The organism is Nocardia donostiensis (assembly GCF_002081715.1).
Classification (GTDB): domain Bacteria; phylum Actinomycetota; class Actinomycetes; order Mycobacteriales; family Mycobacteriaceae; genus Nocardia; species Nocardia donostiensis.
Genome location: NZ_MUKP01000006.1, coordinates 56,193 through 168,432, shown reverse-complemented (window position 1 = coordinate 168,432; position 112,240 = coordinate 56,193). Strand labels below are relative to the sequence as shown.

Here is a 112,240-nt window from a genome sequence, read left to right as displayed (position 1 = left end):
GCAGGGTCGTAGATCCCGAGTTCCAAAGGCGAGGTCGGGCATCCGGGTAGCCAGGGAGGGTTGCAGACGATCAGGTCCGCGCGCTGTTGACCGGCGGGCCAGAGATCGGCCTCGACGACTCGGACCCGCCCGGCAAGGCCCAGCCGTCGCATGTTCTCGCGCGCGCACCGCACCGCGCGAGGGTTGATATCGGTCGCTAGCACTTCTCCGGCGCCGCGCCGGGCGAGAACCGCAGCGAGCACTCCGATCCCGGTGCCGATATCGAACACGCGGGGGCGATCTATGGCGTGCGGCAAGGGTGCATGGGCAACGAGATCGATGTACTCGTTGCGGGTGGGGGCGAAGACACCGTATGCGGGGTGGAGCCGGGCGCCCAGAGCGGTGATGTCGATGCCCTTGCGGTGCCACTCGTAGGCGCCGATGACGCCGAGAAGTTCGGGAAGCGAGACGAGCATCATCCCGCTGGCGACCTTCCCTGACTCGTTCGCCGACTTCCCGTACGCGTGCTTGCATGCTGCACGCGCGTCGGGTGCCCGACGTAGTCGGATCGAGTGATCTTGCTCCAGCGCGATCAATATTTTCCCGAGGAGCGCCGCTCGTTCCGAGCGGGCCTGTCTGTTTGCGTGGAAAAGGGCGCCGAGGCCGGCGTACGCAGATGCTGGACTCGATTGCTGTGAGAGGCGGCGGTCCATGGCACGCAGGAGCTGCCGGGCGTTGTGGAAGTCTCCTCGCCAGAGCAGACCCGAGCCCGACCGGGCGAGCCGCAGAGCAGTGTGTGCGGAAATGCGGTCGTCGACGACAACGATGCGGGCTGGTGCCGAAGCCCCGTTCTCCGAATGCCAGCAGGCGGTTCGTCGTGTTCCGTTCTCAGTCCAACTGATTGTTGGCATGTGGTGCTCCCGTGAAGGTCGAAGGTCTCACTGGCCGACGACGCTTCGAAGGGGAGCAGGCGCGCTACCCGCCGATTACGAAGAAGGCAGCATGGCTTGCTCCCGTGCCGAAGCGCGAGAGCAGCCGTCGCCCAAAACCATGCCCATGTTCACAGCAGATCAGTTCCTTCCGATCGGGTACAGCCAATACTCGCATGACGACACGAGCCGGTCCGAACGCATCGTGGCAGAAGTTGAGATAGGCCTGCGCGGCATGGCGGGCGTACGCACCCTCCTTGGGCTCGTTCGATGAACAACTCGCCCAGCCGCGCTCACTCGGCGACATGGCCAGCGAAACCCGTCCCGACATGAAGCCGATCTATCGTAAGCCTGACCTGACAACAGTCCCGCCGGGCAACTGCGTTTCCAGCGTGATCGATGTGGTCGCGCCGCTCGGGGCGGTTTCGGGTTCAGGGATCGGAGACGCCCGGTCACCGCCGCGTCCGCGGCGCTCGCTCTAGAACATCATCATCATGGCGAGCATCATGAACATGAATCCGAGCATGTTGTAGAACATTCCAACCCTGCTTCCGTCGATCCGATACATCGCATTCGGGTTTACGCCCGCATGAATGCGTGCCGCTACATGACGGTACGTTACATAGCGGCGTACTACACGGCTGGGTGTTCCCTATCGCGGGAACGCGTGATCCTCTCCAAACCGCTTCGCCCGCATGTTCCTCCGGCGCCGTCGCCAGTCGCGGCCCGTCCGTCGCGACCGATCCCTACTTGTGTCGTCCATGCGATCGTTCGGAGCGATACCCTTGAAGTGGGAGGTCCGACGATAAGGAGATGCTGTGGGTCAACTACGGTACGAGGCCGCATCGCGGATAGCCGCCGTGTGATCGCTCGAGGCTGACCGCGAGCTACCGATGGGCGAGCCGATCGATCTGGTCGATTCAGCTGAACGAACCCGCACAGCTCTCGCCACTGTCGTGGCACTGTTTTCAGAGGCTTGGGCGTCCGGGTCTCCACCCGACCTGTCGGCATACCTACCCGATGAACCGGCCCAGCGGCGAACGGTCTTGATCGAATTGATCAAGATAGACCTCGAATACCGGTGGCTTCGTTTCCACTTTCCCAAACGACTGGCCGAATACCGTGCGGAATTTGCCGAGCTGCGAGACGGTCCGCTTCCTGACGACCTGGTCTACGAGGAATTCCACGCCCGGCGCCGTAGTTCACCCGCCACCAATGCGGCTACCGCGCTCGCTGAGGCGGCCTCCACGGCGGCCGGCCCCGAACAGGCACTGCTGACGAGCGATTACCGCAGCACAATGATTGCTCGTCCGAGTGCCCAAGCGATGCTCGACGCCATCGATGTCGGCGACCATGTCGACGATTTCCACCTCCTGATAAAGATCGGGGCCGGTGCCTTCGCCCAGGTGTATCTCGCTCGGCAACAATCCATGCAGCGACTGGTTGCAGTCAAGATTTCCCATAACCACGGCATCGAGCCGCAGACCCTCGCCCAATTGGACCACGACTACATCGTGCGCATCCACGACCAGCGGCTCATCGCCGATGGCGAGCTGAAACTGCTCTACATGCAGTACCTACCAGGGGGAACGCTGCTCGACGTGCTGCGTCTACTGCGTTCGACGCCGTCGGAACATCGCAATGGGCACGTGCTGCTCGATGCCGTCGACAAGGTGCTCGCGGAGAAGGGCGAAACCGGGCCCACCGAATCAGCTATTCGGACCCGGATCGCTGCACTGACGTGGCCGGAGACCGTCGCCTGGCTCGGTCGTCGCCTCGCAGATGCGCTGCAGCATGCAGCCGAGCGGGGGGTGTTGCACCGAGACATCAAACCCGCGAACGTGCTGCTGAGCGCCGAGGGAATTCCGAAGTTGGCTGATTTCAATGTCAGCTTCAGCAAGCGCATCAGGGGCACAAGCCCCCTGGCGTACTTCGGTGGATCGCTGGCGTACATGTCGCCGGAACAGCTTGGAGCCTGCCACCCGGATTTGCCGGCAACCGCCGCCGATCTCGACACTCGAAGCGACCTCTTCGGGCTGGCCGTCATGTTGTGGGAGCTTCTCACCGGGCATCGCCCATTCGCGGACGAAGTGTCCGCCGGTGAGTCGGAGACGTCATTGGCTCGCATGCTCGAATTGCGGCGCAAACCCGTCGAGCCGCAGTTCCTGTCGCAGCTTCCGCCGGATTGCCCCATGGCGCTGCGCCGAGTGCTGTTGAAGTGTCTGTCGCCGGATCGAGAAGACCGCTACTCGTGCGGTTCGGAGGTGGCCCAGCAGCTCGACTTGTGCCTCGACGACAGAGCCTGCGACCTTGTTTACCCGCCACCGACCAGTTGGCGGGCACGACTGTCCCGATATCCCACCCCCGTCCTGTGGCTGTCCGCGCTGGTCGGCGTCGGCCTAGCGGGGGTCTATATGGGTGTGTACCTCCAGGAACTGATCGCAGCACGCCTGCCCGCTGCCGCCGCCTCGCGGCTCTACAGGGGCACCGTCATCTACGACCTCTGCGCCTTTCCGCTGTCCGTCCTCGTCTACTTTTATATATCGCGTGATTTGCTCGCTGTTCCTCGCGGCTTGCGCGCCGGCAGACGCTACGACGAGGCGATGCTCGCGCGGGTGCGGTCGCGAACACTGTTCTGGGGCGAGCTGTGTGCGATGAACACCCTTCTGTTCGCGGTTCTCGGAACCGTGACGGGGATGGTGATGCTTCGCTGGTTCACCGACCTCCCGGTCCGGCTGATGGTCCATGCGGCAACGACTGGTCTGATGACGGGCATCATCTCGGTTGCTTACACATTTTTCCTTTCCACGTTCTACATCGTCCGCTGTGTCTATCCCAGCTATTTGCGCCACAGCCGCACCACGGCGCGCGACTCCGCCGATCTTCGCGCGCGGCGTCGAAGGACCACGGTCTATCTCGCGGTAACGGCGTCGGTACCGCTGGCGGGGGTGCTGACCGGACTTGCCGCTCTCGAACCCGACGAGCTCGCGGATGTGCGCGATCCGGTCCTGGGATTATGTGCGGCCTCAGGGCTCGCGTTCATCGCGATTTATTGGCTGTACAGGACGCTCGATGCAGACCTGCGCGCGCTCGAGCGGGTGGTCTAGCTGATCAGTCGCGCCCTGCCCGCTGTTCCTGGGGCGACGGAACTATCGGGCGCTGATGCCGTGGGTGAGGATGGCCGCGAGTTCGCGGTAGGCCGCGGCACCGTCGAGTCCCGTGACGGCGCGCACCCCACCCTGCTGGATGCGGACCATCATGGTGGCGGCGAGGTCCGCGGCGAACGCGGCGTGGACACCGCGGAATTCGCCGGTGGCCACGCCGTCGTCGATGAGTTCCTGGACGCGGCGGGCGGCGATGCGGGTATTGCGTTCGTAGACCTCGCGGGCGGGGGTGAAGGCGTCGAGGTCGGTCATGAATCGGTCGGAGGCCGCCGCCAGTGCGGCACCGACCGCTGTGAGGTAGGCGGCGATGCGCTCCAGCGCACCGGTGGTCGCGGATACCTCGGCTTCGACGGTTGCGGTGGCGCGTTTGAAGAAATGCACAGTGGCGGCGGTGACCAGCTGTTCCTTGCTGCCGGCGAGGGTGTAGAGCGTGGACTTGGAGCAGCGCAGCCGTGCCGCGATGGCGTCGAGGGTCAGGTGCGCGAAACCTTCGGCGAGGAACAGCTCGACCAGTTCGTCGAACAGTTCGGTGCGGCGGGGTGTCGCGAAGGTCGAACGCTGCTCCATGGGGGAATAGTACTGCGGACCTTCTTGCAGTACTGTTCCTGGAACAGTACTGTGAGCAGGAGCAAAGTACCACCCTGCGTATCATCGGAGGATATTTCCTGTGGCTGTCGATCGACTTCTGCCCACCGACGAGGCACGGGACCTCATTCACCTCACCCGCGACATCACCGACAAGGTGCTGGCGCCGATCGTCGACGAGCACGAGAAGGCCGAGACCTACCCCGAGGGTGTGTTCGCCACTCTGGGGGAGGCCGGGTTGCTGAGCCTGCCGTATCCGGAGGAATGGGGTGGCGGCGGCCAGCCGTACGAGGTGTACCTGCAGGTGCTGGAGGAGATCGCGGCACGCTGGGCCGCGGTCGCGGTGGCCGTGAGCGTGCACAGTCTGTCCTGCTACCCGCTGATGGCATTCGGCAGCGAGGAGCAGAAACAGCGGTGGCTACCGGAGATGCTGGGTGGCGCCACGATCGGCGCCTACAGCTTGTCCGAGCCACAGGCGGGTTCGGATGCTGCCGCCCTGGCCTGTAAGGCCGCCGCGGTCGACGGCGGGTACCGGATCGACGGCGCCAAGGCATGGATCACCCACGGCGGGATCGCCGACTTCTACAACCTGTTCGCGCGCACAGGCGAGGGCTCCAAGGGCATTTCCTGTTTCCTGGTGCCGAAGAACACCGAGGGGCTGAGTTTCGGCAGGCCGGAGGAGAAGATGGGCCTGCACGCGGTGCCGACCACCTCCGCGCATTACGACGGCGCTTTCGTACCCGCCGAACGGCGGATAGGCACCGAGGGGCAGGGGCTGCAGATCGCGTTCAGCGCGCTGGATTCCGGCCGGCTGGGGATCGCGGCGGTCGCGGTCGGGCTCGCGCAGGCCGCGCTGGACGAGGCCGTCGCCTACGCACAGGAGCGGACAGCATTCGGCCGCAAGATCATCGACCACCAGGGGCTGGGTTTCCTGCTCGCCGATATGGCCGCGGCGGTCGAATCGGCGCGCGCAACCTACCTCGATGCCGCCCGCCGCCGCGACGGAGGGCTGCCGTATTCGCGCCAGGCGTCGGTGGCCAAACTGGTCGCCACCGACGCGGCGATGAAGGTCACCACCGACGCCGTGCAGGTGCTCGGCGGTTACGGCTACACCCGAGACTTCCGGGTGGAGCGGTATATGCGGGAAGCCAAGATCACGCAGATTTTCGAGGGCACCAACCAGATCCAACGTCTGGTCATCAGCCGCCATCTCGCCGGCTGACCGCGGCGCATACTTTCCGCACCCGATCCGGACAGGCTTCGGTATGTATCCCGGATCCCATACCGCAACGAGCCCGGTCGAGATCAAACGCCGGATGTCGACTGGTGGGGCAGGGGAGTCCTGTTCGGTACAGGGGCGCCTCGACCACAGGATCAGATACGGGGCATCGGCGCGCTCGGAAGTTGGTGGCGGCCAATGCTTCGCCGCGTCGGGCAGGTGGCGGCATGGCTCTGCTCAGATAGCTCGGGCGCACCACAACCGAACAACAAAGCAAACCGGCAGACCAACCACACCAGCTTTGGGGACATTGTCCAGCCCCACGACACCGCACCGGCGGACCGAATGCTCGTACCCGGTAACATTTTCGACAATTCGTCTTCGGCCTGAAAATTCCCGGCCTCAGGAGTGGGATGATTTCATCATCCTGAATGGAAAGACTCTGGTACGGAAAGACTCTGGCAATGACATTCGCTGCTTGGGCATTCGGACTGCGGAAGACACTATTCCTGCGTTTACCGATCCTCGTGGCCGCGGCTGTCCTGCTGTTGCCGAACTCCAGCGTCGGGAGTGCCGCGCCGCCTGTTGGCACCGACGGTGATTGGCCGATGTGGCAGTTCGACCTTGCCGGTTCCCGACACAATCCACACGAGACCGCCCTCACACCGGCCACAGTGACCTCGTTACAGCTGAAGTGGGCGTTCGCGTTCCCCGACTCGATCGCCGCTTCCAGCCAGCCGGCGGTCGTGGACGGAACCGTTTACGTCGGTGGCCGCAACGGGACGTTTTATGCGCTGGACGCGTACACCGGTGCAACCCGGTGGTCGTTCCAAGCCGAGACACCCCTCGGCGGAAACCTCCCGACGTACGGGCTGCGCAACGGGCCCGCAGTCGTCGATGGAACGGTCTACTTCGGCGACAACTCGGCCAGGATGTGGGCCCTCGATGCACAGACCGGTACCCTGCGCTGGGTCCGCCAACTGGACAATCATCGTTACGCGATCATCACCGGTTCGCCCCTCGTGTTCGACGATCGGGTCTATGTCGGTGTGTCCAGTCAAGAGCTGGGTGCCGCCACCAGCGACCTCTACCCGTGTTGCACCTTCCGGGGAAGTGTTGTGGCGCTCGACGCCGCGACCGGCAACGTGCAATGGCAGCACTACACGATCCCGCCACCGGAGCCGACCCCCAATGGGTCGCCGCCGTTTGCCCCCAGCGGCGCGCCGGTCTGGTCGTCACCCACGATCCACCCGGAGTCGCGCACGCTGTACTACACCGCGGGCAACCCCTACACCGGTTATCCCGAGGGTGCGGAAGCGATCGGCGCGCTGGACATCGACACCGGAACCGTCCGGTGGGTCCGCCGGATGACCCCCGGGCAAGCCCCCTGGAACGGTCGCTGCACGTACCCGCCGCCGGGTGGCAACTGCCCCGAACCCGGCCACGATTTCGACTTCGGTTCGCAGCCGAACATTTTCGAGATAGGTGACCGGTTGGTCGTCGGCGCGGGCCAGAAGAGCGGTGTCTACCACCTGCTCGACGCCACCACCGGCGAGATCGTCTGGCAGACCAGGTTGAACACGCCGGTACCGGTGCTGCCCATCCCGGGCTCGGAGTCGCTGCAAGGCATCCAGTGGGGTGCCAGCTATGACGGCCATCGCCTGTACGTTGCCACTTATCAGGGCACGCCGGGCACACTTTTCGCGTTGCACCCGGCGACCGGCGAGGTCATCTGGAGCACGCCGAATCCCGCCCACGGTTGCCTGTTCGACCCACCGCCGATACCGATGCTTCCGTTGTGCCAGCTCGCCATGCCGAACGCCGTCTCGTCGACACCCGGTCTGGTCTACGAGGGCAGTCTGGACGGCAAGATGCGCGTCTTCTCCGCTGAGACCGGTGCCATCCTCTGGGAATACAATACGGCACGGCACTTCCACACCGTGAACGGGGTGCCAGGCGTCGGCGGCGGTATCAACGGCCATGGCGCCGTCGTCGCGAACGGCATGCTGTTCACCAATTCCGGTTACGGCCGACAGATCACCACCGGTATGCCGGGTAATGTTCTGCTGGCCTTCGGTCTTCCCTGACCTACTCGGATTACGAGAGCAACAACCAAGCGAGCCCGGCAATGTTTGCCCCATTGGCTTCTGTCACTGCGGGTGGAGCTCCAACGAGGTATTGCTGTGCGCGCCGCTTAGCCTTTCCGCGTGGCGCCATCCCAGCGACCTGCTCGCTGGGGAAGTGACTGCGGGCGCGGATCGCGCGCTGGTAGCGGGCACTCAGCGTCTCGATGACCTTGGTCGAGCAGATGACATGACCGTGAAACGTAGCGCGCAAGCCCGGTCCTTCAGGGCTGGGATAGCGCATCAACCGCTTCGCGATTCAGGGCCCGAGAATTTGGTGTCGGTGGTCGTTGTTACTGTGCGCGGGTGCAGCTTCGGTACAACTTCCGTGTCTATCCGACGCCGGGGCGGCGGGTCGCGCTGGCTCAGGCGTTCGGGTGTGCGCGGGCGGCACCGGTCTGATCATCACCGAGGGCGTCGCGATCGACCACCCGACCGCCGTCGACAGCGCGGCCGTGCCGCGCCTGCACGGCGACGCCGCGCTCGCCGGCTGGCGGCGCGTGGTCGACCAGGTGCACGGGGCAGGCGGCCGGATCATCCCGCAACTGTGGCACGTCGGGCCGTTGTGGGGCGCTATGGCGCCGGTCGACCCGACGCTCACGCCGATGCGGCCATCCGGGCTGTGGGGCCGAGCGGGGCGCACCGTGTACCCCGACGACTACGTCACCCGGGCGAGTGTGCCGACCACGGCGATGACCGTGCAGGACATCGAGGAGGTCATCGCCGCGTACGTGCGCTCGGCGCGCAACGCGGTCGACGTCGGATTCGACGGCATCGCCATCCACGCCGGCCACGGCTACCTGCTCGACGCCTTCCTCTGGGAGGAGACCAACCGACGCGACGACGACTGGGGCGGGGACCTGCACCGGCGCACCCGCTTCCCCGCCGAGGTCGTCCGCGCGATCCGCCGCGAGATCGGACCCGGCCTGCCGATCTTCTACCGATTCTCACAGCACAAGCAGCAGGACTACGGCGCCCGCATCGCGGACACCCCGGATGAACTCGCGGTGATCCTGGGCGCTCTCGTCGGCGCCGGGGTAGACGTCCTCGACGCCGGCATTCGCCGATTCGACCAGCCCGCGTTCGATGACAGTGATCTGACCCTGGCCGGCTGGGCGAAGAAGCTGACCGGCGCGGTGAGCATGGCCGTCGGCAGCGTCGGCCTGAACACATCCCTGCGCGACACCGGAACGCCGAAGCCTGTCGGTCTCGATGGCGTGCACCGCAGGCTCGACAACCAGGAATTCGACCTCGTGGCGATCGGACGCCTGCATCTGGCCGACCCGGCACTGGCCGAAACCCTCCGTACCGGCGCTCCGATACGTCCCTTCAACCGCGAGGAAGCACGAGGGCCGATTGCATTGACCATGACCGTTTGACGGGCGGGTCGGGGAAGTCGGCGGAGACGAGCAGTACGACGTGGGCCGCGGCTTCGAGCGATGATCAGAACTTCTGGGCGGCGATGTTGAACATCCAGCTGATCCCGAATTGGTCAACGAGCGAGCCCGCCTCATCTCCCCATACCTGCGTTTCAAGAGGCAGCGTGACGATGCCACCGACGGACAACTTCTCGAAGTAGTCGCGGAGTTCTCCGTCGTCGTCGCCACCGAGGAAGATCGCAACGTTGTTGCCCGGCCGATAGGGCGGATAGCCGGGTCTTTCATCCGGAAAGTCCCATGCCATCAGCGTGTAGCCAGCGGATGTGTCCAGACGAGAGTGCATGACCTTGTCAGCGCTCGGCGAGTCCGGTGAGCCGAAGTCCGCAACCGTTGAAACCTCCAGCGCGCCACCGAAGACCTGCTGGTAGAACTCCATCGCCTCCCGCGCGTTGCCATTGAACGTGATGCACGGATTGACCTGAGAACCCACTTGAACGCTCCTTCGTGAACTGACCGATCGGGCTGTCCGATGGCCGTCGAACCAAGGCTCCCAACAAATCACGACACCCTCTGTCGTGGTTCTTGATAGAACTTTGGGTGTGCGTTGGCACACTGGGGGTATGGACTTGGGGCGGTGCCCGTTCGCGGCAGGGATTCATGCGGTCGATGCTCTTCATGAGGAGCTCAGGACTCGTGAACCGGGGGTGCATCAGGCGGAGCTGCCGGATGGTTCGCCGGTGTGGGTGGTCACCGGGTGGCAGGCGGTGACCAGTTTATTGGCTGATCCGCGGATGTCGGCATCGAAGTCGGACTCGACCACTGGTTTCCGTGGGCAGAACCTTCCGGCGGCGTTGGATCAGAATCTGCTGAATATCGATGGGGAACGGCATCGGCGGGTGCGGAAGTTGGCGGCGGAAGCCTTCGCGCCGGCTCATCACGTTCGGCACGAGCAGGTCGTGGTGACCGCGGTCGCGGAGTTGGTCGACGCGCTGCCGGCAGCGGGGGAGATCGATGCGATGGGTGGATTGTGTGAGCCGCTGCCGCCGCAGGTGATCGGCACACTGCTGGGGTTGCCCGATGAGCAGTTGGAGGAGTTCCGTTCTGCGGCGCGGCCGATGTTTCTGATCGACACGTCCAGCGATGGCGCGGCAGTACAGGGTGCGATGACAGCGATGCTGACGTTGGTGGCGGGGGTGATCGAGGACAAGCGGCGGGAGCCGGCTGATGACCTGATCTCGGGTTGGCTCACGGCGCGGGACGGGCAGGACCGGCTCAGTGAAGAGGAGTTGATCAGTCTTGCGTTCGCGGTGATCATCGGCGGGTTCGAGAACGTCACCTCGCTGACCTCGGCAGTGCTGGACGAATTGGTTCGCAACCACGGTGAGTCGGCTCGTCGGCTGTTGGGTGCGCCGCAGGAGTTCGCTGGCATGGTGCGTGAAGTCATGGGGGCTGTGGCGCCGGTGAATTACGCGCTACGGCGGTTCCCGCTGGCCGATATCGAGGTCAATGGGGTGACCATTCCGCGAGGGCACACGGTCTTGCTCTCCTTGCGGTCGGCGCACCTGGATCCTGCTCGCCGAGAGGGCCGCGATCTTGTGTTCGGGCACGGCAGGCATTTCTGTATCGGTGCAGCGTTGGCCGAGAGGCAAGCGGTGCAGGTTGCGCGCGCTGTGCTGGAGAAGTATCCGAGGCTGGAGCCGGTCAAGCCGCGCGAAGAGTACCGGCTGCGGCCCTCGTGGCTGACCTACGCGTTTGCGGAACTTCCGCTACGAGCGCTGGCCTGACCGCATGCCCGCATCAGCACGATATGAGTGGCTTCATCTCGTGCCGCGCCGCATACCGTGTCGGCTACGTCCTCGTCAGTTGGTCGAAGAAATCAATCACCGGGCAGCCGATAGATATTGCAGGAAGCGTCGAACACCAAACCGGTGGTATCGATGAAATCGGCCAAGCGGTGCTCTGGCGTCCGGACGGTCACGCCCTCGAACTCGGCATCCACCACCACCCGCATCGGGTCGATATCGGCCCAGGTGTGCTCGTCCGGATCCACCTTGACTCGATCCACCTCACACTCGGCCAGATCGATCGCGAATCGCACCGTCGCGCCGACCTGATGCAACGCCTGGATGCGCACATACTCGAAATTGCTGTGTTCATCGTCGAAGAGGTAGGCCTCGATCGGCTCGCCGAACTCGCTGCATTCGGCATACGCGCCTTCGAGCTCACGCCACGACGGCACAGTGAACGGAATCGCCTCGATGTGAAATCCCACCCCGGAATCCTCGTCCGGCCAACCGCCGAAGAAGATGCTCCATGTCAGTTCCGCGGCACCGGTCGCCCAGTTCTCCGCCAGAAATCCTCCCCATGTCGCATTGGAGAGTGGCCCGAATTCCGGGAACGAGTGATGCTCACAAGCTGATGTGTCCATCCGCACAGCATAGAGATAGGCACGGAACCGCAACGGCCCCTGTGGCATTCGCCATCCGGCAACTGGACGGCGTTCATAGGTCCGGTGTCGTGAAGGCGGAAACCGTTGTGCGGGTAGGGAAGTTGGTGCTACGGCGAGGTCTCCGGTAGTTGGTGGATCGACCAAGATTCAACTGAGCACCGGAGACCCCGTGCACAGCCGCAACCGATCCAGTGTGGTAGAGACGCTCTTACGCAGACCGCGTGAATCCCGACTCGAGTCGATCCTGCGTCGTTGGGCACGTGTGGTTTCGACCTCCATGCATGCCGCCGAGGTCACCGCATTACACGTGTACGGCTGCAGCGCCTTGTCGATGTCGCCGGCACTTTCTTTGAGATAGGGGACAGCCGTTCCTCGGTGCGCAAGGCGGCGAGATTCTCACGCGTGGAGCTGGTCGCAACGGTGGTTACCGCAGCTATGCTCGCCTGGGAGCGAACGCCCCGGGCCGCCTCTGCTTCGGGTATGCGACCTGGGGCTCCTCACTTCCTACGGGATCTCCGCGCCCGGACCTGGCTCGTTGAGCACCTCACGTCGAACGGCGCTGGTCTGAAACCGAAGCCGGTTCCTTACCCGTGACGGATCATCAGGTGACGTCGCCGTGCTGCCGACCGCCCTCGGCGCTCCATCTGCCCGACGCCGATCACGCGACGTCGGCCGCCATCGCCGCACAGAGTGAGTTGATTCACAGTTAACTGTTCGCCGTGGATGTCGAGATGATGGTCCGATGCGCGCGGCGGCCGGTAATCGCCCCAGCCCACGGGCCGATTCAGACGGTATTCGTCACCTAGAGCTCACTTTCTCGCAAGCATGTCGTCACCGGGCGTCGGGAACCCTGTTCGTAATCCGCCGCTATTCTGACGACAGAATCAAGCCAATGGCGGCAATCCGCCGGGAGGGATTTTCGATCCGGTGTCCACCACCAGAGTCGCGGAGTACCCGCGTCCGGATCACGTGTTGTTCCACTTCAGCGACACCCATCTCATCGCAGGCGAACAACCCCTGTACGGCGATGTGGACGCTGACCTGCGGTTACGTCAGTTGCTCGAGCAGGCCGCGGCCAGCCGGATCCAGCCGACCGCACTCGTGTTCACCGGCGACCTCACCGATCAGGGTGAGTCCGCCGCATACGACAAGCTCAAAGCCATCGTCGAGTCATTCGCTGACTGTTTGCCCGCGCCTATAGTGTGGGTCGCAGGCAACCACGACGACCGCTGCACACTGCGCACGCGACTGCTCGGCGAGCACGCATCGACCTCGCCGCTGGACCGCGTGCACCTGATCGACGGCTTGCGCATCATCAGCCTGGACACCTCAGTACCCGGGCACCACTACGGCGAGATCTCCGACGACCAGCTGGACTGGCTGCGCTCGGTGCTGGCCGAACCGGCGCCGTTCGGCACCATCCTGGCCATGCATCACCCACCGATCCCTTGTGTGGTCGACCTCGCCGTCGCCGTGGAGCTGCGCGACCAGCGTAAGCTGGCCGACGTGCTCGACGGCAGCGATGTGCGGGCCATCCTCGCCGGCCACCTGCACTTCTCGACCAGCGCGACCTTCGCGGGCATCCCGGTGTCGGTGGCCTCGGCTACCTGCTACAGCCAGGATCTCGGCGCCGAGCAGGGTGGCCTGCGCGGCCGGGACGGTGCACAGGCATTCAACTACGTGCACGTCTACCCGGATACTGTGGTGCACTCGGTGGTTCCCATCGAGCAAGGCCGCACCGTTGGCACACCCGCTACGCCGGAGCAAGCACAGCGGCGTCTCGCGCAGGAGGGCATCGTGATCCCGCCCGCCGCGCGCATCCCGCACGTCATGCGGCGCCAGGCGTCGACTCCGGAATCGGACGACGAGGCAGTGCACTGAGCTGCTCCCACGGCGCGGGCTCCGGGTAGTACTCGGCGAGGAAATCGGAGACGACCTGTACCCGCTCGGCCTCGGCGACCTCGGGGAAGCTGCCGTCGTTGAGGCAGAAGAAATCCACATCGCGGTGGCGCGCCAACCTGTCCAACATGGCCAACCCGGCGTGGCTGGTCGTGTCGACGTAACGCACCTCCGCCGCCTCCTGCGGCACTGCGCGACCGGTGAACAGCGCATAGTAGTGATACAGCGAGTTGGTCACCGAGATATCGGTGGCGGCCCGGAAGCGGCTCGCGCTCGTGCGCACGAAATCCGCCGCGAACTCCTCTTCCATCTCCAGCAGCACACTGCGGCGTAGCGGAACCGGCGTGTGTTCCAGGTGCCGGGTGATGACATAGCCGAAGCGCTCGGCCAGCAGCGCTCGGTTCACTCGCGCGGCGTTTTCGAAACCGCTGCGCCGCTCGTTGTTGCGGCCTGGTCCGATCCGGGTGCCGGCCTCGATGAACCGGCTCACCCCGCCCGCGGTGAAGAACATCGACGGCCGCACGGGGCGCGCGAAGAACATGTCGTCGTTGGCGTACAGGAAGTACTCGCTGAGCCCTTCGATGTGCTGCAACTGCGACTCCACCGCGTGCGAATTGAAGGTCGGCAAGCCCGTGGTGTCGCGGAAATGCTCCACCGCACGCACCACCGTGACCTTCGGATGTGTGGTCAACCAGTCCGGCATCGTCGAATCGGTGGCGATGAAGATCTTGCGCACCCACGGCGCGTTCTTGTACACCGAGCGCAAGGCGTACTTCACCTCGTCGATCTGCCGGATCCTAGCGTCTGCCTCGTCGCCCTCGCCCACCGCGACTTGAGCGAGCATCCCGGCGCGGCGGGCGCGGAATTCGGGGTCGGAACCGTCCACCCAGGAAATCACCAGGTCGATGTCGAAGCCGACGTCGCTGGGCTGCGGCGCGAACATGTCCACCAAGGTCGGCCAGTTGCGCTCGAACAGCCGCACCTCGGTGCGCTGGACATCGGCGAGGTCGAAGACTGTCCTGGTCAGCGCGTTGGGGCGCGGGCAGGTCACCGTGTCGCCGTGGTACTCCCACAGTTCCACGTCGACGTGATGCGCCGGGTCGCTATCACGCCCGAGCCGGAATACGTTGTGCCGCAACTCTGTGCAGCGAAACCCCGCCGACACGGCGGCGGCCGTCACGCGGTGCACCATCGCGCAGTGCGCCGCGTCGGCGGCCAACACGAGCTGGTGCTCGCTGCCGCGCACGAGCAGAAACGGCACTTCCGCCGCCGCCAGCTCCGCTCGCAGGTATCCGAAATCCTCGATCATCGCAGCCGACACGGCGAGGTTTCCCGCCGTCGTCCGCGTACGGATCTCCACCGCCCCCGAGTTCATCGCGCCCATGTCCACCATGATTGTCTCCACTTCCGTCCATCTGCTGGTTTCCGTTCCTTCCTGGCGCAGCGCCGAGCGGCGTCCGGCGCCGATTGCTGTGGCATCGACGCGCCGGGACCGCGCTCCGCGCGGTGGCATTCAGAAATGCGGAAGGGTGCCGAGGCGTGGGTGCGAACTGATCACCGGAAATCCAGACGACTGGTAAACCATTTCGTTTTCACCTCACTCACGGCCGGACGCCGAAGCATCGTGGATAGAAGCGGGTGCACCGTGCGCGGAAGTCGCGAAGCACGCGTAGCAGACACCCGAGCCGGACGGCCACCGGCCGCCGGGGGTGCCCCAGACAACACCGGGCACCCGTTACGAATGATGCAACGCATTCGGCATTCCGTCAATCGGTGCAGGTGATCGTCCCTATCCTTCCGCTTCCTCCGGCCCTCGGCTGTCGACCACAGGTTGGAGCACATCTCCAGCAAAATGGCCAGGGTAGTCTCACCAGGGCCGAGACGTTCTCCGAAGCGCTCCACCGCCGAGCATCCGAACCGACCGCCTGCGACCGCACACCCTGCGCCACACCTACGGAACCCGGCTGCGCCAGGGCGGCGCAGACGTCGCCCAGGTGCTGCAAGCCCTGCTTCCGCCACGCCTCCATCGAAACCGGCGCTACTCCGCGCCAGGAAACGCCGAACAGGCCGTTGTCATCGAAACCGTCTTCGAGCAGTGGATCGGAAAACCATAAACGGCGATCCTCACACCGGAATCCCCGAGATCGATGCGCTGATCGCCGCCGCCGACCTCGAGCGTGGCGAGGGTTGGAGCCTCGCAGCGGGCGCCGGGTAGGTGTTCCAGTCCCAGGTGCTGCCGGCATCTGGCGCGGTCTCGAACCCGGCGAACGGCCAGTTTTTCTGCTTGGCCTGGTGGGCGATTGGAAGCCGGAGAAGCCAGCTCCGAGACAGATGTCCGACACAGATGATGTCGAGCGGTTCTGAGGTGGAGTGTGTCGTGGCTGCCTTCGGGTGTCCGGATGCGTGGGTATCGGGCAGGTGGACAGGGGAGCGGGCTAGGTCCGCGCGAGCTCGCGCAGATACTGGCACACCTCGTCGATCGCTTGCTTGGCCTGCGCAAACACCGCGACTTCGGTGAAGAAGCCGTGGAAGACTCCGGTGTACCTGGTCGACGACACCTGGACGCCGTCGCTCCGCAGCCGCTGCGCGTACGCCTCGGCGTCGTCGCGGATGGGGTCGACCTCCGCGGTGATGATCAGCGCGGGCGGCAGATCGCGCAGTGACTCGGCGCGCATGGGTGCCGCGAGGTAATCGCCACCCGGGTGCCCGGCACCGACGTACTGCTCCCACAACCAGCGCGCGTCCGCGGCGCCGAGCAGCGGCGCGTCGGCGAAATCCGACCACGACGGCCTGGTGAACGTATCGTCGACGGCGGGGTAGGCGAGTACTTGCGCCACGGGCAGGGTGCTGCCCGCCTCGCGGAGGTGCAGGCATAGGGCTGCGGCGAGATTGCCGCCTGCGGAGTCGCCGCCGACGGCGATCCGATCCGGGGCGATGCCCAGTTCCGGTGCTGATCGGGTCAGCCATGCGTAGGCGTCGCCACAGTCTTCCAGCGCTGCCGGGTACGGGTTTTCCGGCGCCAGGCGGTATTCGAAGGACACCACCGTCCAGCCGGATCCGGCGGCGATCGCGCGGCACAGTTCGTCGGAGCCGTCCAAGGTGCCCAGGACGAAGCCGCCGCCGTGCAGGTAGACCAGGGCGGGTGCGGCGGTGCCGGCGGTGGCACCGTTCGCGCGGTAGAGGCGGGCCTCGATCGCGCCCGCACGCGTCGGCACGGTCAATTGTTCGACATGGTCCAGTGGCGTGATCGGCTCGGTGGACGGGCTCGAGTTCACCAGCGTGCGGGCCTGCTCCGGCCCCAGCTCGTGCAGGGGTTTCCGCAGGATCTGCTTGGTCATCCGGGCCACGGCCGCGGCCTGGTCGTCGAGCAGATCCCACCAGGCGGGGGCGTCGTAGTTCATGGGAAAACCTCGTTGGTCGTTGACAAGAAGTGATCTGTACCTCACCATCGTAGTCATGTGACCTAGACGATTGACTATGAGTTCACGTTCCAGGTGGGATCCGCTGTCGACGGTGTACCGCGCACACGATCTCGTCGAATCGAAAGGACAACAAGATGACCGAAACGACGATCGGTCCCGCGACGCGCGGGGTTGACGCGATCGGCGGGGTCGACATCCGGATCGAGGACGACGCCAGTCCGATCACCCGGCTGATCGGCCGGACCATCACCGATTCCCTCCGCGCCGACAGCTCCCTCCTACCTGGCGGGCTGGAAGGCGCGATCGCGGTCCGTTCCCACGACACCCCGCAAGCTGCCACGATCAGCATCGCCAACGGTACCGTCGCGGTGTCGAGCGGTGTGTTCGTCGAGCCCGACCTCACGCTGACCGTCGACCTGAACCAGCGCTTCGCCCCGGTCGGCGAGCCTGTTGGCGCCGGCGAGTTCGCCGGCGTGGCCAGCGCCCTGCTGTCGCCGCCGCTGCCGGACTGGAAGACCGCTGCGGCGACGTTCTGGGCTGCGGCCCGGTCGATCCCCGGCATTCCCGACGTGCTCGTCGCGACCACGGAGGGCCCCGAAGGCCTGGATCAGGTCGTTGTAGGCGAAGGGGAAACCCACTACGTCATCGCCGGCCCGCCGGAGCTGCTGGCCGGAATTTTCTCGGGCACCGACGATCTGGTCGCAGCCCTGTCCACCGGTCTCATCGGCGTGCGCGGCACGTTCTCTCAGCTGTCGATGCTGGTCGCCGCATCCTGGAAGGTTCGTTACGATGTCTGAAACCGCCACCGCTGCAGTGGACTTCGAAGCCGATGTGCACACGGTCCGACTGGAGTCCACCAACCACGACGGATCATTCCTCGGCAAGAACCTCGCGCCCAAGAAGTTCGCCGCGAGCGCGGGCTCGGGCTTCGCGATGGCCGATCTGCTGTTCGGCCTCGACCTGGGCAACGCGCCGATCTTCGGCTTCGCCTTCCCGGAGTGGCGTGGGCACATCTCCGACCTGCAGTTCCGACCCGACATGTCGACGCTCGTGCAGTGGGAACCGGGCCTGCAGTCGGTGATCGGTGACTACTGGCAGGCCGACGGCACCCCGGTCGGGGTCTGTCCGCGCAACCTGGCCCGCAAGCTGGTCGACCGGCTCGCCGCCCGTGGTTTCACCGCGACCATCGCGGTCGAGATCGAGGCGACCCTGTTCCAGGAGTCCATCCACGAGGCGCGTGCCAAGGGATATCGCGACCTGACTCCGCTCGGCGGTTCCGCTGGAACCGCATACCATCTCGCGAAGTCGAAAGACTGGATCCACTACATGTCGGCGGTCGCCCGTCGCCTCGACGAGATCGGCATCGAGTGGGAGGCGTGGAGCGACGAGGACGCGCCAGGGCAGGTCGAACTCAACCTGGTTCCCGGTGACCCGATCTCGGTGTGCGATGCCTGGGCTCGCGCCCGGCAGGTGATGCGCGAGGTGGCCTTCGAGCTCGGTCACACCGTGACCTTCCTGGCCAAGCCGACGGCCGGGTACGGCCAGGCTTTGCACATCAACCTGTCCCTGCAGCGCGACGGGGTCAACGCGTTCTACGCCGCGGACGGGCCGTCGCCGACGATGCGGCACGCGGTCGGCGGACTGCTCGCGACGATGCGGGGCGCGGCGTCGGTCATGCTTCCGCAGATCACCTCCTACCGCCGTTTGGTCGACCTGAGCGGCCCGCCGACGACGATCACGTGGGGCATCGCGAACAAGAGCGCCGCAGTGCGTGCGGTGTGCGGGCACCCGGCGTACTCTCGCCTCGAGTACCGCGTTCCCGGCGCCGACGCGAACCTGTACCTCGCGGTCGCGGCCGTTCTCGCCGGAGTGATCGCCGGCCTCGACGGCGCAATCGAACCGCCCGAGCCGGTCAGCGACCTGGCGTGGTGTGTGCCCGACCTCGAGCGGTTGCCGGACACCATCACCAAGGCGGCCGTTGCTCTCGAGGCGGACCCGGTCCTGCGTGAACAGCTCGGGGACGAGTTCGTCGACTACTGGGTGGGTACGCGCCGATGGGAGTGGATGCAGTTCCACACCACGGGCGGCGATCCGTTCGCCGAGCTGTCGGAGTGGGAGTCCAACCGCTACTTCGAGTTCCCATGACCGCCCGCTCGGCCCGGGTGAAACCGCTGATCGGCCTGACCGGCCGACGGTTCCGAATGGAGCTGGTCAGGGGCAGCCACCCGGGGTATGGTCACCGCCTCACCGACAGCTTCATCTCCGATTTCGCGGACAGTATCGCGCGCGCCGGTGGGGTGCCGGTGATGTTGCCCTACGATGCCGACCCGGAGGCGCTCGGTGACTGGCTGAGCGGTGTGGTGATCACCGGCGGTCAGGACGTGCATCCGAGCTGCTGGGGCGGCGACGAGTCGGTGGTCGACGACATCGATCCGCTGGCGGACCCCTCTGTCCACGACCTCAGCCGGGACGAGTTCGAGATCGCGTTGACGCGGGTCGCGCTGGATCGGGAGATCCCGCTGCTCGGCGTGTGCCGCGGCATGCAGGTGCTCAATGTGACCCTCGGCGGAACGCTGATACCCGACCTGCCCGTCGGGCGGGTGCGGCACCTCATGGCGGCGGGCCCGCTGTCGGACGGCGATCCTGAGCACGTGGTCACCTTCGATGCGGGCACGATCGCCCAGAAGGTGTTCGGCGATCGTCTGGTGACCAACTCGTGGCACCATCAGGCGGTCGACGTCTGTGGCGCCGGGCTGGTGGTCACCGGTCGCACCGACGATGGTGTCGTCGAGTCCGTCGAGCTCCCCGGGGCCCCCGTGCTCGGGGTGCAGTGGCATCCCGAGTGGATGGTCACTGACGACGGCGCGCTGCGCTGGCTCGTCGAAGCGGCCGCCGAGCGGCGCTGAGTGAAGCGGAAACGACTGGGGCCGTCACCTTTTCCGGGGGCGGCCACAGTCGCTGCTGAGTGGGCGCGGTCAATCCATGCGTACCCATGACACCAGCGACCGCATGTCCGGCTCGGGCGCGATGTCCGCCGGCGGGGCGGCAGGCACGGCGGCATCGCCGAGATTGGCCGCCATCCACGCGTCGAGCACGCCGAGGGTGAGCTCCACCTGTGCTTGCGCCGCGGCGGCGTCGGTGAACACCAGCCAGTTGAGGGCGAAGCCGTCGGACAGGGCGGCTACCACATAGATCAGCTGGTCGATCGTGTCCGGGTCGACCGGTCGGCCCGCCGCGGTAGTGGTGCCCTCGAGGATTGTGCGCATGGTCTCGAAGGCCTCGGTGTAGACGACCTCGGCCTGCTTGCCCTCACGCTGACCCCAGCTGATCAGCTCGAGGATGGTGGCACCGAAGTTCGGGTTCTCCCGGTACCACTGCAGCACGCCGTGTAACAGCCCCCGAGCGGTGCTCTGTGTGTCGCTGTGGACATCGCTGTGGTGCAACACGTTTCGATACTCGCCGGCGAGGTACTCGAAGACCGCCGCGAACAGCACCTCCTTGGTATCGAAGCAGTAGTGCAGCGTGGCCAGGGGAGCGTTCGCCTCTTCCGCGATGCGGCGCGTGGTGGCTCCGTCCACCCCGTGAGCGGCGATTACGCGCACGGCCGCGGCAACCAGTTCGGCGCGGCGTTCGGCGGCGGGGATGCGAGCCATGCGGTACTCCTGTCGAATCAGAACTGAACGATTGATCAAGTCAATATTGACATTACCAGCCTGAACAGCACATCACGAGCACGCCCGGGGAGTGTGTCTCGCTTAGTTAGTCATACGCCTTGATCAATTGACCCACTATCGCTACCGTTATGGCAGGCCTCACATTTCCACTCACTGGTGGCTGCAAACCCTGCCCTGCGGCGTGCGTGCCGTGCAGGCCGGAGCCGGCGACTGCAGGTCGATCGACGACCTACCACCTGCTACCCGCGAAGAGGACGACATGACCCAAGTCGAATCGGTCCACCCCGAACGTGCGATCGCGCTCGATCGTCTGGCTGTGGACCCACCGATCGACACCCTCGTCGGCCTGCTGGCCGACCAGGCCGTCCGCTTTCCCGACCGTGAGTTCCTCCGGTTCGGGGAAGGGTCGTGGACCTTCGCCGAGATCGACGACTGGGCCTCGCGGCTGGCTCAGCGGCTGGTCACCGAGGACGGTGTCCGCCCGGGCGACCGGGTCGCGATCATGCTGCCCAACGTGGTGCAGTGGCCGATCGCCTGGCTGGCGATCCTCGAGGCAGGCGCGGTGGCGGTTCCGGTGAACTCCTCCTATCAGCGGGCTGATCTGGAATTCGTCCTCCAGGATTCCGGCGCCCGGGTGCTGTTCACCGACGCCGAGCACGCCCCGCTGGTCGACGAGGTGCGTGCGGCGAACAGCGAACTGGCCGACATCCGCACCGTCGCAGCCGCATCGCCCGGCGAGCTCGCGGCCTACCCGGCGGACCGGCCCGCGCTGGACATCACGGGCGAAACTCTCGCGAACCTGCAATACACCTCGGGGACAACCGGGTTCCCCAAGGCCTGCATGCTCACCCACGACTACTGGACCCGGCTGGGCTGGATCTGCGCGAACGCGACCGGCCTCGGCCCCGACGACGTGGCACTCACCTCGCAGCCGTTCTCCTACATGGACCCGCAGTGGAACACCTCGCTGTGCCTGACGATCGGCGCGCCGCTGGTGGTGCTTCCCCGGTTCTCCGCCTCCGGTTTCATGGCCGATGTCCGCAAGCACCGGGCCACGTTCTGCTACGTGCTCGGCTCGATGCCGACGCTGCTGTTCAAGCAACCGCCCTCACCTGCGGACCGCGACAACGACCTGCGCATCGTGCTGTGCTCGGCCATCCCCGTCGGGCTGCACGAGCAGCTCGAACAGCGCTGGGGCGCACCGTGGCGGGAGATCTTCGGGATGACCGAAAGCGGTGTCGACCTGGTGAGCTTGCCCGAGGCCACCGCCGACGTCGGCAGCGGACGGCTGGGGCAGCCGGTTCCCACCAAACAGGTCCGCGTCGTGGACCCGCAGGGGTGCGAGGTCGCCGAGGGTGGATCCGGCGAACTGATCACTTCGGGCAAACCCATGATGCTCGGCTACTGGAACCGGCCCGAGGCCACCGCGCAGGTCCTGCGCGACGGCTGGCTGCACACCGGCGACGTCGCCGTCCGCGAGGCGGGCAGCTACCGTCTGGTCGGCCGGATCAAGGACATGGTCCGCCGCGGCGGCGAGAACATCGCCAGCGCCGAGGTCGAACGCGTGCTCGAACGCGACGACAGCGTCATCGCGACGGCCGTCGTCGGCGTGCCGGACGACCTGTTCGGCGAGGAGGTCAAGGCCTTCGTGCAGCTGGCCCCTGGTGTCGAGGAGAGTCGGGAGACCGCGCAGCGGATCGTCGTCGGCGCGCGAAACCAATTGGCGCGCTTCAAGGTCCCGCGCTACGTGGAGTTCGTCGCCGATTTCCCGCGCACCCCGTCCGAGCGGGTGTCCAAGCCGGCGCTGAAGGCGCGCGCTGCCGAGCACCCCGGCACCACCTACGACCTGCAACCGCCGCGCGACTGAGGACCGGACATGACCGACAACTTTGTGGATGTGCGCATCGATGACGACGTCGCGGTGCTCACGCTGAACCGACCGGCGAAGCTGAACGCGCTGGATGTGGCGACCCGGGTGCTGCTCGCGCAGACCATCCGCGACTTCGGCACGGGTGATCTCGTCCGCGGGCTCGTGCTCACGGGTACCGGTCGGGCCTTCTCTGCGGGCGAGGACCTGCAGACGGTGCCGACCACCTACGACGAGATCCGCGAGGCGGTCGCGACCTTCCACGACATCACCCGCGCGATCCTCGAGACGAAGATCCCGGTGATCGCGGCCGTGAACGGGATCGCGGTCGGCGGCGCCTCGGAGATTACGCTGTGCTGCGACGGGCGGATCGGCAGCCCGGCCGCCGAGTACTTCCAGCCGGAGAACCACCGCGGGATCATCATCTCCAACGCGTCGAGCGTCCTGATGGGCCGCCTGGTCCGCAACCACGCCATGCGCATCATCCTCGGCTCGCAGCGGATAGGCGCCGACGAGGCCCTGCGTATCGGGCTGCTCGACGAGATCGTCGCCCCGGAAACACTGGTCGGCCGTGCGGTCGAGGTGGTCCGGCAGTGGAACTCCGATCCCCGGATCACCGTACTGCACCTGGGTCTGCTGCGGCCGCGCCCCGAGGACATCGAGGCCGCGTTCGCTCGCGAAGACGACGCCGCCCGCCAGGCCTGGGAGTCCGGCGCTTTCAGCGAAGGTATCGAGGGCTTCTGGACATCGAAGAACGAACGGAGACGATGATGATCACCACCGAAGCAGCAGTTCTCACCGCGGTGAACGAACCGCTGGAGTTCACCGAGATCCTGGTTGACGACCCGGAACCCGTCGAGGTCCGCCTAGCGGTCTCGAACGTCGGTCTGTGCCATAGCGACCTGCACTACATGACCGGCACCGTCGGTGCGGACCTGCCCGTGGTGGTCGGGCACGAAGTGGCGGGCGTGGTCGAGTCGGTCGGTTCCGCGGTGACCTCGCTGAGCCCCGGCGACCGCGTCGTCGGTGCCCTTACCCCCTCGTGCGGGTTGTGCCGCAACTGTCAGGTCGGGCACTCGACCCAGTGTCAGCGCGTGACCCATATCCGGCGGCGTCCCCGGCCCGCCTTCCAGCTGCCCGGCGGTCAGGTCGTCCACCGGCTCGGCGACGTCGGCGCGTTCTCCCGCCACACCCTGCTGCGTGAGAACGCGCTGGTGAAGGTGCCCGACGAGGTGGGCCTACATGTGGGCTGCCTGCTCTCGTGCTGTGTCATCACCGGTGTCGGCGCCGTGTTCCGTGGTGCCCAGGTGCGCCCCGGTGCCACCGTTGCCGTAATCGGCTGCGGCGGTGTCGGGTCGGCCATCATCCAGGGGGCGCGGCTCGCCGGAGCTTCGGCGATCGTCGCCGTGGATCTCGACGACGCCCGGCTCGCGGCGGCCCGGACCTACGGTGCCACCCACGTCGTGAACGGTGCGGCCGATGTCGCGACCGAGATCCGGAATCTGCTCGGCGACGGTGTGGACTACTCGTTCGAGGCCGTCGGTTCTGCGCGGACCGCGGCCACCGCGCTGTCGGTGCTGCGCGCCACGGGTACGGCATGCCTGGTCGGCATCGCACCCGACGGCACCGACCTGACCCTCCCGGCCTCCGATTTCTTCTTCGGTGAGAAGCGCCTCATCGGTTCCTACATGGGCTCGGGTCAAGCGCAGGAGGACATCGCCCAGTTCGCCCGGCTGTACCTGCAGGGCCGCCTGCTGCTCGACGAGATGGTCAGCGACGTGATCCCGTTCCGCGACATCGACAAGGGCTTCGAGGCGATGAAATCCGGCGAGGTCACCCGCATCGTCGCCGACCTCACCGTGTGACCCCTTCCCGTCCGAGCACCGAAAGAGCCTCAGATGACGAATCCGCAACTGCCCCAACCGGTCAACTACATCGCCGACGAGTGGTCCGAGTGCGCCACGGTCTCGGACGCCTGGAACCTCGACCCCAATACCGGCCTGCCCGTGCACCGCGCCGTCACCACGCGTCCCGACGACGTGGAACGCGCGCTGCGCCACGCCGAACAATCCTACGGCTTCGACCGCTGGGACGACGCGGTGAGCGAGGAACGCGCCTCCGTCATCGAGCGCGCGGCCGATATCGTCGAGTCCCGGCTCGAGGACATCGCCCGCACCGATGCTCTCACCAGCGGCGTACCGATCGCGAAAGCCCGCATGGTCGCGCAGTTCCTGCCGCACCGAATCCGTGCGGCCGCCGCGGAACTGCGGGCCATCCCGCGGCGCACCACGCTGGAGGCCGGTGGCCGTGACGTGCGGCTCTACAAGGTCCCGTGGGGTCCCGCGGCCATCCTCACCCCGTGGAACGGCCCCAGTTTCATTCCTGCCGCGAAGATGGTGAGCGCGCTTGCGGCAGGGTGCCCCGTCATCCTCAAGCCGTCGGAGCACGCGCCGAGCAGTGCCCAGATCATTGTCGAGAGCTTCGTCAAGGCCGGATTGCCCGCCGGTGCGCTGCAGCTCGTGCACGGTGCGGGTGACGTGGGCGCGGCCATCACCGGCGATCCGCGGGTGAAGGTCGTTTCCTTCACCGGTGGCCCGAACGCGGGTCGGGCCATCGCCCGCGCGGCCGCGGAGGACTTCAAGGTGCTGCAGCTCGAGCTCGGCGGCAACAACCCGGCCCTCGTGCTGGACGACGCCGACATCGACGTGACCGCCGACGGCATCCTCGACGGGATGACCAAGCTCAACGGCCAGTGGTGCGAGGGCCCCGGCAAGGTGCTTGCGCACACGAGCTTGGTCGAACCGCTGCTCGAGGCGCTGCTCGAGCGCATCTCCCATCTCGAGGTCGGGAACTCGCTCGAGGAGAGCACCGAGCTCGGCCCGATCTCGAACGCCCCGCATTTCGCCACCTTGCGCAGCCGCATCGAGGGACTGCGGGCCAACGGTGCCACCATCCATCAGCCCGCGAAACTTCCCGCCCTCGACGGCTTCTTCCTCTCACCGACGGTAGTGACGGGCGTGGACGCATCGTTGGCGACGGCCGAGCTGTTCGGGCCGCTCATCAGCCTGCATGCCGTGGAGTCCGACGAAGACGCCCTGCGGGTGGCCAACGCCAACCCGTCGGGTTTGGATGCCTACGTGTTCGGCGGCGACCTGGACCGCGCCATCGAGGTCGGCTCGCGGGTGCTGGCGGGTGAGGTGCGCGTCAACGGTGCCAAGGTCGCCGACCTGGCCGACGGGTCAGCCCAAAGTTTTTGGGGCAGTGCGGGAATCGGCGGTCATGCTCCCGGTGAGGCCGTGCGGGTGTTCTGCGGCGATCGGGTGGTCGGCGTCGATTCCCCCGACCTGCCCATGTAGCGATCACGGACTACTTCCGCATCGCCCCTTGACGTGTGACCGGAACCACTGGTCTTATCAAATTAGGTCAACCGATTAAGTCGACCGACCATATCAACGAAAGCGGCCATTCCATGAACTCCACCTCCACCTCCGAGATCGTCGATGTGATCGGTGTCGGCGCCGGGTTCACCGGCCTGTACCTCGCCCACCGCCTCACGAGCGCCGACTGGACCTTCGCGGGCTTCGAGGCCGCGCCCAGCGTCGGCGGCACCTGGTTCTGGAACACCTATCCAGGCGCGCGCTGCGACGTCGAGAGCATCTACTACTCGTACTCGTTCGACGAGGCGCTGCAGCAGGAGTGGACGTGGAGCGAGCGGTTCGCCCCGCAGGCCGAGATCCTCAGCTATCTCGAGCACGTCGCCGATCGCTTCGACCTGCGCAAGCACTTCACCTTCAATACCCGCGTGGTCAGCTCGACGTGGAACGCCGCCGATCGGCTGTGGGAGGTGCGGCTGGACAACGGTGAGACCCGGCGCAGCCGCTACCTGATCTCGGGGGCGGGCGGCCTGTCCACCCCGAAGGACTTCGACGTGCCCGGTCTGGCGAACTTCACCGGCCTACAGGTGTCGACCAGCCGGTGGAATATCTCCCTTGACGATCTCGCGGGCAAGCGCGTCGCCGTGATCGGTACCGGGTCTTCCGGTGTGCAGGCCATTCCGCTGATCGCCGAGGTCGCCGAGCACCTCACGGTGTTCCAGCGCACCCCGAACTACGTGATGCCCGCGCGCAACTCCGTGCTCTCCCCGGATCAGGTCGCCGCCGTCAAGAACGACTACGTGGCGATCCGTGAGGAGTGCAGGCACTCGCCTGGCGGTATCCCCGATCGCCCCGTCACCGACCGGGCATTCGACGTCTCGGACTCCGAGCGCAGGCGGCGCTACGAGGAGGCCTACGAGCGCAGTGGCTTCCAGGGTGTGGGCGCCGAGTTCGCCGACCTGCTCACCGATGCCGAGGCGAACCGGACCGCATCGGAGTTCATCCACGACAAGATCCGCGAGATCGTCGAAGACCCGGCCACCGCGGAACTTCTGGTGCCCAAGTACCACCCGCTCGGTGCCAAGCGCAGCGTCTTCGGCACCGACTACTACGAGACCTACAACCGGCCGAACGTGTCGCTGGTGTCGCTGCGCGACGAGCCGATCGAGACGATGACCGAGAACGCGATCGTCACCTCGAAGGGCACCTACGAGGTGGACGCTGTGGTGCTCGCGATCGGGTTCGACGCCTTCACCGGCCCGCTGTACGGGCTCAACCTCACTGGCGCATCCGGTGAGAAGCTACAGGACGCCTGGCGCGACGGCATCCGCTCCTACCTCGGATTCATGGCCGCTGACTTCCCCAACTTCTTCATGGTCGGCGGTCCGCTGAGTCCCGCGCTGGCCAGCAACGTGGTGGTGACGATCGAGCAGGCCGTCGATTGGATCGCCGGTCTCATCGAGCACGCCCGTGACACCGGCGCCACGCTCATCGAGGCCACCCCCGAGGCCCAGAAAGAGTGGGTCGACATCACCGAAGCGACCGTCGCCCAGACGCTGTACGCCACGACCGACTCCTGGTACCGAGGCTCCAACATCGAAGGCAAACCCAACACCTTCATGGGCTATGTGGGTGGTGTCGGCAAGTACCGCCGCATGTGCACCGAGATCGCCAAGCGGGGCTACCCCGGCGTCGCGATCGACGGCGAAGCGCAGTCGCGCACCCTCGGCCCGATTCACGAGGAGATCGCATGAGCAAGGCAGTCCACCGGCGGTATGTCGCCTTCTCCGACGCGCACTACGCCGGTAACCTCGTCGACGGTGCCTACGCCTTGAAGCTCTTCGGCGACGTCGGCACCAATCTGTCGATCGAACTGGACGGCCACGAGGGCCTGTTCGCCGGCTACTCGACCGTGGAATTCCTGGCTCCGGTCCGAGGCGGCGACGTCGTCGAGGCCGAGGCGACCCTGGTGAAGAAGGGAAACCGAAGCCGAACAGTCGATTTCGAACTCCGGGTGATCTGTCGTGGCTCCGATGACACCGGCCGCGCGCAGGTCCTGGAGCCACCCCTGGTCGCGGTCCGCGCTCGTGGCACCGCGGTCATCCCAGCGGACGGAACGGAGTAGCCGCGATGGAACTGATCCATGAGACCGGTTGGGCCGAACAACCCGCTGCCGTCGAACCGCCACTGACCGGTGACATCGACTGCGACGTCGTCGTGATCGGTGGTGGCGGTGGTGGCATGTCGGCCGCCCTGCGCCTGGCCGAGAAGGGCGTCGACGTCGTGGTGCTCGAGGCGCAGACCCTCGGCTGGGGTGCCACCTCCCGCAACGCCGGATACATCACGAACTCGATCGCCGCCGACCCGGAGATGCTCGGGTTCCTGTTGAAACGCGAGCGGTTGCGCGAGCTGTACCGCTACGCCGAGAACGCGGTGCACTTCGCCGAGAACGCAATCGAGCGCCACAGGATCGACTGCGACTATCAGCGGACGGGCATCGTGATGGCCGCTGTGTCCAAGGGTCAGCTGCGCCACGCGCGCCGCAACGCGAAAGTCCTGGCCGCAGCCGGATCCTCGGGCGAGTTCGTCGACGGTCGGGAGGCCGGGCTGCCGGAAGGCTTCCTCGGCGGCATTCGCGAGGGCGTCGGCGGCACAGTCGATCCGGGCAAGTTCGCCCTCGGCCTGCGGGAAGCGACGATCGCGGCGGGCGTGCGGGTCTACGAGCGCACTCCGGCCCGCGAAGTGACCGACACAGGCGACGGGGTCACAGTCGAAACACCGCACGGAAAAGTCAAAGCCCGCAAGGCACTGTTGACCACCAATGCCGCGAGCAACGGCCTGTCCATCGCGCCCGAGCATCTCGCCACCCCGGTGTGGACCTCGCTGATCGAGACCGAACCCATTGCACCCGAGCGGCTCGACGATATCGGCTGGACCAGCCGCGCCCCGCTGGTCACGCTGCACATGATCCTCGAGAGCTACCGGGTCACCCCGCGCGGAACCATCGCGTTCGGCACCCGCCGGATCCAGGCAGGCCGCAACCCGCTGCCCGATCGCACCCCCTCCCCGAACGTCGTCGACGACCTCGTCCGGGGCTTCTACGACCGTTTCCCCGGCCTCGGCGACATCAAGCCGGTGCAGGCCTGGGGCGGCTGGATCGGCATGAGCTCGACGTGGCTTCCCGTCGCGGGTGAGGCCTCCGACAACGTGCTCTACTCGCTGGCCTGCAACGGCCACGGCTTCGCCCAGGCGCAGTACGTGGGCCACCTGCTGGCCGACCACATCAGCGGCGCCCCACTGCACGAGGACCTGGCGGCGATCTGGCACGGCCGCAAGCGGTTCTGGCCCAGCTTCGTCAGCAATCCCGCGTTGTACATGGGCTGGCTCGCCGACCGCGCCGCCGACCGTTTGGCCGCGCTCAGGAAATGATCACTGCACCGGTTCACGCCAGCCGTCGACGGAACGGCACTCGCCAATCAGATCAGGATGCACATGTTCACCAATATCTTCACCGAGACGTTCGGTATCGAACACCCCATCGTGTGTGGCGGCATGACCGCCGTCGGCACCGCGGACCTGATCGGTGCCGTGGCCGATGCCGGGGCTCTCGGGTTCCTCACCGCCCTCACTCAGCCCACTCCCGAGGCGCTGGTCAAGGAGATCAACCGCTGTCGCGATCTCACCGATAAACCGTTCGGTGTGAACCTGACGATCCTGCCGACCATCCAGCCGGTGCCCTATGACGAATACCGCGATGCCATCGTCGAGAGCGGCATCACCATCGTCGAAACCGCGGGCGGTAACCCGCAGCCACACCTGCCCACCTTCAAAGCTGCGGGTGTAAAGGTCATCCACAAGGCGGTCTCGGTCCGGCACGCGCTCAAGGCCGAACAACTCGGTGTCGACGCGATCAGCATCGACGGTTTCGAATGCGCCGGGCACCCGGGCGAGGATGATGTCCCCGGACTCGTGCTGATCCCCGCCGCGGCCAGGGCGCTGTCCATTCCGATCATCGCCAGCGGCGGAATCGCCACCGGCGCAGGTCTTGTCGCGGCCCTCGCGCTCGGCGCGTCCGCGGTCAACATGGGCACCCGTTTCATGGCCACCACCGAGGCGCCCATCCACGACAACGTCAAGCAACAGATCGTCGGCAACACCGAACGCGACACCGTCATCGTCTTCCGCGAGTTCCGCAATACCGCCCGCGTCGCCCGCAACGCGGTCTCGGAGGAGATCGCGACCGTCTCGCGCCGACCCGGTGCAACCTTCGACGACATCGCCCACTTGGCCAGCGGCGCCCGCGCCCGTGAGCAGGTGTACGGCAACGGTGATGTCGACGGTGGCCTGTGGTGGGCCAGCCAGGCCCAGGGCCTGATCCACGACATCGGCAGCTGCGCCGAAGTCGTCGACACGATCCTCGCCGATGCGCAGCAGATCATCACCCGGACTCTGCCCGGTCACCTCGCGGGCTGATCTGCCGCCTCACCGCCGAACCTGCGCACGCGCGGGTTCGGCGGTTTTGCGTTTCGCCGATCCCGGCAACTTTCGCCCCGGCCTGGGCTGATCGATTCGCTTCGAACTAGTGGGTCAAATGCCTTGATCATATGACTGACTCACTGTAGCGTTATGACTGGCATCACATTCCGACCCGCGTCGGGGCTACGCGCACCCCGCTCGGCGGTCAGATGTCGAACCGCGGATTGCCGAAGCGAGACGACTACCGGTCCCGATCGCTCGGCAGCGCTGACGAAACGACCCGATGCCGCTGGTCGGCGGGTGTCACCTTTTCAAGGAGAAATCATGTCCATCAAGGAACTGCTTTTCGCGGTCGCGGACATCTGGATGATCGCCGTCGGTTTCACCTACGGCATCAAATTCATCCGGAACCACAAGAACTATCTGCTCGGTATCGAGTGGATCATTGTGGCGACATCGGGAACGAACTTCCTGATCTACGGCCTGCTGAAGGCCGGTCAAGACAGTCCGATGTACGCATTCGCCTACTTTTTGGACGCGTTCTCCCGATCCATCGGTATCACGCTGATCCTGGTGCTCGGGTTGATGGCGGTCACCCACCGGTACAAGCCGTCGGCGGCGGTCGACATCGGCGCGTTCGCGCTCGCGGGTGTGGTCGGTTTCGCCCTGAGCGTTTATGCCGAGGAGATCGGCACCCCGGGCAAGATCTTCTACATTGTGGTCAACGTGCTCACCACGTTCTTCCTTATCTATTTCAGCAAGCGTCTGTGGGATATCGGTGAGTGCGGGCACGCGGTGTGGGCGGGTGTTGCCACGGCGTGCGGGTTCGTGATCGCCGCGACCTACGACTTCGTCCAGATCCCGGGCGATGACGCCGAGCACACGATCTTCTACATCTTCGCGTTGTCGACGTGGGGTCTGCAGATGTTCACCTACTACCGCGCCTACCGGGCATTCGATGCTTACAACAAGCGGGTCGACGCCCAGGCAGTTACCGGTGACGCCTCCGTCAGGGCGTAAACGCCGGATTCTTTCGACCGATCCCACTCAGGAGCTGAGATGGCAACGCAGGGTACGCAGGAAGAAACCACCGAGGTCGTCGTCATCGGCGCCGGAATGGCGGGCTTGACCGCGGCGACGACGCTGGCGCCCGCGGCCGAGGTTGTCGTGCTCGAGTCGACCGATCGCACAGGCGGACGTGTCGAAACCGTCCGGCAGGGCGACTACTGGATCAATGTCGGCACCCAGTTCACCGAGGGCACCGGTACATTGATCGACGCGCTCGACCAGCACGGCATCGAGATGGGCTCACTCGCGGGCAAGAGCATCGCGCTGCACGTGAACGGTTCGACCATCGACACCTCGAATCCCTTCGCGCTCATGTTCCGCACGCGGATGACCATGCTGGATCGGCTCGGCCTGGCCGTCGTCGGTGCGCGCATCCTCGCGGCCACACCGTTCCTCGAATCGCAAAGCCGTTTCGCCCAGCGGGTGCGCGCCCGGCTCGACACCAAGCTCGCGTCGTATCTGCTCAACGGCGTCCGCTCCGAACTGGCCGCCACGATCGTCCGGTCGTGGTCGGCACAGTGGATGGGCTGCGACGTGGACGAGACGGCCGCCACCCAGTTCGTCACCTCGGTCGGTATCGCGCTGGCCGACCCGGAGAAGGTCCCGAACTTCTCGCTGCCCGCCGGCGGTAACCAGACACTCACCGACGTGTTGGCCGACGATCTCGGTGCCCGCATCCGGCTGAACTCGGTGGTGCAATCGGTGCGGCGCTACGGTGACGGCGTGGTCGTCGATTATCTCGACGGTGACCGTCCAACGCGACTGCGAGCCAAGCGCGCGATCGTGACTGCACCCGCCGATGTCACCGAGCGGATCATCCCGGACCTCCCGCAGCAGTACCGGAACGCGTTCAACGACATCACCTACGGCCGCTACGTGGTGGTCGGCTTCTTCACCGACGAAGTCGGCCCGCAACCCTGGGACAAATACTTCGCCATCTCCGCGCCGCAACTGTCGTTCCAGGCAGTGTTCAACCACGCCGCAGCGCTGCGCACCGGCGGCGACCGTAAGCCGGGCGGCGCCCTGGCCTGTTTCGCGGGCGGCGGCAAGGCCGACGCGTTGCTGGACTTGCCCGACGAGGAAATCGTGTCGCGATTCACGAACGACCTGCTCACGGTGTTGCCCGAGCTGGAAGGCAAGCTGGGGGATGGCATCCTGCGCAGGCACCGCCGGGTCGTGCCGTTCTGGGCGCCCGGACGGCGCAAGACGCTCCCGACGTTGCGCGATCCGCTCGGAAACATCTACCTCGCCGGCGACTACCAGCTCGATCTGCCGTCGCTCGCCGACGCAGCCACATCGGGCGAGCGAGCGGCGAAGGCCGTACTGGCGAGCCTGAGTCACGATAGACGAGGAGCCGACGGTGTTCTCATGAGGTATCTGTAAGGTCATTTCGCACCCGTAGAGGTGGAGGTCACGGCTTACGACTTGCCGGTGACCGGGCGTATCCTGGCCGAACTCGGTGGCCGGTATGTGCGCGCCGAACTGGACACCGGAATGACGAGCAAACAATGGGGCGCTGCCCGGCTCGCCGTCGACCGTCCACTGATCACCCAGCTCACAGAACCAACCGCAGAGGTTGATCTGGAATCACTGTTCGCGTTCGGACTGGAGCGGTTGCTCGACGGACTGACCATTGTCATGAGACCGCCGAAGACTCGGCGACCGGGGACATGAGCGCAACCCGGGTCCAACCGGGAACCGATAACTGCGATCGAACTGGCAACTCGATACGTAGTAAAACGATCGTGGGCTCAATCGGTCACGCCCGCACCGCTGCCGGCGTCACGCGCGCCTCCGCTAGCCTCGGCAACCGTGCCGATGTCCTTTCCTCCGATCACCCCGTACGCAGACGGCCTGCTCGAGGTCGGTGACGGAAACCAGGTGTACTGGTGCACCAGCGGCAATCCTGCGGGTCGGGCGGTGCTGGTGGTGCACGGTGGGCCGGGCAGCGGGAGCAGCCCGGGGCCGCGGAAGTCGTTCGATCCGAATGTCTTCCGGATCGTGCAGTTCGATCAACGTGGTTGCGGGCGGAGCATTCCGAGCGCTGCCGACCCGGGCACCGATATGGCGGTGAACACCACCGAGCACTTGATCGCCGATATGGAGCGGCTGCGCACCCATCTCGGCATCGATCGCTGGTTGTTGTACGGCGGGTCTTGGGGTTCGACACTCATCCTCGCCTACGCCGAGCGGTACCCCGAGCGGGTCACCGGGATCGTGCTGGTCGGTGTCACCACCACCCGCCGCCGCGAGATCGACTGGCTGTACCGGGGTGTTGCCCGGCTGCTGCCCGCCGAGTGGGAGCGGTTCCGGGCCGCGCTGCCCGGCGACGGTGACCTGGTCGAGGGCTACCGGAATCTGCTGGAACACCCGGACCCGGTGGTGCGCTGCAGCGCAGCGATCGAGTGGTGCCGCTGGGAGGACGCAGTGATCGCGCACGAATCCCTGGGCAGGCCAGGGCAGTACAGCGCCGAGCCGGGCACCGCCATGCTCGCCTTCGTCCGGATCTGCACGCACTATTTCGCGCACGCGGCGTGGCTCGACGAAGGTGTGCTGCTGCGCGAGGCCGGGCGGTTGGCCGGGATCCCCGGCGAACTGATCCACGGCCGCCTCGATCTCAGTGCCCCGCTGGAAACCGCGTGGGAACTCGCGAAAGCCTGGCCGGACGCCCGCCTGCACGTCATCGACGACTCCGGCCACACCGGCAGCCCCGCCATGGGCGAAGCGCTCGCCCGCGCCATCGCCCGCTTCGCACATTCCGATGCCGATCGGATCGGCTAGTGCTGTGTCCAGAAACGTTCGCCGGGTTCGATGCTGTGCTGGCACGATCGCTTCGTGGATCTTTCCGAAGAGTTGGCTGAGTGGACCGACTGGGACGGTGCCGCGTTTGTGGTGGGCCGCTCGCTGGGCATCTTTGGCGCGTCCGTGACCTTCACGAAAGTCAAAGCGGTGTTCTGGACCGACAACCCATTGGGGAATGCACTGCATGAGGTGCTGCTCCAACTGGTCGCTGCGGGAGTGCTGGAGCGTCGGGAGGAGCTGGACGAGCAGTTCATGTGGTTCGGGCGGTGATATTCAGGCGGCGGCGTCGCAGGTCGATGCCTCTGGCGGGGCACATCGAATATGGTGACGGAACCCGATGATGGTCCAGATCACCTGGACCCAACCACCGGGGTCACGTCACCTCGACCCTGTCGTGTCCCTCCAAGACTTAGCACGACGCCGAATGCGAGAGCCGTCAACCCGCCTGCGAGCACTGCGATGTCCGGTACCTCGCCGATGTGCGCGTGAGATGACGCTGTCGTCGCCGATTGGAGCGCCCCGAGAATCGCCACTCCCATGACGAGGCCGAACTGCTGACTTGACTCAATGGCGGCGGAGCCAACTCCGCTGTTGTCGGCTGTGACACGGGAAAGACCTGCGTTGTTTGCTGCGGGGAGCGTGATCCCCATGCCTGCGCCGAAGAAGACGAGCGGGAGAACGAGAGCGATGTAGTCGACGTACGGTGGAGTCAATCCGAGAGCTACGAGTCCGACAGCACCGGCGAGCATCCCTATCTGCATCACCTTGCGTGCACCGAGTTTGTCCTGCACCCGCCCGAGGAGGGTTGACGCAATTGCCATAGCGACCGCTGCAGGAGCAAGGGCAAGGCCGGCGACAATTGGGGAATAATCGCGAGAAGCTTGAAACTGAATTGCAAGAAGAAACAGCGCAGAAGAGTAAGCGAATCCAACGCACAGAACAGTGAGTAGGCTCGTACGAAAGACACTGTCCCTCAGCAATTCATGAGGCAGCACTGGTCGCTTGGCCTGCAGGTTTCGTAGAGCGAAGAATACGAGACCGACAAGCCCAGCGCTGAGAGTAGAGATCACAGTTGGTGCTCGCCAGCCACGGTCAGTGGCTTCGACTACTGCGAATGCAACCAACGTCGACGCACAAAGCGCGAGGATGATTCCGGCAGGATCAGCTATCTGTCGTCGTGCTCGAGTGTGGTCGGGTAGCAGCACAAGACAAGCCACCACTATGGCGAGGAGCCCAGCAGGGATGTTGATGCCGAACACGGCACGCCATCCGAGCCAGCCGAGGAGCGCGCCTCCGACCACCGGCCCTACCGCGAGTGCAATCGCATTGATTGCGCTCCAGATGCCAACGGCCTTCGCGCGCTGCCGAGCTTCGGGAAACAGGTCGACGATCATCGCGAGACTGCAAGGAACAAGGATGGCCGCGCCAACTCCTTGTGAAACGCGTCCGAGAATCAGGAACGTGAGCCCGTTCGAAACGGTGCACATGAAGGCGCCAAGAGTGAATACGGACTGGCTCAGGAGAAAGGCGCGCCGGCGGCCCAGACGATCCACAATCGCCCCTCCCGAGAGGAGAACCCCGGCAAACGCGAGCGTGTAGGAGTTGGCGATCCACTGCATGCCAGAGTATGCGGTGGAAAGTTCCTCGCGGATCGTCGGGAGCGCCACGTTGACCACTGACAGGTCAAGCATCGCGAAGAAGACCGTCAGGAATATCGTTCCGACAGCACTAAGTCGTGAACCTTTTCCTCTGGACCTCACAGATAGCCTCCCAGGCATTCGTCAACGTAAGTAATTCGTGTTTCGATCGCCGACGTGTCCTAGCGACATAAGGCCGATCCTCGACGGGAGTCGACGGGACGACGATTCGCCCTTGTCCCTCTCGCCGTGCGGTCTGTGCCGGTTCGACGAAGGGGCGACGGTTGGCCATTTCAGAGCCGGCGCTGTCAGCGATGGAACCTGCAGCCTGGTGCTCGGGCCACGCATCGAGGTCAGTCGGGTAGCGACCTGATCAGGGCTTCGCGGCAACGCCCGAATTGGGGCGACAGACCACGCTGCTCGTCTCCGCGCCGACGATTCACCCAGGTCCTGATACCTCCCGACAGTCCTCACTCGTCAGACCCGGCTGTCGTCCTTTGTCTCCGCGCCTCGGAACTAATATTATCGTTTCTGCGACTAATCGCAACTCGGCGAATGTGGGTGCCGGTGGCCTTGCGATGGATCAACCTCCCGCGCACCGCGAAAGATGCGGCGCTCGGACGGGAAGGGTCCTCGGGTGGAGGCGCAGGTGATCGCCGGGTTCGCGGTGATGTCGTCGACGCTGATCGTGATCCCCCACGGACTGATATTATTGACCATGCAATTAATAGCAGATCTGCGAACGTAGGTGACGTGATGCCCGCCCCTGCTGCGAGTGATGACCCCACGGCCGGTCCTTCTTCGCGCGTTCGCCGGATGTCTGTCCGGGCGTCGGCGCTTGAACTGGTGCTACACCCCGTCAGATTGCGGATTCTGCAAGCGGTGGCGGGGCGGACCATGACCACCGCTGAACTTGCAGAACTCCTCGCCGACGTCGCGGCCGCCACGGTCTATCGGCATGTGAATGCGCTCCTCGAAGCTGGCGTATTGAAGGTCGTGTCAGAGCGACGAGTGCGAGGCGCAGTGGAGCGCACCCTCGCACTCGTCGATGATGCGGCGCAGGCGGGCCCCGACGAGGTCCGGAACATGTCTGAGGACCAGCATCGGCAGGCTTTCGCAGTGTTCCTGGCACATCAGGCAGCGGAGTTCGATCGCTTCATCGCGCTCCGCGACGAGGGGTCGATGCCGTTGTTCGGCTACGGGCAAACCATCCTTCATGTCACTGAAGACGACCTTCGTCATATCCAGGACCAGCTCAGGGCCATCCTCGAGCCATACCTGCGACCCCGCGAGAACGATAGGCGCCGAGTCAGCCTGGCCACGCTCCTCATCCCTGAGAGCAGCAGCAAAGAAGACTGACGGGCCCGAAGCGGCGCCACGTCCATCCGAACATCAAAGGAAGAGGTGTCCGCGCACTGTGCCGCTAGCAGAACTGGTGTCGCGCGGGTTGTCCGGCCAATCCGCTGGGGCGATGATGACGTTCTCCACCGCCTCGCGTGGTAGGTGACCAGCTTTGGCCCAGATCTTGGGGAGCTGCTCGCCATCTTCTGCAAAGGTCGGGCTGCCCAATTCGCCTTGCCACTGAGTGCTGTATCGAAACGTTCTTGGCGGAACCGCCCTTGTGGTGCGGAATAACGCCCCTGCGCTCCGGCATGTCATGACCAAACGTGCTCCAGAAGGGCCATCCTCCACGAGGTGAGTTCACGCGTCGACACCCCGTCGCCGCGACACTGCTGCGGCGATCGGCCTGTTCCGAGGTCGTGCCCGCTCGGCCTGCGACGACCGGAAGGACTCGCCGTTGTATCGGGCGGAGCAGCGTCTCGGGTGTGGACACAGGAGGGTCACGCCGGCTCCAGTGTTCTTGTGGTTGCAATTGGTTGCAGCGATGAGAATAATGGGCGCTGACATACAGGAGGCAACATGGCAACGATCGATGTCAGGGATCAGGCGATTGCCGTTCATATGCCGGGCTGGGAAGGGGTGGCGGCGCGGCGCAGTGTCTTGGTGGTTCCTCGGGCGGCGCTGTCCGACGTTTCGGTGGCCGAGACATGGGTGTCGGAACCGTTCGGGCTGCGGCATGGCGGCTTGGTTGTGTCGGGGTTGATCAAGGTCGGTGTCTGGTTGGAGCTCGACGGCACGCGACGACTTCTGTCGATGCGGCGCGGTGTGCCGACGCTGCGGTTGTTGTGCGACCCGGGAAGTGCCGAAGGGTTCTCGGAGATCCTGGTAAGCGTCCGTGATGCGCATGCGGTGGCGGCGCGTCTGGCCGAGGAAGTTCGAGGATGAGCGACGTCCCTTCCCGTCGCCGGCGAGTACCGGCACCGGACAATTGCCGCCACGGTCCGATAACTCAGCTGTAAGGAAGAGAGACATGTCCCGCGTCGTTCTTATGTGCGGCCCCGCCGGAGCGGGAAAGACGACCTACGCGCGTGCTCTGGAGCGCGACGGCTTCGTGCGCCTCTCCATCGATGCGGAAGCGTGGAGTCAGGGACTGCGCGAGCAGCCGTTGCCGGATTCGGTATCCGGTCGGATCGAGGCGCGGCTTCGAGAACAGCTGGTCACCCTGGTCCGAGATGGTGCCGACGTCGTGCTCGACTGCTCGTTCTGGTCCAAGCATAAACGCGCCGAATATCGTGAGCTCGTGGAAGACCTCGGAGTGACCGCGGAGACGGTATATCTCGCCACGCCCAGGGACGTGGCACTCGCCCGCGTAGCGGCCCGCGATGGCTCCCATGCCGATGACGTCGTACTGACGGAGCCTCGAGCGGGGTTCTATTTCGACCACTTCGAGGTCCCCACAGATGATGAGGGTCCGCTCACCGTCGTGTCTGGAGTCGATGACACCGATGCGGAGAACCGCTGAATGATCACGTTCTAAAGGTTCTCCGCGGGATTCTCGGAGGCCACCGCCGGAGCGCGATCACTGGAATCGCGCCGCCCGCGCCGCCGAGGCCGGGACCGCGGATGCTTCCCGCCTTGTTCGCGGCACCGGCCCAGCCACTTGCCGGCCGCGGCGCGCATTCCAAGTGTTCACCGCAGCCTCGCCCCATAAGGCCTCCAGCGCGGTGTCGATATCGACACCGGCCACCGCCCGCCAGGGCCCGGCTGTCCGCGCGTGGCCCGTCCGGCCGCGGTCGTCGTGGTGGTCGGCGGTCTTCAGGATCGCGAGGGTGTAGGCGTGGCGGGGAAGTGCTGTTCTGGCCGCCGCTATTGAGCACGGTCTCACTGTTCGCGAGATGCGATGTGGTTGTCACCCGCTCCAGCGCGTGCTGAAGGCGCGGGCAGGGTTGGTGATGAAAGCAGCGGTGGCGATCTCGGGCCCGAGTTCGTGTTCGATGCGAGACCGCAGTGTATGGAGCAGGTAGGCCATCCCGGGGCCGTCGGCGATCGAGCGCGCCGAGGCGGTGACGGTGTCCCCGCCGAGCAGGATCCGGTCGGCATGCCCGCTGTCGACCAGGGCTGCGATGTTGTCGAGCAGATGCCAGTCGACGGCGTGGTGGGCTCGCGAAGGTCCTTCGAACCCGACGAATGCGCCGGCGGCGGCGATCTGCCGGTGAATCGCGCTGTCCGGGAACCGGTGCAAATGGCCGAGGATGATGCGCTGCGGTGCCACATTGTGGGTTCCGGTGAGTTCATCGAGTACCGCCAAGGCTGCGGTGCCGCCCTCGAGGTGGACACCGATCGGTGCTCCGGTTGCCTGGTGGGCGGTCGCCGCGGCGGCCAACACGTATCGGGCGTGTTCGTCGATGTGGTGAAAGGCGCCGGCCACCTTGATGAGTCCTGTGCGCACCGGTGCCGCGGTGAGCTGGTGTATGAACAGCTCGGCGAGATGGACGCGGACGGCAGCCAATTCGGCGGGATCGTAGTGCTTGGCCTGATGCAGCCCGGTGGCGGCGATCAGATGCACACCGGATCGCCGGGACAGCTCAGGTAGGTCCGCCAGTCGAGGTCCCATGCCCCACGGCGTCCACTGCACCACTGCCTGCCCGCCCAGCGCCGCGAACGAATGCAATTCGGTCAGCGCAGCATCGGCGTCGTCGAGTTCTTGGCCGGGCAGCTGGGGTGAACGAATGAACAAGTGATCGTGTGCGTTGCAGACACCCAGGCTCTCGGGCTCGATATCGCCGAGCACGGTGCGGATCATGCCGGTCACCGGGCAGGCCCCTCGGCCTCGGTGAGCGCTGCGGTGGCCACCCGCAGACCGGCCAGTGCCTTGGGCACTCCGATGTAGGGAGCCAGATGCGCAAAGACCTCGAGGATCTCCTCGCGGGACAGTCCTACCCGCAGAGAGGTTTTCACATGTCCGTTCAATTGCGGATCAACCCCGCCGAGTGCGGTCAGAGTAGCCAGATTGACCAGCTGACGATCCCGTAGCGACAGGTTTCCGCGTAGATAGGTGCCGCCGAACAGTGCGGTGACAACCCAGTCGGCGAATCCGGGCACCCACTGCTCCATGCCGGGCAGTGCAGCGTGCTGGGTGGTCTGGTCCTGTAGCAGGTCCAGCATTCGGTAGCCCTCCTCGCGGTCGAACCGGGCCGGGGTCAGCTGCTGGGACAGGTCGGGGGTGTTCGTCATGGTCAGGAAACCTCGAATGCTTGTAACGGGTAAAGCGTTACAACAGTATCAGGTGTAACGAGTGAAGCGTTACACTGTTCAGGTGACGGAAGACAAGCACGCGTTCCGGTTCGACTGCGGGTCTACCTGGCTGAATCTGCTCGCCACCAGGGGTCGCAGTTTCAGCGCAGATCCGGTGGAGCGGCTCGACTCGCCTGCGCGGTTCGCCGAGTGGCTCGACCGCAGTGAGCTGCTGCCTGTTCGACCGCCCACCGCCGACGAACTCGCCCGCGCGATCCGGCTGCGAGAGACACTGCGCGTCCTGGTACTGGCCACTATCGACGGCACCGCACCCCCCATCGACGCGATTACCGAACTGAGCGCATTCCTTGCCGAACACAATGACCCGGTGCATTTGGTCGCCGCAGGCCGGTTGCGGCGCGAACCCCCGGCGACCGCGTCCGACGCGCTCGCCCGTATCGCCCGCCAAGCCATCGATTACCTGACCGGCATTGAACGTGCCGCGCTGAAGGTCTGCCCGGAACACGATTGCCGGGGCGTGTTCATCGACAGCGCCGGTCGCCGCCGCTGGTGCCCCTCCCCAGCATGCGCGAGCCGGGGGCGAGTCCGGGCGATGCGTGCGCGCCGCGCCGCCGAACAGCTCTCCGGCCCAGCCCACAAACGCCGAACGCAGGCCACGAGGCCAGAACGATCCGCTACCGACTAGCGGATCGTGCAGCAACGCACTGGCCGAAGCCGGAACCAACTGCTTAAAGGCACACCCGACCCGTGCAACCCGGCTATTGCAGTCCGTCGCTCGAGTACAACGTACCCCGGACTACCGCACCCGCCCCTGAACTGAGCAGCGGACGGGCCGCGGTTACACATTCTTCTGGCCCTTACCACGGCGACCCCGATGGCGGACCCGCTGTGCTCAGGTGTCCCCATTGCCGCGATCCGCGTCAGCACAGTTTCCGGCCGATGGTTACCCACGGTGGTTCCGACATCGGAAATTCAGCGCGGTCGCACAGATCACCTGGTGGTGTAGCCGCCGTTGGCGAAGATGGTCTGGCCGGTTATCCACCCGCCGGCGGTGGCCAGATACTTGATCAGGGGTGCGATGTCTTCGATATCGGTGAGTTGGTTGTCCATCGCCTGCGATTTGTGGAACGCGACCCGTTCATCGGTCTCTTGCGGGTAGAAGAACGGGGTGTCCATAGGGCCCGGCGCGACGTTGTTGACGGAGATGCCGCGGTCGGCGAACTCCTTGGCGGCGGCGCGGGTGAAGTGTTCGGCGGCGGCCTTGCCGCCGTTGTAGGTCGAGTAGCCGTCGGTGAACGCCGGAAGCAGCGAGGTGACCAGCGTGATGATCCGGCCCCGATCGTTGATTCGCCGACCGGCCTCTTTGATGAAGAAGAATGCCGCTTTGGCGTTGATCCCGAGCATCTCGTCGTACTCGTCCTCGGTGATCTCCGAGATCGGTTTGCGTAGCACCATCCCGGCGGTGTTCACCGCGACGTCGAATCCGCCGAACTCGCGTACAGCCGCGTCGAAAACGCTCTCCACCTCGCTGGGCCGGGTCAGGTCGGCTTGGACGGCAACGGCCTGCGCGCCGGTATCAAGGACATCCTTGACCGTCTGTTCAGCATCCGGGGCGGAACTGTCGCTGTGGTAGTGCACCACCACGCCCCTGAGACCCGCATCGGCGAACGTCCGGCTGACCAATCCACCAAGGTTCTTCCCACCTCCGCCGATCACCGCCACCTTGTCCTGCAACGTCGTCGTGTGTGTGACCACCGAACCTCCTCCGAAGCGAACTTCTCTGTCCACGCGCCCTACCCAGCATCGACAGACAGAAACAAACCACCTGAAATCGGAGTTCAAGCACCCGAACGTCCGGCGTTTCGAGGTGGTGCAACTCGGTGGGGGGATAGCGCTGCGGCGGCGGGGGCGCTGAGGAGTTCTACGGCACTGCGGGCGTAGTAGCGGGTCGCGATGGCGATAATCGGTGACTTCGAGGAACGCGTCACGACGGTACCGAACCGTGCTCTGACGGATAGATGCGTTCCGGGGTCTGCGGTGGGCCGGAAATCTCACACCGCGGTGCTACCTCGTTGCTGTACCGCAGCAATACCCGTGACGAGAATCGCGCTCGAAGGTTCTGTGTATCGAATTCGTCCGCCCGACGCACCGGGCCGTACTCCCCGGGTCCGAATTCCGGTCGGCCGTTCTCGTCGCGGCGGTGATACTGGCGTGGCTCATCCTGTGCGCCACCGCGCCCGTGGGCCACTTCGATTCGAGCCTCCACTCCGCATGCTGTCTCGGTACAGTGACTTCGTGTGACCGGCACCGAGATCGAGATCGATGCGGACTTGGTCCGCGACCTGTTGTGGGAGCAGCATCCTGACCTTGCGGGGCTGGCCATCCGTGAGGTGGCGGGTGGCTGGGGCAACCACATGTGGCGGCTAGGGGACGAGTTGGCCGTGCGCATGCAGCGCATGGACCCTACCCCGGAGTTGCAGCTCAAGGAGCGGCGGTGGCTGCCTGTGTTGGCCCCGCGTCTGCCGTTGCCGGTGCCGACCCCGGTGCGGTTCGGCGAACCGTCCGAGCGCTTCCCCAAGCACTGGACCGTGATGACGTGGGTTCCCGGCGAGCCGCTGGATCACGGTTCGATCAGCCGTGGCGTCCATGCGGCCGACACGCTGGCGGGCTTCCTCCGGGCGCTCCATGTGGCGGCACCCGCCGAGGCGCCGATCGCCACAGACCGCGGTGCACATCCCAGGGACTGCACGGGCGGCTTCGAGAGCTTCTTCCAGGCCGTTGCCCCCGACGACATCGCTGCCGACGTCCGGGCAGTCTGGAACGATGCTGTTGCGGCCCACGCGTGGGAGGGGCCACCGGTGTGGGTGCACGGCGACCTCCATCCCGCGAATGTCGTCGTCTCGGACGGAACACTCTCGGGCATAGTCGACTTCGGTGACATGTTCGCCGGTGATCCGGCGTGGGACCTCGCTGCCGCATGGGTGCTGCTGCCTGCGGGCACGGCCGCACGGTTCTTCGACGCGTACGCGCAAGCGGATGAGGCGGCGATACGGCGTGCCCGCGGGTTGGCCGCGATGAAGAGCCTGTTCTTGATGCTCATGGGGCAGAACGGAGATCGAGGCATTCCCGGCGGTAAGCCGAACTGGGGGCCTGCGGGCCGAGAGGCACTCGAGCGTGTTCTGAAGGGGGTTTGATGCACGGGGAGAACCGGCTCTCGTGAGCAGGGGCATCTCCGGTTTCGAGCCGACCTTCCTGATCGGGATCGATGCGTTTGTCTTCGATGAGAGACGTTTCCACATCGCCAACGGTCGCCCGCGCCGCCCCTACGCTGTGGGTGGAAGCCATCGAGCGATGCGGTCGATCGAGATATCCGCATCGACATGCCAGAGTTCGAGATCCCAATCGAATTTCGCCTGCACCGAGTTCTTCACTTCCGTGTTGTCGGCGAATGGAACGTCGAGATAGCGCCGGCCGTTGACCACGTCCCCTGACTTGATCTTCCCATCCGTAACGAGTGCTTCGCCCCGTGGGTTTGCCAGGAACGATCGGGCATACGGCTTACGTGCGGGTCGCTCCATCCGCGCGCGATCGACGAAATGCCGTACTCGGGCGCAAGAGGCCGGGTCCGTATCGAGATTCGCCAGATCGGCTGCTGATCTTCAGGTCGGTTACGGGTACCGCGAATTCAGGTCACCGACGAGACGCCGCGACGCGGCATCGGCGGCTCCCCGACTTCTCACCCGGTTGTCGGCCGGCCGACAACCACCCAGCGCAACGAGCCGAGCCACAGACCTGCCGGCGCATGGAAGACACAGAACAGCAGCAGATAGGGCAGCCAGTAAGAGCCATCGATCACGGGGCGGCTGACCGGCGACCGGTTGGGCATTGAAATCTGCTGGGCCGCTGAATGTTCGCCTCGGCAGGAACGAACGCGGGAGTATGTTATCCGGCGTGGCCCGACATTGCCCTGCCGAGCGATGGTTGCGAAGGTGATGATTTGTGCGCGGGATCAGCGGCGAGATTGTGCTCCCGCGGCGCGTCCAAGGCCAGATCGACGGCGGCTCCGAGACACTGGTTCAGCTGAATGCGCGCCGGTAGGTCTGCGGGCTGACGCCGGTGGTGCGTTTGAAGCGGTCACGGAAGGCGGTGGCTGAGCCGAAGCCGACCTGGCCGCTGATGCGTTCCACGGAGTGCTCCGTGGTTTCCAACAGGTGCTGCGCCTGACGGATGCGGGCCCGATGAAGCCACTGAAGCGGGGTGGTGCCGGTCTGGTCGCGGAACCGACGGATCAAGGTCCGGGTGCTGGTCCCGGACTGCGCGGCGATATCGGCCAGACTGAGGTCGCGGGCCAGGTTTTCCTGTAGCCAGGTGAGCAGCGCCTCCAGCTCGGAGCCCTGCGGTGTGGGAGCGTGGTCGTGGACGATGAACTGAGCTTGCCCGCCCTCGCGTTCGAGCGGCATCACCGACAAGCGGGCGGCGTGGGCGGCAACCGCCGAGCCGTAGTCGCGACGAATCATGTGTAGGCACAGATCCAGGCCCGCGGCCGCGCCGGCCGAGGTGAGGAACTGACCATTGTCGACGTAGAGGACATCCGGGTCGACGTCGACGCCCGGATGGAGGGCGGCCAGAAGCCCGGCCGCACACCAGTGAGTCGTGACGCGCAGCCCGTCGAGGAGACCGGTGGCAGCCAGAGGGAAGGTGCCTGCACAGATGGAGGCGATCCGGGTGCCGTCAGCAGCGGCCGACCGTAGCGCCTCGCATACGGCGGGTGGGAGCGGGACCGTGGGATCGGCGACACCCGGCACGATGATCGTATCCGCGTCCTGGAGGCCCTCCAGACCCCATGGAGCGCGAAGGGTGAAGGCTCCGGCGTCGATCTCGGCGCGCTCGGCGCACACCCGAACCTGATAGCCGGGCCGCCCGTCGGGCAGACGGGTCCGTGAGAAGACCTCGATCGGGGTGGACAGGTCGAACGGGATCACCTGATGCAGCGCCAGAACGGCAACGGTGTGCATGGCGAGAGCTTACCTACTCATCGGATCGAGTAACCCAGGTCGTTACCTCGGGATCTCCGTATCACCGCAGTTCAAGCCCCTTGAGAAGGTATTGGCATTTTACCGTTGAAACTTGTCATCAATGCCACTGGGCGATTACGGCGACAGCCTGTTGACTGCGGAGTGTCCGATGGAAATCGACCCCGAGGGAATCATCCATGCACATCCAGGTTGTCCTGTTCGACGGTTGCGACCCGCTCGATGTCATCGCCCCCTACGAAGTGCTTTACGCCGGTGGCATGGCATCGGGCGGTGCGGTAACCGTCGAACTGGTTTCCGCGGAAGGACCCCGCAAGGTGATCAGCGGCACCGGAGGACTGGTACTGCGCGCCACCGGCGCCCTCGATCTGAAGCGCGCGGACATGCTCCTGGTGCCCGGCGCTTCCGGCCGCGTGGGCGAACCCGGCGAGGTCCAAGAAGAAGAAGTGGGCGCCGGCGAATGGAAACAGGACGAGTTCATCCCGGTGCTGCTGGGCCGCACACTGACCACCGAGCTGCCCGAGCTCCTCGAGCAGGCAATGAAAGCGCCGGCCATCACGGTCGCCACCGTCTGCGGCGGCTCGCTGGTCCTGGCCATGGCCGGTCTGCTGGAGGGACGTCACGCCACCACCCATCACCTGGGCCTGGACATATTGGACGCTACCGGCGCCCACGCGGTCCACGCCCGCATCGTGGACGACGGCGACCTGATCACCGGCGCCGGCGTCACCTCCGGGCTCGATCTGGGCCTGTATCTGCTGGAGCGCGAGGTGGGCCCCCGCGTCGCGCACGCCGTCGAGGAACTCTTCGCGCATGAGCGGCGTGGCACCGTCTGGCGCGCCCAGGGTCTGACGCCCACCACCTTCTGAGCAGTCGGACCTTCGCCGATCGACCGCTCCGCTCACCATCCCCATTGCACAGTCAGGAAATACATCAGCATGTCCGTCGTAGGCACCTGGAACATGTCCATCTCCACCCCCATCGGCAAGATCAAGGCAGTGGTCGAACTCCGTGAACAGGACGGCATTTTGTCCGGCGTCGCCCACGGAACCGGTGAGGACGTGCCACTCACCGACATCTTCCTCGACGGAGACCGACTCACCTGGAAGCAGGCCATCACCAAGCCCATGCGGCTGAACCTGGCATTCGACGTGACAGTCGACGGAGACACCTTCCAGGGCACCTCCAAGGCCGGCCGCCTCCCGTCCTCGAAAGTTGCCGGCGAGCGCCGGACCGCCCCGGAGCACCAGGCGTGACCAAGTTCTTTCTGTCCGTGCATGTCCTGGTCGCCATTATCGCCATCGGTCCGGTCACCGTCGCCGCGAGTATGTTCCCCGCGATTCTGCGCCGCGCCCTCGGCGAACCCGGTGACAGCGACGCCCGCACCAACCTGCGGACGCTGCACCGCATCTGCCGGGTTTACGCGGGCATCGGCATCGCGGTTCCCGTCTTCGGCTTCGCCACAGCCGGCAGTCTCGGCGTCCTCGGTGACGCCTGGCTGATCATCTCGATCCTGCTGACCGCGACGGCCGCTGGCGTACTGGCACTCCTGATCCTGCCAGCCCAGGATCGCGCCCTGGCCGAGACGGAAGGTTCCGCCTCGCCGTTGCCGGTGCCAACCGCTTTGACGCCGGGCCGCCTCGCCATGCTCACCGGCATCTTCAACCTGCTCTGGGCCACGGTCACCGTACTGATGATCGTCCGTCCCGGCTCCACCGCGGGAGTATGACGGCCCCGCGCCACCGGTGGAGTTCCAGTGGCGCGGGGCCGCAACCCTGTTTCCTCTTCGGCCTCGCGTGCTGCTGCCGCGGCGATGTCTTCGGCATGGTCGACGTAGCCGCCGGGGAGTTCCCACCCCCATATATCGATGATGAACCGCTACGCTCGCATAGCGAGCCGCATCAGCGGCTCGCTATCTGTTTGTGGGTGCGACCGAGGCGCCCGAGTTGGAGGAGCACGCGATGGCAGGCGACGACGTCAAGATTCCCGGCTGGCTGAAACCGATGAATCGGGCGATGGTTGCTATCAGCCGGATAGGTGTCTCGCTGCCGATGGCGTTGCTCACCGTGCCGGGGCGCAAATCGGGTAAGCCAAGGACCACACCGGTGACCCCGTTCGAATATCACGGTGTCGAATACGTTCTGGGCGGTATTCCCGGCGCGGACTGGGTGCGCAACGTACAGGCTGCCGATACCGCGGAACTGAAGGTCGGACGGCGTAAGCGGACCGTGCGCCTGGTGGAGATACCGGCGGCCGAGAGCGAGCCGGTGCTGCGCGAATTCCCGCGCCTCGTCCCCACTGGTGTGCCTGTCATGATCAAGTCCGGTGTCGTGACCAGCGACGACCCCGACGAGTTCGCCGCCCTGGCCGGCCGCTGCACGCTGTTCCGTATCGAGGACGCCTGACCGATACACCTCGGCCTCATCGTCCAGCACCTGCCGCATGAGCCAGCCGGCGTTCACCCACTGCCGGTACCGATCACGCGCCTTCCCGCGGGCAACGGTAACCCGTCCTCCCCGCCATCCCGTGTCCCGCAACTGTTTCAGCGGATCACCGATTTCCGCATGCGCGTCCGTCGCAGCGACCGCGGAACGCTCGGCCGTGAACACCGTCGCCAGCATGGTCACAATAAACGGCCCCCAACCTGGAACGGTTCGTGATCAGTGGCAAGTTGAGCTCTGCATGCGTTCTGGATCTCATGGGCAAGTTGCTGTTCGGTGCGGCCCCAGCCTGCTCCCCACTCGTCTTCGATATCGAATATCTGGCCGAGCGGAAGGGCGACGACGCTGTCGGCATAGCCGGACCTGGCGACGATCTCGCAAACCTTGTCCAGTACCCATCTCTCGGTGGCTCGGTTGTCGACGTGCATGCGTGCGAGCTTGGTGAACGCCACCTGGGCCGCAGCTGCATCCGAGTCCGGGATGGCTGCGGTGCAGTCGGCCAGCGCCGCGGGCAATATGTCGCGGACCTCATGAGGATCAGCGCCACTCGAGCCGGCCAGTTTCCGGAGCGCTTCACCGTCATAGCCCTGCACCAGCCAGTGCGCTGCCCAGAGTGGGATCCGTTCGCACGGGACGATGTCGAGCGCTACCCACGCGGCGATCAACTCCGGGGTCGGGAGCTCGCCGGAGTCCGGGGCAGGCCAGTCGTGCATGCCAGCTATGATGCCTGACCTCATCGGGCTGCACTTATCGATTTTCGCCGAGACCGCTGTGGAGCGTCCCGACGGTCCTGTGCGGCGCCTACACCCGGTCGGACAGTCGACGGCGGAACCAGTCGGCATATGCGAATCACGGCGCAGCGCAGCCATGGCGTTCGAGTCGGTTGCTGTGGCGTTTCGGTCGCGTGCCCGGCGCTGCCCGCTTGTTGCATCGGGCATGACAACGAGCACTCTGCCGCCCGGCACAGCATCACCGGAATCGACCCGGCGGGCGTGGCCCGCCCTGTTCATCATGTTCCTGGGCAGTTTCTCCCTGGTGACCGCCGAATTCCTGCCTCCCGGCGTACTTACCACGCTCGCCGTCGATTTGAACGTTGCCGAGGGAATCGTCGGATTGTCGGTGAGTGCCACCGCCCTGACCGCCCTCTTGGCGGCCCTCGGGCTGAGTGCGGTGTTTCCCAGGACCGACCGGCGCACGCTGCTGGTGGCGCTCACTGTCGCCGCCGCGGTGTCCAACATGGTGGTGGCCGTGGCACCGAATATCGTCCTGCTGCTCATCGCGCGGCTCCTCCTCGGTGTCGCCGTCGGAGGCTACTGGTCGATGGCCTTGGTGATCGCATCGCAACTGGTGCCCGCGACGCGGCTCGGCAAGGCGATGATGATCGTGAACGCCGGAACCACGGTCGCGACGGTGGCCGGTGTACCGCTCGGTGTGCTGCTCAGTACCCTCGCCGGGTGGCGGACCGTTTTCGTGGTCACGGCGGGACTGACCGTGCTCACCGCGGTCGCGGTGCATCTGGTTCTGCCGCCCATCGCGCCGACCCCAGGAATCGGCCTGTCCGCGATGGACAGCGCGCTTCGCGCACCGGGAGTGGTGCTGGGCCTGGTCAGCGTGGTCGCCGTGATCGGTGGACATTTCGCGGGGTATACCTATGTGCGGCCGGCGCTGGCCGAACTCCTGGGCGCCGGGCCTGCGATGATCCCGGTACTGCTCGCGATGTTCGGAATCGGCGGTCTGATCGGCAATTTCGTCCTCGGCGCGCTGGCCGATCGGCAACTGGGTGTGCTGCTGCCTGCGATACCGGCTGCCATCGGGCTGTCCCTGATCGCGATCATCGCCTCCGGTGGTTTTCCCGCCCTGGGCTATCTGGCAACAGTGCTGTGGGGTGCCGCGTTCGGCGGCATCCTGAACCTCGTGCAGGTGTGGGTTTCCCGTATGCTCCCCGACCGGGTGGAGGCCGGAAGCGGGCTGGTGGTGGCCGGTTTCCAGCTTGCGATCATCCTGGGTTCCGCGGTCGGCGGCCGCGGCGTGGACGGTATCGGGCTCGCCGCCACCTACGGCCTGGCCGCAGCCGCGGCGGTGATCGGCGGCGTCCTGATCCGGATCTCGCTCAGCAGGGCGCCGCGGTAGCCCGCTCCATCACCGGCACTCGGGCTGCGCGCCGCCACTCCGACGGCGTGCGGCCTGTATACCGGCGAAATGCCCGCCCGAACGCGGTCTCCGACCGATAACCGAGTTGCCGGGCGAGGGCACCCACCGAAATCTCCTGCTCGGCCAGGAACCGTTGCGCCCGCTCGATCCGCAGTTTCGTCAGATAACGCCCCGGTGTGAGGCCCGTCGCCACCTGGAACCGGGCCGCGAACCCGGATCTCGACGCCAACGCGACCCGCGCGAGCGCTTCCACGGTCCAATCCTGCCCGGGGTCGGCGTGCATGGCGGCCACCGCCCGCGCGATTCCCGGCTCGTTCACGCGCAGCAGCCACCGCTTCGGGGCGCAGCCGCGGGCATGCCAGGTTTCGATCGCCATCGATGCGATCAAGGTGGATACCCGGTCGCCTTGCACTCCGCGGGGGTCTCGGCATTCTTCGACGAGATGCTGCATCATCGTTGCGGCCAGGGGAGTATGCCGGGTGAACTCGGTCAGTAACACACGCGACGGCAGCGCGTCCATGGCGCCGCCCGTGGTGACCGGAGCGAGCTGAATCCGCAGAACCCGAGCTTCCGACAGGGCGTTGAGGGCGAAACGGCAGCTACGCGGGACGAACAGGAAATCCCCGTGCGCGAGATCCTCGGTCTCATCCAGGCCTTCGACCCGAATCAGGCCCTCGGTGACGAGGAGCGCACTCGGCTCGCCCGCCAGGAACTGCCATCGGTCCGGCTCGAGTGCGAACACATCGCGCTGGACGAATCTCCACCGCAGATCGGCCAGAACATTATCGAGGCCACCCGGGCCCGGATCGACCAGTGTCACTGTGCACATCCTTCTCGGTGCCGATCTTGCCGGTTCCACGGTAGCGCGGCGCTGGTTCGGTGTTGGTGAAGGACCGTGATTCCGATGGGAGATGTGCGGTTCGTGGTGCGGATCCACCGGCCGCGGTTGCCGATGGTACTGGGATCGCTCTCGGTCACCATGCTCGCCGACCCACAATCCGCCGCCGGAGATCCGGATGTTTCAGCGTGTAGGTGCGCAGTATGCGGGCGGCGGTGGCCATGCTGGTTTCGGGCCCGAGGTCGAGGTGATCGTCGTGGCGCCGGCCCGAGAAGGCGCCACCGATAGATCACCCCTACCAGGGGATATGCCGAACTTCGTTGGATTCTCGACGATTACCACCGAACTCCGATTTCTCGCAGATGCTCCTCGACTCCCGACCAGTTGGCCGCTATTTCACCCGCCCGTGATCACGGCTGGCCGGTGACGAACGCCTGTACAGCGTCGAGGAATTCCGGGCCGCCCTGAATGTATCCGCCGACAATTCCGCCGATCAGCACACCCACGGGGATGCTGATCCAGAAGAACAAAGAGGGAATCGCCCCGAGAAGGCCGCCCACGATGGCACCGCTGACGACGCCGGGCAGGTTCTTGTTGATTTGCTCCTGCAGCCGGTCGTAGGAGCTGATGTCCTTCAGATGCGCAACATCTTCTGCTGTCGGGGTCGGTGTCAGCGTCAGGGTGCGGCCGTCCGCACCGATGTGCTGCGCAATTGCGATGGAACGCCCGGCGACGGCGTACCGTTGCGGCACTTCGATCACGGCCGCTCCGTCGCTGGACTCGAGCACCACCGCACCGTTCTGCGCGATCTCGAACTTGCCGTTCTCGACAGTGGTGACAATGGTCTTGTCGACTGGCGAAACGGTGATCTGGTAGTTGATTCCATGATCCACACCGAAAATTGTGCCCCCCGTGGTCACCGTAGTCGGCTGCTCGGTTATGGCCGGCTTTGCCTGGGCGGTTGCCGCAGTGATACTCACGGCCGAGACGGCCATGAAAACGGCAGCAGTGATTTTCTCGAACTTCATTCTTCGAATCCCTTCACTCAGCTGCCCCTGATGGGCGGACCGAGTCAGACCTTAGGCGTCGAATTCAATGGGGTGTGGTACGCCACACCCAGTTCGAAGTCACTGCACTTCTGTTTCCCATGCAACCGACCGGATAGCAGTCGGTGGCAGTCGGTTCGCCGCAGGTGGCATCCGAAGATCGTGGCGGCGGGTCAGGAGCCGTGTGCGGTGAGGTGACGCGATCGTCGACCGACGGCGAGGAGGAACACCCGGTTGAGCAGACCGAGCCCGAGCCCGAGCACGACCCCGGCCGCCGTGTCACCAGGTGAGGCTACTCCGGTCTCGGGGCATGACGAATCAGGGATTTCTCGCTGAGTTTCCGACGTCGTGGAGATCGCTCAACTGCCGGGCGGTACCGGCCACCGGGCGGCCCCCAGCTCGCGCGAGATGGTCTGCGCAGTGGTGCGGACCGCGTCGACGGTGGACTCGGGAGCGGGCAAGTCCGAGGTGGGTAGCACCACACCCACAGCTCCGACCGCGGTGCCTGTTCGGTCGAATATTGTTGCCGCGATGACGGATTCGCCGAGAACGGCCTCATCGCGTTCGTAGGCGATACCCGAAGCCACGACTGGGCGTAGCTGCTCGGTGAGGTCCTCGGTCGTGGTGATCGTCTCCCCGGTCATGCTGCGCAGGGTCCCCAGTTCAACTCTCGGCAGGAAAGCTAGCAACGCCTTGCCCAAAGCGCTCGCGTGCGCGGGGATTTCGATACCGATCTCGGGCATTTGACGGCTTCCGTCGGGGCTGGGCTCATGGTGGATGATCACGACATCGTTGTCGAAGAGCACGCCCACGCGTACAGCGCGGCCGGTCCGGTGCGCGAGTTCATGGGTCCAAGTCAGCGATCGGGCCCGAAGATCGAGTGTGTCGAGATAAACGTTGCCCAGTCGCAACACTGCCGGACCGAGCTGATAACGCCCACCCCCTGGTTCCTGGACGACCACGCCGTGTGCAGCCAATGTGCGCACGATGCCGTGTACGGTGGTCGCTGCCAAATCTACTTTCGCTGCCAGCTCGGACAGCGTCATCTGTCGTGCGCCCTGCAAGGCGAACAGGATGCGGACAGCTCGGTCGACGGACTGGATCACGCGACCCCCTTCCATAGGCTCTTGTGATCTAGGTGACACCCTCGTATTCTACGAACCTCATTCGAGATTATCGAAAATCTCACGACAGTTTTGAGGTTCCCTTTGGAGGCTTCGTGAACGCCGCAACGATTCGCGGCAGAAGTGCTCGGCACGGCATTCCTTGTTTTCATCGGCGTCGGGGCGGTCCCGGCGATGCTCATTATCAACGGGGTTACACCTCTCGCCATGGCCGACCTCGGCATCATCTCGCTGCCCTTCGGGGTAGTCGTGGCTGCGACGGTGTACTTGGGTTCAGGGCGTGCATCAATCCGGCTGTGACGCTGGCGCCGGCCCGCCGGGCAAGTTCCCTCGGCGACGCGTTCCGGCCTGTTCGGCGGTGCAATCCGCTGCGGCCACATGTCGAAAGTGGCGCTCGCGCAGCGTCGGCCGGGGGGAGTCGACCGCTGGTTGTGGTGTGGACAACACTGAAAGGCCAGAGCTAACATTCGACAATGTCGAATGTTATTCGACACGGCACACCGCAGTGTCTATCACCTATAGCGGCCACCGCGTCTTCCCGAAGGGAGTGGGAATGAAGAAACTCATCAACGAACCAGCCGATGTGGTTGATGATCTACTGGCGGGGATGTCGGCCGCGCATTCGGAGATCCGAGTGGATGAGAAGAACCGCATCGTCATCCGCGCCGACGCGCCGGTCGCAGGCAAAGTGGGTCTGGTGTCGGGCGGTGGTTCCGGGCACGAACCGATGCACGCCGGATTCGTCGGGCGCGGCATGCTCGACGCCGCCTGCGCCGGTGAGATATTCACTTCTCCGGTACCCGATCAGATCCTGGCCGCCACCACGGCGGTGGCGGCGGGGGCCGGGGTCCTGCACATCGTGAAGAACTACACCGGTGATGTGCTGAACTTCGAGATGGCGGCGGAACTGGCGGCCGAAGCCGGTGTCGAAGTCGCATCGGTGGTGGTGGACGACGACGTTGCGGTGCAGGACAGTTCGCACACCGCAGGCCGACGTGGTGTCGGGGCCACCGTGATTCTGGAGAAGATCGCAGGTGCTGCCGCGGACGAAGGCCGACCCCTGCCGGAGGTTTCGGCGATTGCCCGCGCGGTGAACGCGAACTCGCGGAGCATGGGCGTGGCGTTGACCTCCTGCACGGTGCCCGCAGCGGGTAAGGCGACCTTCGCCCTGGGGGCGGACGAGGTGGAGATCGGGGTCGGTATCCACGGCGAACCGGGCCGTAAGCGCGCACCGCTCGCCGCGGCGCGCGAGATCGCCGAAATGCTGACCGAGCCGATCCTCGCCGACCTGCCTTTCACCCGAGGCGACCGGATCATCTGCTTCCTCAACGGGATGGGCGGCACTCCTCTGCTCGAGTTGTATGTGATGTACGGCGAGGTTTCGCGGATTCTGTGCTCGCATGGAATCGAGATCGCCCGGAGTTTGGTCGGCCCCTATATGACGTCGTTGGACATGGCCGGATGCTCGGTCACCCTGACCCGAGTCGACGACGAACTGATCAACCTGTGGGACGCGCCGGTCCAGACGCCGGCCCTGCGTTGGGGAGTGTGACGATGACCGACCTCGATCCGATCCAGTGGCTGAGCGCATTCGCAGCCTTGGCCGAAGACAATGCCGAACTGCTCACCGAACTCGATGCCGCGATCGGCGACGCTGATCACGGCAGCAACATCCACCGCGGCACCGCCGCAGTCGTCGCGGCGCTGACCGAAACGGCGCCCGGTGGACCAGCGGAAACCCTGAAACAGGCCGGTATGGTGTTGATCCGCACCATCGGCGGCGCAAGCGGCCCGCTGTACGGCACCTTCTTCCTCCGGTTCGCCGCTGCTGTCGACAGCGACAGCCTCGATGCGGCGACCTTCGCCAAGGCATTCCGCGCCGGCGTCGACGGCATCGTCGCACGCGGTAAGCCCGAAACCGGCGACAAAACCATGTACGACGCTCTGGCACCGGCCGTCCAAGCCTTCGATGAAAGGCTCGGTGAAGGCGCCGATTTCGCCGAGTCTCTCGATGCCGCGCTCCGCGCTGCCGAGGCCGGTCGTGACGCGACAATCCTCATGCCTGCCCGCAAGGGGCGTGCCTCATACCTGGGAGAGCGCAGCGTCGGCCATCAAGACCCGGGTGCGACCAGTGCGACGCTGCTCGTGCGCGCGGCACGAGAGGTGCTGCGGTGATCGGAATAGTCGTTGTCTCCCACAGTCGCCCCCTCGCGCATGCCGCCGTCGATCTGGCCACGCAGATGCTGCACGGTGAACGAGTCCGCATCGAAATCGCGGCGGGACTCGCCGAGGAACCCTCCGGAGACGATAAAGCCCTCCTCGGTACCGACGCGCTGGCCGTCGCGGACGCTATCGCCGCAGCCGACACCGGCGAAGGTGTCCTCGTCCTCATGGATCTGGGCAGCGCGATCCTGTCTGCCGAACTCGCTCTCGACCTGATGCCGACCGCACCCGAGGTGAAGCTGTGCGCCGCCCCGCTCGTCGAGGGCCTCGTGGCCGCATCGGTCGCGGCGGCGGGAGGTGCGACACTGACCGAGGCAGCGAACGAAGCCGAAAACGCACTGCTGGGCAAACGAGCTCAACTCGGTCTCGATGCCGGTACCGAGCCGTCAGCACCAGCAGACCAGCACGCCGCGGATTCGGCCCGCGCATCGTTCACTGTCGACAACGAACACGGGCTGCACGCACGTCCAGCATCACGGATCGTAGCCGCACTCCGTGGTCTCGACTGCGAAGTCCGGTTGCGTAATCTGGCAAACGGCGCCGGTCCCGCAGCGGGACGAAGCCTGAGTCGTATCGCGGCGCTGGGAGCACTGACCGGCCACACGATCGAAGCGACAGCAACAGGCCCCGACGCCGAGGTCGCACTGAATCGACTGGTGGAACTTGCGCAACGTCGCTTCGACGAAAAGATCGCCGACGCGCCCACTTCGTCTCCGCGCGACACAAGCACCGAGCCCGGGCTCACCGAACGATCGGCCGCTGGGACGACGACAGCATCAACGGCCCCCTTGCCCGCCTCGCCCGGCATAGGGATCGGCCCGGCGTGGCAACTCGAGCTGACAGAGATCGCGCTACCTGATCAGCCGAGCGGGCCACCGGGCGCCGAACGACACCTGCTCAATGGCGCTCTTGCCCGCACGAAGAATCGCCTCCGCGCCCATATCGGCGCCGCGGAAGACGCACGTCTGCACCAGCAGCCGTCGCCCGAGCCCGAGGTTTTCCAGGCCCACCTGTTGCTGCTCGAAGACGAGGAACTGGTTGCCGACGCACACCGCCGGATCGACAACGGCGCTTCCGCGGCCACGGCCTGGGCATCCTCTCTCGATACCGCCGCCGACGAGCTCGAAGCACTATCAGATCCCTACCTTCGGGCCCGTGCTGCCGACCTACGGGCGGTACGGGACCAAGTACTGGCTGTTCTACTCGGTCACGACACCGAGGTCGTCAGCCGTCCGGGCATTCTTCTCGCCACCGATTTGACACCCGCCCAGGCCTCCGGCCTCGACCCATCAATTGTCACGGGAATCGTTCTCGCGCATGGGAGCCCGACATCACACGCAGCGATCATCACCCGTGCCAAGGGCATCCCCTCGGTGCACGCCGCGGGTGAGGAAATCCTGCGAGTCCCTGCAGGGGTCATCATTGCCCTCGACGGAGGAACAGGTGAACTCGCTGTCGATCCCGAGACCGACGTCCTCGCGAAATTCAAGACACGCGCGAGCGAACAGCGCCGTCAACGACTGCTCGCAGAGTCCACCGCGGGTCAGGTAGCGACGATGCGGGACGGTCTCACCGTGCATGTCGCGGCCAATATCGGCCATGTCGCCGAAGCCGCTCATGCGGTGCGCGCAGGTGCCGATCTCGCCGGCCTCGTGCGAACGGAATTCCTGTTCCTGGGGCGTGAACACGCGCCGTCGGTCGATGAACAGGAGCAGGTATACCGCGAGATCGCACAGTCCTTCGAGGGCCGTCGGATCGTCCTGCGCACCTTGGACGTGGGTGGTGACAAGCCGCTGCCATATCTTTCTCAACCTCAGGAACACAACCCTTTCCTCGGGCTGCGTGGCATCCGTTTCGCGCTGGCGTTCCCGCAACTCCTGCGTGACCAATTGCAGGCCATCGTCCGCGTAGCCGCCGACCATCCGGTGAGCGTGATGTTTCCGATGGTCACCGTCGTCGACGAGGTGCGTGCTGCCCGGGCCCTCCTCGCCGACATAGCCCCGCCCGGTATCGACATCGAGGTCGGGATCATGGTCGAAGTGCCCGCAGTCGCAACGAAAGCTGCGGTTTTTGCCCAGCTCGTCGACTTCTTCAGCATCGGCACCAACGACCTCGCCCAGTACACCCTTGCCACCGAACGGGGCAACGAATCCGTCGCAGATCTGGCGGACCCGCTCGACCCGGGCGTACTCCACCTCATCGATCATGTGTGCCGCGGTGCGGGCGACACCAGAGTCGCGGTGTGCGGTGAGGTCGCCGCCGACCCCACCGCGATACCACTGCTCCTCGGGCTGGGCGTGACCGAACTGAGTGTCACCCCACCTGCGGTCCCCCTCGTCAAAGCGGCCGTGCGGGAACTGGACCTGCGGGAATGCCGTGCAGCTGCCGCACGTGCTCTCAGCTGTGAATCCGCCGCGGCAGTCCGGGGCTGAACCTACCGGCTGCAAGACGAAGTCGACCGCGTCATGGCCCGCGGGAAAGCCGAGCACCCCGAGACGGTGAGATATGCGGACCGTCGTCGCTACTACGCCCTCCACTACACCACGGAGCCCACATATGACCGAGGATTCATCGACACCCGGCGTCCGCGATCCAGTCGGGGTCGACAGTACGAGGGCCAGCATCTCCCGCGTCTACGACGCCACCCTGGGCGGGAAAGACAACTACGACGTCGACCGGGCCGTGTGTGACAGCATCACGGCGGTTGCGCCCCGCTGGCGAAATACCCTCATCGCGGGCCGTCGATTCCAGGAACGCGTCCTGCGCTACCTCACCCACGCCGGTATCGACCAGTTCCTCGACATCGGTGCCGGGCTGCCCACCCACGGCCCTGGCCGCGCTACCCATGAGATTGTCAACCCCCGCCACGCCGCACGGTCTACCGCGGACCGGGCACCGGTGGTGTATGTCGACAACGATCCTCTCTGCGTTGCGCACGGAATGGCCTACTGGGACAACGAGATCAGCACTTACCTGCGGGGCAGCGTTCTGGAACCGTTCGCACTGCTCGACAACCCGCAACTGCGGGCGCGCATCGACCTGGCCCGCCCTGTCGGTGTGCTGGTGTGCGGATTGCTGCACCATATCGACGACAGCTTGGACCCGGCCGGGGTCATGCGAGGACTCCTCGACCTGCTACCCGGTGGCTCGTATGTGGTGATCACCCATTTCTGGAACCCGTGCGACGTTGGTGCGGCCGAGGAGTTGGCCGTCGAGTTGCAGCGGCGGCATGTGGAGAGCAGCCTGGGTTCCGGGTGGTTCCGTAGCCGCGAGGAAATCACCGCGATGTTGGCGGGCCTGGAACTGCTGCCCCCTGGCCTGGTCGAAGCCGGCAAGTGGTGGCCGGACGGGCCACCGGTCTGTCTGCCCTCGATCGAGCAACGTTTACTCCTCGGCGCCCTCGCGCGCAAACCCGGGCCTACAAGCTGAGACGCCCCACATGCTCCCTCTGAACTGGTCTCTCAGTGGGTTCCGCTCACCCAGTCGGAAGAACCGCCTCTACGAACACAACTGTTCGTATAACGTGCGAATCGCAATTCTTTTCGCACACAAGGAGTTTCTGTGGCGTCCTCTCTGACTAATCGCCTGGCTGCGCTCTTCGGCGCATCATGCGTGGCGCTATCACTCGTGGGATTCGCAGCGGGTCCAGCCAATGCCGACGAAGACCCGGACACCATGGCGGCCGCGTGTTCGACCACGCCGACCAATCACACCAAGCAGGTCGACAACTTCGACGGCCGGTACTATCGCGTCCGGGTTCCCGCCGGAATACCCGCCAGTGGCGCGCCTCTTGTGGTCGTCATCCACGGCGGCTACGGCACCCCCCAAGGCATCGAATCCGCGTCGGGTTGGAGCGGGTTCGCCGATCAGAAGAAGGCCATCGTGGTCTATCCGCGCGGCAGCAAACCGGAGGGCTCGGGTTGGGGTTGGGACGCCGGCGCGGGCGCCTATGACATCACCCATATCAAGAAGGTGGTGGCCGACGTCAGCGCGAAATACTGTGTGGATCCGAAACGCATCCATCTTTCGGGCCACTCCAACGGTGGACAGATGGCGTCCCGCGTGGCGTGCACGCACGCGGACATCTTCGCTTCGGGCGCGGTATACGCACCCGCGCCCCCGCCTGCGGGTTGCGTCCCCTCGCGCCCGGTCTCCTGGGGAGTGTTCGCCTCGGAGAAGGACGAGATGGTGGACCAGGCTCTCGCCTACACCCATGTCATGTACTGGAGCTGGGAAAACCGCCCGTGCCAGAACGAGCAACCCGACGGCGGGATCAATGTCAAGGAATCCAAGCGCTGGGACTGCGCTTCCGGCACCCGGGTACTGTGGCGCGTCTACAAGGGCGGCAGCCATTTCTGGCCGGTTGGTCCGGAGCGCACCGACATGCTGAACCGGATGTGGCAGTTGTTCCAAGCCCACCCACGCCCATAACACGGAAGAGCTCCTTCGTCGCAAGCGTGACGAGGGACCTCACCGGGGAGAGTCCGGCCAGTGAGAAGCTGAGCGCGGCAACGAGGGAACGACAGGCGGAAGGGCCGGGATTACCCTTCCCGGCCCTTCCTGATCAACGAGTGGGATTCGAACCCACTACCCTCGGAGTGGAAATCCGATGCTCTACCAGATGAGCTATCGTTTGCCCCACCTGTGATCGCCGAGCATGCGAGCGTGCGTCATGTTGAGTAACCCCGCGCGTTGCCTTTACGCCACAGCGGCACGGAGAGCCGCCACCGGGACTTGAACCCGGATCTCGGGGATGCATCGCAGCACATTCGCACCTCGTGTGATCGATGGAGTTGTTGAGCTTGGAGCAAGAAGCTGAATTTAACGGCAGGCCCTGGCAGCGCCTACCGGTGTGTCAGTGTGAACTTCAATTTCAGTTTGTGCTCCATCCCCCTGTGCAGGGGGAGTCTGTGTTCCCGGCTAACCGAACAGATAGCCGAGAATAGCCTGGCCCGGCTCGACATCCGTTACGGGCGTCGAATTCGCCGTCTCACGAGCGACGCGCACCGCGTCGAGCAGCTTGCCGAGTCGCTCCGTGATGTCACCGACTTCCTTCGCAGGCAGTGCGCCGGAAAACTTTGTGGTGGTCCAACGACCCACCACAACGTCCTCGTGGTACACCTCCACCTGCGCCGGGTGCTTCTCGGTGGCCGGAGCCAGCACATGGTTGCGCGGCACTTTCTTGGTCCGCACGGTCTGCGACGGCTGGGTGGCGTAGCAGTCGCTGACCTCGTCGAACGACCACGACTCGGCCGGATCCAGGGTCGGCAGCTTGGCGACGAACTTCTTCAGTTCGCTCAGCTGCTTCTCCAGGAACAGCAGGTAGGTGACCGGCAGGTCACGGGCAATCGTGACGCCGTCGACCGTCAGGTCGGCCTTCGCCGAGCAGTTGGCGGTGTCCTTCGTCGCGGTCACATCGAACAATCGCGTCAGGGTGTTCTTCACATCGGCGATCACCTCGCGCGCCCGCACCTGAACCCGCTTCGACTCCGACGGCAACTCTTCGCCCATATCGTCCAGCGGCCGGTACATGCGTGAAATGCCCGCCAGAAGATCGATCTTGCCCACCCGCTGATAAGCGGCGGTCAGATCTGCGTTCGCCTGCGACTTCGCGCCCTTCTCGATGGCGATGAGCTGATTCAGCTTGGTGGACACGGACTTTCCCTCCTTCGGCCACCTCGGCGCGACCGCGGCCCACCATAAACCGGGCAACACCGAGTCCGCCACCGATATATCCACCACAGGCCCCCGAGGACTTACCCGAGCCGTTGGGGCCGAGCAGGCCGATGGTTTCCTCGCGATCGGCAGCGATACCTCGGACCGGAATGTCTTCCTCCCCACCGTTTCCGGTGAGGAGGAAGACATGACCCACGGAGACCTCGGTGTTCCAGTCGCTGCATCCAATAATCGCTGATGCACGCCGGGCTCACCGTCGGGGAGATATTCGATCTCGACGCACTCGTCGCCGACAGCGTTGGCGTCGATCACACGCCGGGCTGTGCCCGGAGTACGTCGCTGGCGAGGAATTCGGCCCGGTGCTCTTCGCCATCCAGCGAAACGCGGTCGTCGTTCTTGGTGGCCTGCCGCCAGATCGGGCTGTCGACGAAGTGGTTGTCGAACCGCTCCTGGGTGTCGAGGATTTCGGCTGGGCTCGCCAGCCCCTTGCGAATACGGTCGCCCAGCCGGAAGTAGTCGAAACGTTCGATCCCCGGAGTGAAGACCACCAGGACGTCCGCCGGCGAGGTCGCGGGAGCCGCCCATGCGTGTGTCATGTTCGGGGGAATCAGCAGGAAGTCGCCCGCGCCGATCTCGTGGATCTCGTCCCCGGCGAGCACCCGCAGCCGGCCGTCGAGCATGTAGAACAACTCGGCGGAGGTCGAATGGTAGTGCGGAGGCGGCCCGTCCGCGCCGGCCGGCAGAAATGCGCGGTTCGCGCTGAGCTTTCCGCCGGTCATATCGTGATCGGCGTAGAGCCGTACGCCCATGGTGTCCAGTGTCTCGGCGTCGTCGTGGCGGACGAGCAGGGCTTTGTCGTTGTTCTTCGAGATGGTCATCTTCTCTCCTGACGTATCTCCCGGAACCGCTCCGGGCACTGGCACAGAGGGCGCCGCGGCCTCCGGGTGTGACATTGCGGCCGCCGCTGCACGTTCACCCGGTTTTCCATTCGAATCCGTGTGCCCCCGACCCCACACGTTCGGCGCGGCCGTCCCCGAGCCGGACGTCTCCGGTCGCCCCGGGCGGAATCGTCACCTCCAGTTCGACCCGGTCACCGTGCAGTCGCCAGCTGCTGCGGGCACGTCCGAAAGGTGTGGTGATGGTTGCCGCCGCGTGGGTGATGCCGCCGCCGACGAGCGGTTGCACCCGGACGACGCGATACCCGGGTTCGGCGGGGGAGATCCCAACGATCCCTTCGATCAGCCACTGCGCTACTGCCCCGAACGCATAGTGATTGTGCGATCCTTTTCCCCGCCCGTGGTCGTCGTAGGCGTCCCAAGTTTCCCAGATCGTGGTCGCTCCCCGCTCGACCTGGTGCAGCCACGACGGGATTCTCCCCAGTGGAAACCGGTGTCGAGAAGGTAGCGTTCCTTCGCGCCGACCCGTTTACGGAGGAGGCGCGTCGGCGAACGTTTCGTCCGGGCGGTGCGCTCGAGGTGGTCGACCCAACGCCGCATACTGTCGTACTGGCGGCGCAATACGGTGGTGTCGCCGTAATACCGATACAGTGCCCACGGGAGCATGACCGCGGCATCACCCCAACCGACCGCGCTCGCCGCGATCCGGGTGAGCCGTGGCGGACCACCGCTGAACACGGACGCCTCGCTGGGCACGAACGGCGGCACGGTGCCGTCCGGAAACTGTTCGAGCGCCAGGTTTCGCAGATAACGCTTCAGGTAGGCGTGGGCGTCGACGAGCAGGGCAGCGGTGGGCGCGAACACCTGGATGTCACCGGTCCAGCCGGACCGCTCACGGGTGGGCAGTCGGTCGGGGTGTCGGTGAAGTTCGATCGCAGACTCCACAACACGTTGCGGTGCAGCCGGTTCAGGCGTTGATCGGAACATTCGAAGGTGCCCGTGACCGGTAGGTCGGTGGACAACACCACTGCCCGCACATCGTCGTGGCCCAGGTCGTATCCGAGTCCGTCGACGTGGAGGTAGCGGAATCCGTGAATGGTGAACCAGGGCTCGATCCACTCGTCGCGGCCACCGAGCGTCACCTCGTCACGCTGCGGGGCGAACTTCATCATGGGCGGCGCGTCGAGGTAGGTCAGGTCGAGTTCCCCGTCGGGGTGAGGAGTTCGTGGTCGTGGCGCGCAACAAGACGACCGGCCATGCCGCGCGGGTGCGTGACGCGGAGGCCGGGGACAGCGCGGCGGTCACCGGATGCCGTTCAGCTTGTCGGGATTGGTGATCGAGTAGATCCCGGTGATCCGATCGCCCTCGGGGTCGAGGTCCACCACGACCACGGCGAGGGGGCTGTCGCCGGTGAACACCAGAGCGCACAGGTCGTCACCGGCTCGGCGGTAGCGGATGTCCAATCCTGCGGGCAGGGTCTCGGCCACCGACAGGAACAGTGCGGCCACCGCGTCGCGGCCGTGGACCGGACGCAGGCTGGTGGCCGGCCCCTTGCCGCCGCCGTCGGTCCACAACGTCACCTCCGGCGCCAGCACCTCCATCAACGCCGTCAAATCACCACCGAGCGCCGCGGCGGCGAACCGTTCGGTGACCTGAGCGTGGACCGCCGGGGTGGCCCGGTGCCGCGGGCGCCGCGCATGCACGTGGCGGCGGGCGCGGGTGGCCAGTTGACGCACGGCCGCCGGGGAACGGTCCAGGATCCGCGCGATCTCCGGATGACCGAACCCGAACACATCGTGCAGCACGAATACCGCACGCTCGAGCGGCGACAGTGTCTCCAACACCACCAGCAGCGCCATCGACATCGTCTCCGTGCGTTCGACGCCCACACTCGCATCGTCGTCGCCGGACACCAACGGCTCCGGCAGCCACTGACCGACATAGGTCTCCCGGCGACGGTTCAGCTCGGCACGCCTGCCCAGCGCGGTATTCGCCGCGACCCGGACAAGGTAGGCGCGGGGGTTCTCGGCCGGCTCGGCGTCGGCACTCCGATGCCGAGCCGCCCACGCCAGCCACACCTCCTGCAGCACATCCTCGGTATCGGCAACACTGCCGAGCATCGTGTAGACCACCGAGAACAGCAGCTCGCGATATCCGAGAAACCGATCCGTGATCTCGTCGTCGGCAGCATGCTGCGGTATCGACGCCATGGTGAACCTCCTCAGCCCGTTCCATCATGTTCGCGACCACAGAGCCTCACCGCCCCCGCCGTGTGACACCGCCCGCCGCAACTGTGATCCACAACACCGTGTGAACGACAGCTGCGGCTGGTGTCGGCGGTCCGCGTCGGTATCAACCGCCCAGCGGCCGACCGGACCGCAAGCTCCTCATCAGGCCGACCGCGCCGAGTGCGGTGGCAACCAACCCGACGGCCAAAGCCAGGAAGCCGCCGACGATCCCGTACCCGGTGCCGGGTCCGCCTTCGGCGGCGACCACGACCAGCCCGCCGATCACCAGGCCGACCACACCAGCCGCCAGCGCGGTGATAGCGGAGCGGCTTCCAGTGCGGTGGATGAGGGCGCGGACGCCGATGGTGACACCGACCAGTCCCACCACGACACCCACCAGGGACCAGAAACGCCCGGCGGTCAACCCGGAGGAGCCCGACCGGGCCAGGATCTCCGAGGTGGCGAGTAGATGATGAACGGACATGACGTGCTCCTTCTCCAACGACTGAGACGAGGCCCATCCTCTCCGCAGGCCCCACCCCCGTCGTCCTGCGCACGCAGGCATTTCACGCTGCCGCCGGAGACGTAGAAAATCTGTCGGAGTACTGCCTCCGCAGTAGCCGGTGATCATCCCCGTGCACGACTTCCCTGCGCGGGCATCGGGTTAGGGTGCACCCATGGAACGGCTTCGGGACTGGGCGATCGCCACGGGTATCGCGGTGTTCCAGCTCGTCTCCGGGTTGTCCGGGCCCCCGGTCGGATGGGTGCTGCTGGTCGTCGGCGGACTGTCGTTGGCCGCCGGCCGCCGGGCGCCGGTCGCGGTGCTGGCGGTGACAGGGCTGACTGCGTTGGCGTATCAGGCCCTCGGAGTGGACGTGCCCGCGGTCGCGTTCCTGTTCGCCGTATATGCGGCGTTCCGGGCTGGGCACCGGGTGGCAGCTATCGCGGGGGCGGTGGTCATGGTGCTCGTCATGCCCTTCGCGTTGCTGGCTTCGCCGCGCGGACTGCTCATGGGCGAGGCGTTCGTGGAGGCTCGGGACGTGCTGCAACTGGCCTGGCTGGTCGCCGCGTGCGCGGCAGGCGAAGCGCTGCGGCAGGCCGAGCGGCGGGCCGACGAGGCCGAACGCACCCGGGAGGAGGTCGCGCGGCGGCGGGCCGACGAGGAGCGGCTGCATATCGCGCGGGAGTTGCACGACTCGCTGACCCATCAGATTTCGGTGATCAAGGTGCAGGCCGAGGTGGCCGTCCACTTGGCCCGCAAGCGCGGTGAACAGGTGCCCGAAGCACTGCTGGCGATCCTGGAGGCCGGGCGCGAGGCGTCCCGGGAGCTGCGGGCCACCTTGGAGGCTCTGCGCGATGACCGTGAACCGTCGCACGGGCTCGACCACGTGCCGGACCTGGTGGAACGGGTCCGCACGACTGGTCTGGACGCGAGGTTGACGGTCGAGGGGCGGCGCGGCGCCCTGCCGGCGGCCGTGGACCGAACCGCCTACCGGATCGTCCAGGAGTCGCTGACCAATATCACCCGGCATGCCGCCGCCGACACCGCGTCGGTCCGCATCGACTACCGCCCCGATGCCCTGGTGATCCGGGTGGACGACGACGGCCGCGCCGCACCGGACACCACGCCCGCGCCAGGTGTGGGACTGCTCGGGATGCACGAACGGGTTACCGCCCTCGGCGGCCGGTTGCATGCCGCGCCCCGCAGTGGAGGTGGGTTCACCGTCCGGGCCGAGCTGCCCGTGGAGCAGACGCCGTGATCCGCGTCCTGCTGGTGGACGACCAGCCGCTGATCCGCAGCGGTTTCCGCGCGCTGCTCGGCGTGGAGGACGATATCGAGGTGGTGGCCGAGGCCGGCGACGGCGAGTGGGGCGTGGAACTGGCCCGCGAACATCTGCCCGACGTCGCACTGGTGGACATCCAGATGCCCGTCGTTGACGGGATCGAGGCGACCCGACGCATCGCCGCCGACCCCGCCCTGGCCGGGGTGCACGTGGTGATCCTGACCAACTACGGCCTGGACGAGCACATCTTCCACGCCCTGCGCGCGGGTGCGGCCGGATTCCTGGTCAAGGACATCCACCCGGAGGACTTCCTGCACGCCGTCCGGGTCGCGGCCCGCGGGGACGCGCTGCTCGCGCCGTCGATCACGCGCAAGCTGATCAACCGGTATGTCAGCCGGCCGCTGGATCTCGGCGAGGCTCCCGGTCTGGCCGAGCTGACCAACCGTGAGCGGGAGGTGGTCACCCTCGTCGCGCAGGGCCTGTCGAACGACGAGATCGCCGACCACTTGGTGATCAGCCCGCTGACCGCCAAGACCCACGTCAACCGGGCCATGACCAAGCTCCACGCCCGCGACCGCGCCCAACTGGTCGTTTTGGTCTACGAATCCGGCCTTGTAACCCCGCGCCGAGCTGACCTTCCCTTACCTCGCATGGCCGTCCGCCCGCTTGGTCGTTCACTAGGCCGAGCCTTCTCGGGGTATGGACCGTCAGCGGGCTCGACATCATTCCCGAACACGCGCAAGTGAAACCTTGTGCAGCAGAGGTGGTTACGTCCGATCTCGTCCCAACTCGCTGCCACACCCGAAGTTCGGGCGTCCAGTTGCGGGCATCCGGCACGCACCCAGCATCCCGACTGGCACTCGTTCATGCCGATGTCCGAGCCGTTCACCAGTCGGATGCGCAATTATGGCGGGATGGCGAGCGACAACTTCATGCTGATCCACGATGCCGAGCTCTATGCCCAGGGCGAACGGGTTCTCGGTGCCGAGTTCACAGCGATGCACGAGCGGGTTGTGCAGGTCACCGCGTTGACCTCCCGTCTCAACATCCTGCCCTTCGACGACGAGACCGGAAGGGCAGCCCTGCTCGAACAGATCCTGGGCCGCCCTCTCCCGGCCGGAGTCACGATTTACCCGCCCTTTTACACCGACCATGGACTTCATCTCGACTTGGCCGAGCGCGTGTTCATCAATCAGGGGTGCACCTTCCTGGACTACGCCGGTATCCGGCTGGGCCGCGGCGTGATGATCGGCCCGAAGGCCACGTTCATCACCATGGGCCACCCGGTAGATCCGGAGGAACGACGCCGATTCCTCACCGGTGCACCGATCGACGTGGCGGAGAACGTATGGATCGGTGCAGGGGCGATGATTCTGCCCGGGGTCAGCATCGGGCGGGACTCTGTGGTCGCCGCAGGTGCAGTCGTGGCCGACGATGTGCCGGCGAGGAGCTTGGTGGCCGGCCCCAAAGCTGCTGTGCGCCGAGCTTGGTAGTGCGAGACGCAGCCGGTCACGCATCTGCCACCGAGGCATCGTGCTCATTCACCTTGTGGACTCGGGTGGTCGCCGCGGTGACGACCTCGCCTTCGTGGTTTTCGGTACGCAGCCGGGCTACGGGACTGCCGTGACGGTCGATGAGTATCGAGTGGGGTTCATTGTTGGTGAAGGCGTGGCGTTCTCCCCATTGGCGCAACGCCACAACGATGGTGAAGAGGTCCTGCCCGGCGTCGGTGAGTTCGTAGATGTGCCGCTTGCCGCCGGGAGTGGTGCTCATGGTGAGAATGCCATGGTCGACGAGCCTGCGCAGGCGATCGGTGAGGATGTTGCGGGCGATCCCGAGCCGCTGCTGGAATTCGGTGAAGGCCGCCGCGCCGTCCATGGCGTCGCGCACGATCAGCAGGCTCCACCGGTCGCCCACGAGGTCGATGGTTCGCGCGACAGGGCAGGTGGGATCGGTCCATTCGCGGCCGGACCCGAGTGTCACGGTCATGGGAACTCCTCCCAATTGGTTGCAATTCGAAACCATTATGCCCTACCGTCAAATGGTTGCGTTTTGCTACTGATTTGGGAGGTGTGGTGGCAACAGGAGTCACAGGACCGCAGCGATTCGTCTTGGCGCTGGTGTGCGCAGTGGCGGTGGCGACGATCTATGCGATTCAGCCGGTATTGGAGGCGGCGGGCACCGACCTGGGATTGGCGCACGAGTCGCTGGGCGGACTGGTCGCCGCCGGGCAGATCGGCTACTTCGCCGGTCTGGTCCTGCTGGTCCCGCTCGCAGACGTGATGAATCGTCGTCGCCTCATCGCCGTGCATCTGGTACTCACCGCCACGGGGGCGGCGGTCACGGCCGCCGCCCCGAACAGTGCCGTGGCGATGACAGGGCTGGCGGTCGCGGGGCTGTTCGCGGTGGTGGTTCAGGTGACTGTGGCCTATGTAGCTGCCGTCTCCGCGTCGAGCGAGCGAGGACGCAATATCGGCGCGGTCACCTCGGGTGTGGTGATCGGTATTCTCGGGGCCCGTGTCCTCGCGGGTGTCCTGGGCGACACGGTCGGCTGGCGTGCCGTGTATGCGCTGCTTGCCGCGCTCTGCGTGGTTCTGGCCCTCACCGTCCGCGCGACACTCGGCCCGGACCGCAGAACTCCCGGCGCACGGTATACGCAGGTGCTGGCATCGATGGGGCGGCTCGTGTGCACGGATCGCCTGTTTCTGAGTCGAGGCCTGAACGCCTTCTTCCTCTTCGCATCCTTCGGCACCCTCTGGAGTGGGCTCGCCCTCCCTCTCGGTGCCGAGCCCTGGAGCCTCGGCACCACGCAGATCGGCCTGTTCGGATTGGCGGGCCTGGCCGGAGCGCTCGGCGCCGCCCGCGCGGGGCGATGGGCCGACTCCGGGCATGCGCAGGCGATCACCGGTTCCTCACTGGCGTTACTCACCGGCTCCTGGCTGCTCATCGTCCGGACCGAAGCAACCCTGTGGCTGCTCATCATCGGCATCATCCTGCTCGACTTCGCCGTCCAGGCAGTGCATGTCAGCAGCCAACACCTGCTGACCGCAGCGCACCCGCACCGCCCCGGCAGCGTCATCGGCGCCTACATGGCCTTCTATTCCCTCGGATCAGCACTCGGCGCTATCACGACGACCTGGGCATACAGCACCTGGGGATGGCCGGCCTCCTGCTGGCTCGGCGCGATCTACTCCCTCTCCGCACTGGTTCTGTGGGGGCTGACCCAGGTCGCCGACATCACCCGTCGAGACGCAACGCCCCCGCAATGCCGGCCGGCAGCCGATATCAGGGTCGACATCCCACCCGTGCCGCATAGCGAACGGTTCGACACGGACACGAGCAGGTGCCGAGCGGGGTCGTGACATCAAATTTCGCCGTCCTCTGGTGCCGGGTTCGGGTGCCGATGCTGCGGGCGAAGTCGCCGGCGCGGTAGCAGGTCTGCTCGCCGCTCGGCAACTGCGCGACACCGGCACTCCGATCTCGATCATCGCCCGACGCCGGCTATACATCCGAATTCGCGTTCGCCCACGCGTTCAAGAACGAATTCGGCTGCTCCCAGGGCGATTCCGAAAACAAGCCGCAGTGATGCCTGGGGTACCAACCATGACGGTGAGCGAGGGCGACCGACACGGCATGATCTGGTCGCAGAACTGTCACCTACCGATGCCGGGGACGAACGCTCGACGGACGAGGGCGTCACATTCGTCAGTGCCATCTGCTCTCTCGGCGAACATGCTCGCCGAAAGGCCACCGGATCACCATGCTTTCCGGAACTCGCTACTTCGACGGAAACTCGCCGACCCGCTGGCCCCGATTGAGCGACCGTCTGCCGGGGCGGCGATGGTTTCGTCGGATGTCGTGGGGCGCACCGATGTTGTGGCTGTGTGTGGGTTAGCCAGCGGTGTCCGGTCGCATGGCTTTGAGCAAGGCTTCGACGAGGGCGTCGGCGTACTCGGGGGTGAGTGGGCCGGAGCGGAGCAGCCAGCGTTGGTAGAGAGGCGCGTAGAGCAGTTCGAGCGCCAGGTCTAGGTCGGCGTGGGCGTCGAGTTGCCCGGCTCGCTGTGCGCTGCGTAGCCGGTTCTTCTTGGCCTCGTCCAACGGGCCGGCCAGCTTGGCGTGGTACTGGGCGGCCAGGGCGGGGTCGTTGATGACCTCGGTGTTGAGCGCGCGGATCGGTCCTTCGAATGCGGGGTCGGCGAACTCGGCCACCGTCGCGCGCATCACGACCTTGAGGTCGGTTTCCAGGTCGCCAGTATCGGGCAGCGCTGTGCTCTGGTCCGGCCCCTCTTCGCTGAGCGCCAGGAAGGCGTCCAGGACCACCGCGCCTTTGGAGGGCCACCAACGGTAGATGGTCTGTTTGCCCACGCCGGCCCGGGCCGCGATGGCTTCGACGGACAGCTTGGCGTACCCCAGGTCGGAGATCAGCTCGCGGGCTGCGGTGAGAATGGCCTGTCGGGAGCGCTCACTACGGCGGGCGGGATCGGGCTGCTTGACCATGCTCGGATCGTAGCACTTAGGCGAGACGAGACGTACCGTCTTGACATCAGGGATGACGAGACGTACCGTCTTGTCTCGTCACGGTAGATCGAGCAAGAGTAGGTGGAGCCCATGACGCGGGTATGGCTCATTACAGGTGCATCACGAGGACTGGGCCGGGCGTTCGCGGAGGCGGCGCTACAGGCGGGCGACCGGGTGATCGGTGCCGCGCGCAACGTCGAGCCCCTCGCCGACCTTGCCCAGCAATACCCCGACGACCTGGTACGGCTGCCACTCGATGTCACCGACCGCGCGGCCGTGTTCGAGGCCGTGGAGCGGGCGGTCGCGGCCTTCGGGAAGCTCGACATTGTGGTCAACAATGCCGGCGCCATGCTTTTGGGCATGGTGGAGGAGGCGAGCGAGGAACAGATCAGAACGCATTTCGATGTGAACCTGTTCGGCGCGGTATGGGTGACCCAGGCTGTGCTGCCATATCTGCGCGCCCAGGGTGGTGGGCGCATCCTGCAGGTCACCACGATGGGCACCGGTGGCGGTTTCCCCATGATCGGCCTGTACGCGGCCGGCAAGTCGGCACTGGACTCGGTGAGCGAGGCCGTGGCGATGGAGGTCGAACAGTTCGGCGTCAAGCTCACCATCGTCCAGATGGGCGGCTACGACACCGGCCTGTTCACCACAGGCACCACGGCGACCACGCCCGACCCGCACTACCAGCAGCTGCGCGACGAGCTGATCGAGATGTGGGGTGAGGACGCCGGCCCCGCCCCGGCCACCGCCGCTCCGGTGATCATGGAGTTGGTGGACCTGCCGAACCCGCCGCGGCGCCTCATCGTCGGCGCCGGTTCCTTCGACGTGGTCCAGCAGAACCTTCAGGACCGTGCGACGCAGTATCGCGCCTACGAACACCTCAGCCGCAAAGTGCCCGGATGACCCTTGCGCACCACCGACAGTCAACCCGACAGGCGGCGTAGTCGGCTTCGTCCGAGGCGAGGAACAGGACGCCTGCCGCCGTCTGAGACGGATTCGCGGCGTATCCGACGGGCTGGATCTTGTCCAAAACCTCGACGATTCCGTCCACGTCCGGCACCATGCCGGTGAGCATCGTCCCGGGCGAGATCGTATTCACCCGAACACCTTTGGGTGCCAACTCGATGGCGCATGCTTTGGACAGTGCTACCACTGCTGCCTTCGTGCCGAAGTAGACAACCCATCCCTTCCGTAGGGGATACCCGCACTGGGAATCTACTCGGACCCGTTTCAGGCCCTCCGTTATAGCTGCACCGACCAGCAAGAACGGTCGTATTCGTTGTTTTTCGGCGATTACTGCTGGAACCCCTGGTCGGTGCCGCTCCGAGCCTGGCGTTGCGCTGGGAAGTGAACGTGGTGACGAAAGCCGACAGCATCGGACCCTTTCGAAGCGCCACGACCTCAGCCGCGCCCGTGAAGCCGTCGAGGTGGATTCGCGCGTTCGCTGGGTAGCCCTCCTGTGTCCATCAGCGTTCGTACTGGGCAGGAGGGCAGGTTGTGACGTCATGGCGTGCGCGGGCGATGATCGCGCGAATGTTGTTGCGGCGGAACAAACGCTTTTACGCCGACCCCTCCGCTATGCGCCACGGACTGCCGCGACACCAGATCCCGAGCCGGTCACACCCACCGCGGCGCATGCTCGACACCCACCAGGTCACCAGCCGGGTGATCGAAGGCCACCGCGTGTACACGATCACTCCGGCCGACGGGCCGACCTCACTGTGGCACATCTTCCATCTGCACGGCGGTGGGTTCGTCGAGGCACCCGAACCGCACCACTGGCATTTCGCCGCAAGAATGGTGGACCTGCTCGGCTGCACCTACTCCTTGCCGATGTATCCGCTGGCTCCCGAACACGACCACGAGACGATCATCCCGATGGTCGAGAAGGCCTTCTACGAGGTCCTCGGGGATAGCGCGCCCGGTGACCGGATCGTGTTCGGAGACTCGGCCGGCGGCACCCTCGCGCTCACCCTGGCTCGCCACCTGCGTGAACGCGCGCAACCGCAACCGGCCGCCTTCGCGCTGTTCTCTCCGTGGATCGATCTGGCCACCGACGACCCCCTGTCGCTGGCCCTCGACGCCCGCGATCCCGAACTCGGTGTCACCGGCCTGAAACAAGCGGGGCGCTGGTATGCCGGTGAGCGAGCGCTGGACGACCCCGAGATCAGCCCAGCCTTCGCCGACCTCACCGGTCTCGCTCCGGTGATGGTTTTCATCGGCCACCGCGACATCCTGCTTCCCGATGCCCGCCGCATCAAAGAACTCGGCGACGCCGCCGGTGTGCAGGTCGACCTGCGTGAATACCCCGGAATGTTCCACAACTGGATCATGAAGAACATGCCCGAAGCCCGGCAAGCGACCACTGAACTACTGGAGTTCCTGCACACCATCAGCAAAGGAGGTAACCACTCGTGATCGTCCGAACCCTCGAGGAGATCACCGGCACCGACCGCCAGATCGACAGCGACCACTGGACTTCGAAGCGCATCGTGCTCTCCGACGACAACGTCGGTTTCTCCTACCACGAAACCACCGTCGCTGCCGGTACCCGGACCCCTCTGCACTATCCCGACTACATCGAAGCTGTCTGGCTCATCGAAGGACACGGCCAACTACTCGACCGCGACAACAACACCACCTACCCCCTGGCACCCGGCACGATGTATCTACTCGACAAACACGAACGGCACACCATCATCGCCGAAACACAACTCCGCATGTACTGCGTCTTCGCCCCCGCGGTGCCACCCGGAAGCGACTGACACCCTCCCACGGGCCAACCTTGCGCCGACGCGGCATGGCTTTTGTTCGGGTGCGGTCCGTGGCGTTTCGACTTCGCCGGTGACCGGCAGCGGTGGTGGGGGAGCGGTCCGCTGTCCGGTTCCATGGAAAATGAGGCATCCCAGCAATGTGGGGCACCTCAGGTCAGCCAGTAACAGCTCCCGTTACCAGCGATGCGAAAGCACCGGCCTGCGCGGCCAGCAACGCCGCCGCGGCCGCACGCTCCGGAAAACCGGCGTCGGCCGGAGCGCGCAACAGCACCAACCGGTGATACACCGGTGCCGTAGCGGTGACAAGCAGTGCGCGCGCATCGGTGTCGGCCGGGATCTCACCGCGCCCGATCGCACGCTCCACGACGATCTCGCATTGCGTGTAGCGGTCCTCCCACAGTTGCCGCAGTGCTCGCGCCGCGTCCTCCGAGCGGAAAGATACTGCGATCAGCGCCAGCGCGATCGACGATTCCTCGGTGAACGAATCCTGTATCTCGCGGTTCAACTCCGCAAGATCACCGCATAGTGAACCGGTGTTGGGTGGTTGCCAATCCAGATCGCTTGCGGCGGCGAACACATCGGCGATCAGACCCCCTACATCGCGCCAACGGCGATACACGGTGGTGCGGTGCACGCCAGCGCGGGCGGCGACCGTATCGACGGTCAAGGCGTCGTAGCCGTTTTCGGTCAGCTCCGCCTCAACGGCTGCGAGGACCTGAGCGCGAATGCGGGCCGTGCGGCCGCCCGGGCGTGACCGCGGCGGGGGGGCGGACTCTGTGGTAGGGGACATGGGGCTATCCGGTTGCTCGGCGGGACATGATGTGCCATTATTTTAACGCAACATCCGTCGCACTAACGAGGACGTCAATGCTCATTCGAAGTGTTCACCAGGCTCAGCGGTCGCCCCTGATCGTGTCGTCCTCGAATGCTTCGGAGGTAGTTCGTGCCCCCTCGGATCACCGCGTTCGCGGTCAGCAAGTCCTTCCACGGCCGCACGGTTCTCGATGCGGTCACCTGTTCGTTCGGTGCGGGTGAATGCACCGGGATCATCGGGGAGAACGCGTCCGGTAAGAGCACGCTGCTGCGCCTGTTCGCCGGATGCGAGCAGCCCCGATCAGGGCGGGATTGTCGTGCACGCCGAGGGTGGCGTCGGCTATCTCGCTCAGGACGAATAAGCCGAACTGGCAACGGTTTTCGAGCTGCGCGGTGGTTCGGAAGACGCCCTGGCCGACTATCGAGGTGCTCTGGTAGTGGTCGGCCACGATCGCTGGCTTCGAGATCGCTGGTGTGGTGCCCGGCTCGATATGCGCGCACTGGCCTCGGCCTGATTCTCGATCATCGACAACAACCTTCGTACAACCACTCACAGAACGGATTCCGCATGCCCGAACAGCCCCCGGTCACCGCACCCACCGTGCTGCATCCGATGCCAGGACAGCCGCGCGTGGTACTGCTGAAACCCCTGGTCACCTCGCCGCTGATCGAGGTCGGCGAGTACTCCTACTACGACGACCCGGACGACCCCACCACGTTCGAAACTCGCAATGTCCTCTACCACTACGGTCCGGAGAAACTGATCATCGGCAAGTTCTGCGCCCTGGCCACAGGCGTGCGGTTCGTCATGAACAGCGCCAACCACCGGATGGACGGACCGTCGACCTTCCCGTTCCCTACCATGGGCGGCGCGTGGTCACAGCATGTCGATCTGCTCATGGACCTGCCCAATCGCGGTGACACCGTAGTCGGCAACGACGTCTGGATCGGATACGGCGTCACGGTGATGCCCGGAGTACGGATCGGCCACGGCGCGATCGTCGGCGCCGGCTCCGTGGTAACTGCCGACGTCCCGGATTACGGCATCGTCGGCGGCAATCCGGCCCAACTCATCCGCCACCGCTTCAGCGCGGACGATATCGACCGCCTGCTGGCCCTAGCCTGGTGGGACTGGCCGATCGAGCACATCAATGAGAACGTCCGCGCGATCATGTCCGGCACCATCGACGACCTGGAGAAAGCGGTGCCCGCGTAGGCGGTGTAACCACCACGCGGCCCGCGCGCCCATACCGTTGCCCCTTCGCCAGTCGGCACCGTCCCGGAATCGAGTGACTGTATGCCCGTATTGCCCAATCCCTCTCCACTCTCCGGCTGGCTTCGCGACCATGCCGTACCACTGACGCATCTCGACCCCGACGACCCGCTCGATGACCTGGAACCGCTGCGCGAGGTCACCGGCGGGGCCCGTGTCGTCGCGATCGGCGAGAACTCCCACTTCATCACCGAGTTCGCGCAGATGCGGCAGCGCATCCTGCGCTTCCTGGTCCAACGCTGCGGCTTCACTGTCCTGGCCTTCGAGTACGGCTTCAGCGAGGGCTTCCCCCTCGACGCCTGGGCGCAGGGTGCGGGCACCGATGACGAGCTGGCAGCCCACCTGGCCGGGACGATCCCGGTGGGAGTCGACGAGCCGCTGCGCTGGATCCGCCGGCACAACGCCACGGCAGCCACGCCGGTGCGCTTCGCCGGTATCGATATCCCAGCGGCCGGCGGGTCCCTGCTCCCCGCGCTGGGCCCGGTCGCCGACTACCTGCGCGAGGTCGATCCGCAGACGCTGCCGGCGATCGAGACGGCGACACGGATCGCCGCGTCCTTCGCCGGCGCCTCCGCAGCCTCGGCCGCGCCTGCGTGGACCCGCCTCTCGGCCGCCGATCAGGACGCGCTCAGTGCGATCCTGGCACGCCTGCTCATCCGTTTCCGAGCCGTCGAACCGCTGTACGTGTCCCGCAGCGATCAGCGCGGCTACGACATCGCCCGCCGTCAGCTCGAGGCTGCCGTCAACGCCGATTACGGCTTCCGCGCCATGGCCAACCTCTTTGCCGGAACCGGGATCGCCGCCGACACCTCTGCCCGTGACAGCTATATGGCCGACTCGGTCCTGTGGCATCTGCAACGTTGTGAACCTGGAGCCCGCGTCGTCCTGGCCGCCCACAACGCCCACATCCAGAAGGAGCCGGTCTCCTTCGACGGGCACCTGACCGGATTCCCTATGGGGCACTACCTGCACCGCGCCTTGGGCGACGACTACTTTGCCCTCGGCCTGACCAGCACCGAAGGACATACCGCGGATATGCACCCCGACGAAAACGCACCCTTCGGCTTCGCTGTCGAACCAACGCCACTGCAGCGACCCGAACAAGGAAGCATCGAAGCCTCATTCACCGACGCAGGCCTCGGACTCGGCTTCGTCGATCTTCGCCGCGCACGCCGCGAAGCCACCAGCGGCCCCGCCCCCGACCGCACACGGCTACAGAGCGCCTACCTCCACGTCCCCGTCCTCGACGCCTTCGACGCCGTACTCAACACCGCGACCTCCACAGTGGCCGACGATGTCGGACAGTGACCAGCCGCACTCCCGAGACCTTGGGCGTCCCCGCGCATCAGCGACGTCGTAGTTCGCCGATACCAGCGGATCTCAGCCATGGCCGGTGACATCGTAGTTCGCCGTCACCCGGCAGGCATCACCAGCCGCGACTGCCGCGACCGCACCCACCGGCCACAAACTCCCGAGCACCGATCCGAACGATGAAGCTGCGTCAGGTTAATGGCGAGAGACCCCTGCGTGCGTCAGAATGATGGCAATACGTCAGATCAACTGGCAACGGGCAATCGGTGGATATGAACACCGGCTATTCAACCGGCGACTGCTCTGGGCCCGGCTGTAAACCGACGAAGACGGCTACGTCACACCAGCGGTAGTTCCTGTCCGGCGACTGCCGTCGTCCGGGGCAGGTTCTCACCGAGATCGTTCGATGCCGCGGTCGCGGCCGTGGGACTCGTGCGCGTGGGCGCGGGTTCAGGTATTCGTCCCTCGGCAGCAGCACGGGCGATGTCAGGTGTGAGGCCGAAGTCGAGAAGTCGCTGTTCTGGTGTTCGATCTCCGGGAACGAGACGAGGTTTGCTGGCGGGCAGGCGAGGTGAGCTGCACCAAAGCCACAGTGCGGCAGCATCGACAGGCACGCCGCGTTCGACCAGTGTGGCGACTCGTGCTTCGCGTGCTTGTCTCGTGCGCGGGACAGGTCACGGTGGCGCTGTTCGATCTCGCGTGCAGCTGTTTCGGGTCGCGACCCCGATCGGTGTCGCGGAGGCCGGGCTGCGGCATTATCGCGGCTTGCAGGCGAGCTTGCTCCGGTGGGATCCCTCTTGTGACAGCCTGTTTCGAAGTAGGCACGGCTGCGCCGCTACGCGGCGCAGCCGTAGTTGATGGATCGAGACGTTGCCGAGGTTGATGTCGGTATCCCCAGGTGAGCGAACTCTCTGGACAACGACCACTACAGTTCTGGCCGTGGATCAGCATCAGGAAGACTCAGCACCACCGACGATATTTCGATCTTCGTCGGGCGTCCACGTAGCCATGGTGGTGTTAGGTCTGATCGGGATAGCGAGTGGCTGCTTGTTACACGTGACCATGTCCGTCGACTCGAGGCCGACGTTCCCTGTGGTGGCTCCGATCGTCGCGGGTGCCCTCTCGCTTCTGCTCGGACTGAGCTACTTCCTCCGTCCCTCGCCCGCTGTGACAGTCGACGATCATGGGCTGGTGCTCAGGCCATTCGGACGAATCCCATGGGCTGCGATATCGCGAGTACATGTGGTCACAGCGAGAATTGACCCCAACACGAGATACCTGTCCGTCGAACTCGTCGAACCCAGCCCGAAGTTCGCCGAAAGCCATTGGCCCAGATGGATATACGGCCCGATAGGCAAGCTCTTAGCCGGCCATCCGGTGACCGTGCCGGAACGCTTGCTGCGCCCGATATCTCTGGACGACATCGCCGCCGAACTACACAGGCGAAACCCAGGCCTGGTCATCACCGGACCCGAGCAGAGCAGCTTCCGGCGAGGCGCACACTAAGTCCAGTCGCTGAGCGCGGAACAGGCCGAGCAGCTCGCCCAGCATTCTGAATGTCGTGCCCGCACCGTTCCCGGAATCGGCGACCGTTCTCGCCGCGTGGAGCGACGCCAGGTAACGCCGACGGCATCACCGAATCACGGTCGGCGGTCCAGGCTCGGCGACGACGTAGACGTCGTGGTCGCGGCCGACCCGAGCAGCCGATGACGGGGATCAGCACGGTCCACTCGGCTCCATGCTCAGCGAGCCGGATTCGGATCGTTCACCCGGGTCAGCTTGGCGGGGTTGGTCACCGAGTAGACTCCGATGACAGTGTCGTCGGGGGCGATATCGAGGACGACGATTGCCAATGGGGCGTCACCGTCGAAAATCACCGCGCACGGATCGCCGCTGACCGTGCGCCAACCCACCCGGTAACCGTCCAGGCCTGCCGCGGCAACGGATACGAACACCTCGGCGACAGCGGTCCTCCCGTGGACCGGCTGCAAAGAGGTGGCGACACCGGCACCGCCGCTATCGGTCCAGAGGGTGACATCCGGGGCCAGCACCGCGAGTAGTTTTTCGAGGTCTCCGCCCATTGCGGCGTCGACGAAGCGCTCGGTCACCTCCCGGCGGACCCGCGGGTCCACCTGGGTGCGTGGCCTGCGCGCCTGTACATGGGCTCGGGCGCGATGAGCGATCTGGCGTACTGCGGCGGGCGAGCGGTCGACCATGCCGGCGATCTCGGTGTGCGGGTAGGCGAAGACCTCGTTGAGCACGAACACCGCCCGCTCCAGCGGAGTCAGCGATTCCAGGACCACCAGCATCGCCATCGACGACGATTCTGTCCGCAGCACGCTCGCCGCACCGTCGCCCGCGGTGGCATCATGGTCGAGCAGCGGATCCGGAAGCCATTGCCCCACATAGTCTTCCCGGCGCCGGGCCAGCGTGGACCGGCGGGCGAGCGCTTGGTTCACTGCCACCCGAGTGAGATAGGCACGGACGTTGTCGATCGGCTCGGCGCCGCGAACGCGGGCCTGCCAGGCCAACCACACCTCTTGCAGGACGTCCTCGGTGTCGGCGACGCTGCCGAGCATGTTGTAGACCACCGAGAACAGCAGCTCGCGGTAGCCGACGAACGTCTCGGTCGCGTTGTCGATGTCATCGTTCACGGCAGTCCTCCGGTCCGGCAAGGAAATGGTCCTCCTACCAAGAGGGCCGCGGCGACGCCGAGTGTGACAAGTGCGCCGGATTCCGTGACTCACCCCACAAAAACACCACCTCGGCGTCACATTCTGCCCACATCGCTTGCTCCTAGCCGACGAAATCCCTTCCCACCATCCCTACCAGGAGCTCCCATGCGTACCCGCATCAGCAATGTCCGCGTCTTCGACGGCGAGCAGCGCATCGACCGCACCACAGTGCTCATCGATGACAGCAGGATCGTCGCCACCGACGACGCTCCCGCCGATGTGGAGATCGACGGGACCGGCCGCACCCTGTTGCCGGGACTGATCGATGCCCACACCCACATCTTCGACGGCGACCTGGCTGCCGCGCTCACTTTCGGCGTCACGACCGAGCTCGACATGTTCTGCCTCCCCGAGGTCTTGACAGCCCAGCGGGCGGCGGCTGAACTGCGCGACGATATCGCCGATTTCCGCAGCGCGGGCACCCTGGCCACCGCACCGGGCGGACATCCGAGTCAACTGCTGGCCGCACCGGATATCGCCGCGCTCGACCTGCCACCGTTCGACACCATCTCCGGCCCCGAACAGGCGGCGGATTTCGTGCAGGCCAGACTGGCAGAGGGCACCGACTATCTGAAGATCGTCATCGATGACGGCGCCGTGCACGGCACGGGACTGCCGATGCTGTCGGCGCAGACCGCGCAAGCGCTGACCACCCACGCCCATGACGCGGGATTGCAGGTGATCGCGCACGCGATCACCGAGCGCGAAGTGACAATCGCGCTCGATGCCGGCGTCGACGGGCTGGCACACGTGTGGACCGATTTCACCGACCAAACCCTCGAGCTGGTCGATCGTATCGTCGCGCAGGACGTGTTCGTGGTGAGCACCCTCGTGTACTTCGAGGCCATCACCGGGCAGCGCGAGATCACCGCCGACTGCGCGGTGCCCGGCTCGTTCGCCGACGCGATCCGGGTGGCGCGGGCACTGTATCGGGCCGGCGTGCCACTGCTCGCCGGCACCGACGCGACCCCGTACGTCCCCGCCCATGGCTCGGGTCTGCATCGGGAACTGGTGCTGCTGATCGGGGTGGGGCTGAGCCCACTGGAGGCGCTCACGGCCGCGACGAGCCGGACGGCCGATCACTTCGGGCTGTCCGATCGAGGACGCATCGCACCGGGCTTGCGTGCGGATCTGCTGCTCGTCGACGGGGACCCGACCACGGATATCACCGCCACTTCCGCGATCGCCGAGGTGTGGCGGCGCGGCGTGCGCCAGGTCCGCCGATGACCGCGGCCGTGGTCGCCCGATGGCCGCTGCCGCTGTTCCGGGCGACGGCGACGGCGGCGGCGGTGCTGGTATTCGCCCAGGCCGCCCTGGCCGGCGGTTTCCTGGCTGGGCACTTCGAAGCCTTGGCGATGCACAGCCGCAACGGCGGACTCGTGGCACTGGTGTTCTTCGGTCAGCTCGTGTGCGCGGTGCTGCTGTGGCGCAAGGGGGGTGGCCCGACGTGGCCCGCCCGGACCGCAGTGCTCCAGTTGGCGATCGCGGCGGCGCTCATCCCGCTCGGTGAGGAACGGGTGCTGGCGGTGCATATTCCACTCGCGGTGGGATTGTCCATCAGCACGGCGCTGCTGGTGAGCTGGGCGTGGCGGTGGCAGCGATGAGTATCAGCAGGCGAGGATTCCTGCGCGCGGGGGCCGGTGTCGGAGCGGCTGTCGCCGTCGGCGCCGCGGGCTGGTCGACGGTGCCGAAGATCGTGCGACCGGGTGAGCCGGGATTGCTGCTGCCCAGCGCGGTGCCCCTGCCGCAGCCGTTTCGGGCGCGGCTACCGATTCCACCGGAACTGGCTCCCGTCGCTTCCGATGCGACCACCGACCACTACGAGATCATCCAGCGCACCGCATATCTCGACATCCTGCCGGGTATGCGCACCGAAGCATGGACCTACCACGGCAGCTTCCCTGGCCCCACCATCCGGGCGAGGTCCGGCCGGGCGACCTCGGTGCGCCACCGTAACGAACTGCCCCACCCGACGGTGGTGCATCTGCACGGCGGGCACACACCCGCCGACAGCGACGGCTACCCGATGGACCTGATCCTGCCGGTCGGCTCGACCACCGCACCCCAGCACACCCATGGCCACGGGGTCGCCACCACGACGGGCGCGCTCGCCCACGGCGAACGCATCTACCTGTATCCGAACCGTCAACGCGCCGCGTCCCTGTGGTACCACGACCACCGGCACAGCTTCACCGGCCCGGCGGTCTGGCGTGGGCTGTCCGGATTCCACCTGGTCGGCGACGACATCGAGGATGCCCTGCCGCTACCGCGCGGCGACCGTGACATCCCCCTGCTCATCAGCGATCGTTCCTTTGCCGCCGACGGCTCGTTCGCCTACCCGCTGATCGACCCGGACCTACACACACCCGGTGTCACGGACCCCTACATGAACGGCGTCCTCGGTGATGTGGTGCTCGTCAACGGCGCGCCGTGGCCGCGGCTGGAGGTGTCGCCGGTGCGCTACCGATTCCGGTTGCTCAATGCTTCCAACGCACGCCGCTACCGGCTCGCTCTCGACACGCCTGGAACCGGTTTCGTGCAGGTCGGCAGTGACGGGGGCTTACTCGACCGACCGATCCGGCACGACCACATCGATATCTCCCCGGCCGAACGATTCGACGTGATCATCGACTTCGGCGCCTACCCGCCCGGCACCTCGGTCCGGCTCCGCAACACCCTCGACACCGGACCGGCTGCCGACATCATGCGCTTCGACGTCACCGGCCCACTACGACACGACGACACCACCATCCCCGATCAGCTCGCACCCGTGGAGCGCCTGGACCCGACCACCGCCGTCGCCGAACGCACCTTCTTGTTCCAGTTGGGCCCGGTCGGGTGGTCGATCAACGGCGCCCCCTACGAACCGGGCCGTGCGTTGGCGAACCCGCGCCTGGGCACCGTCGAAATCTGGCGCTTTATCACCGATTTCCACCACCCGGTCCATGTCCACCTCGACCCGTTCCAGGTGATCTCCCGCAACAACCGCCCACCCGGCCCCTTCGACGCAGGCTGGAAAGACACCGTCGACGTCCGCCCTGCCGAAGTCGTCGAGGTGGCGGTCCGCTTCACCGACTACCCCGGCCCGTTCATGCTGCACTGCCACAATCTCGAACACGAGGACATGGCGATGATGGCCGACTTCGTGGTGACGTAGTCCGTCGGCGGGGCTATCCCAGCTTTGCGGCGGCTGACCGATGCGATCATTTGCCGGTTTTCGCCACCTCGCGGATGTGGGTTACCAACTGGTCGCGTAAGCAGTGCGTGCCGAGGTGTCAACGCACCTTATGGCCAGTGCGGGAAGTGTGAGAAGGCTGGTTTTCTCGATCGGCGGCAGCCCGTCGAGACTGTGTAGCTGGGTGTAGAGCGCGCATCGTGGATTTGTCGGGGGATGTGCTGTCCGGCAGGCTCGACACCTGCTTCGCGCAACTCTTCCTGGGCGGCTTCCAGCGTGATACCGCGCAGAGTGGCGATTGCCTGCGCGGACAGCACTTCTTCGTATGCCTTGATAGCTCGGGCGAGTAATCGGATTCCGGGTACGCGCCACGCCGATGAATACGGCGTCGCATACCGGGTTTCGCATCGTCAGGCCGTGTTCGTACGGACCCGCATCCAGTACGGCGACGTCGATGGCGGTCGCCTGTTCGATGACCGCGACCAGGTCGCCCAGTGTGCGACTGGGCCGGTCTCGGCCATGGGTGTCCTCATTCCCGCACACCAACAAGCGAAGAACAACCATCGTGAAGGGCGGCGCCCGGAGTGCCGATGGCCGGGATTGTCCCTGCTGCAGGTTGCAGGCAGGCCGACGGCTCAGGTCGCTGCCTTCTTGATGCGGGCTCCGAGCGCGTCCAGTTCGTCGAGGACCAGGCCGGCGCCCCACACCTGATCTCTCTTCCGGGTCGTCAGAGGCCGGATCACTCCGCTTTCATGGAGGCGCTTGATGGCTGTATAGGCCCTGCTTGTGCTCAGCCGAAGCCGGTCGGAGGCGTCTTCTGCGGTGATGACGGGCGTGGTGAGCAGCGACGCCATGATTTTGGCGGCGGCGCTGTGGCTGCGCAGCGGACCTGTCAGCTCTCGCCACTGGTCGGGGATGGCGGCGAGATGGCGAAGGAGACTCGGAGAATCTGGAGATTCTGCGGGGCGGCGACATGCCGAAAGCCAGCGGCCCCGTAGCTTCCGGTCGACATCTGACGCCTCGTCTCTCACTATGTGGAGTCGTCGCGTGGAGGTCGTAACGTAGGGTGCGGTTTCGGAGGACAAGCCGTCGGGCGTGACCCCGGACCGACCTCCTGCCCGTTCTGAGGCCGCCGGCACGACCGCGTGGCCATGACTGAATCGAGGTCGGCTCCACGTGGAGGCCGCAGCGAACTTCCCTGACGCAGTGACGTCCTGTTCACCTGACGCGGCGATATCCCGCAACGCGGCGACGACCCGTGACATGTCGCGCTTGGCGCGCCTGCGCGCCCACAGCGCTCTCTCCACGTCCCTGGCGTTGCACAGCGATAACGCGTTGCGCGAGCTCGTGGACGCGGCCGCGCCGATCGGCGCCGGTATCGGCGGGAAGACGGCGCTGCTGGAGGTCTCCGGATCCCCGGTCTTCGTGAAGCGAGTACCCCTCACCGACCTGGAACGGCAGCCGGAGCACGCTCGGTCCACGGCGAACCTGTTCGACGTGCCGCTCTTCTGCCAGTACGGTGTCGGCCTCATCGGCGGTCCGGGCTTCGGGGCCTGGCGTGAGCTCGCCGTGCACATCATGACGACGAACTGGGTGCTCGCCGCCGAACACGAGGGCTTCCCGCTGATGTACCACTGGCGGGTACTACCGGATGCGACACCGCTGCCGGAGGAGCTGGCCGACATCGATCGCGCTGTCGCCTACTGGGACGGTCGACCGCAGGTACGCCGCCGGATCGAGGCCCTGCAGGACTCTTCGGCGAGCATCGCGTTGTTCCTGGAGTACATCCCGCAGAACCTGCACGAGTGGCTGAACGCCCAGATCGAGGCGGGTGACGAGGCCACCGACCGGGCCTGCGTCATGGTGGAGCGGGAACTGGCCGCCGGCATCGCGTTCATGAACAGCCGTGGGTTGCTGCATCTCGACGCGCACTTCGAGAACATCCTGACCGACGGTCAACGCCTCTACTTCGGCGACTACGGCCTGGCGCTCTCCTCCGGGTTCGACATCTCGCCGGAGGAGGCCGCGTTCTTCGACCAGAACCAGAGCTACGACCGCGGCTACACCGCCACTTACCTGGTGAACTGGCTGGTCACCGCCTTGTACGGGCTCCGGCGGGAGGACCGGGAGGCGCGCGCCATGATGGTGCGCGTCTTCGCCGAGGGCAAGCCGCCGGAGGGAATCCCTGTGGAGGCCGCCACGGTCCTCACCCGGCACGCGCCGATCGCCGCAGCGATGTCCGCGTTCATGCGTGCGTTCCAGCAGGCGAGCCGGAGCACCCCGTATCCGGACGAGGAGATCCGCCGCCTGCTGGGCGGCCAGGCCTCTGTGCTCGTTCAGCCCGTGTGACAGACCTGGAAGCGGGTGGTAGCGGAATTGGTGAGCTGTATTGCCCGAGGAGCCGATTCGGTGTTCGCGCAAGCGGTGCTCGAGGCCGGTGGGCGACTCGAGGTGGTGTTGCCGTCCCGGAATTACCGCGAAGCCAAAGTGAAGCCTGATCACGCACTGGTGTTCGATGAGCTGGTGGCGCGTGCGTCCGAGGGTCGGGCAATGGATTACGAGGAGGCCGGCCGGGAAGCATACGAGGCTGCGAACGCGGCGCTGCTCGGGTTGGCTGATCGGCTGGTCGCGGTGTGGGATGAGGGAGGTGGCGAGGCTGGCGGCACGGCAGCGTGGAGTGGCTGTGGATTGTGGTCTGGACCGAAGGCGCCGCGTGAGTTCAACCGGTTTGCCTTCTCGGTTACTAACAGAAAAAGCAAACCCGGACCACTTCTTATGCCCTATCGGACATCTGGAGAAGCGCAGGGTAACCATCAACAGTGATTCGAACGCTGCTGGAATATTCACCGGGTTGGAGAAGATCAGGGGTGATGTAGATTGCCCGGGCGACCTCGCCGCCCTTGCCTCGCAGGGCGCGGGCGCGAAGGCATGCTGGGCGCACGTCGAGTGCTCCGCAACGCAGTTTGGCGGGGGTGTACTGGCGAGACGATGGGTTTCTCGTTACCCCACAGCGCGGCCGATGAGTTTGTGGCTCCCGGTCGGTCAAAGCTCGTGACATCTAGGAAAGGACACAGCAATGTCGGAGCTTCTCGTCGACTTCATCACCTCTCTCGACGGCTACGCATCGGGAGTGGGATGGCCCGGTTTCTGGGGCCTCGAGGGCCCGGAGTACCTCGCGTGGCTCGGCGAGCAGCCCGAGGTCACCTACCTGATGGGAGCGAACACCTACCGTCTGATGTCGGGCTTCGCCGCCGGCGAGGTCCCGGATGGCCAAGACGAGTTCAGGCCCGAAGAGGAGGCGTCCGTCGATGAGCTCACGCAAGCGTCCAAGGTGGTGTTCTCCTCCTCGCTCGAGGAGCCACTGACGTGGGCCAACTCCACGCTGGTCCGCGACGACGCCGTCGAGGCGGTCCGCGCCATGAAGTCGAGTGGTTCGGGGCTCCTCAGCACGATCGGCAGCCTCAGTCTGTGCCGGTCCCTGCTACGAGCCGGGCTCGTCGACCGCTTCCGGGTCGTGATGTTCCCGGTGATCACCGGGGCGACGGGCGAAGAACGCATCTACGACGGCTATCCGGACGTCGCCCTCGAGATGATCGAGCACCGCACCTTCGACGGCCGTATCCAGCTGGTCGAGTACAAGCCCCGCGTACTCGAGCACCCGCCGCTCGGCACCCCTGCGTGACGTCGCCCTGTCCGCCGGTACGGCCCGCCGCCGGTCCGGCGGGGTCGGTTGCTCGCGAGGTCAGCGGCTACTCCGCGGTTGACTCAACAATGCGCGGCCGCGTTCCGGGGTGAGGCTGTACGCCAGAACAGGGTCGGCGAGCAGCGCGACCGGGGCGATGTGATCCGGAGTGCGGGGCTGCCAGTGCGCCATGGCGGCTTCGAGTGCCTGCCACAGGGCTGTCGGGTCGGAGTGGTGTTCAGTGAGCGCATTCCGTACCGCGGTGTCGAAGGCCTGGTTTCCGTAGGTGAGGCGATAGCCGGGCTGCTGCGCCCGAGTTCGGTGCTCGTCGATGGCACGTCCGATCTCGAACCCTTTGTCGTTCTGGGCAACTTCGAGGATCTGGGCAACCTCGAGCGCGGAGTACTGCGAGGACTCGTCCTCGGCGTGTTGCCGGGCGATTTCGAGGGCTACGCGGTGCCCGGTGTGTGCGCGGTCTGCCTGGTGCTGGGCAATCTCGAGCGCGGAGCCATACCAGGGTTCTTTATGCGTGTGTTGCAGGAACACGCACGGCAGGAATTCTTCGGTGAACAGTGAACCGGTGAAGAATCCGTCCGGGACGGACTCCGGGGACAGCAGCTGCGAAAGAAGCCGGGAGGCCTCGTAGGGGGAGGAAGCGGCGAGGAACATCTGGAGCTGGACTCGGAGGACTGTGGCGCGTGGTCGCCCGAACTCTTGGGCTTTTTCCAGGGCCACCATCGCTGTGTCGATATTCCCGGAAAGAGCCTCGCCCCGAGCCTGCTCCACCACCAGATCCCAGCTGTCACGAGTCTTGCCCGCCGGCCGGCGCAGCCGATGAAAGCCTTGATACAGCGATTCCATGAGCGCAGTGAACGACGGGTACCGCCGCGGAAACTCAGCCCAGGAAAACACGCTGTAGGCGGCCCACTCGCCGGTCTCGTCACGGTCGGCCGGGTCGAGGAACAGAACCCCGGCGTCGGCGTGAAGCGAGATCAACAGTCCGCGAGCGAACGGGTTACCCGGTGCGTCGACCGGAGCATCGGTGAGCAGGTCGGCCCACGACTCCCAGACCGGTTCGAGGTCATGCAGCCACCCCAGATCGGTGGTGTCACGCATCTGCCACACGAATTCCCCGGCATGACGCCATCCATCGGTGGTCAGCAGGAAGCTGCGATACGAGGGCGGCAACTTCACGCCGAGTCGCTCCTCGACCGCCGCGACGTCGGCCTCGGCGGCCGGGGCGTAACCGAGCCAGCGCTGCCGCACCACCTCGGGATCCAGCTCACCGGAATCACTGGCGGTGATCCGTTCCTCGCTCCACAGCTCCAGCCACGGTTTCCAGTCCATTCCACGAACGCTACGAGTAGCCGCCGACAAGTTCGACATGCGTGCAGGCCGATATCGTGGTGAGAGTAGCTACTACTCCGGCCCTGCTTCGCCATGCCCGCAACTGCCGCATCGAGCGCCTTCCGGAGTTGCCCCGACACCGGATGAACAGACACGCGAGGCGAGAGAGGATGCCGGCAAGTGAAGGCGTGTGCGACGCTCTGATCAGCTGCTTGCGGTATCGGTCATGCTGTCGAGTGTGCACGCATCACCAGGTCCCGATAGGGGAGGCGCACGATCGGGTCAGCAGAAATGCCGACCTCCTGTTCGATGTCCTCGAGATATGCAGCTGCGCTGTCACTGTCGGAAGCGAGAATCTCGGTTTCGACGAAGGAGCCGACACCGGCGAGGATATCGATACTTATGGTCGTGTCGTCATGGCCTGGACGGCGATAGGTGGTGCGTGCCTTGTCGACTCGGACAAGTTCGATCAGTCCGATCGCCTCGAGCAGTGCGTTCGCCGCGCCTGCCTGGCCGGGGTCGGCGAGCCGAACGTTGATTTCCCGCTTCGCGATGACACCATGTTCCGAATGGGTGACTGTGCTGGATGGTGGCTTGTAGGTGATCTCGGCCGACCCGTCGCGATGCCGTACCCGTAGGCATTCCACGGTTTCCATGTAGTCGACGTCGGGCCTGCTGTAGTAGGTGTCGACTTCGGTGAGCGAACTGATTTCGCGATAGCCGAGTTCGGCGAGGCGCCGCTGCAGGGCTTCGCTGTCGGCGAGTTCGCGCTTGCGTTCGACCTCGATCAGGTCCATGCGGGGGATCATCCTTTCCAGTGAATTGCCGTGTGCAGTCGAGCAAGTGTCGGCTTCGAGCAGATCGTTTGCAGGGTGCCGAGAGCGCGTTGCAGGGTTTCGGTGTCGCTCAGCGGGATGTTCTGGAACAGCACCATCTGCTTCGCGTCGACCAGCGGGTTCGATAGGCGGTGGGTGAGGAATCGGTTGTAGTAGCGCCGGTCGCGGGTGAACACATCATCGGCCGAGACCGGCATCAGGACCAGGTCTTGGTCGGGATGGGCGTTGATCGAGTGCACGGCGAACGCGGAAAGCAGCTCGTCGACGGTGAGGTAGGCGTAGGTCTCGCGGCCTTCCCGGGTCAACCACGAATCCCAGGATCGGACACAGTCGTCGCCGCCCTGTTCGGCCGCGGACATGAACGCCATCAGGGCTACGTCGCTGACGGCGTCGAAGATATCTCCGTCGATCACATGATGATCGTCGAACGGTTCACTCACCGCGAGGACGTTCGCCCGTTGCATCGCCGGCATCCGGTCCGATTCCGTCAGGGTGTAGTGCACTCGTTTGTGGCCCGTCCGGAAGTCGATCCAATCTCCGGACAGTGGCCCGTCGAGAACCGGCCGAAACCCGAGGACCCCGGAACGCCAGACATGGTCGCGGCAGGTGATGTAGTGCCGTTGCACCTCGCGGAACAGCCCGACCGGCGCTTCGATCACCGCGCACACCCGGGTATCCAGTTCGGCCACCGGCACAATACGCGAATTCTGGCGGGCAACGACCTCGTCGTCGTGATGGTGATAGGGATGGGTTCCTTCACGCAGGTAGTGCGGGACGAACATGCGCCAGAACTGCAACCAGGATTGTGAGCTGTAGGATTGCACGACCCGCTCGTGCAGACTCGGCGCGGCGACGGCGTAGACGTCGCGGTAGACGAAGTAACCGTAGGGATGGAGCACGGTCGGCAGCGTCCGCATCAAGGTGTGCAATCCGGAGTAGGCGCCACCGTAGGAGTAGACCTCATGCATCAGGGCGGACGCGCTGATCACGTCGACCGGTTCGCGCAACAGTCGCCCGATGTCCTGAGCCCATCCGTGCACCAGCACGCACGACCCGACCGCGTTGAACCGCGCGATCGCGTCCGTGAGTGAGGCCGAGGAGACGCCGGGCGCTTCCACCAGTGTGAGTCGAACAGGGCGTGGATCCTCCGCTGCCCGCGTAGCGAGGTAGTCGACGGCAGCGCCACCACCCGGGCCGATCTCGACGATATGCGGTTCGGTTGATTCGATGCGCCGTAATGCCCGGTGTACGAGTAGCCCTTTCTCGTCACCGTGGTCGTTGGCGGCGACGTCGAGATAGGTTGCGGCCGACTTGTACTCGCGCGCGAAGTGGTTCGGTGCTCCGATCATTACGGCCACCAGATCGTCGCCGCGATCACCAGCAGCGGTAGCCCGATCGCGATGGCGAAGCCAACTGCCACCGGCGCGCTCATGGGCACACCTTCGCGGACGCCCAGCGGGCGAAGCTGAGTCGGGGTACCACTGTTTCCACGTCGGCCACGTCCATGACCGCGTTGAGTTCGAGCGGGCTCAGGTGGTCGGGCGCTGGCAGGATCACCAGGTCGGCGCGGGCATTGCGTGCCTGGTCGGCCACCCGGAGCACCGACCGTTCGTCGGGCCACACGAGGTGGTACCCGAGGTGGCGGGAGAAGCGGTGGATCTGGGCGCGATCCCATTCGGGTGCACGGCTGATGTCATAGTCGATCCAGCCGAACGCGATCAGGGGCATCATGACGCGGCCACGTTCGTAGGAACTCCGAGCCTGGTTCGCCCGGCGGGCATCTCGGAGCACAGATCGGTGAGCGGGGTTATCTGCCAAGCTCTGGGGCAAAGCTCGACGCCATTGACGAGGAACCCGCCGTAACCGGAACGGATCGCCGCGCGGACGGCGCGCTCCGGCATTCGAGTTGCGAGGGCGAGTCGTTCGACGGACAGTTTCGAGCCGATGGGCACGGCGCACAGTATCTGCGCTGGAAATGTGTTCAAAGGCTGAGCAGTCGCAAGTTTGGACATTCTTGTCACCTAGCGTCTGAGGTCGGTAGTAGTTTCCAGCTCATCGCGGATAGCGTCGGCAAATAAGACGTGCTGGCCGGACAGGTGTGTGCATGGGGGGTGTGCAGAAGTCGCCAACCGTCGTCATGGGCGCAATCACCGTGACACACTCCGATTATGGGACGTCACCCCAAACAACCGAACCATCAGCTGGCCGAGTTGCTCGATGAAACTCGTTCGAGCCGGAAAGGTTTGGCGCGCCGAGTTGTCGAGCGTGGCCGCGCGGTGGGTATCGAGCTGCGCTACGACCACACATCGGTAGGTCGATGGCTCGCCGGCGAGCGTCCGACGCCGCCTGGTCCGAATTTGATCGCAGAGGTTCTCACCGAACTATGCGGGCGTCGAATTACGCCCTTCGACTGTGGTATGTCCGCCAGCGAATCGGCAGACCTGGGATTGGAGTTTTCGTTGAGCCTCTCGGAGGCCACCGCCTCCGTGACCGAGTTGTGGAGGAGCGATGTGGAGCGTCGCCGGTTCCTGGAAGGCGCGGCATACGCCGTTGCGGTCTACCCGATCGCGAGCATGCGCTGGCTGACCCTGCCAGGTCGCGAACACCCCGTCTCTTCCGCCGGGTTCCGCCGCGTAGGAGTGGCCGATATCGACGCCGTGCGGACCATGACCACCGCGTTCCGTGACCTCGATAATCAGGTCGGAGGCGGAAAGGTGCGCTCCACAGTCGTGCACTACTTGCATACGTCGGTTGCCCCGCTGCTGCGCGGCAGCTACACCGAGGAGGTCGGCCGCCGTCTGTTCGCTGTTACGGCCGAACTCACGAAACTTGCGGGCTGGGCTGCCTACGATCTCGAGGAACACGGCCTGGCGCAACGGTATCTGATCCAGGCACTGCGGATGGCACGAGCAGCCGGTGATGCCGCGCTGGGTGCGGAGATTCTCGCGGCGATGAGTCATCAGGCGACCTACGTGGGTCGGCCCGGCGACGCCGTGGACCTCGCACGCGCGGCGCAGATCGCGGCGCGCTCGGCCGGCCTGCCCGCGTTGGAAGCCGGATGCCACATGGTAGAAGCCCACGGCCACGCCGCTCGTTCCGATGCACGATCCTGCGGGGGCTCGTTGAACGCGGCCGAGGGCGCATTCGACCGGGACAGTCCCGTTCGTCCTACATGGCTGGCATATCTCGACTCGGCGTATATGTCGGCCAAAGCCGGCCAGTGCTTTCGGGACCTGGGTGAAAACGATCGTGCTGCCGTGCTGGCACGGCGCTCTCTCGATATGAGTGACGGGTACCAGCGGGGAAAGGTGTTCAACCTGTGCTTGCTCGCGTCGAGCCTCACTCCCGAGGATCCGCACGAAGCTGTTCGGATTGGTACCCAGGCGCTCGAACTGTCCGGAACTGTGGAGTCCCGCCGAACCGGCGCCTATCTGCGAGACGTGCGGGCACGACTCGCTCCCTATCGCGATATTCCAGCGGTGGAGGAGTTCCGTGATCGAGTAGCCAATGTCAGGTCAGTGTGAGTGCCCGATACACGCCAACCACGGTCGCTGCGCCGACGATCTCTCCGCGGGAGATCATCTCGACCGCCTTGTCGAGTGGTACCCACCGGATGGTCTCGGCCTCGTTGATGTCCGGTGGGGTCTCGGTGAGCTCGGCACCGCGGGCCAAGTAGATCTCCTGGGGGTGGTCCAAGGTGCCGATCGCAGGCTGATACGTCACGAGGTGTTCCATCGTGAGCGGACGCCAGCCCGTTTCCTCTTCGACCTCACGGGCAGCCGCGGCGGCGATATCTTCGGCGTGGTCGACGTACCCTCCCGGTAGCTCCCACACCCACTGGTCGATGATCCACCGGTGCCGGTACATCAGCAGAACCTCGCGGTTGGCGTTGAGCACCAATGTCATCGCACATCGAGGCATCCGGGCAACGTACTGGGTGAACTCCACTCCGTCCGGGAGACGAATGTCGGCTGTGGACAGCCGAATGTGCCGGTTCTCGTCGACCAGATGCTCACCGAGGATCGTCCACTGGGTATCGCTCACCTCCTCGACGGTAGCGGAACCGGACCCGGAGGCAGATGTGTACGGACACCGTCACAAGAAACGCAGTCGAGTGCGGCCGGTACGTGACCAGCAGTGGGCTGAGGAGCACATGAGCTGATCAGGCTGTATATCCCCTGCTACCCGCTTGTGTAGCGGTCTCAACGTGTGCGGCACCATCATCCCGCTTCGAGTTCGAACCGCGCCAAATACTCTTGCTTCCCGGCCGATCGGTAACGCCGCCGTCGCTTGAACCGACAGGGTGACACAGGATGCCGCGCGGCCGAACTTGTCGGTGTCCTGTGCAAAGATTCAGAGATGAGCTTCCCAGGAAGCCAGGAGGGATGAGGTCCCTACGATGACAGGCCCGAAAAACGAACAGTACACTTCTTCGATCCAGTGCGCGTTATGCCTGATGGTACCGAGGTGGAACTTCAGACCGGTTTTTGGAAGGAGCTTCATTCCAAGGTTTCTGCACTGGAATCTGACGAGCAATTCACAACAATAAGGGGTATACAGTACCGGGGCGCTGCGCGGCATTGCTTGTTCACATCAGTCGACTATCTGTACTTGGGAAAAACGAGAGAAACAATTGACTACCCCGATAGTTCAGTTGGCGATGACGATGAACAGCCATTGGTGCTGGAGGACGGAGGGCGGCTGGTGGAACCGTGCTACTTGTACTGCGTCCGTAAACCCTACAATGTCGTAGCTACGTTACGTGCTAGTGGTGGCGCCACCATCTCTGCAGTCGAGACATGGATAACCCGCGTTCTGCGGGACGATCTTGGAAGAGACGCGATAGAGCTTCGTCCGGTCGTGCGCAATGATCAAATGGAACGGCTCGCGCAAGCTGAGAGCGTGGCTAAGTTCTCGGTAAAGCTCGATAAGGATAGGCACCCGACCGATTCCAATGGAACGATTTCAGGCGCTATCAAAGATGCCTACGAAAGTTTGGGCACAGGTGCGACGATGACGTTCGAGTGGAGCTACGGAAATTCAACCCCGACGCATGGTGCCGGTGTCAAGATGGTAGACCAAATTCGGCAGGTGCTGCGATGGAATGCTGCCAAGAGTGCCGAGGCTACCGTGCTTCGAACGGACGAGGGAGGCAATGTTGTGCGGGACCAGATTGACTTTTTTAAAGATCGGGTTTCGTACCGAGTGCCAGTAGGTGAAAGTTCGGAAATCGTACAGACTGCTGATGTGGTCACAGCGGCGCTGAGAGAAGCCTCCCGCATATATCTGCAAAATAATCTGCCAATACAATAATGGCACCTTAGAGTTGAGCGGAAGTCCATGCCGGGGTTAAAAAAGATCTGGAACTTTGTTGGCGATTGGCCAGGCGTTGTCACCGGTGTGATTGTCGTAGTGGCGGCGAGTCACGCGATAGTTGCGCGTTCGCTTGGATGGCCTTGGATTCTTCCGCCGAACGCTGGCAAGGTCGAGTCCAGCGTGGTTGTCAGTGTTTATCTCGGTGTGGCTTCCGTTGGTGCCATCTATGCTGGCTTCGCTGGGGTAATTATCGTTTTTGGTCTAACCCCTTCGTCGCGCCTGTTCCGAAACTTCCGAATCCAAGCAGGCGCGCGTATGGTTTCAAACTGGATTTCCATCATCTCTTGGGCTTTCTTGGCGGCTGGTGGTTCTTTGGTGGCCTCGTTTCTAGAATCCATTGGCTTCCGGTTTGTGGCCAGCTTTCTTTTTGAGTTTGGAGTTATGCTACTGATTCATAGTTCGATCCGTTCGGTATGGATAATGCGCCTCCTGTTGGAGTTGGTAAGAGTGGACGATTCTGCTGCGCGGCAAGTAGAAAGAACCGAGAGGTTCGGCAGTCCATTTTCCTAATCGGTCACCTCTTGCCATTTCGGCCATATATGTATTCGGCATTCACAGCAGTCGGTTGTGGAGACTTATCTTGCTGGTCATTCCGATGTGCGGTATCTGGACACGCTTATTTGATCGCGTAGGGCTCGTCGGCGAATTTTGCCGGTCTGTGTTTTCGGTAGGTCCTCAACGAGTTCGACGATTCGGGGCCTCTTATAGGGCGCCAGGCGGTCTCGGGTGAACGAGATCAACTCGTCGGAGTGGACACGGTGCCCAACCTTTAACGAAACATAGGCGGCGACAGACTCGCCGCGGTATTCGTCCGGAATACCGATAACCGCTGCTTCGAGCACTGCCAGATGCTCGTAGAGGACATCCTCGACCTCGCGTGGCCACACCTTGTACCCCGACACGTTGATCTGATCTTTGATCCTGTCGACCAGGTAGACCCAGCCCTGCTCGTCCACGATCGCGCTGTCGCCGGTCCGGAGGCGTCCCTCGGGTAGGGCGGCCTCGGATTCTTCTGGTTTGCGCCAGTATCCGCGGATGACCTGTGGGCCGGTGATTACGAGTTCGCCTTGGCCGCCGGGCGGGACCGGGTTGCCGTCGGGGTCAACGACATCGACGTCTACTCCCGGGAGCGGTAGGCCGATGGACAGGGTGCCACTGTCCGGATCGACCGGGGCACTGGTTCCCGGCGGGACCGCAGTGACTGCCGAGGACGTTTCGGTCATGCCGTAGGCGTTGTGGATGTAGTGGCCGAACCGTTCTTGGAAGCGAGCAACCGTGCTCGGTGGGACCGGCGCACCCCCGCTGTACAGCGTTTTGATGGTGGAGAAGTGTTCAGCCGCCGCGTATTCCGAGTTCATCATCGCGTTGAAGGCGGTGATGGAGCCGATGGTGTAGGTGACGCCGTGTTCGCGGAGGGCGTCGACGGCTACGTCGGTCGTGAAGCGGCTGGTGAAGACCAGGGAGGTGCGTTCGGTGAGGGCGAGGGCGCCGATGACGACCGCGCCGGTGATGTGGAACAGCGGGGCCAGGGCGTAAACCACGTCGCCGGGGGTGATGCCGGCGAGTTCGGCGAAGCTGGTGGTTACCGCGCGGACGTTGGCGTGCGAGTTCATGGCGCCCTTGGGCGGGCCGGTGGTGCCGGAGGTGTAGGCGAGGAAAGCGAGGTCGTCGCCGTGTACCTGGATCGTCGGGGGTTTCCGGCCGGTGTATTCGTGGGCCAAAGTGAGTAGGTCTGCGGAACTCTCGTCGGCAGGGGTGGTTTCGGGTTTGAAGACGCGGGGGTCGTTGCGGGACTGGAGGTCCGACTCCGCGGTGCCGAGCACCCAGCCGGGTGTGGTGCCCTCGACGTCCTCCCGGACCTGCCGCACATCGCGGTCGGTGGTGATGATCCCGACCGGTTCTGCGCCAGTGACCAGTTCGCGGAGTTCGCGGCCGCGATACATCGGGTTGAGCAGGAGGGCGGTCGCGCCGAGTTTCCAGAGGGCGAGCAGGGCGAGCGCGTATTGCGGGATGTTCTGGAGGTGGATGCCCCACCCGTTCACCGTGGCTCACGCCGCGGTCGGCGAAGGCGGCCGCGAGGGCGGTGGTGAGGGCGGTGGCGAGGTCGTCGGCCTCGCGGACGGTGAGGGTGGTGTCGAAGTAGACGAGGGCGGGGGCGTCGGGTTCGTGCCGGACCCGGTCGTGCCAGGCCGCCACGAGAGTGCCGAGCTCTTCTTGGGGGCGGGACGCCCCGCCCGCCGCACCCTCATCAAATGCGGCGGACGGGGCTTCCCCGGTGTTACCGGTGGTCATGCAGGGGGTTCCTTGCGGCTGGTTTCGCGGATGGTGGCGACGGTGAGCAGGCCGATGGCGCAGACGCCCACCACCCAGTAGGCGGGGGACATCGCGTTGCCGGTCGATTCGACGAGTTGGGCGGCGACGTAGGGGGCGGTGCCGCGGGCGACGGACCACGGGTTCTTGGTGACGGTGTCGAGCAGCGGGCTCTTGGTGACCTGCTGTTTCTCGGTCATCTCCTCGAATTCGGGGGTGTCCTCGAGCTTCATCCGGACGCGGAGGCAGACGTAGGCGAGGGGGAGGGCCAGCAGGAACGGGATACGCCAGCCTCACGATTCCATCTGCTCGTCGGTGGTGACCCCAGCCGCCGGGGGTGCCGAGGGCCTGGGCCCTGATCGCGGTATGCCGGCATCCGCAACAGCCGCCAGTGGGATTGCTGGACAGAAGTTTTCAGCAGAACAGGCGGTGGTGGAACCCACGCCCCGACAGCGCAACCAGCCTCGCGCCGGGTTGCGGACTTCCGGTCGGATCGCTTACGGTGGCCGCAATCCGATTGGCGCTCTCCGGAAGTACTGTCGCAGTGTGGGAGCCCCGCCTCATGCGAGGAGGCGTGGAGTGGGCGACCTGATGACACACGCCCATTGCCACTGGAGGATTCCATGCACATCGGTCTCGGTCTTCCCATCGCCGATCCCGTCGCGTTGCCCGAGTGGGCCCGCCGCGCCGAGTCCGCCGGGTTCTCGACACTCGGCCTGCTCGACCGCCTGGTCTACGACAACCCCGAACCGCTGGTCACCCTGGCCGTGCTCGCCGGGATAACCAACCGCATCCGCTTGCAGACCGAGGTGCTGATCGCGCCTCTGCGTGACCCGGCGCTGCTTGCCAAGCAGGCCGCCACCCTGGACCTCATCTCGGGCGGGCGTTTCGCGCTCGGCCTCGGTGTCGGCGGCCGCGACGACGACCACGAGGCCACCGGCACCGATATCCACACCCGCGGCCGCCGCCTCGACGAACAGCTCGCCATCATGCGCCGACTGTGGTCCGGCGAGCCGTTCAGCGACACCTGCGGGCCCATCGGCCCCGCCCCCACTAGACCCGACGGTCCCGAGCTGCTCTTCGGCGGCTTCCAACCCGCCGCCATCGACCGCGTCGGCCGCTGGGGCGGCGGTTTCCTCGCCGCCGCCCCACCTTCCTGGGCAGGCAACCTTTTCGACCTCGCCCGACGCTCCTGGACCGAGCACGGCCGCTCCGGCGCCCCGCGCATCGTCGCCCAACTCAACGCCGTCCTCGGCCCCCAACCCTTGATCGACCAGGCCCGCGCCGCGATCCTCGGCTACTACGAGTTCAGCGGCCGCGCCGATCACATGGCCGCCGGCCTGCTCACCACCCCCGACCAGATCCGTTTCAGCATCAAACAATTCGAAGACCTCGGCGCCGACGAGACCATGCTGTACTGCTACGGCACCGACCCTGACCAGATCGACCGCTTCGCCGAGGTCGTGCTCTGAGCACCACCAGCTGCCCCGGTAGACCGGGCTACCTGCCGGTTCGCCGCCATCCCACACGGGCGCACGACGGCGAGCGGGACACTTACTGCTATCGCCGTCAAAAGCCCATGCGGGCTGGGGTCGATCACAGTCGCCGACGCCCGCCGTCTCCTGGCGATAGTCCTGCACCCAGCCCGCGCCCTCACCCTCTGCCGATGGCGCCGACACCACCAGAACTACGCCCGAACTGTTCGGACGGCAGAGCAGCAGGGGCTGAGCCGAACTCGCTCCCGCTCACTTGTGAGGAACGATCAGCAGTTCGGCTGGAAGGGGAAACAACCCTCGTTCACAGACGGAGCAGGAGCTGGCGGGGCAGGAGCTGGTGGCGCGGGCATCGGCGCTGGTGCAGGCGGTGTCGGTGTTTCCTCCTCGACCGTGCTGATCTGCTGCTCATCGCTGACTCGCTGGGGTTCGGCCTCACGACCAGTGAGGGTCAGCAACCACAGCGCGCCGCCGAACACCGCGATCATGGCGATGGCGGCAGCGGTTTGGTGCCACCCTCGTCTACCGGCGGAGGCCGGGACGGACGGTCGCGCCATTCCCGGCCACGACGTCGTCTCGACGGAACTATGACCGAGGTCCGTTACCCGGTCCGGCTGGGGCGGGGCCGTAGGACGTGACGCCGGGGTCGGGGCAGGGAGAACGGGCGCTGCAGCCGGACGTGGAGGTGCAGGCTTCGGAACTGGCGGGGGTGCGGTAAGCAGAGTGTGGGCATGCTGGCGTGGGAAGCCTTCCTCAGCCAGTGCGTCGACGGTGGTGCGATCACCGCATTCGAGTGCGTCGATCAGTGCGTATGCCTGTTCCGCGGTCCAAACGATGTCGCCTTGGCGGTGGGCGTTATGGAACCAGGCACGGAGTGGGTTGTGGTTCTCGCAGAGCAGCACATGGCAGCCGTCCGGTGCCGACCTCTTCTCGAGCTTCATATTCGAGCGCCGCGGAGGGACCACGACCACCAAGCCGCGGACATATGCGGTGCCGCCCACCTGGTCGACCACACGCCTGAGCTTCAGCGCTCCGTCGCGGGCCTGCTCGTAAGGGGTGGTGTCCTTGGCGCGCACGTGGACCGGGTCGCCGACGAACTCGGGGACTTCCCACCGGCGGTTCGATGTGCAGATCAGAACACCGTCGGTGGGTACCTCGGGATCGGTGCCTTTGATCTCGATCGCGACGGTGGTGTACGGGGTGATGATGATCAGGTCCACTTCCTGACCAGCGACGTAGGAGTTCGTGATAGCGATGCCGGGGATTTTGTAGTCCCCCACCCACCCCTCCAGCCACTTGAATACCCGCTCTTCTGTGCCGGATTTGGATTTATTAGCGATGACGAGCATCGTCATCACCCCTCCCTGCTGGTACTGATGACACCTATACGATATCGACCTGACCCAGCAGGTTGGGTGGAAACCCTTTGCTGCCAAGGTATTTCCGACTCCGGAGAGCACTCGCGCTGAGCCGCGGCCGATGGTGAGCATCCACATGTTTGTGGTGGAGAAGGGGCAGAAGGATGGTTGGATGCTGGAGGTTCGCTGGGGGTGCTGCTGATTGGGTTGCCTGCTGATGGCCAGTGTCAAGGTTTGGGCGAGTCTCGTCCAATTTTGGGGAAAGTTTGGGAATCATGCAGAACAGCGCCCCCGGACAACCGCCCGAGGAGGCGTGACCTGCATGTTCTTGTCGAACTGACAGGATTTGAACCTGCGACCACCTGACCCCCAGGTCGGGTGGGGAGTCATCAGCCCAGCTCAGAGGGTGTTTCTGATAGTTCGCAATTATGCGGTGACTTGCGGGTAGTTCGCCGCCGTTCGTAACGTGTGGTCCCGTTCTGGTCCCGCTCGTAATTCATCGGTGGGCACGTGGTTGCTCGCCGATTTCGCATGTCTGGGTCCGTGGTTGGCTCTGCTGGGTGGTGGGCTGCACACTGGGGACTGACTACCCGCCTGCCCCATAGGGACTGCCCTTCTCGCGTAGAGGCTCCGGGTCAAGGGGGGCGAGCCATCACGCAGTGACGCCGATAGGCGCCCTTGACGCTGGAGGGGCGTGGGAACACAATGCAGGCCACCAGTCAGCAGGGCCACGCGGCCGGAGGTCGCACAGTTGTTGACCCAAGGTATCTGCCTTCGCCGATTTGCGGCAAGAGACCGGTCAAGATCGTTTCGTCCGCTAGCTTGTCGATCATGTCGAAGATATGTGCACCGTGGGTTCGCGCTTCGCTGGTCGCCGGAGCATTTCTCGTCTTCACCGCGGCGCCGGCCGCTGCCGATTGGGCCTCCGATGCCGAGGCGGCCTGCCAAAGGGTGAACCCAGCCCGCCACGCCGACACCACCAACATGGTCATACCACGTCCGGCAAAGGTGAAGTGCGTGAAAAACGGTGAGAAGCCCATCTTTGTGAATCTCCCTGACGGCACTGGATGCACGAAGCCTGATGGAGCAGAGGGTATTGCCAAGGATGGTGTCTGTGTCTGAGTCGGCTACCGGCCACTGCGTGTAGGTGGAAAAACCTGGGGCAGACGGACGGGACCACAGCCGGTCGACCGGGCGGATAGCCGGCCAATTCGTGATCGACTGCGGGAGGTAAGCCGGGTACGGCACTCGTCGTGCCCACGCTTCCCTGTTATCCCAAAATCGCCCCGATCGGATCGGGGCTCTACTGGTGGCGCTGTCGTGCCGTCGCCGCGAGCGCGTCGGTCGCGGCGACGGCACGACAGCGGTTGCGCGTCGTAGCGCGGCGGCGGCGCGCATGCGCCGCCGCAGGCTCTCTTGATCCTGTATAGCTAAATTCGGCAACGACCGTGAGTGAGTAGATGACGTGTGTTGGCGCCCGCTATGCGCTGTGCAGATGCGCAGACGATGTCTGCAAGGCTGACGCTACGGCAGCCGACTGGATGAGTTGGCCGGAGCCGATCAGGCGCGACATCAGCATGAGGGCAGACTGATGGACCTCGGTGGCCGAATGCCTGGTTGCGTTGGATGCGCAGGCATCTTTGATGACCTAAGGGGTGTAGCCGCCGTCGAAGGCATCCAGTGCTGTCTTGAAGACACACCCGTCAGTGGCGATACCGCAGAGGTCAGGTCGGTGTATCCGGCCAGTAGTTCGCGACCTTCGTCGGTCGAGGCCGTGTAGGTCCTCTTGTCGAGTATCCTCGCCGTCGCTGTCTCGGCGTACGGTTGGAGTTCGGGGCCAGATCTGTTCGGGGCGCGTTACGAAGCTTGTTCCACCCGATGAGCCTCTGGTAGGGAGACCCCTCGTAGTTGTGGTATCGGGTGAAGAGCGCGGTGTGGCTGGTCTTGGTCCACTGCTGGACCAGCTCTCGGATAATCGGCACGACATGGCGCGAATGCTCGTTGATGAACCCGTTCTGGACGTCGATGACGAGTAAAGCTGACTGTGAATTCATTTCGCTCCAATGTCCTTTGATTCGGGCATTCGAGCACTCGGCATACTGCCTGACCTCCCCTGTGGCGGCCGCTTCGACCGCGTCGACTCCTGACCTGGTGGCTCAGCGACGATCACCTCACGGCATCGGCCGTTCGGCGGTGCCAGCGGCACGGTGACGAGGTCGGAGAGTGACGGTGAGGATGTCGCGGTCGGTGCTGATGTCGATGGTGTGGTCGTTCTGGGCGCGGATGGCGTGTTCGACTATGGCGGTGTTGTGGGTGCAGCGCATGACGACGGCGAGGGTGGTCGAGTCGAGTACGTGTGTTTCGGCGTGTTCGGACACGGTGGAATACCCCAGTTGGGGGAGCTCCAGGGTGCTGATGCGACGTTCCAAGTCGAGGATCGCGTGCATCCGCCGCTCTCGGTCCGGCCGCATGTGTGGCTGCGGTGTCCGGGTGGTGTGGTGTGGTCGGCGGGTGCGTAGGTGGTTAGGGGTGACCATGGATGTTCTCCCTCTGCGAGGACATGGGTTTCGATCGGCTGGTGGCGGGTGTGGGCTCCCCGGGCGAGACACCATCACGACCGCGACTCCGACACCACTGGGAAAGGCCCTGCCGAGCGCGGCGGGTCGTTGTCGGCAGTGGGGTCGAAAAGGGAAGTCACCGGGATCGTCTCACTCTCGGAGGGTCGACGTCAGATGGCTATCTCAGAAAATTCGCAATCATCGAGCATCTCTGAGCATCGGGTCAGGCTCGGCCGTGGCGGCGTTCGTAGGCTTCGCGTTCGGCGGCAGCGCGCTGGCCTCTGCGAGTGTCGGCGAGGGCGGGGTCGAGGCCGTGTTTGGACAGCCGGTGTCGGCGGTAGACGTACATGAGCGCGGCAGTGAAGTAGATCAGTGGCAGATATAGCAGCGCCATCATGGCCAGGCCCATCCACAGCGGGCCGGGCAGGAGCAGGAAAAGGCACAGTGGCGCGATGACCGGGACGAGGATGCGCAGCAGGTAGCGGCGGGTTGCGGCGGGCCCGGTGAGGTCGTTGATCACCCACTCGGACATCGATTCCGGCAGGGTATCGCCGCAAATGTAGCGGATACGTTGCGCAAGAGATGGTTTTGTACGCTCGGTTATCGGCACGGCTCCTCGACCTCGACCAGGTCCAGCACTCGACCGCGAGCGTAGGCGATGGCTTCGGAGGTGTGTTCGAAGGTCCTCATTTCGCCGGCCGGCAGTGCGCCGATGGCCGACAGCTGACGACGGTGATCAGCGCGCAGCCCGGACATGAGCACGGTGATGTGACGGTGTTCGAGTTTTCCGATCACGTCTTTGAGCACCAGGGCGCCGGTGGTGTCGAGCGCGGTGACATGCGACATGCGCAGAATGACCACATCCACGTCCGACACCTCCGCCAATTCGAGGAGGAACCGGTGGGCCGCGGCGAAGAACAGCGGCCCGTCGAGACGGTAGGCCACGATATGTTCGTGCAGCAACTCGTGCTCCTCGGCTAGGTGATCGGTAGTGTCGACCGGCCTTTCGAGTGGGATCTGTTGCAGGCGTGCTTCTTTCGCGACCTGCCGCAACGCCAGCACGATCGCGATGCCCACGCCGACAGCGACTGCGGTGACCAGGTCCAAGGCGACAGTGACGGCGAAGGTGACGGCCATGATGGCGGCGTCCCCTTTGGAGGCGCGAGCTATTGCGGCCAGCGATGCGGTTTCGACCATGCGTACGGTGGTCGCCAGCAGCACCCCGGCCAGCGCGGCGAGCGGGATATCGGCAACCAGCGGCGCGGCGAGGTAGATGATCGCCGCCAGCACCACCGCATGGGTGAGGGCCGAGAGCCGGGTGCGGGCGCCGGAGCGGACGTTGACCGCGGTGCGAGCGATCGCACCGGTGGCCGGAACCCCACCGAACAGGGGTGCGGCGATATTGGCCAAGCCCTGCCCGAACAGTTCCCGGTCCGGGTTGTGGCGCGCGCCGACAGTCATCGAGTCCGCGGCGGTCGCCGACAGCAGCGATTCCAGCGCGGCCAGGGCCGCGACCGCGAGGGCCGGTGCGATCAGCGATCCGAGTTGGTCGAGATGGACGAATTCCAGGGTGGGGGCGGGCAGCCCGGACGGGATGTCCCCGATCGGGGTGAGGTCCAGGCCGAATGCCTGATCGGCGATCGTGGCGGCGGCGACAGCGAGCAGCGCGAACGGCAGCTTCGGCAGATACCGGCCACCAACGAGCACGATCGCGGCCACGACCAGCGCCGTCGCCAAAGTGATGTGATGCGGGAGCGACAGGTATTGCCGCACCGCGTCGACCGCGGATTGCCACACCTTCTCACCCTCGGCGTGGGCGATACCGAGGGCGGCCGGGAACTGCTGCAGCGCGATCACGACGGCGATACCCGCGGTGAACCCCTCGATCACCGGGGCCGGCATGTACCGCACAGCCCGGCCGACCCCGGCGACCGCGAGCACCACCAGCACAAGGCCGGCCAGCAGCCCCACCGCCAGCACTCCGCTCCCTCCGTGCTGGTGGAAAATCGGCACCAGCACCACCGTCATCGCGCCGGTCGGCCCTGACACCTGAAACCGGGAGCCGCCGAAGACGGCGGCCACCACACCCGCGACGACCGCGGTGGCCAAACCCGCTGCGGCACCGAGACCGGAGCTGATGCCGAATCCCAGCGCCAGCGGCAACGCGACCAGCGCCACGATCAACCCCGACAGCAGATCCGCGCCAGGCGCCCGGGCCGCCGGTTTCCATTCCGACCAGTTCGGCAGTAGCGTGCGCACGCTCACCGGGCCTTGGCCAGGCGCAGTTTCAGCGCCGCCAGCTGCTCGCGCAATTGTTCGGGAAGGCGGTTGCCGCCGATGGTGGCGTACCACTCGTCGATCGATGCCGTCTCGACCACCCATTCCTCGGTGTCCACCGCCAGCGCCTGCGCGGCCAGCGCACGTTCTTTCTCGTCGAGGCCGGTCAGATCCAGCGCCTCGACGGTGGGCACGTACCCGATCGGGGTCTCGACCGCGTCCACGGCTCCGTCGATCCGATCCAGGGCCCACCGCAGCACGCGCACATTGTCGCCGAAGCCGGGCCACAAGAATGTGCCATCGGTGTCACGGCGGAACCAGTTGACCTGGAAGATCTTCGGCAACTGCGCACCCTCACGGTCGGCCATCGATAGCCAGTGCGCGAAGTAGTCGCCGACGTGATAACCCAGGAAGGGCAGCATCGCCATCGGGTCCCGTCGGACCACACCGACCTTGCCCGCGGCGGCGGCGGTGGTCTCCGAGGACAGCACCGACGCAGTGAACACGCCGTGCGCCCAATCGAACGACTCCGCCACCAGCGGGATGGTGGTGGCACGGCGACCACCGAAGAAAATCGCCGAGATCGGCACCCCGGCCGGGTCGTTCCATTCCGGAGCTACCGACGGGCACTGCTCTATCGGCGTGCAGTACCTCGAATTCGGATGCGCTGCAGGGGTTCCAGAATCCGGTGTCCAATCCTGGCCACGCCAGTCGATCAGATGTTCGGGCTTGTCGTCGGTCAGCCCCTCCCACCAGACATCACCATCGTCGGTGCGGGCCGTATTGGTGAAGATCGAATTGCCGGCATCGATGGTGACGATCGCGTTCGGGTTCGTCTTCGCCCCGGTTCCCGGGGCGACACCGAAGAAACCGGCCTCCGGGTTCACCGCATACAGGCGGCCGTCGGCACCGAACCGCATCCACGCGATATCGTCGCCGACGGTTTCAGCCTTCCAGCCCGGCAAGGCGGGTTCCAGCATCGCGAGGTTGGTCTTGCCACACGACGATGGGAACGCTGCCGCGACATAGTGCGTCTTCCCCTGCGGGGAGGTGAGTTTCAGAATCAGCATGTGCTCGGCCAGCCACCCCTCGTCGCGGCCGAGTACCGATGCGATCCGCAGCGCGAAACACTTCTTGCCCAGCAACGCGTTGCCGCCGTACCCGGAGCCGTAGCTCCAGATGGTGCGGGTCTCGGGGAAGTGGGTAATGTACTTCGTCTTGTCACACGGCCAGGCGACGTCCTGCTGCCCTGCACCGAGGGGTGCGCCGACCGAGTGCAGACATTTGACGAAATCGGTTCCTGTGGTGAGCTTTTCCCATACCGGAGTACCGGAGCGGGTCATGACCTGCATCGATACCGCGACATATTCCGAGTCGGTGATCTGCACACCGAATTTCGGATCCTCCGCATCCAGTGGTCCCATGCAGAACGCGATCACGTACATGGTCCGCCCTGCCATCGCACCGCGGTAGTGCTCGGTCATGATCGTGCGCATGTCGACCGGATCGGCCCAGTTGTTCGTCGGCCCCGCGTCGGACTCGTTCTCCGAGCAAATGAAGGTGCGGTCCTCGACCCGCGCGACATCCTCGGGGTCGGAGATGCACCAGAAGGAGTTCGGCTTCGTGGACAGCGGCACGAACGTGCCCTTGTCCACCAGCAGCCCAGTGAGCCGGTCCCATTCGTCGGGGGAGCCGTCGCAGAACACGATGCGGTCCGGTGCGGTGAGCTCGGCCACCTCGGCCACCCAGGCTTGGATGCCTTCGTTGTCGGTCGGTGCGGGCACGATTCCGGTGGCAGTGGGCTGGTTGGTCACGGCGAGTTACTCCTTCGCGAAGATGCAAGGTATTTAGTTTAGAAAAGCTGCAATCAGTGTCCGTGCGCACATCCGGGCAGCCGATTCGACGAGGGGTCAGGCAGGTTGTTCGAGGGCCTCGGCCTGGCCGGCGACCACGCCGGTGAGGATGGCGCGGGCCGCGGCGAGAAGTTCGGCGACCTCGGGAGTGGTGATCGTGTAGGTGACCGACAGACCCTCCCGGCGGGCGGTGACAAGGCCGGCGCGGCGCAGGATCGACAACTGCTGCGACAGGTTCGCCGCCTCGATCCCGATCTCACCGAGCATTTCGGCGACCGTGTACTCACGGCGACACAGCAACTCCAGTACCCGGATACGTACCGGATGACCGAGGGTTTTGAAGAACTCGGCCTTCATCTGATAAAGCGGCCTCTGCGGCCCGGGCATCAGCGCCACTCCCTTCTGCTGGCGACCAGTACACCTGGCGAGGCACCGACTCTGCTGCTTTCAAAGTTTAGCAAACAGTGCAAATCCCTGGTCGGCCTATAGGTCGCTGCCTGCGCGGGAAAGGTTGAAGCCCTGGCTGACCAGCGGGAAACCGGGCACGATGGCGGCCGGCGTCGGCCTTGGTGGGCAGTCCGGCGGCGACGAGACGCTTGAGTCGGTCGCTGAGGGTATTGGACGCGATCCCCTCTTCCGAGCCGTGCAACAGCTCGCGGAAGTGACGCCGGCCGCCGAGCATCACGTCGCGCAGCAGCAGCATCGTCCAGGGGTCACCGGGTATCTCCACCGCGACGTTGGTCGGACATCCGGATCGGGGTTCCATCCCACCCCCTCGAGAGTGGTTGCATTCTGCTATCGCCTAACTCCAGGGCAATTCCGATTGTGATTATGCGTTCGCCCAGGGCAGAACACTTGACGCTTCTGCGGAGTAATCTTGTAATCAAGTAATAACTCTTGAAGGTGAGAAGGTGAAAATCATGAGGCACGGACACCGAGGACGCGGCTTCGGTCGGCCGGGCGGGTGGCAACAGGCCGATCTGCCCGATACCGCGGATGCGCCGGACTGGTTCGCGGGACGCTTGCCGAGCGACTGGTTCACCGGCAGGCCCGTCATCGAGATCGATCGGGACGAAATCGTGGTGATCGGTGAACTACCCCTGCCGCAGCCGGACGTGGCTTCATCCGACGAGGAGGGCACGGCCGGCGCGGCGGAGGAGGCCGGTGAGGCGGCGGCAACCCGCAAGGTGCCGGAGGCAACGAAAGAAGGGGCGGTTGCGCGTTTTCGCGAGTCCACCCGAGCGGCGCGTATGCAGATCGCCGACGAGGCGCAGCGGCGCTACGGTCGCAGCGTCGCCTGGGGTGTCTCGGTAGAGGGCGAGCGGATTCTGTTCACCCATTTGGCGGTGCCGGTGATGACCCGGCTGCGTCAGCCGGAACGTAAGGTGCTCGACACCCTCGTCGATGCCGGTGTCGCGCGCTCCCGGGCTGATGCGCTGGCGTGGACGGTGAAGCTGGCGGGCAAGCACGCGGAATCGTGGTTGGAGGAACTGCGCGGAGCCATGCGCAGGGTCGAGGATCTGCGTTCGGAGGGGCCGCAGGGGCTGTGAGACCGCCGGGCCCGGTGCGGTTATTCAGGCGAGGCGGGGGGTGCCGGTGCCGATCGGGTCCCCAGCGGGTGATATCGATGCGGATCATCGACTTGCCTGTCGGGCCATCGCGTTGCGGTTTGTTCGTTGGGTGTTTGTTTGCAGGTTGTATAGATCGCTGTCAATATAGATGTATGTCTAAATCGCCGTTGCGGTTGCCGTCGGTTGAGGTGTGTAGCGCTGCGCCACGGGTGCGTGAGCCGTTGTCGGCGGACGCCGCCGCGGAGTTGGCCATGATGTTCAAGGCGTTGTCGGATCCGGTGCGGCTGCGGCTGTTGAGCTCGATCGCCTCTCGATCCGGGCAGGAGGCGTGCGTATGTGACCTGTCCGAGGGCATCGAGTTGACCCAGCCGACCATTTCTCACCATCTGAAGGTGCTGCGCGAGGCGGGGCTGCTCACCAGCGAACGCCGGGCGTCGTGGGTGCATTACCGGGTGGTGCCCGAAGCGCTGCAGCAACTCTCGAGTGTTCTGCTGGTCGAGAGCGGTGCGGCGAGTGAGGTGAGTGCGTGAGCACCACCGATACCACCACCGGCGCTGCCGAACAGGGTGTGGTGGGGAAACTGTCGACGCTGGATCGGCTTTTGCCGGTGTGGATCGGCGTCGCCATGGCTGCCGGTCTGCTGCTGGGTCGTCTGATCCCCGACCTCGGGGACGTGCTCGCCGCCGTGGAGATCGATGGAATCTCATTGCCGATCGCGCTCGGGCTGCTGATCATGATGTACCCGGTGCTGGCGAAGGTTCGCTACGATCGCCTCGACACCGTCACCGGCGACCGCCGTCTGTTGCTCGGCTCGCTGATGTTGAACTGGCTGCTCGGACCGGCACTGATGTTCGCCCTGGCCTGGCTGCTGCTGCCGGATCTTCCTGAGTACCGCACCGGGTTGATCATCGTCGGATTGGCACGCTGTATCGCGATGGTGATCATCTGGAACGACCTGGCGTGCGGGGACCGGGAGGCCGCCGCCGTACTGGTGGCGTTGAACTCGATCTTCCAGGTGCTCATGTTCGCGGTCCTGGGCTGGTTCTACCTGTCGGTCCTGCCCGGTTGGCTGGGGTTGGAGCAGACCACCATCGAGGCCTCGCCGTGGCAGATCGCGAAGTCGGTGCTGATCTTCCTCGGGATCCCGCTGCTGGCCGGGTATCTGACCCGCCGGTTCGGGGAACGCGCCAAAGGACGGGACTGGTACGAGTCGAGGCTGATTCCGTGGATCGGACCGTGGGCGCTGTACGGGTTGTTGTTCACCATCGTGGTCCTGTTTGCCCTGCAAGGGGAGCGAATCACCTCGCAGCCATTGGATGTGGTGCGGATCGCGGTGCCGCTGCTGGCGTATTTCGCGGTCATGTGGGGTGGCGGCTATCTGTTGGGCGCACTCTTGGGCCTGGGGTATGAGCGCACCACCACGTTGGCGTTCACCGCGGCGGGTAACAACTTCGAGTTGGCCATCGCGGTGGCGATCGCCACCTACGGCGCCACCTCCGGGCAAGCGCTCGCAGGGGTGGTAGGGCCGTTGATCGAGGTCCCGGTCCTCGTCGCGCTGGTGTACGTCTCTTTGGCCCTGCGTAACCGGTTCCGCAGCGCGGCCGCCGTAACCGGGGCATCGCTGCGATGAGGCCACCGACAGTGTTGTTCGTCTGCGTCCACAACGCCGGCCGCTCCCAGATGGCCGCCGGTTTCCTGTCACACCTCGCCGGCGACGCGATCGAGGTCCGCTCCGCCGGCAGCGCCCCCGCCGAAAGCATCAACCCCGCAGCCGTGGAGGCGATGGCCGAGGTCGGGATCGATATCGCCGCCGAGGCACCGAAAGTGTTGACCTTCGACGCGGTCGAATCCTCCGATGTGGTCATCACCATGGGTTGTGGGGACACCTGCCCGGTGTTTCCCGGCATCAGCTACCGCGACTGGGACCTCCCGGACCCAGCCGGCAAAGGTGTGGAGGCCGTGCGCCCGATCCGGGACGAGATCCGGTCCCGGGTCGAGGCGCTCATCGCCGAACTGTTGCCGGGCCGCGGCTGAAGTCGAGGCGGCCCGCGCGGCTAATCGGGCGACGGTGGTGGCGCCAGCGCACCGGCCAGCACTGCGGGGTCGACGTGATGGCCTTGCCCGTGCAGGGTTTTCCGCGTCGGGTTCGGTAGGACGGCGGCGAGCAGGTCCGTGGCGTCGAGGATGTAGTCGGCGCTGGTGGTGCCGGTGATCAGCGTGGTCGGTGCGGTGATCGCGGTATAGCGGTCCACAGCCGGGTCCAGCCCGGCCAGCACCCGCATGGTCGCCGCCAAGGTCGGCGCCTGGGCGACCTTGAACCACCACAATGGATCCTCCCGCAGCGCGGCCAGTTCGGCGAGTGAAAACCCGCCGGCGGCGGCTGATGCCCGCAGCAGTAGCTGCTCGTACTCACCTGCCGCCAAGGCCGTGTCGAGGCAAGCGATGTCGGGGATGGGGTAGGTGATGGGCAGTGGCGGTTCGTAGACGGCGAGTAGGGGGATGCGCTCGGGGGCGGCGAGCGTGGTTTCCAGGGCCAGGACCGCGCCGTAGGAGTAGCCGAACAGCATCTCGATCGGGCCGACCGCATCGATCACGGCGGCGATGTCGGCGACCTCATGCCGGATGTCGGGTGGCGATTGAGGAGAGCCGGAGGTGCCGTGGCCGCGGCAGTTCATGGCCACCACCGTGTGGTCGCCGGCGAGGTGTCCGGCGAGTGGCAGCATGCTCACCGCGCTGCCCAAACCGCCGTGCACCGTGAGGATCACTGGGCCGTGGCCGCGGGTCAGGTAGGTGATCGGGGTGCCGTCGGCGGAGGTCACCCGCCCGCCCCGCACCATCGAATCCGAGGCTGTTTCCAGGGATGTGCTCATCGTGCCTTCTCCGTGAGCCGAGCCGCGGCGGGCTTCAGGCGGTGGATGAGGTAGGCCGCGTCGCGGCCGACGCCGCGCAATGAGTTCGATGACGGGGTGCGCTGCCATTCCAGCCCGAGGTAGCCCAGACCCGGGTGAGTGGTGGATATTCCGAAGCGGTGCCGTGGTGCTCCGGAGTCGGTGAGGGCTCCGGTCCCGGCCAGGTAGGGCAGATTCGGTGTGTAGCCGGTGGCGAGGATGACCGTATCCACCCGGGTGCGGCTGCCGTCCGGCCAGACCGCGCTGTTGTGCTCGAGAGTGGTGAACATCGGGCGGCGCGGCGGTTTCTCGGCGCCGAGTGCCGCACGGTATCGGCCGATGTCCAAGACGGGCTGGGTCGGTGGTGTGCGCACGAGGCGGCCCAGGGGCGCGGCGTCGAAACCGGTGATGGTGAACCAGAAGTGCACGTCGCGGCCGAGCGGCCGTTGCGGGACGAACTTCACCGGCGCCCTACTGGCCAAGACCACCTCGGTGTGGGCGGCCAGCTCGGTGGCAATCTGCACCGCGGAGTTCCCGGCGCCGACCACGATCACCCGCTGGCCGGTGAAGTCGGCTGGGTTGCGGTAGTTGCAGGCGTGCAGGATCTGCCCGCCGAACCCGTTCTGTCCCGGCAGGATCGGCCGATACGGGGAGCTGAACGTTCCGGTCGCAGCGATCACCCGCGCCGCGGTGAACGCCGTGCCGGTGTCGGTGGTGAGTGCGAACGCGCCGTCGCCGCTGGTGACGGCGTCGACACGGGTGCCGGTGTGGATATCGGCGTCGAGTGCGGCGGCGTAGGAGCGCAGGTAGTCGACGACCTCGTCGCGGTGCGGGTACCGGTCCGGGTCACCGGGGAAGCAGCGCCCGGGCAGACTGCTGTAACGGGCGGGTGAGAACAGGGTCAGGCTGTCGTAATAGCGTGGCCAGGACCCGGTCGCCTCTGCGCCAGCTTCCAGGATTGCGGTCCGGTGACCATGATGGGTGAGGTGGTGGGCGGCGGCGAGACCGGATTGGCCGCCCCCGATAACCACTGCGTCGTATGTGTATTCGCTTGTCACAAGGTTTCTTTCTTCGATCCGATGGTTCCGGTCAGGGGCGCGATCACCGCGGCGAGGGCGGCGATACCGCCGAGGACAAGGTAGGCGTGGGCGTAGCTGCCGGTGGTCGCCGAGAGCACGGTTCCCGCCCACGGGGCCAGCGCCGAGACGATCACCACCGGTGCCGACAGCAGGCCGTTGAGCCGCCCGTAGTGGGTGGCGCCCCACCGGTCGGTGATTGCGGTGGCCTGAATCAGGGTGAAGATCCCGCGCACCAGCCCCGCGCCGATCGCCACCGCGGTCAATACCGCCGCCGCCGACACCACCCCCACCAACGCCGTGGTCGTGGCGAGAGCAGCCAGTACCAGCACGGTGCGAGCGGTGACACCGGTACGACGGGCCAGCGGCAGATACCCGATCCGGCCCAGCACCTGCCCCGCCCCGCTCAACCCGAGCGCCCACGCTGCCAGGCTCGGGTTGAAACCTTGCTCCTGCAACAGTGCGACGAGGTTGAATACGCCGGCGAAACTGGCGAACGCCGCCAAACACAAGGTCACCACCAGCGCGGCGAACCGCGGGCTGCGTGCGATCGCGGAATGATCGGCGTGCGCGGCCTCGGTCGGGATCGGTGGGCGCGGCCACGGCTCTCGCAGGCCGAGCCAGTGCGCAGGCATGGTGACGACCGCGAGAACCACCGCCAGCACCAGATACGTTCCGCGCCACCCGGTGCGCTCGTCGAGTGCCGAGGTCACAGGCGCGAACACGGTGCTGGCCAGACCACCGGCGAGGGTGAGGATCATCAGCGCCTTCACGCGGTCCTCACCCCACCAGCGGGTCAGCGCCGCGAAGGCCGGCGGATACAACACCGCCCCCATTCCTGCCCCGGCCGCCACCCAACCGGCGTAGAACACCACCAGGTTGGGAGCTTTGGCGACCACAACGAGCGCGACCACCGCCAGCATCGAACCGG

Annotated in this window: 106 protein-coding genes, 1 tRNA gene and 8 pseudogenes (2 of these 115 only partly in view); 66 read left to right on the top strand and 49 right to left on the bottom strand. The window is 65.5% G+C overall.

The window, feature by feature from the left end:
• On the bottom strand, positions 1 to 890 hold the 5' portion of the coding sequence (locus B0T44_RS06370) for a methyltransferase (protein WP_077115306.1). Its footprint begins 310 nt before the window's first position; 890 of the gene's 1,200 nt are visible here — the first part of the coding sequence; it begins with the start codon at positions 888 to 890; its stop codon lies beyond the left edge, outside the window.
• 275 nt (positions 891 to 1,165) lie between these two features.
• Between B0T44_RS06370 and B0T44_RS26385 the strand changes: the two genes are divergently transcribed.
• Entirely contained in the window at positions 1,166 to 1,390 is a 225-nt protein-coding gene (locus B0T44_RS26385; RefSeq protein WP_139347683.1) for a hypothetical protein, read from the top strand.
• A 411-nt stretch (positions 1,391 to 1,801) separates the two neighbouring features.
• Complete coding sequence (locus B0T44_RS06365) at positions 1,802 to 4,015, top strand: serine/threonine-protein kinase (protein ID WP_077115307.1); 2,214 nt, start codon at positions 1,802 to 1,804, stop codon at positions 4,013 to 4,015.
• 42 nt (positions 4,016 to 4,057) lie between these two features.
• Here the strand turns inward: B0T44_RS06365 and B0T44_RS06360 are convergent, their stop codons facing one another.
• Positions 4,058 to 4,639 carry a TetR/AcrR family transcriptional regulator gene (locus tag B0T44_RS06360; RefSeq protein WP_077115308.1) on the bottom strand — a complete coding sequence of 194 codons (582 nt, stop codon included), beginning with the start codon at positions 4,637 to 4,639 and terminating at the stop codon, positions 4,058 to 4,060.
• A gap of 100 nt (positions 4,640 to 4,739) precedes the next feature.
• On the opposite strand from B0T44_RS06360, the gene B0T44_RS06355 reads away from it, so the two are divergent.
• From B0T44_RS06355 to B0T44_RS06335, 4 genes and pseudogenes are all read left to right on the top strand, one after another.
• Positions 4,740 to 5,879: an acyl-CoA dehydrogenase family protein gene (locus B0T44_RS06355; protein WP_077115309.1), complete on the top strand. Its 1,140-nt coding sequence runs from the start codon at positions 4,740 to 4,742 to the stop codon at positions 5,877 to 5,879.
• A 461-nt stretch (positions 5,880 to 6,340) separates the two neighbouring features.
• Positions 6,341 to 7,963 (top strand): outer membrane protein assembly factor BamB family protein, encoded by a 1,623-nt coding sequence (locus B0T44_RS06350; RefSeq protein ID WP_077115310.1) that lies wholly within the window; start codon positions 6,341 to 6,343, stop codon positions 7,961 to 7,963.
• A 342-nt stretch (positions 7,964 to 8,305) separates the two neighbouring features.
• A complete protein-coding gene (locus B0T44_RS28490; protein ID WP_081511696.1) occupies positions 8,306 to 8,401 on the top strand; it encodes a helix-turn-helix domain-containing protein in 96 nt (31 codons plus the stop codon).
• Positions 8,374 to 9,378 (top strand): annotated as a pseudogene (locus tag B0T44_RS06335) (oxidoreductase); the annotation flags it as partial. The gene B0T44_RS28490 and the pseudogene B0T44_RS06335, both read left to right, overlap by 28 nt.
• A gap of 64 nt (positions 9,379 to 9,442) precedes the next feature.
• Here B0T44_RS06335 and B0T44_RS06330 read toward each other — a convergent pair.
• Complete coding sequence (locus tag B0T44_RS06330) at positions 9,443 to 9,868, bottom strand: VOC family protein (RefSeq protein ID WP_077115313.1); 426 nt, start codon at positions 9,866 to 9,868, stop codon at positions 9,443 to 9,445.
• Positions 9,869 to 9,998: 130 nt separating this feature from the next.
• On the opposite strand from B0T44_RS06330, the gene B0T44_RS06325 reads away from it, so the two are divergent.
• Positions 9,999 to 11,162: a cytochrome P450 family protein gene (locus B0T44_RS06325; protein ID WP_077115314.1), complete on the top strand. Its 1,164-nt coding sequence runs from the start codon at positions 9,999 to 10,001 to the stop codon at positions 11,160 to 11,162.
• Between the two features lie 92 nt (positions 11,163 to 11,254).
• On the opposite strand, the gene B0T44_RS06320 is transcribed toward B0T44_RS06325, so the two are convergent.
• Complete coding sequence (locus B0T44_RS06320) at positions 11,255 to 11,806, bottom strand: hypothetical protein (protein ID WP_139347685.1); 552 nt, start codon at positions 11,804 to 11,806, stop codon at positions 11,255 to 11,257.
• A 948-nt stretch (positions 11,807 to 12,754) separates the two neighbouring features.
• On the opposite strand from B0T44_RS06320, the gene B0T44_RS06315 reads away from it, so the two are divergent.
• Positions 12,755 to 13,708, top strand: coding sequence for a phosphodiesterase (locus B0T44_RS06315; RefSeq protein ID WP_139347686.1), 954 nt, complete (start codon positions 12,755 to 12,757; stop codon positions 13,706 to 13,708).
• On the opposite strand, the gene B0T44_RS06310 is transcribed toward B0T44_RS06315, so the two are convergent.
• Positions 13,656 to 15,110 (bottom strand): stealth family protein, encoded by a 1,455-nt coding sequence (locus B0T44_RS06310; RefSeq protein ID WP_425436885.1) that lies wholly within the window; start codon positions 15,108 to 15,110, stop codon positions 13,656 to 13,658. The genes B0T44_RS06315 and B0T44_RS06310 overlap by 53 nt on opposite strands.
• Before the next feature lie 1,051 nt (positions 15,111 to 16,161).
• Positions 16,162 to 17,127, bottom strand: a complete 966-nt coding sequence (locus B0T44_RS06305; RefSeq protein ID WP_077115316.1) for an alpha/beta hydrolase — start codon at positions 17,125 to 17,127, stop codon at positions 16,162 to 16,164.
• Between the two features lie 155 nt (positions 17,128 to 17,282).
• Here B0T44_RS06305 and B0T44_RS06300 point away from each other — a divergent pair, with 155 nt between their 5' ends.
• Genes B0T44_RS06300 through B0T44_RS06290 form a run of 3 tightly spaced genes read left to right on the top strand, consistent with a single transcriptional unit; the run spans position 17,283 to position 20,054 of the window.
• Entirely contained in the window at positions 17,283 to 17,945 is a 663-nt protein-coding gene (locus B0T44_RS06300; RefSeq protein WP_077115317.1) for a hypothetical protein, read from the top strand.
• Positions 17,938 to 19,293 (top strand): glutamine synthetase family protein, encoded by a 1,356-nt coding sequence (locus B0T44_RS06295; protein WP_077115318.1) that lies wholly within the window; start codon positions 17,938 to 17,940, stop codon positions 19,291 to 19,293. Before B0T44_RS06300 ends, B0T44_RS06295 begins: the two co-directional genes overlap by 8 nt.
• Positions 19,290 to 20,054 carry a gamma-glutamyl-gamma-aminobutyrate hydrolase family protein gene (locus B0T44_RS06290; RefSeq protein WP_077115319.1) on the top strand — a complete coding sequence of 255 codons (765 nt, stop codon included), beginning with the start codon at positions 19,290 to 19,292 and terminating at the stop codon, positions 20,052 to 20,054. Before B0T44_RS06295 ends, B0T44_RS06290 begins: the two co-directional genes overlap by 4 nt.
• A 69-nt stretch (positions 20,055 to 20,123) precedes the next feature.
• On the opposite strand, the gene B0T44_RS06285 is transcribed toward B0T44_RS06290, so the two are convergent.
• A complete protein-coding gene (locus B0T44_RS06285; protein ID WP_077115320.1) occupies positions 20,124 to 20,801 on the bottom strand; it encodes a TetR/AcrR family transcriptional regulator in 678 nt (225 codons plus the stop codon).
• A gap of 280 nt (positions 20,802 to 21,081) precedes the next feature.
• On the opposite strand from B0T44_RS06285, the gene B0T44_RS06280 reads away from it, so the two are divergent.
• The 13 genes from B0T44_RS06280 to B0T44_RS06225 all read left to right on the top strand — a co-directional run bounded on the left by B0T44_RS06280 (position 21,082) and on the right by B0T44_RS06225 (position 34,679).
• Entirely contained in the window at positions 21,082 to 22,689 is a 1,608-nt protein-coding gene (locus tag B0T44_RS06280; RefSeq protein WP_077115321.1) for a class I adenylate-forming enzyme family protein, read from the top strand.
• A gap of 9 nt (positions 22,690 to 22,698) precedes the next feature.
• Entirely contained in the window at positions 22,699 to 23,460 is a 762-nt protein-coding gene (locus B0T44_RS27870) for an enoyl-CoA hydratase/isomerase family protein (protein WP_077115322.1), read from the top strand.
• Positions 23,460 to 24,554: a Zn-dependent alcohol dehydrogenase gene (locus B0T44_RS06275; RefSeq protein ID WP_077115467.1), complete on the top strand. Its 1,095-nt coding sequence runs from the start codon at positions 23,460 to 23,462 to the stop codon at positions 24,552 to 24,554. Before B0T44_RS27870 ends, B0T44_RS06275 begins: the two co-directional genes overlap by 1 nt.
• Before the next feature lie 33 nt (positions 24,555 to 24,587).
• Entirely contained in the window at positions 24,588 to 26,045 is a 1,458-nt protein-coding gene (locus tag B0T44_RS06270; protein ID WP_077115323.1) for an aldehyde dehydrogenase family protein, read from the top strand.
• A gap of 113 nt (positions 26,046 to 26,158) precedes the next feature.
• Entirely contained in the window at positions 26,159 to 27,817 is a 1,659-nt protein-coding gene (locus B0T44_RS06265) for a flavin-containing monooxygenase (RefSeq protein ID WP_077115324.1), read from the top strand.
• On the top strand, positions 27,814 to 28,188 hold the full coding sequence (gene kal / locus B0T44_RS06260; RefSeq protein WP_077115325.1) for a 3-aminobutyryl-CoA ammonia lyase: 375 nt from the start codon (positions 27,814 to 27,816) through the stop codon (positions 28,186 to 28,188). The genes B0T44_RS06265 and kal overlap by 4 nt, the downstream gene beginning before the upstream one ends.
• 5 nt (positions 28,189 to 28,193) lie before the next feature.
• Positions 28,194 to 29,492, top strand: a complete 1,299-nt coding sequence (locus tag B0T44_RS06255) for an NAD(P)/FAD-dependent oxidoreductase (protein WP_077115326.1) — start codon at positions 28,194 to 28,196, stop codon at positions 29,490 to 29,492.
• A 63-nt stretch (positions 29,493 to 29,555) separates the two neighbouring features.
• Positions 29,556 to 30,536 (top strand): NAD(P)H-dependent flavin oxidoreductase, encoded by a 981-nt coding sequence (locus B0T44_RS06250; protein WP_077115327.1) that lies wholly within the window; start codon positions 29,556 to 29,558, stop codon positions 30,534 to 30,536.
• A gap of 327 nt (positions 30,537 to 30,863) precedes the next feature.
• A complete protein-coding gene (locus B0T44_RS06245; RefSeq protein WP_077115328.1) occupies positions 30,864 to 31,559 on the top strand; it encodes a transporter in 696 nt (231 codons plus the stop codon).
• 39 nt (positions 31,560 to 31,598) lie between these two features.
• Positions 31,599 to 32,990 carry a flavin monoamine oxidase family protein gene (locus B0T44_RS06240; RefSeq protein ID WP_217697439.1) on the top strand — a complete coding sequence of 464 codons (1,392 nt, stop codon included), beginning with the start codon at positions 31,599 to 31,601 and terminating at the stop codon, positions 32,988 to 32,990.
• 48 nt (positions 32,991 to 33,038) lie between these two features.
• A complete protein-coding gene (locus B0T44_RS28670; protein ID WP_217697440.1) occupies positions 33,039 to 33,281 on the top strand; it encodes a hypothetical protein in 243 nt (80 codons plus the stop codon).
• Between the two features lie 144 nt (positions 33,282 to 33,425).
• The gene (gene pip, locus B0T44_RS06230) at positions 33,426 to 34,388 is read left to right on the top strand and encodes a prolyl aminopeptidase (protein WP_077115329.1); all 963 of its coding nucleotides are present in this window, start codon (positions 33,426 to 33,428) and stop codon (positions 34,386 to 34,388) included.
• 54 nt (positions 34,389 to 34,442) lie between these two features.
• Positions 34,443 to 34,679 carry a hypothetical protein gene (locus B0T44_RS06225; protein ID WP_139347688.1) on the top strand — a complete coding sequence of 79 codons (237 nt, stop codon included), beginning with the start codon at positions 34,443 to 34,445 and terminating at the stop codon, positions 34,677 to 34,679.
• A gap of 80 nt (positions 34,680 to 34,759) precedes the next feature.
• Here B0T44_RS06225 and B0T44_RS06220 read toward each other — a convergent pair whose 3' ends face one another.
• Positions 34,760 to 36,169 (bottom strand): MFS transporter, encoded by a 1,410-nt coding sequence (locus B0T44_RS06220; RefSeq protein ID WP_175647947.1) that lies wholly within the window; start codon positions 36,167 to 36,169, stop codon positions 34,760 to 34,762.
• A 432-nt stretch (positions 36,170 to 36,601) separates the two neighbouring features.
• On the opposite strand from B0T44_RS06220, the gene B0T44_RS06215 reads away from it, so the two are divergent.
• The 3 genes from B0T44_RS06215 to B0T44_RS06205 all read left to right on the top strand — a co-directional run bounded on the left by B0T44_RS06215 (position 36,602) and on the right by B0T44_RS06205 (position 38,909).
• On the top strand, positions 36,602 to 37,405 hold the full coding sequence (locus B0T44_RS06215) for a helix-turn-helix domain-containing protein (RefSeq protein WP_368025961.1): 804 nt from the start codon (positions 36,602 to 36,604) through the stop codon (positions 37,403 to 37,405).
• Between the two features lie 561 nt (positions 37,406 to 37,966).
• A complete protein-coding gene (locus tag B0T44_RS06210) occupies positions 37,967 to 38,332 on the top strand; it encodes a hypothetical protein (RefSeq protein ID WP_077115333.1) in 366 nt (121 codons plus the stop codon).
• Between the two features lie 85 nt (positions 38,333 to 38,417).
• Positions 38,418 to 38,909, top strand: coding sequence for a P-loop nucleotide/nucleoside kinase family protein (locus B0T44_RS06205; protein WP_077115334.1), 492 nt, complete (start codon positions 38,418 to 38,420; stop codon positions 38,907 to 38,909).
• Between the two features lie 387 nt (positions 38,910 to 39,296).
• Here the strand turns inward: B0T44_RS06205 and B0T44_RS06200 are convergent, their stop codons facing one another.
• Positions 39,297 to 40,190, bottom strand: a complete 894-nt coding sequence (locus B0T44_RS06200; RefSeq protein WP_077115468.1) for a phosphotriesterase family protein — start codon at positions 40,188 to 40,190, stop codon at positions 39,297 to 39,299.
• Between the two features lie 5 nt (positions 40,191 to 40,195).
• Positions 40,196 to 40,621, bottom strand: a complete 426-nt coding sequence (locus B0T44_RS06195; RefSeq protein WP_077115335.1) for a carboxymuconolactone decarboxylase family protein — start codon at positions 40,619 to 40,621, stop codon at positions 40,196 to 40,198.
• Positions 40,622 to 40,703: 82 nt separating this feature from the next.
• Between B0T44_RS06195 and B0T44_RS06190 the strand changes: the two genes are divergently transcribed.
• Positions 40,704 to 41,327, top strand: coding sequence for a CGNR zinc finger domain-containing protein (locus B0T44_RS06190; protein ID WP_077115469.1), 624 nt, complete (start codon positions 40,704 to 40,706; stop codon positions 41,325 to 41,327).
• Between the two features lie 305 nt (positions 41,328 to 41,632).
• Here B0T44_RS06190 and B0T44_RS06185 read toward each other — a convergent pair whose 3' ends face one another.
• Positions 41,633 to 42,397, bottom strand: a complete 765-nt coding sequence (locus B0T44_RS06185; protein WP_077115470.1) for an SDR family oxidoreductase — start codon at positions 42,395 to 42,397, stop codon at positions 41,633 to 41,635.
• Between the two features lie 542 nt (positions 42,398 to 42,939).
• Between B0T44_RS06185 and B0T44_RS06175 the strand changes: the two genes are divergently transcribed.
• Positions 42,940 to 43,836, top strand: a complete 897-nt coding sequence (locus B0T44_RS06175; protein ID WP_077115337.1) for an aminoglycoside phosphotransferase family protein — start codon at positions 42,940 to 42,942, stop codon at positions 43,834 to 43,836.
• A 129-nt stretch (positions 43,837 to 43,965) separates the two neighbouring features.
• Here B0T44_RS06175 and B0T44_RS26370 read toward each other — a convergent pair whose 3' ends face one another.
• The 3 genes from B0T44_RS26370 to B0T44_RS06170 form a co-directional block, all read right to left on the bottom strand.
• Complete coding sequence (locus B0T44_RS26370; RefSeq protein ID WP_139347690.1) at positions 43,966 to 44,220, bottom strand: DUF5710 domain-containing protein; 255 nt, start codon at positions 44,218 to 44,220, stop codon at positions 43,966 to 43,968.
• Positions 44,221 to 44,378: 158 nt separating this feature from the next.
• Positions 44,379 to 44,528 carry a rhomboid-like protein gene (locus tag B0T44_RS26990; RefSeq protein ID WP_175647948.1) on the bottom strand — a complete coding sequence of 50 codons (150 nt, stop codon included), beginning with the start codon at positions 44,526 to 44,528 and terminating at the stop codon, positions 44,379 to 44,381.
• A 190-nt stretch (positions 44,529 to 44,718) separates the two neighbouring features.
• The gene (locus B0T44_RS06170; RefSeq protein ID WP_077115338.1) at positions 44,719 to 45,657 is read right to left on the bottom strand and encodes a GlxA family transcriptional regulator; all 939 of its coding nucleotides are present in this window, start codon (positions 45,655 to 45,657) and stop codon (positions 44,719 to 44,721) included.
• 197 nt (positions 45,658 to 45,854) lie between these two features.
• On the opposite strand from B0T44_RS06170, the gene B0T44_RS06165 reads away from it, so the two are divergent.
• The 3 genes from B0T44_RS06165 (at position 45,855) to B0T44_RS26365 (ending at position 47,404) form a co-directional block, all read left to right on the top strand.
• On the top strand, positions 45,855 to 46,544 hold the full coding sequence (locus B0T44_RS06165) for a DJ-1/PfpI family protein (protein WP_077115339.1): 690 nt from the start codon (positions 45,855 to 45,857) through the stop codon (positions 46,542 to 46,544).
• 69 nt (positions 46,545 to 46,613) lie between these two features.
• Positions 46,614 to 46,931, top strand: coding sequence for a hypothetical protein (locus tag B0T44_RS06160; RefSeq protein ID WP_077115340.1), 318 nt, complete (start codon positions 46,614 to 46,616; stop codon positions 46,929 to 46,931).
• Complete coding sequence (locus B0T44_RS26365) at positions 46,928 to 47,404, top strand: hypothetical protein (protein ID WP_077115341.1); 477 nt, start codon at positions 46,928 to 46,930, stop codon at positions 47,402 to 47,404. The genes B0T44_RS06160 and B0T44_RS26365 overlap by 4 nt, the downstream gene beginning before the upstream one ends.
• A gap of 41 nt (positions 47,405 to 47,445) precedes the next feature.
• Here B0T44_RS26365 and B0T44_RS26360 read toward each other — a convergent pair.
• Positions 47,446 to 47,538, bottom strand: a pseudogene (locus tag B0T44_RS26360) (NUDIX domain-containing protein); the annotation flags it as partial.
• A gap of 98 nt (positions 47,539 to 47,636) precedes the next feature.
• Here B0T44_RS26360 and B0T44_RS06150 point away from each other — a divergent pair.
• Positions 47,637 to 48,080 (top strand): nitroreductase family deazaflavin-dependent oxidoreductase, encoded by a 444-nt coding sequence (locus tag B0T44_RS06150; RefSeq protein WP_077115471.1) that lies wholly within the window; start codon positions 47,637 to 47,639, stop codon positions 48,078 to 48,080.
• A gap of 60 nt (positions 48,081 to 48,140) precedes the next feature.
• Here B0T44_RS06150 and B0T44_RS28485 read toward each other — a convergent pair.
• Both B0T44_RS28485 and B0T44_RS06140 read right to left on the bottom strand, forming a co-directional pair.
• A pseudogene (locus B0T44_RS28485) lies at positions 48,141 to 48,296 on the bottom strand (hypothetical protein); the annotation flags it as partial.
• A gap of 2 nt (positions 48,297 to 48,298) precedes the next feature.
• Positions 48,299 to 48,829 (bottom strand): hypothetical protein, encoded by a 531-nt coding sequence (locus B0T44_RS06140; RefSeq protein ID WP_077115342.1) that lies wholly within the window; start codon positions 48,827 to 48,829, stop codon positions 48,299 to 48,301.
• Between the two features lie 223 nt (positions 48,830 to 49,052).
• On the opposite strand from B0T44_RS06140, the gene B0T44_RS06135 reads away from it, so the two are divergent.
• On the top strand, positions 49,053 to 50,246 hold the full coding sequence (locus B0T44_RS06135; protein WP_077115472.1) for an MFS transporter: 1,194 nt from the start codon (positions 49,053 to 49,055) through the stop codon (positions 50,244 to 50,246).
• On the opposite strand, the gene B0T44_RS06130 is transcribed toward B0T44_RS06135, so the two are convergent.
• The 3 genes from B0T44_RS06130 to B0T44_RS06120 all read right to left on the bottom strand — a co-directional run bounded on the left by B0T44_RS06130 (position 50,227) and on the right by B0T44_RS06120 (position 53,257).
• On the bottom strand, positions 50,227 to 51,096 hold the full coding sequence (locus tag B0T44_RS06130) for a helix-turn-helix domain-containing protein (RefSeq protein ID WP_077115343.1): 870 nt from the start codon (positions 51,094 to 51,096) through the stop codon (positions 50,227 to 50,229). The genes B0T44_RS06135 and B0T44_RS06130 overlap by 20 nt on opposite strands.
• Positions 51,097 to 51,515: 419 nt before the next feature.
• Positions 51,516 to 52,133, bottom strand: a complete 618-nt coding sequence (locus tag B0T44_RS06125; RefSeq protein ID WP_077115344.1) for a DUF8020 domain-containing protein — start codon at positions 52,131 to 52,133, stop codon at positions 51,516 to 51,518.
• Between the two features lie 377 nt (positions 52,134 to 52,510).
• Entirely contained in the window at positions 52,511 to 53,257 is a 747-nt protein-coding gene (locus B0T44_RS06120) for an IclR family transcriptional regulator (RefSeq protein WP_077115473.1), read from the bottom strand.
• 571 nt (positions 53,258 to 53,828) lie between these two features.
• Between B0T44_RS06120 and dhaK the strand changes: the two genes are divergently transcribed.
• From dhaK to B0T44_RS06095, 5 genes are all read left to right on the top strand, one after another.
• Positions 53,829 to 54,827 carry a dihydroxyacetone kinase subunit DhaK gene (gene dhaK, locus B0T44_RS06115; RefSeq protein ID WP_077115345.1) on the top strand — a complete coding sequence of 333 codons (999 nt, stop codon included), beginning with the start codon at positions 53,829 to 53,831 and terminating at the stop codon, positions 54,825 to 54,827.
• 2 nt (positions 54,828 to 54,829) lie between these two features.
• On the top strand, positions 54,830 to 55,450 hold the full coding sequence (gene dhaL / locus B0T44_RS06110; RefSeq protein ID WP_077115346.1) for a dihydroxyacetone kinase subunit DhaL: 621 nt from the start codon (positions 54,830 to 54,832) through the stop codon (positions 55,448 to 55,450).
• A complete protein-coding gene (gene ptsP / locus B0T44_RS06105; protein WP_077115347.1) occupies positions 55,447 to 57,930 on the top strand; it encodes a phosphoenolpyruvate--protein phosphotransferase in 2,484 nt (827 codons plus the stop codon). Before dhaL ends, ptsP begins: the two co-directional genes overlap by 4 nt.
• A 124-nt stretch (positions 57,931 to 58,054) precedes the next feature.
• The gene (locus B0T44_RS06100; protein WP_077115348.1) at positions 58,055 to 58,927 is read left to right on the top strand and encodes an SAM-dependent methyltransferase; all 873 of its coding nucleotides are present in this window, start codon (positions 58,055 to 58,057) and stop codon (positions 58,925 to 58,927) included.
• A 198-nt stretch (positions 58,928 to 59,125) separates the two neighbouring features.
• On the top strand, positions 59,126 to 59,929 hold the full coding sequence (locus B0T44_RS06095; RefSeq protein WP_077115349.1) for a CE1 family esterase: 804 nt from the start codon (positions 59,126 to 59,128) through the stop codon (positions 59,927 to 59,929).
• 133 nt (positions 59,930 to 60,062) lie between these two features.
• Here B0T44_RS06095 and B0T44_RS06090 read toward each other — a convergent pair.
• Positions 60,063 to 60,134, bottom strand: a tRNA-Gly gene (locus B0T44_RS06090).
• 284 nt (positions 60,135 to 60,418) lie between these two features.
• Complete coding sequence (locus B0T44_RS06085; RefSeq protein ID WP_077115350.1) at positions 60,419 to 61,153, bottom strand: DUF7873 family protein; 735 nt, start codon at positions 61,151 to 61,153, stop codon at positions 60,419 to 60,421.
• On the opposite strand from B0T44_RS06085, the gene B0T44_RS26350 reads away from it, so the two are divergent.
• Positions 61,143 to 61,412, top strand: coding sequence for a hypothetical protein (locus tag B0T44_RS26350; protein ID WP_139347692.1), 270 nt, complete (start codon positions 61,143 to 61,145; stop codon positions 61,410 to 61,412). The two genes, B0T44_RS06085 and B0T44_RS26350, sit on opposite strands and share 11 nt — an antisense overlap.
• A 70-nt stretch (positions 61,413 to 61,482) precedes the next feature.
• On the opposite strand, the gene B0T44_RS06080 is transcribed toward B0T44_RS26350, so the two are convergent.
• The 5 genes and pseudogenes from B0T44_RS06080 to B0T44_RS06055 all read right to left on the bottom strand — a co-directional run bounded on the left by B0T44_RS06080 (position 61,483) and on the right by B0T44_RS06055 (position 64,782).
• Positions 61,483 to 62,052 (bottom strand): cupin domain-containing protein, encoded by a 570-nt coding sequence (locus B0T44_RS06080; RefSeq protein WP_077115352.1) that lies wholly within the window; start codon positions 62,050 to 62,052, stop codon positions 61,483 to 61,485.
• 94 nt (positions 62,053 to 62,146) lie between these two features.
• On the bottom strand, positions 62,147 to 62,503 hold the full coding sequence (locus tag B0T44_RS26985; RefSeq protein WP_368025977.1) for an alpha-L-rhamnosidase C-terminal domain-containing protein: 357 nt from the start codon (positions 62,501 to 62,503) through the stop codon (positions 62,147 to 62,149).
• Positions 62,425 to 63,239, bottom strand: a pseudogene (locus B0T44_RS27860) (family 78 glycoside hydrolase catalytic domain). Before B0T44_RS27860 ends, B0T44_RS26985 begins: the two are co-directional and overlap by 79 nt.
• Before the next feature lie 132 nt (positions 63,240 to 63,371).
• Positions 63,372 to 64,280 carry an RNA polymerase sigma factor SigJ gene (gene sigJ / locus B0T44_RS06060; RefSeq protein ID WP_077115356.1) on the bottom strand — a complete coding sequence of 303 codons (909 nt, stop codon included), beginning with the start codon at positions 64,278 to 64,280 and terminating at the stop codon, positions 63,372 to 63,374.
• Positions 64,281 to 64,422: 142 nt separating this feature from the next.
• On the bottom strand, positions 64,423 to 64,782 hold the full coding sequence (locus B0T44_RS06055; RefSeq protein ID WP_077115357.1) for a DUF6223 family protein: 360 nt from the start codon (positions 64,780 to 64,782) through the stop codon (positions 64,423 to 64,425).
• A 193-nt stretch (positions 64,783 to 64,975) separates the two neighbouring features.
• Here B0T44_RS06055 and B0T44_RS06050 point away from each other — a divergent pair, with 193 nt between their 5' ends.
• The 3 genes and pseudogenes from B0T44_RS06050 (at position 64,976) to B0T44_RS06040 (ending at position 67,575) form a co-directional block, all read left to right on the top strand.
• Positions 64,976 to 66,058: a sensor histidine kinase gene (locus tag B0T44_RS06050; protein WP_077115358.1), complete on the top strand. Its 1,083-nt coding sequence runs from the start codon at positions 64,976 to 64,978 to the stop codon at positions 66,056 to 66,058.
• Positions 66,055 to 66,705 (top strand): annotated as a pseudogene (locus B0T44_RS06045) (response regulator); the annotation flags it as partial. The gene B0T44_RS06050 and the pseudogene B0T44_RS06045, both read left to right, overlap by 4 nt.
• A gap of 249 nt (positions 66,706 to 66,954) precedes the next feature.
• Entirely contained in the window at positions 66,955 to 67,575 is a 621-nt protein-coding gene (locus tag B0T44_RS06040) for a DapH/DapD/GlmU-related protein (RefSeq protein ID WP_217697442.1), read from the top strand.
• Between the two features lie 16 nt (positions 67,576 to 67,591).
• Here the strand turns inward: B0T44_RS06040 and B0T44_RS06035 are convergent, their stop codons facing one another.
• Positions 67,592 to 68,071, bottom strand: a complete 480-nt coding sequence (locus B0T44_RS06035; RefSeq protein WP_077115359.1) for a winged helix-turn-helix transcriptional regulator — start codon at positions 68,069 to 68,071, stop codon at positions 67,592 to 67,594.
• A gap of 86 nt (positions 68,072 to 68,157) precedes the next feature.
• Here B0T44_RS06035 and B0T44_RS06030 point away from each other — a divergent pair, with 86 nt between their 5' ends.
• Positions 68,158 to 69,444 carry an MFS transporter gene (locus B0T44_RS06030; RefSeq protein WP_081511702.1) on the top strand — a complete coding sequence of 429 codons (1,287 nt, stop codon included), beginning with the start codon at positions 68,158 to 68,160 and terminating at the stop codon, positions 69,442 to 69,444.
• A 529-nt stretch (positions 69,445 to 69,973) separates the two neighbouring features.
• Here B0T44_RS06030 and B0T44_RS06025 read toward each other — a convergent pair.
• A complete protein-coding gene (locus B0T44_RS06025; RefSeq protein ID WP_077115360.1) occupies positions 69,974 to 70,579 on the bottom strand; it encodes a TetR/AcrR family transcriptional regulator in 606 nt (201 codons plus the stop codon).
• 111 nt (positions 70,580 to 70,690) lie between these two features.
• Between B0T44_RS06025 and B0T44_RS06020 the strand changes: the two genes are divergently transcribed.
• On the top strand, positions 70,691 to 71,506 hold the full coding sequence (locus tag B0T44_RS06020; protein ID WP_077115361.1) for an SDR family NAD(P)-dependent oxidoreductase: 816 nt from the start codon (positions 70,691 to 70,693) through the stop codon (positions 71,504 to 71,506).
• Here the strand turns inward: B0T44_RS06020 and B0T44_RS27855 are convergent.
• Positions 71,484 to 72,110, bottom strand: a complete 627-nt coding sequence (locus tag B0T44_RS27855; RefSeq protein ID WP_081511682.1) for an SDR family NAD(P)-dependent oxidoreductase — start codon at positions 72,108 to 72,110, stop codon at positions 71,484 to 71,486. The genes B0T44_RS06020 and B0T44_RS27855 overlap by 23 nt on opposite strands.
• Between B0T44_RS27855 and B0T44_RS06010 the strand changes: the two are divergent.
• Positions 72,101 to 73,106, top strand: a pseudogene (locus tag B0T44_RS06010) (alpha/beta hydrolase fold domain-containing protein); the annotation flags it as partial. The gene B0T44_RS27855 and the pseudogene B0T44_RS06010 overlap by 10 nt on opposite strands.
• Positions 73,018 to 73,368, top strand: a complete 351-nt coding sequence (locus B0T44_RS06005) for an ectoine synthase (protein ID WP_077115363.1) — start codon at positions 73,018 to 73,020, stop codon at positions 73,366 to 73,368. The pseudogene B0T44_RS06010 and the gene B0T44_RS06005, both read left to right, overlap by 89 nt.
• Positions 73,369 to 73,531: 163 nt before the next feature.
• On the opposite strand, the gene B0T44_RS06000 is transcribed toward B0T44_RS06005, so the two are convergent.
• A complete protein-coding gene (locus B0T44_RS06000; protein WP_077115364.1) occupies positions 73,532 to 74,167 on the bottom strand; it encodes a TetR/AcrR family transcriptional regulator in 636 nt (211 codons plus the stop codon).
• A gap of 153 nt (positions 74,168 to 74,320) precedes the next feature.
• Here B0T44_RS06000 and B0T44_RS28480 point away from each other — a divergent pair.
• From B0T44_RS28480 to B0T44_RS05985, 3 genes and pseudogenes are all read left to right on the top strand, one after another.
• Positions 74,321 to 74,443, top strand: a pseudogene (locus B0T44_RS28480) (hypothetical protein); the annotation flags it as partial.
• 315 nt (positions 74,444 to 74,758) lie between these two features.
• Positions 74,759 to 75,406, top strand: coding sequence for a CatB-related O-acetyltransferase (locus tag B0T44_RS05990; protein ID WP_077115475.1), 648 nt, complete (start codon positions 74,759 to 74,761; stop codon positions 75,404 to 75,406).
• 81 nt (positions 75,407 to 75,487) lie between these two features.
• Entirely contained in the window at positions 75,488 to 76,771 is a 1,284-nt protein-coding gene (locus B0T44_RS05985) for an erythromycin esterase family protein (RefSeq protein ID WP_077115365.1), read from the top strand.
• Positions 76,772 to 78,516: 1,745 nt separating this feature from the next.
• Here the strand turns inward: B0T44_RS05985 and B0T44_RS05975 are convergent.
• Entirely contained in the window at positions 78,517 to 79,428 is a 912-nt protein-coding gene (locus B0T44_RS05975; RefSeq protein WP_077115367.1) for a sigma-70 family RNA polymerase sigma factor, read from the bottom strand.
• Between the two features lie 186 nt (positions 79,429 to 79,614).
• Between B0T44_RS05975 and B0T44_RS05970 the strand changes: the two genes are divergently transcribed.
• The 4 genes from B0T44_RS05970 (at position 79,615) to B0T44_RS26980 (ending at position 83,034) form a co-directional block, all read left to right on the top strand.
• Positions 79,615 to 80,736, top strand: coding sequence for an amidohydrolase family protein (locus tag B0T44_RS05970; RefSeq protein WP_077115368.1), 1,122 nt, complete (start codon positions 79,615 to 79,617; stop codon positions 80,734 to 80,736).
• A complete protein-coding gene (locus tag B0T44_RS05965; protein ID WP_077115369.1) occupies positions 80,733 to 81,113 on the top strand; it encodes a hypothetical protein in 381 nt (126 codons plus the stop codon). Before B0T44_RS05970 ends, B0T44_RS05965 begins: the two co-directional genes overlap by 4 nt.
• Entirely contained in the window at positions 81,110 to 82,666 is a 1,557-nt protein-coding gene (locus B0T44_RS05960; protein WP_254854143.1) for a multicopper oxidase family protein, read from the top strand. Before B0T44_RS05965 ends, B0T44_RS05960 begins: the two co-directional genes overlap by 4 nt.
• A 218-nt stretch (positions 82,667 to 82,884) precedes the next feature.
• The gene (locus B0T44_RS26980) at positions 82,885 to 83,034 is read left to right on the top strand and encodes a hypothetical protein (protein WP_175647950.1); all 150 of its coding nucleotides are present in this window, start codon (positions 82,885 to 82,887) and stop codon (positions 83,032 to 83,034) included.
• Between the two features lie 285 nt (positions 83,035 to 83,319).
• On the opposite strand, the gene B0T44_RS05950 is transcribed toward B0T44_RS26980, so the two are convergent.
• Positions 83,320 to 83,538 carry a hypothetical protein gene (locus tag B0T44_RS05950; protein ID WP_077115370.1) on the bottom strand — a complete coding sequence of 73 codons (219 nt, stop codon included), beginning with the start codon at positions 83,536 to 83,538 and terminating at the stop codon, positions 83,320 to 83,322.
• A 322-nt stretch (positions 83,539 to 83,860) separates the two neighbouring features.
• On the opposite strand from B0T44_RS05950, the gene B0T44_RS05945 reads away from it, so the two are divergent.
• The 3 genes from B0T44_RS05945 (at position 83,861) to B0T44_RS05935 (ending at position 86,366) form a co-directional block, all read left to right on the top strand.
• Positions 83,861 to 85,033, top strand: a complete 1,173-nt coding sequence (locus B0T44_RS05945) for a protein kinase family protein (RefSeq protein WP_254854144.1) — start codon at positions 83,861 to 83,863, stop codon at positions 85,031 to 85,033.
• A 60-nt stretch (positions 85,034 to 85,093) separates the two neighbouring features.
• Positions 85,094 to 85,507, top strand: coding sequence for a hypothetical protein (locus B0T44_RS27850; RefSeq protein ID WP_245839735.1), 414 nt, complete (start codon positions 85,094 to 85,096; stop codon positions 85,505 to 85,507).
• Positions 85,508 to 85,760: 253 nt separating this feature from the next.
• Complete coding sequence (locus B0T44_RS05935; protein ID WP_077115372.1) at positions 85,761 to 86,366, top strand: dihydrofolate reductase family protein; 606 nt, start codon at positions 85,761 to 85,763, stop codon at positions 86,364 to 86,366.
• A 60-nt stretch (positions 86,367 to 86,426) separates the two neighbouring features.
• On the opposite strand, the gene B0T44_RS05930 is transcribed toward B0T44_RS05935, so the two are convergent.
• From B0T44_RS05930 to B0T44_RS05915, 4 genes are all read right to left on the bottom strand, one after another.
• Positions 86,427 to 87,713 carry an SMI1/KNR4 family protein gene (locus B0T44_RS05930; protein WP_077115373.1) on the bottom strand — a complete coding sequence of 429 codons (1,287 nt, stop codon included), beginning with the start codon at positions 87,711 to 87,713 and terminating at the stop codon, positions 86,427 to 86,429.
• Positions 87,714 to 87,937: 224 nt separating this feature from the next.
• Positions 87,938 to 88,510 carry a class IV adenylate cyclase gene (cyaB, locus tag B0T44_RS05925; RefSeq protein ID WP_175647951.1) on the bottom strand — a complete coding sequence of 191 codons (573 nt, stop codon included), beginning with the start codon at positions 88,508 to 88,510 and terminating at the stop codon, positions 87,938 to 87,940.
• Positions 88,511 to 88,518: 8 nt separating this feature from the next.
• Entirely contained in the window at positions 88,519 to 89,898 is a 1,380-nt protein-coding gene (locus tag B0T44_RS05920) for a hypothetical protein (RefSeq protein ID WP_077115375.1), read from the bottom strand.
• A gap of 79 nt (positions 89,899 to 89,977) precedes the next feature.
• Positions 89,978 to 90,280 (bottom strand): hypothetical protein, encoded by a 303-nt coding sequence (locus B0T44_RS05915; RefSeq protein WP_342749233.1) that lies wholly within the window; start codon positions 90,278 to 90,280, stop codon positions 89,978 to 89,980.
• A gap of 437 nt (positions 90,281 to 90,717) precedes the next feature.
• Between B0T44_RS05915 and B0T44_RS05910 the strand changes: the two genes are divergently transcribed.
• Positions 90,718 to 92,073, top strand: a complete 1,356-nt coding sequence (locus B0T44_RS05910; RefSeq protein ID WP_077115376.1) for an NsdA family TPR-like regulatory protein — start codon at positions 90,718 to 90,720, stop codon at positions 92,071 to 92,073.
• On the opposite strand, the gene B0T44_RS05905 is transcribed toward B0T44_RS05910, so the two are convergent.
• Positions 92,060 to 92,593: an NUDIX domain-containing protein gene (locus tag B0T44_RS05905; protein ID WP_077115377.1), complete on the bottom strand. Its 534-nt coding sequence runs from the start codon at positions 92,591 to 92,593 to the stop codon at positions 92,060 to 92,062. The genes B0T44_RS05910 and B0T44_RS05905 overlap by 14 nt on opposite strands.
• Before the next feature lie 405 nt (positions 92,594 to 92,998).
• Here B0T44_RS05905 and B0T44_RS26335 point away from each other — a divergent pair, with 405 nt between their 5' ends.
• Positions 92,999 to 93,862: a hypothetical protein gene (locus tag B0T44_RS26335; protein WP_139347693.1), complete on the top strand. Its 864-nt coding sequence runs from the start codon at positions 92,999 to 93,001 to the stop codon at positions 93,860 to 93,862.
• 27 nt (positions 93,863 to 93,889) lie between these two features.
• Positions 93,890 to 94,435, top strand: coding sequence for a hypothetical protein (locus B0T44_RS26330; RefSeq protein ID WP_139347694.1), 546 nt, complete (start codon positions 93,890 to 93,892; stop codon positions 94,433 to 94,435).
• A gap of 77 nt (positions 94,436 to 94,512) precedes the next feature.
• Here the strand turns inward: B0T44_RS26330 and B0T44_RS05895 are convergent.
• Both B0T44_RS05895 and B0T44_RS05890 read right to left on the bottom strand, forming a co-directional pair.
• A pseudogene (locus tag B0T44_RS05895) lies at positions 94,513 to 96,217 on the bottom strand (class I adenylate-forming enzyme family protein).
• Positions 96,214 to 96,468: a hypothetical protein gene (locus tag B0T44_RS05890; protein WP_077115378.1), complete on the bottom strand. Its 255-nt coding sequence runs from the start codon at positions 96,466 to 96,468 to the stop codon at positions 96,214 to 96,216. Before B0T44_RS05890 ends, B0T44_RS05895 begins: the two are co-directional and overlap by 4 nt.
• 390 nt (positions 96,469 to 96,858) lie before the next feature.
• Here B0T44_RS05890 and B0T44_RS05885 point away from each other — a divergent pair, with 390 nt between their 5' ends.
• Complete coding sequence (locus tag B0T44_RS05885; protein WP_077115379.1) at positions 96,859 to 97,707, top strand: LLM class flavin-dependent oxidoreductase; 849 nt, start codon at positions 96,859 to 96,861, stop codon at positions 97,705 to 97,707.
• Between the two features lie 290 nt (positions 97,708 to 97,997).
• Here B0T44_RS05885 and B0T44_RS05880 read toward each other — a convergent pair whose 3' ends face one another.
• Positions 97,998 to 99,083: a nuclease-related domain-containing protein gene (locus B0T44_RS05880; protein WP_077115380.1), complete on the bottom strand. Its 1,086-nt coding sequence runs from the start codon at positions 99,081 to 99,083 to the stop codon at positions 97,998 to 98,000.
• An 834-nt stretch (positions 99,084 to 99,917) separates the two neighbouring features.
• Here B0T44_RS05880 and B0T44_RS26325 point away from each other — a divergent pair.
• Entirely contained in the window at positions 99,918 to 100,208 is a 291-nt protein-coding gene (locus B0T44_RS26325) for a hypothetical protein (protein WP_139347696.1), read from the top strand.
• 1,049 nt (positions 100,209 to 101,257) lie between these two features.
• Here the strand turns inward: B0T44_RS26325 and B0T44_RS05865 are convergent.
• From B0T44_RS05865 to B0T44_RS05845, 5 genes are all read right to left on the bottom strand, one after another.
• Positions 101,258 to 101,623, bottom strand: a complete 366-nt coding sequence (locus tag B0T44_RS05865) for a hypothetical protein (protein WP_139347697.1) — start codon at positions 101,621 to 101,623, stop codon at positions 101,258 to 101,260.
• Between the two features lie 244 nt (positions 101,624 to 101,867).
• Positions 101,868 to 102,248 carry a DUF5313 family protein gene (locus B0T44_RS05860; RefSeq protein WP_077115478.1) on the bottom strand — a complete coding sequence of 127 codons (381 nt, stop codon included), beginning with the start codon at positions 102,246 to 102,248 and terminating at the stop codon, positions 101,868 to 101,870.
• On the bottom strand, positions 102,245 to 103,909 hold the full coding sequence (locus B0T44_RS05855; RefSeq protein WP_175647938.1) for a SulP family inorganic anion transporter: 1,665 nt from the start codon (positions 103,907 to 103,909) through the stop codon (positions 102,245 to 102,247). Before B0T44_RS05855 ends, B0T44_RS05860 begins: the two co-directional genes overlap by 4 nt.
• A complete protein-coding gene (locus tag B0T44_RS05850; RefSeq protein ID WP_077115383.1) occupies positions 103,906 to 105,735 on the bottom strand; it encodes a phosphoenolpyruvate carboxykinase (GTP) in 1,830 nt (609 codons plus the stop codon). Before B0T44_RS05850 ends, B0T44_RS05855 begins: the two co-directional genes overlap by 4 nt.
• A gap of 96 nt (positions 105,736 to 105,831) precedes the next feature.
• The gene (locus B0T44_RS05845; protein ID WP_175647952.1) at positions 105,832 to 106,161 is read right to left on the bottom strand and encodes an ArsR/SmtB family transcription factor; all 330 of its coding nucleotides are present in this window, start codon (positions 106,159 to 106,161) and stop codon (positions 105,832 to 105,834) included.
• Between the two features lie 533 nt (positions 106,162 to 106,694).
• Between B0T44_RS05845 and abmR the strand changes: the two genes are divergently transcribed.
• The 4 genes from abmR (at position 106,695) to B0T44_RS05820 (ending at position 109,379) form a co-directional block, all read left to right on the top strand.
• A complete protein-coding gene (gene abmR, locus B0T44_RS05835; protein ID WP_077115384.1) occupies positions 106,695 to 107,324 on the top strand; it encodes an ATP-binding transcription factor AbmR in 630 nt (209 codons plus the stop codon).
• Positions 107,325 to 107,497: 173 nt separating this feature from the next.
• Positions 107,498 to 107,875, top strand: coding sequence for an ArsR/SmtB family transcription factor (locus B0T44_RS05830; protein ID WP_077115385.1), 378 nt, complete (start codon positions 107,498 to 107,500; stop codon positions 107,873 to 107,875).
• On the top strand, positions 107,872 to 108,975 hold the full coding sequence (arsB, locus tag B0T44_RS05825; RefSeq protein WP_077115386.1) for an ACR3 family arsenite efflux transporter: 1,104 nt from the start codon (positions 107,872 to 107,874) through the stop codon (positions 108,973 to 108,975). Before B0T44_RS05830 ends, arsB begins: the two co-directional genes overlap by 4 nt.
• The gene (locus B0T44_RS05820) at positions 108,972 to 109,379 is read left to right on the top strand and encodes an arsenate reductase ArsC (protein WP_077115387.1); all 408 of its coding nucleotides are present in this window, start codon (positions 108,972 to 108,974) and stop codon (positions 109,377 to 109,379) included. The genes arsB and B0T44_RS05820 overlap by 4 nt, the downstream gene beginning before the upstream one ends.
• A gap of 20 nt (positions 109,380 to 109,399) precedes the next feature.
• Here the strand turns inward: B0T44_RS05820 and B0T44_RS05815 are convergent, their stop codons facing one another.
• The 3 genes in view from B0T44_RS05815 to B0T44_RS05805 are tightly spaced (each overlapping or abutting the next) and all read right to left on the bottom strand, a layout consistent with a single transcriptional unit that may run on beyond the window.
• Positions 109,400 to 110,215, bottom strand: coding sequence for an alpha/beta fold hydrolase (locus B0T44_RS05815; protein WP_254854145.1), 816 nt, complete (start codon positions 110,213 to 110,215; stop codon positions 109,400 to 109,402).
• Positions 110,212 to 111,291: a flavin-containing monooxygenase gene (locus B0T44_RS05810; RefSeq protein WP_077115388.1), complete on the bottom strand. Its 1,080-nt coding sequence runs from the start codon at positions 111,289 to 111,291 to the stop codon at positions 110,212 to 110,214. The genes B0T44_RS05815 and B0T44_RS05810 overlap by 4 nt, the downstream gene beginning before the upstream one ends.
• Positions 111,288 to 112,240 carry the 3' portion of an MFS transporter gene (locus B0T44_RS05805; protein ID WP_081511671.1) on the bottom strand. The gene runs 277 nt beyond the window's last position, so only the last 953 of its 1,230 coding nucleotides appear in the window; its start codon lies off the right edge, out of view — the gene reads right to left on this strand; its stop codon occupies positions 111,288 to 111,290. The genes B0T44_RS05810 and B0T44_RS05805 overlap by 4 nt, the downstream gene beginning before the upstream one ends.

Excerpts from the sequence above, each read along its gene's own strand:
- B0T44_RS06365 (WP_077115307.1), top strand. The coding sequence starts at position 1,802 with ATGGGCGAGCCGATCGATCTGGTCGATTCAGCTGAACGAACCCGCACA.
- B0T44_RS06360 (WP_077115308.1), bottom strand. The coding sequence starts at position 4,639 with ATGGAGCAGCGTTCGACCTTCGCGACACCCCGCCGCACCGAACTGTTC.
- B0T44_RS06350 (WP_077115310.1), top strand. The coding sequence starts at position 6,341 with ATGACATTCGCTGCTTGGGCATTCGGACTGCGGAAGACACTATTCCTG.
- B0T44_RS06325 (WP_077115314.1), top strand. The coding sequence starts at position 9,999 with ATGGACTTGGGGCGGTGCCCGTTCGCGGCAGGGATTCATGCGGTCGAT.
- B0T44_RS06320 (WP_139347685.1), bottom strand. The coding sequence starts at position 11,806 with ATGGACACATCAGCTTGTGAGCATCACTCGTTCCCGGAATTCGGGCCA.
- B0T44_RS06310 (WP_425436885.1), bottom strand. The coding sequence starts at position 15,110 with ATGGGCGCGATGAACTCGGGGGCGGTGGAGATCCGTACGCGGACGACG.
- B0T44_RS06305 (WP_077115316.1), bottom strand. The coding sequence starts at position 17,127 with ATGAACTACGACGCCCCCGCCTGGTGGGATCTGCTCGACGACCAGGCC.
- B0T44_RS06300 (WP_077115317.1), top strand. The coding sequence starts at position 17,283 with ATGACCGAAACGACGATCGGTCCCGCGACGCGCGGGGTTGACGCGATC.
- B0T44_RS06295 (WP_077115318.1), top strand. The coding sequence starts at position 17,938 with ATGTCTGAAACCGCCACCGCTGCAGTGGACTTCGAAGCCGATGTGCAC.
- B0T44_RS06290 (WP_077115319.1), top strand. The coding sequence starts at position 19,290 with ATGACCGCCCGCTCGGCCCGGGTGAAACCGCTGATCGGCCTGACCGGC.
- B0T44_RS06285 (WP_077115320.1), bottom strand. The coding sequence starts at position 20,801 with ATGGCTCGCATCCCCGCCGCCGAACGCCGCGCCGAACTGGTTGCCGCG.
- B0T44_RS06280 (WP_077115321.1), top strand. The coding sequence starts at position 21,082 with ATGACCCAAGTCGAATCGGTCCACCCCGAACGTGCGATCGCGCTCGAT.
- B0T44_RS27870 (WP_077115322.1), top strand. The coding sequence starts at position 22,699 with ATGACCGACAACTTTGTGGATGTGCGCATCGATGACGACGTCGCGGTG.
- B0T44_RS06275 (WP_077115467.1), top strand. The coding sequence starts at position 23,460 with ATGATCACCACCGAAGCAGCAGTTCTCACCGCGGTGAACGAACCGCTG.
- B0T44_RS06270 (WP_077115323.1), top strand. The coding sequence starts at position 24,588 with ATGACGAATCCGCAACTGCCCCAACCGGTCAACTACATCGCCGACGAG.
- B0T44_RS06265 (WP_077115324.1), top strand. The coding sequence starts at position 26,159 with ATGAACTCCACCTCCACCTCCGAGATCGTCGATGTGATCGGTGTCGGC.
- kal (WP_077115325.1), top strand. The coding sequence starts at position 27,814 with ATGAGCAAGGCAGTCCACCGGCGGTATGTCGCCTTCTCCGACGCGCAC.
- B0T44_RS06255 (WP_077115326.1), top strand. The coding sequence starts at position 28,194 with ATGGAACTGATCCATGAGACCGGTTGGGCCGAACAACCCGCTGCCGTC.
- B0T44_RS06250 (WP_077115327.1), top strand. The coding sequence starts at position 29,556 with ATGTTCACCAATATCTTCACCGAGACGTTCGGTATCGAACACCCCATC.
- B0T44_RS06245 (WP_077115328.1), top strand. The coding sequence starts at position 30,864 with ATGTCCATCAAGGAACTGCTTTTCGCGGTCGCGGACATCTGGATGATC.
- B0T44_RS06240 (WP_217697439.1), top strand. The coding sequence starts at position 31,599 with ATGGCAACGCAGGGTACGCAGGAAGAAACCACCGAGGTCGTCGTCATC.
- pip (WP_077115329.1), top strand. The coding sequence starts at position 33,426 with ATGTCCTTTCCTCCGATCACCCCGTACGCAGACGGCCTGCTCGAGGTC.
- B0T44_RS06215 (WP_368025961.1), top strand. The coding sequence starts at position 36,602 with ATGTGGGTGCCGGTGGCCTTGCGATGGATCAACCTCCCGCGCACCGCG.
- B0T44_RS06210 (WP_077115333.1), top strand. The coding sequence starts at position 37,967 with ATGGCAACGATCGATGTCAGGGATCAGGCGATTGCCGTTCATATGCCG.
- B0T44_RS06205 (WP_077115334.1), top strand. The coding sequence starts at position 38,418 with ATGTCCCGCGTCGTTCTTATGTGCGGCCCCGCCGGAGCGGGAAAGACG.
- B0T44_RS06200 (WP_077115468.1), bottom strand. The coding sequence starts at position 40,190 with ATGATCCGCACCGTGCTCGGCGATATCGAGCCCGAGAGCCTGGGTGTC.
- B0T44_RS06195 (WP_077115335.1), bottom strand. The coding sequence starts at position 40,621 with ATGACGAACACCCCCGACCTGTCCCAGCAGCTGACCCCGGCCCGGTTC.
- B0T44_RS26370 (WP_139347690.1), bottom strand. The coding sequence starts at position 44,220 with ATGGAGCGACCCGCACGTAAGCCGTATGCCCGATCGTTCCTGGCAAAC.
- B0T44_RS26990 (WP_175647948.1), bottom strand. The coding sequence starts at position 44,528 with ATGCCCAACCGGTCGCCGGTCAGCCGCCCCGTGATCGATGGCTCTTAC.
- B0T44_RS06170 (WP_077115338.1), bottom strand. The coding sequence starts at position 45,657 with ATGCACACCGTTGCCGTTCTGGCGCTGCATCAGGTGATCCCGTTCGAC.
- B0T44_RS06165 (WP_077115339.1), top strand. The coding sequence starts at position 45,855 with ATGCACATCCAGGTTGTCCTGTTCGACGGTTGCGACCCGCTCGATGTC.
- B0T44_RS06160 (WP_077115340.1), top strand. The coding sequence starts at position 46,614 with ATGTCCGTCGTAGGCACCTGGAACATGTCCATCTCCACCCCCATCGGC.
- B0T44_RS06150 (WP_077115471.1), top strand. The coding sequence starts at position 47,637 with ATGGCAGGCGACGACGTCAAGATTCCCGGCTGGCTGAAACCGATGAAT.
- B0T44_RS06140 (WP_077115342.1), bottom strand. The coding sequence starts at position 48,829 with ATGCACGACTGGCCTGCCCCGGACTCCGGCGAGCTCCCGACCCCGGAG.
- B0T44_RS06135 (WP_077115472.1), top strand. The coding sequence starts at position 49,053 with ATGACAACGAGCACTCTGCCGCCCGGCACAGCATCACCGGAATCGACC.
- B0T44_RS06130 (WP_077115343.1), bottom strand. The coding sequence starts at position 51,096 with ATGTGCACAGTGACACTGGTCGATCCGGGCCCGGGTGGCCTCGATAAT.
- B0T44_RS06125 (WP_077115344.1), bottom strand. The coding sequence starts at position 52,133 with ATGAAGTTCGAGAAAATCACTGCTGCCGTTTTCATGGCCGTCTCGGCC.
- dhaK (WP_077115345.1), top strand. The coding sequence starts at position 53,829 with ATGAAGAAACTCATCAACGAACCAGCCGATGTGGTTGATGATCTACTG.
- dhaL (WP_077115346.1), top strand. The coding sequence starts at position 54,830 with ATGACCGACCTCGATCCGATCCAGTGGCTGAGCGCATTCGCAGCCTTG.
- B0T44_RS06100 (WP_077115348.1), top strand. The coding sequence starts at position 58,055 with ATGACCGAGGATTCATCGACACCCGGCGTCCGCGATCCAGTCGGGGTC.
- B0T44_RS06080 (WP_077115352.1), bottom strand. The coding sequence starts at position 62,052 with ATGACCATCTCGAAGAACAACGACAAAGCCCTGCTCGTCCGCCACGAC.
- sigJ (WP_077115356.1), bottom strand. The coding sequence starts at position 64,280 with ATGGCGTCGATACCGCAGCATGCTGCCGACGACGAGATCACGGATCGG.
- B0T44_RS06055 (WP_077115357.1), bottom strand. The coding sequence starts at position 64,782 with ATGTCCGTTCATCATCTACTCGCCACCTCGGAGATCCTGGCCCGGTCG.
- B0T44_RS06050 (WP_077115358.1), top strand. The coding sequence starts at position 64,976 with ATGGAACGGCTTCGGGACTGGGCGATCGCCACGGGTATCGCGGTGTTC.
- B0T44_RS06040 (WP_217697442.1), top strand. The coding sequence starts at position 66,955 with ATGTCCGAGCCGTTCACCAGTCGGATGCGCAATTATGGCGGGATGGCG.
- B0T44_RS06035 (WP_077115359.1), bottom strand. The coding sequence starts at position 68,071 with ATGACCGTGACACTCGGGTCCGGCCGCGAATGGACCGATCCCACCTGC.
- B0T44_RS06025 (WP_077115360.1), bottom strand. The coding sequence starts at position 70,579 with ATGGTCAAGCAGCCCGATCCCGCCCGCCGTAGTGAGCGCTCCCGACAG.
- B0T44_RS06020 (WP_077115361.1), top strand. The coding sequence starts at position 70,691 with ATGACGCGGGTATGGCTCATTACAGGTGCATCACGAGGACTGGGCCGG.
- B0T44_RS27855 (WP_081511682.1), bottom strand. The coding sequence starts at position 72,110 with ATGACGTCACAACCTGCCCTCCTGCCCAGTACGAACGCTGATGGACAC.
- B0T44_RS06000 (WP_077115364.1), bottom strand. The coding sequence starts at position 74,167 with ATGTCCCCTACCACAGAGTCCGCCCCCCCGCCGCGGTCACGCCCGGGC.
- B0T44_RS05990 (WP_077115475.1), top strand. The coding sequence starts at position 74,759 with ATGCCCGAACAGCCCCCGGTCACCGCACCCACCGTGCTGCATCCGATG.
- B0T44_RS05985 (WP_077115365.1), top strand. The coding sequence starts at position 75,488 with ATGCCCGTATTGCCCAATCCCTCTCCACTCTCCGGCTGGCTTCGCGAC.
- B0T44_RS05970 (WP_077115368.1), top strand. The coding sequence starts at position 79,615 with ATGCGTACCCGCATCAGCAATGTCCGCGTCTTCGACGGCGAGCAGCGC.
- B0T44_RS05965 (WP_077115369.1), top strand. The coding sequence starts at position 80,733 with ATGACCGCGGCCGTGGTCGCCCGATGGCCGCTGCCGCTGTTCCGGGCG.
- B0T44_RS05960 (WP_254854143.1), top strand. The coding sequence starts at position 81,110 with ATGAGTATCAGCAGGCGAGGATTCCTGCGCGCGGGGGCCGGTGTCGGA.
- B0T44_RS05950 (WP_077115370.1), bottom strand. The coding sequence starts at position 83,538 with ATGGCGTCGCTGCTCACCACGCCCGTCATCACCGCAGAAGACGCCTCC.
- B0T44_RS05935 (WP_077115372.1), top strand. The coding sequence starts at position 85,761 with ATGTCGGAGCTTCTCGTCGACTTCATCACCTCTCTCGACGGCTACGCA.
- B0T44_RS05930 (WP_077115373.1), bottom strand. The coding sequence starts at position 87,713 with ATGGACTGGAAACCGTGGCTGGAGCTGTGGAGCGAGGAACGGATCACC.
- cyaB (WP_175647951.1), bottom strand. The coding sequence starts at position 88,510 with ATGGACCTGATCGAGGTCGAACGCAAGCGCGAACTCGCCGACAGCGAA.
- B0T44_RS05920 (WP_077115375.1), bottom strand. The coding sequence starts at position 89,898 with ATGATCGGAGCACCGAACCACTTCGCGCGCGAGTACAAGTCGGCCGCA.
- B0T44_RS05915 (WP_342749233.1), bottom strand. The coding sequence starts at position 90,280 with ATGATGCCCCTGATCGCGTTCGGCTGGATCGACTATGACATCAGCCGT.
- B0T44_RS05910 (WP_077115376.1), top strand. The coding sequence starts at position 90,718 with ATGGGACGTCACCCCAAACAACCGAACCATCAGCTGGCCGAGTTGCTC.
- B0T44_RS26335 (WP_139347693.1), top strand. The coding sequence starts at position 92,999 with ATGCCTGATGGTACCGAGGTGGAACTTCAGACCGGTTTTTGGAAGGAG.
- B0T44_RS26330 (WP_139347694.1), top strand. The coding sequence starts at position 93,890 with ATGCCGGGGTTAAAAAAGATCTGGAACTTTGTTGGCGATTGGCCAGGC.
- B0T44_RS05890 (WP_077115378.1), bottom strand. The coding sequence starts at position 96,468 with ATGAAGCTCGAGGACACCCCCGAATTCGAGGAGATGACCGAGAAACAG.
- B0T44_RS05885 (WP_077115379.1), top strand. The coding sequence starts at position 96,859 with ATGCACATCGGTCTCGGTCTTCCCATCGCCGATCCCGTCGCGTTGCCC.
- B0T44_RS05880 (WP_077115380.1), bottom strand. The coding sequence starts at position 99,083 with ATGACGATGCTCGTCATCGCTAATAAATCCAAATCCGGCACAGAAGAG.
- B0T44_RS26325 (WP_139347696.1), top strand. The coding sequence starts at position 99,918 with ATGTCGAAGATATGTGCACCGTGGGTTCGCGCTTCGCTGGTCGCCGGA.
- B0T44_RS05865 (WP_139347697.1), bottom strand. The coding sequence starts at position 101,623 with ATGGTCACCCCTAACCACCTACGCACCCGCCGACCACACCACACCACC.
- B0T44_RS05845 (WP_175647952.1), bottom strand. The coding sequence starts at position 106,161 with ATGCCCGGGCCGCAGAGGCCGCTTTATCAGATGAAGGCCGAGTTCTTC.
- abmR (WP_077115384.1), top strand. The coding sequence starts at position 106,695 with ATGAGGCACGGACACCGAGGACGCGGCTTCGGTCGGCCGGGCGGGTGG.
- B0T44_RS05830 (WP_077115385.1), top strand. The coding sequence starts at position 107,498 with ATGTCTAAATCGCCGTTGCGGTTGCCGTCGGTTGAGGTGTGTAGCGCT.
- B0T44_RS05820 (WP_077115387.1), top strand. The coding sequence starts at position 108,972 with ATGAGGCCACCGACAGTGTTGTTCGTCTGCGTCCACAACGCCGGCCGC.
- B0T44_RS05815 (WP_254854145.1), bottom strand. The coding sequence starts at position 110,215 with ATGAGCACATCCCTGGAAACAGCCTCGGATTCGATGGTGCGGGGCGGG.